117 protein-coding genes and 3 pseudogenes are annotated in these 110,284 nt (G+C 70.7%); 59 read left to right on the top strand and 61 right to left on the bottom strand.

Annotated elements, in window-relative coordinates; genetic code table 11:
• The first annotated feature begins 628 nt into the window (after positions 1 to 628).
• On the top strand, positions 629 to 1,063 hold the full coding sequence (locus AB0F91_RS20845) for a cupin domain-containing protein (protein WP_360599466.1): 435 nt from the start codon (positions 629 to 631) through the stop codon (positions 1,061 to 1,063).
• Between the two features lie 49 nt (positions 1,064 to 1,112).
• Positions 1,113 to 1,442: a cupin domain-containing protein gene (locus AB0F91_RS20840; RefSeq protein ID WP_360599463.1), complete on the top strand. Its 330-nt coding sequence runs from the start codon at positions 1,113 to 1,115 to the stop codon at positions 1,440 to 1,442.
• Between the two features lie 34 nt (positions 1,443 to 1,476).
• Here AB0F91_RS20840 and AB0F91_RS20835 read toward each other — a convergent pair whose 3' ends face one another.
• From AB0F91_RS20835 to AB0F91_RS20820, 4 genes are all read right to left on the bottom strand, one after another.
• Entirely contained in the window at positions 1,477 to 3,201 is a 1,725-nt protein-coding gene (locus AB0F91_RS20835) for an FAD-dependent oxidoreductase (protein WP_360599461.1), read from the bottom strand.
• Positions 3,202 to 3,261: 60 nt separating this feature from the next.
• A complete protein-coding gene (locus tag AB0F91_RS20830; RefSeq protein ID WP_360599459.1) occupies positions 3,262 to 4,017 on the bottom strand; it encodes an SDR family oxidoreductase in 756 nt (251 codons plus the stop codon).
• A 94-nt stretch (positions 4,018 to 4,111) separates the two neighbouring features.
• A complete protein-coding gene (locus AB0F91_RS20825; RefSeq protein WP_360599457.1) occupies positions 4,112 to 5,431 on the bottom strand; it encodes an FAD-dependent oxidoreductase in 1,320 nt (439 codons plus the stop codon).
• Positions 5,432 to 5,539: 108 nt separating this feature from the next.
• Complete coding sequence (locus tag AB0F91_RS20820; protein WP_360599455.1) at positions 5,540 to 6,139, bottom strand: TetR/AcrR family transcriptional regulator; 600 nt, start codon at positions 6,137 to 6,139, stop codon at positions 5,540 to 5,542.
• A 104-nt stretch (positions 6,140 to 6,243) separates the two neighbouring features.
• On the opposite strand from AB0F91_RS20820, the gene AB0F91_RS20815 reads away from it, so the two are divergent.
• The 3 genes from AB0F91_RS20815 to AB0F91_RS20805 are packed head-to-tail and all read left to right on the top strand — an operon-like array spanning position 6,244 to position 8,787.
• Complete coding sequence (locus tag AB0F91_RS20815; RefSeq protein ID WP_360599453.1) at positions 6,244 to 7,164, top strand: 2-dehydropantoate 2-reductase; 921 nt, start codon at positions 6,244 to 6,246, stop codon at positions 7,162 to 7,164.
• On the top strand, positions 7,164 to 8,246 hold the full coding sequence (locus AB0F91_RS20810) for an enolase C-terminal domain-like protein (protein WP_360599451.1): 1,083 nt from the start codon (positions 7,164 to 7,166) through the stop codon (positions 8,244 to 8,246). The genes AB0F91_RS20815 and AB0F91_RS20810 overlap by 1 nt, the downstream gene beginning before the upstream one ends.
• Positions 8,247 to 8,262: 16 nt before the next feature.
• The gene (locus tag AB0F91_RS20805) at positions 8,263 to 8,787 is read left to right on the top strand and encodes a TIGR00730 family Rossman fold protein (protein ID WP_360599448.1); all 525 of its coding nucleotides are present in this window, start codon (positions 8,263 to 8,265) and stop codon (positions 8,785 to 8,787) included.
• A 1-nt stretch (position 8,788) separates the two neighbouring features.
• On the opposite strand, the gene AB0F91_RS20800 is transcribed toward AB0F91_RS20805, so the two are convergent.
• The 4 genes from AB0F91_RS20800 to AB0F91_RS20785 form a co-directional block, all read right to left on the bottom strand.
• On the bottom strand, positions 8,789 to 9,550 hold the full coding sequence (locus AB0F91_RS20800; protein WP_360599739.1) for a formylglycine-generating enzyme family protein: 762 nt from the start codon (positions 9,548 to 9,550) through the stop codon (positions 8,789 to 8,791).
• 232 nt (positions 9,551 to 9,782) lie between these two features.
• On the bottom strand, positions 9,783 to 10,211 hold the full coding sequence (locus tag AB0F91_RS20795; protein WP_360599446.1) for a VOC family protein: 429 nt from the start codon (positions 10,209 to 10,211) through the stop codon (positions 9,783 to 9,785).
• Between the two features lie 26 nt (positions 10,212 to 10,237).
• Positions 10,238 to 11,944, bottom strand: a complete 1,707-nt coding sequence (locus AB0F91_RS20790; protein ID WP_360599444.1) for an MOSC and FAD-binding oxidoreductase domain-containing protein — start codon at positions 11,942 to 11,944, stop codon at positions 10,238 to 10,240.
• A 90-nt stretch (positions 11,945 to 12,034) separates the two neighbouring features.
• Positions 12,035 to 12,901, bottom strand: coding sequence for a DUF427 domain-containing protein (locus AB0F91_RS20785; protein WP_360599442.1), 867 nt, complete (start codon positions 12,899 to 12,901; stop codon positions 12,035 to 12,037).
• A gap of 116 nt (positions 12,902 to 13,017) precedes the next feature.
• Here AB0F91_RS20785 and AB0F91_RS20780 point away from each other — a divergent pair, with 116 nt between their 5' ends.
• Both AB0F91_RS20780 and AB0F91_RS20775 read left to right on the top strand, forming a co-directional pair.
• Entirely contained in the window at positions 13,018 to 13,620 is a 603-nt protein-coding gene (locus AB0F91_RS20780) for an ABATE domain-containing protein (protein ID WP_360599440.1), read from the top strand.
• 11 nt (positions 13,621 to 13,631) lie between these two features.
• Complete coding sequence (locus AB0F91_RS20775) at positions 13,632 to 14,549, top strand: pyridoxamine 5'-phosphate oxidase family protein (RefSeq protein WP_360599438.1); 918 nt, start codon at positions 13,632 to 13,634, stop codon at positions 14,547 to 14,549.
• On the opposite strand, the gene AB0F91_RS20770 is transcribed toward AB0F91_RS20775, so the two are convergent.
• Positions 14,546 to 15,151 (bottom strand): CGNR zinc finger domain-containing protein, encoded by a 606-nt coding sequence (locus AB0F91_RS20770; RefSeq protein WP_360599435.1) that lies wholly within the window; start codon positions 15,149 to 15,151, stop codon positions 14,546 to 14,548. The two genes, AB0F91_RS20775 and AB0F91_RS20770, sit on opposite strands and share 4 nt — an antisense overlap.
• A 5-nt stretch (positions 15,152 to 15,156) precedes the next feature.
• Positions 15,157 to 16,314 (bottom strand): MFS transporter, encoded by a 1,158-nt coding sequence (locus AB0F91_RS20765; protein WP_360599433.1) that lies wholly within the window; start codon positions 16,312 to 16,314, stop codon positions 15,157 to 15,159.
• A gap of 86 nt (positions 16,315 to 16,400) precedes the next feature.
• Here AB0F91_RS20765 and AB0F91_RS20760 point away from each other — a divergent pair, with 86 nt between their 5' ends.
• Positions 16,401 to 17,012, top strand: coding sequence for a CGNR zinc finger domain-containing protein (locus tag AB0F91_RS20760; RefSeq protein ID WP_360599430.1), 612 nt, complete (start codon positions 16,401 to 16,403; stop codon positions 17,010 to 17,012).
• Positions 17,013 to 17,089: 77 nt separating this feature from the next.
• Here AB0F91_RS20760 and AB0F91_RS20755 read toward each other — a convergent pair whose 3' ends face one another.
• The 8 genes from AB0F91_RS20755 to AB0F91_RS20720 form a co-directional block, all read right to left on the bottom strand.
• Positions 17,090 to 18,202 carry an IniB N-terminal domain-containing protein gene (locus tag AB0F91_RS20755; protein ID WP_360599428.1) on the bottom strand — a complete coding sequence of 371 codons (1,113 nt, stop codon included), beginning with the start codon at positions 18,200 to 18,202 and terminating at the stop codon, positions 17,090 to 17,092.
• A gap of 592 nt (positions 18,203 to 18,794) precedes the next feature.
• Positions 18,795 to 19,319 (bottom strand): class I SAM-dependent methyltransferase, encoded by a 525-nt coding sequence (locus AB0F91_RS20750; protein WP_360599426.1) that lies wholly within the window; start codon positions 19,317 to 19,319, stop codon positions 18,795 to 18,797.
• 23 nt (positions 19,320 to 19,342) lie between these two features.
• The gene (locus tag AB0F91_RS20745) at positions 19,343 to 19,948 is read right to left on the bottom strand and encodes a hypothetical protein (protein WP_360599423.1); all 606 of its coding nucleotides are present in this window, start codon (positions 19,946 to 19,948) and stop codon (positions 19,343 to 19,345) included.
• Positions 19,949 to 20,062: 114 nt separating this feature from the next.
• A complete protein-coding gene (locus AB0F91_RS20740; protein WP_360599421.1) occupies positions 20,063 to 20,644 on the bottom strand; it encodes a DsbA family protein in 582 nt (193 codons plus the stop codon).
• 110 nt (positions 20,645 to 20,754) lie between these two features.
• Positions 20,755 to 21,540, bottom strand: a complete 786-nt coding sequence (locus AB0F91_RS20735) for an alpha/beta hydrolase (protein ID WP_360599419.1) — start codon at positions 21,538 to 21,540, stop codon at positions 20,755 to 20,757.
• Positions 21,537 to 22,256 carry a nitroreductase gene (locus AB0F91_RS20730; RefSeq protein ID WP_360599417.1) on the bottom strand — a complete coding sequence of 240 codons (720 nt, stop codon included), beginning with the start codon at positions 22,254 to 22,256 and terminating at the stop codon, positions 21,537 to 21,539. The genes AB0F91_RS20735 and AB0F91_RS20730 overlap by 4 nt, the downstream gene beginning before the upstream one ends.
• Positions 22,257 to 22,275: 19 nt before the next feature.
• Positions 22,276 to 22,785 (bottom strand): DUF4863 family protein, encoded by a 510-nt coding sequence (locus tag AB0F91_RS20725; RefSeq protein ID WP_360599415.1) that lies wholly within the window; start codon positions 22,783 to 22,785, stop codon positions 22,276 to 22,278.
• Between the two features lie 55 nt (positions 22,786 to 22,840).
• Positions 22,841 to 23,617 carry an arylamine N-acetyltransferase gene (locus tag AB0F91_RS20720; RefSeq protein WP_360599413.1) on the bottom strand — a complete coding sequence of 259 codons (777 nt, stop codon included), beginning with the start codon at positions 23,615 to 23,617 and terminating at the stop codon, positions 22,841 to 22,843.
• A gap of 117 nt (positions 23,618 to 23,734) precedes the next feature.
• Between AB0F91_RS20720 and AB0F91_RS20715 the strand changes: the two genes are divergently transcribed.
• From AB0F91_RS20715 to AB0F91_RS20700, 4 genes are all read left to right on the top strand, one after another.
• On the top strand, positions 23,735 to 24,412 hold the full coding sequence (locus AB0F91_RS20715; protein ID WP_360599410.1) for a TetR/AcrR family transcriptional regulator: 678 nt from the start codon (positions 23,735 to 23,737) through the stop codon (positions 24,410 to 24,412).
• A gap of 54 nt (positions 24,413 to 24,466) precedes the next feature.
• Entirely contained in the window at positions 24,467 to 25,153 is a 687-nt protein-coding gene (locus tag AB0F91_RS20710) for a nitroreductase family protein (RefSeq protein ID WP_360599408.1), read from the top strand.
• 172 nt (positions 25,154 to 25,325) lie between these two features.
• Positions 25,326 to 27,395, top strand: coding sequence for a transketolase (gene tkt / locus AB0F91_RS20705; RefSeq protein WP_360599406.1), 2,070 nt, complete (start codon positions 25,326 to 25,328; stop codon positions 27,393 to 27,395).
• Positions 27,396 to 27,485: 90 nt separating this feature from the next.
• Complete coding sequence (locus tag AB0F91_RS20700) at positions 27,486 to 27,716, top strand: DUF2630 family protein (RefSeq protein ID WP_360599404.1); 231 nt, start codon at positions 27,486 to 27,488, stop codon at positions 27,714 to 27,716.
• Positions 27,717 to 27,953: 237 nt separating this feature from the next.
• On the opposite strand, the gene AB0F91_RS20695 is transcribed toward AB0F91_RS20700, so the two are convergent.
• From AB0F91_RS20695 to AB0F91_RS20680, 4 genes are read right to left on the bottom strand one after another with little or no spacing between them, the layout of a single operon-like run.
• Positions 27,954 to 28,499: a cupin domain-containing protein gene (locus tag AB0F91_RS20695; RefSeq protein WP_360599402.1), complete on the bottom strand. Its 546-nt coding sequence runs from the start codon at positions 28,497 to 28,499 to the stop codon at positions 27,954 to 27,956.
• A gap of 24 nt (positions 28,500 to 28,523) precedes the next feature.
• Positions 28,524 to 29,477 carry a PDR/VanB family oxidoreductase gene (locus tag AB0F91_RS20690; RefSeq protein WP_360599400.1) on the bottom strand — a complete coding sequence of 318 codons (954 nt, stop codon included), beginning with the start codon at positions 29,475 to 29,477 and terminating at the stop codon, positions 28,524 to 28,526.
• The gene (locus AB0F91_RS20685) at positions 29,455 to 30,891 is read right to left on the bottom strand and encodes a glutamine synthetase family protein (protein WP_360599397.1); all 1,437 of its coding nucleotides are present in this window, start codon (positions 30,889 to 30,891) and stop codon (positions 29,455 to 29,457) included. Before AB0F91_RS20685 ends, AB0F91_RS20690 begins: the two co-directional genes overlap by 23 nt.
• Before the next feature lie 3 nt (positions 30,892 to 30,894).
• The gene (locus tag AB0F91_RS20680; RefSeq protein WP_360599395.1) at positions 30,895 to 32,316 is read right to left on the bottom strand and encodes an aromatic ring-hydroxylating dioxygenase subunit alpha; all 1,422 of its coding nucleotides are present in this window, start codon (positions 32,314 to 32,316) and stop codon (positions 30,895 to 30,897) included.
• A gap of 199 nt (positions 32,317 to 32,515) precedes the next feature.
• Between AB0F91_RS20680 and AB0F91_RS20675 the strand changes: the two genes are divergently transcribed.
• Positions 32,516 to 33,313, top strand: coding sequence for an IclR family transcriptional regulator C-terminal domain-containing protein (locus AB0F91_RS20675; RefSeq protein ID WP_360599393.1), 798 nt, complete (start codon positions 32,516 to 32,518; stop codon positions 33,311 to 33,313).
• A 223-nt stretch (positions 33,314 to 33,536) separates the two neighbouring features.
• The gene (locus AB0F91_RS20670) at positions 33,537 to 34,850 is read left to right on the top strand and encodes an MFS transporter (RefSeq protein ID WP_360599390.1); all 1,314 of its coding nucleotides are present in this window, start codon (positions 33,537 to 33,539) and stop codon (positions 34,848 to 34,850) included.
• Between the two features lie 47 nt (positions 34,851 to 34,897).
• On the opposite strand, the gene AB0F91_RS20665 is transcribed toward AB0F91_RS20670, so the two are convergent.
• On the bottom strand, positions 34,898 to 35,335 hold the full coding sequence (locus AB0F91_RS20665) for a Rid family hydrolase (RefSeq protein WP_360599388.1): 438 nt from the start codon (positions 35,333 to 35,335) through the stop codon (positions 34,898 to 34,900).
• A gap of 154 nt (positions 35,336 to 35,489) precedes the next feature.
• On the opposite strand from AB0F91_RS20665, the gene AB0F91_RS20660 reads away from it, so the two are divergent.
• Positions 35,490 to 36,413 carry a helix-turn-helix domain-containing protein gene (locus AB0F91_RS20660; RefSeq protein WP_360599386.1) on the top strand — a complete coding sequence of 308 codons (924 nt, stop codon included), beginning with the start codon at positions 35,490 to 35,492 and terminating at the stop codon, positions 36,411 to 36,413.
• 81 nt (positions 36,414 to 36,494) lie between these two features.
• Here the strand turns inward: AB0F91_RS20660 and AB0F91_RS20655 are convergent, their stop codons facing one another.
• Positions 36,495 to 37,106 carry a TetR/AcrR family transcriptional regulator gene (locus AB0F91_RS20655; protein ID WP_360599383.1) on the bottom strand — a complete coding sequence of 204 codons (612 nt, stop codon included), beginning with the start codon at positions 37,104 to 37,106 and terminating at the stop codon, positions 36,495 to 36,497.
• Between the two features lie 291 nt (positions 37,107 to 37,397).
• Entirely contained in the window at positions 37,398 to 38,093 is a 696-nt protein-coding gene (locus tag AB0F91_RS20650) for a TetR/AcrR family transcriptional regulator (RefSeq protein WP_360599381.1), read from the bottom strand.
• Between the two features lie 132 nt (positions 38,094 to 38,225).
• On the opposite strand from AB0F91_RS20650, the gene AB0F91_RS20645 reads away from it, so the two are divergent.
• From AB0F91_RS20645 to AB0F91_RS20630, 4 genes are all read left to right on the top strand, one after another.
• Entirely contained in the window at positions 38,226 to 38,945 is a 720-nt protein-coding gene (locus tag AB0F91_RS20645; protein WP_360599379.1) for a sigma-70 family RNA polymerase sigma factor, read from the top strand.
• 37 nt (positions 38,946 to 38,982) lie between these two features.
• Positions 38,983 to 39,204: a hypothetical protein gene (locus AB0F91_RS20640; RefSeq protein WP_360599377.1), complete on the top strand. Its 222-nt coding sequence runs from the start codon at positions 38,983 to 38,985 to the stop codon at positions 39,202 to 39,204.
• Positions 39,205 to 39,358: 154 nt separating this feature from the next.
• Entirely contained in the window at positions 39,359 to 40,303 is a 945-nt protein-coding gene (locus tag AB0F91_RS20635) for an LLM class flavin-dependent oxidoreductase (protein WP_360599375.1), read from the top strand.
• A gap of 112 nt (positions 40,304 to 40,415) precedes the next feature.
• A complete protein-coding gene (locus AB0F91_RS20630) occupies positions 40,416 to 41,243 on the top strand; it encodes an IclR family transcriptional regulator (RefSeq protein WP_360599373.1) in 828 nt (275 codons plus the stop codon).
• Between the two features lie 301 nt (positions 41,244 to 41,544).
• On the opposite strand, the gene AB0F91_RS20625 is transcribed toward AB0F91_RS20630, so the two are convergent.
• The 9 genes from AB0F91_RS20625 to AB0F91_RS20585 are packed head-to-tail and all read right to left on the bottom strand — an operon-like array spanning position 41,545 to position 51,137.
• Complete coding sequence (locus tag AB0F91_RS20625) at positions 41,545 to 43,014, bottom strand: dihydroorotase family protein (protein ID WP_360599371.1); 1,470 nt, start codon at positions 43,012 to 43,014, stop codon at positions 41,545 to 41,547.
• Positions 43,015 to 43,045: 31 nt separating this feature from the next.
• A complete protein-coding gene (locus AB0F91_RS20620; RefSeq protein WP_360599369.1) occupies positions 43,046 to 44,410 on the bottom strand; it encodes an FAD-binding protein in 1,365 nt (454 codons plus the stop codon).
• The gene (locus AB0F91_RS20615; protein ID WP_360599367.1) at positions 44,407 to 45,042 is read right to left on the bottom strand and encodes an aspartate/glutamate racemase family protein; all 636 of its coding nucleotides are present in this window, start codon (positions 45,040 to 45,042) and stop codon (positions 44,407 to 44,409) included. Before AB0F91_RS20615 ends, AB0F91_RS20620 begins: the two co-directional genes overlap by 4 nt.
• Complete coding sequence (locus AB0F91_RS20610) at positions 45,042 to 46,415, bottom strand: MmgE/PrpD family protein (RefSeq protein ID WP_360599365.1); 1,374 nt, start codon at positions 46,413 to 46,415, stop codon at positions 45,042 to 45,044. The genes AB0F91_RS20615 and AB0F91_RS20610 overlap by 1 nt, the downstream gene beginning before the upstream one ends.
• Entirely contained in the window at positions 46,412 to 47,113 is a 702-nt protein-coding gene (locus AB0F91_RS20605) for an ABC transporter ATP-binding protein (RefSeq protein ID WP_360599362.1), read from the bottom strand. Before AB0F91_RS20605 ends, AB0F91_RS20610 begins: the two co-directional genes overlap by 4 nt.
• Positions 47,100 to 47,834 carry an ABC transporter ATP-binding protein gene (locus AB0F91_RS20600; protein ID WP_360599360.1) on the bottom strand — a complete coding sequence of 245 codons (735 nt, stop codon included), beginning with the start codon at positions 47,832 to 47,834 and terminating at the stop codon, positions 47,100 to 47,102. Before AB0F91_RS20600 ends, AB0F91_RS20605 begins: the two co-directional genes overlap by 14 nt.
• Entirely contained in the window at positions 47,831 to 48,880 is a 1,050-nt protein-coding gene (locus tag AB0F91_RS20595) for a branched-chain amino acid ABC transporter permease (protein ID WP_360599358.1), read from the bottom strand. Before AB0F91_RS20595 ends, AB0F91_RS20600 begins: the two co-directional genes overlap by 4 nt.
• Positions 48,877 to 49,893 carry a branched-chain amino acid ABC transporter permease gene (locus AB0F91_RS20590; RefSeq protein ID WP_360599356.1) on the bottom strand — a complete coding sequence of 339 codons (1,017 nt, stop codon included), beginning with the start codon at positions 49,891 to 49,893 and terminating at the stop codon, positions 48,877 to 48,879. The genes AB0F91_RS20595 and AB0F91_RS20590 overlap by 4 nt, the downstream gene beginning before the upstream one ends.
• A complete protein-coding gene (locus AB0F91_RS20585) occupies positions 49,890 to 51,137 on the bottom strand; it encodes an ABC transporter substrate-binding protein (protein WP_360599354.1) in 1,248 nt (415 codons plus the stop codon). The genes AB0F91_RS20590 and AB0F91_RS20585 overlap by 4 nt, the downstream gene beginning before the upstream one ends.
• Before the next feature lie 264 nt (positions 51,138 to 51,401).
• On the opposite strand from AB0F91_RS20585, the gene AB0F91_RS20580 reads away from it, so the two are divergent.
• Genes AB0F91_RS20580 through AB0F91_RS20565 form a run of 4 tightly spaced genes read left to right on the top strand, consistent with a single transcriptional unit; the run spans position 51,402 to position 55,655 of the window.
• Positions 51,402 to 52,589, top strand: a complete 1,188-nt coding sequence (locus AB0F91_RS20580) for a CoA transferase (protein ID WP_360599352.1) — start codon at positions 51,402 to 51,404, stop codon at positions 52,587 to 52,589.
• Positions 52,586 to 53,425, top strand: a complete 840-nt coding sequence (locus AB0F91_RS20575) for a CoA ester lyase (protein WP_360599350.1) — start codon at positions 52,586 to 52,588, stop codon at positions 53,423 to 53,425. The genes AB0F91_RS20580 and AB0F91_RS20575 overlap by 4 nt, the downstream gene beginning before the upstream one ends.
• Positions 53,422 to 54,243 carry a cyclase family protein gene (locus AB0F91_RS20570; protein WP_360599348.1) on the top strand — a complete coding sequence of 274 codons (822 nt, stop codon included), beginning with the start codon at positions 53,422 to 53,424 and terminating at the stop codon, positions 54,241 to 54,243. The genes AB0F91_RS20575 and AB0F91_RS20570 overlap by 4 nt, the downstream gene beginning before the upstream one ends.
• Positions 54,240 to 55,655 (top strand): MmgE/PrpD family protein, encoded by a 1,416-nt coding sequence (locus AB0F91_RS20565; RefSeq protein ID WP_360599346.1) that lies wholly within the window; start codon positions 54,240 to 54,242, stop codon positions 55,653 to 55,655. Before AB0F91_RS20570 ends, AB0F91_RS20565 begins: the two co-directional genes overlap by 4 nt.
• Positions 55,656 to 55,706: 51 nt before the next feature.
• Here the strand turns inward: AB0F91_RS20565 and AB0F91_RS20560 are convergent.
• Positions 55,707 to 56,645, bottom strand: a pseudogene (locus tag AB0F91_RS20560) (helix-turn-helix domain-containing protein).
• A gap of 93 nt (positions 56,646 to 56,738) precedes the next feature.
• Here AB0F91_RS20560 and AB0F91_RS20555 point away from each other — a divergent pair.
• From AB0F91_RS20555 to AB0F91_RS20545, 3 genes are all read left to right on the top strand, one after another.
• Positions 56,739 to 58,343: a DUF885 domain-containing protein gene (locus tag AB0F91_RS20555; RefSeq protein WP_360599344.1), complete on the top strand. Its 1,605-nt coding sequence runs from the start codon at positions 56,739 to 56,741 to the stop codon at positions 58,341 to 58,343.
• Positions 58,344 to 58,408: 65 nt separating this feature from the next.
• Positions 58,409 to 59,194 carry a carboxylesterase family protein gene (locus AB0F91_RS20550; protein WP_360599342.1) on the top strand — a complete coding sequence of 262 codons (786 nt, stop codon included), beginning with the start codon at positions 58,409 to 58,411 and terminating at the stop codon, positions 59,192 to 59,194.
• A gap of 218 nt (positions 59,195 to 59,412) precedes the next feature.
• A complete protein-coding gene (locus tag AB0F91_RS20545) occupies positions 59,413 to 59,697 on the top strand; it encodes a hypothetical protein (RefSeq protein ID WP_360599340.1) in 285 nt (94 codons plus the stop codon).
• Positions 59,698 to 59,700: 3 nt separating this feature from the next.
• Here AB0F91_RS20545 and AB0F91_RS20540 read toward each other — a convergent pair whose 3' ends face one another.
• The 4 genes from AB0F91_RS20540 to nthB form a co-directional block, all read right to left on the bottom strand.
• Positions 59,701 to 60,159 (bottom strand): MarR family transcriptional regulator, encoded by a 459-nt coding sequence (locus AB0F91_RS20540; protein WP_360599338.1) that lies wholly within the window; start codon positions 60,157 to 60,159, stop codon positions 59,701 to 59,703.
• A gap of 75 nt (positions 60,160 to 60,234) precedes the next feature.
• The gene (locus AB0F91_RS20535) at positions 60,235 to 60,567 is read right to left on the bottom strand and encodes a nitrile hydratase accessory protein (protein ID WP_360599336.1); all 333 of its coding nucleotides are present in this window, start codon (positions 60,565 to 60,567) and stop codon (positions 60,235 to 60,237) included.
• A gap of 10 nt (positions 60,568 to 60,577) precedes the next feature.
• Positions 60,578 to 61,198 carry a nitrile hydratase subunit alpha gene (gene nthA / locus AB0F91_RS20530; RefSeq protein ID WP_360599334.1) on the bottom strand — a complete coding sequence of 207 codons (621 nt, stop codon included), beginning with the start codon at positions 61,196 to 61,198 and terminating at the stop codon, positions 60,578 to 60,580.
• A complete protein-coding gene (gene nthB, locus AB0F91_RS20525) occupies positions 61,195 to 61,959 on the bottom strand; it encodes a nitrile hydratase subunit beta (RefSeq protein WP_360599332.1) in 765 nt (254 codons plus the stop codon). Before nthB ends, nthA begins: the two co-directional genes overlap by 4 nt.
• A 120-nt stretch (positions 61,960 to 62,079) precedes the next feature.
• Here nthB and AB0F91_RS20520 point away from each other — a divergent pair, with 120 nt between their 5' ends.
• Positions 62,080 to 63,003 carry a DJ-1/PfpI family protein gene (locus tag AB0F91_RS20520; RefSeq protein ID WP_360599330.1) on the top strand — a complete coding sequence of 308 codons (924 nt, stop codon included), beginning with the start codon at positions 62,080 to 62,082 and terminating at the stop codon, positions 63,001 to 63,003.
• A gap of 76 nt (positions 63,004 to 63,079) precedes the next feature.
• Here the strand turns inward: AB0F91_RS20520 and AB0F91_RS20515 are convergent, their stop codons facing one another.
• The gene (locus AB0F91_RS20515) at positions 63,080 to 63,523 is read right to left on the bottom strand and encodes a Fur family transcriptional regulator (RefSeq protein ID WP_360599328.1); all 444 of its coding nucleotides are present in this window, start codon (positions 63,521 to 63,523) and stop codon (positions 63,080 to 63,082) included.
• A 162-nt stretch (positions 63,524 to 63,685) separates the two neighbouring features.
• Between AB0F91_RS20515 and AB0F91_RS20510 the strand changes: the two genes are divergently transcribed.
• The 6 genes and pseudogenes from AB0F91_RS20510 to AB0F91_RS20485 form a co-directional block, all read left to right on the top strand.
• A complete protein-coding gene (locus AB0F91_RS20510) occupies positions 63,686 to 64,114 on the top strand; it encodes a transcriptional repressor (protein WP_360599326.1) in 429 nt (142 codons plus the stop codon).
• Between the two features lie 112 nt (positions 64,115 to 64,226).
• Positions 64,227 to 64,727 carry a hypothetical protein gene (locus AB0F91_RS20505; RefSeq protein WP_360599324.1) on the top strand — a complete coding sequence of 167 codons (501 nt, stop codon included), beginning with the start codon at positions 64,227 to 64,229 and terminating at the stop codon, positions 64,725 to 64,727.
• A gap of 21 nt (positions 64,728 to 64,748) precedes the next feature.
• A complete protein-coding gene (locus AB0F91_RS20500) occupies positions 64,749 to 65,030 on the top strand; it encodes a hypothetical protein (RefSeq protein ID WP_360599322.1) in 282 nt (93 codons plus the stop codon).
• Between the two features lie 448 nt (positions 65,031 to 65,478).
• A complete protein-coding gene (locus AB0F91_RS20495) occupies positions 65,479 to 65,775 on the top strand; it encodes a hypothetical protein (RefSeq protein ID WP_360599320.1) in 297 nt (98 codons plus the stop codon).
• A gap of 138 nt (positions 65,776 to 65,913) precedes the next feature.
• Complete coding sequence (locus tag AB0F91_RS20490; RefSeq protein ID WP_360599736.1) at positions 65,914 to 66,426, top strand: ATP-binding cassette domain-containing protein; 513 nt, start codon at positions 65,914 to 65,916, stop codon at positions 66,424 to 66,426.
• Positions 66,423 to 66,770: pseudogene (locus AB0F91_RS20485) on the top strand (ATP-binding cassette domain-containing protein); the annotation flags it as partial. The gene AB0F91_RS20490 and the pseudogene AB0F91_RS20485, both read left to right, overlap by 4 nt.
• A gap of 40 nt (positions 66,771 to 66,810) precedes the next feature.
• Here the strand turns inward: AB0F91_RS20485 and AB0F91_RS20480 are convergent.
• Complete coding sequence (locus AB0F91_RS20480) at positions 66,811 to 66,951, bottom strand: hypothetical protein (protein ID WP_360599753.1); 141 nt, start codon at positions 66,949 to 66,951, stop codon at positions 66,811 to 66,813.
• Positions 66,948 to 67,484 carry a helix-turn-helix transcriptional regulator gene (locus AB0F91_RS20475; protein ID WP_360599318.1) on the bottom strand — a complete coding sequence of 179 codons (537 nt, stop codon included), beginning with the start codon at positions 67,482 to 67,484 and terminating at the stop codon, positions 66,948 to 66,950. The genes AB0F91_RS20480 and AB0F91_RS20475 overlap by 4 nt, the downstream gene beginning before the upstream one ends.
• A 61-nt stretch (positions 67,485 to 67,545) precedes the next feature.
• On the opposite strand from AB0F91_RS20475, the gene AB0F91_RS20470 reads away from it, so the two are divergent.
• Positions 67,546 to 68,505, top strand: coding sequence for a hypothetical protein (locus AB0F91_RS20470; RefSeq protein ID WP_360599316.1), 960 nt, complete (start codon positions 67,546 to 67,548; stop codon positions 68,503 to 68,505).
• Positions 68,506 to 68,535: 30 nt separating this feature from the next.
• Complete coding sequence (locus tag AB0F91_RS20465; protein ID WP_360599314.1) at positions 68,536 to 68,880, top strand: hypothetical protein; 345 nt, start codon at positions 68,536 to 68,538, stop codon at positions 68,878 to 68,880.
• Positions 68,881 to 69,100: 220 nt separating this feature from the next.
• On the opposite strand, the gene AB0F91_RS20460 is transcribed toward AB0F91_RS20465, so the two are convergent.
• Complete coding sequence (locus tag AB0F91_RS20460) at positions 69,101 to 70,318, bottom strand: CopD family protein (RefSeq protein ID WP_360599312.1); 1,218 nt, start codon at positions 70,316 to 70,318, stop codon at positions 69,101 to 69,103.
• 175 nt (positions 70,319 to 70,493) lie between these two features.
• On the opposite strand from AB0F91_RS20460, the gene AB0F91_RS20455 reads away from it, so the two are divergent.
• From AB0F91_RS20455 to AB0F91_RS20440, 4 genes are read left to right on the top strand one after another with little or no spacing between them, the layout of a single operon-like run.
• Positions 70,494 to 71,573 carry an isocitrate/isopropylmalate family dehydrogenase gene (locus AB0F91_RS20455; RefSeq protein WP_360599310.1) on the top strand — a complete coding sequence of 360 codons (1,080 nt, stop codon included), beginning with the start codon at positions 70,494 to 70,496 and terminating at the stop codon, positions 71,571 to 71,573.
• Positions 71,570 to 72,931: an NAD-dependent succinate-semialdehyde dehydrogenase gene (locus tag AB0F91_RS20450; protein WP_360599308.1), complete on the top strand. Its 1,362-nt coding sequence runs from the start codon at positions 71,570 to 71,572 to the stop codon at positions 72,929 to 72,931. The genes AB0F91_RS20455 and AB0F91_RS20450 overlap by 4 nt, the downstream gene beginning before the upstream one ends.
• Positions 72,928 to 73,344 carry a cupin domain-containing protein gene (locus tag AB0F91_RS20445; protein ID WP_360599306.1) on the top strand — a complete coding sequence of 139 codons (417 nt, stop codon included), beginning with the start codon at positions 72,928 to 72,930 and terminating at the stop codon, positions 73,342 to 73,344. Before AB0F91_RS20450 ends, AB0F91_RS20445 begins: the two co-directional genes overlap by 4 nt.
• Positions 73,345 to 73,353: 9 nt before the next feature.
• On the top strand, positions 73,354 to 74,232 hold the full coding sequence (locus AB0F91_RS20440) for a GntR family transcriptional regulator (protein ID WP_360599304.1): 879 nt from the start codon (positions 73,354 to 73,356) through the stop codon (positions 74,230 to 74,232).
• On the opposite strand, the gene AB0F91_RS20435 is transcribed toward AB0F91_RS20440, so the two are convergent.
• Together AB0F91_RS20435 and AB0F91_RS20430 are read right to left on the bottom strand one after the other, a co-directional pair.
• On the bottom strand, positions 74,229 to 75,131 hold the full coding sequence (locus tag AB0F91_RS20435; protein ID WP_360599301.1) for a MurR/RpiR family transcriptional regulator: 903 nt from the start codon (positions 75,129 to 75,131) through the stop codon (positions 74,229 to 74,231). The genes AB0F91_RS20440 and AB0F91_RS20435 overlap by 4 nt on opposite strands.
• Positions 75,132 to 75,208: 77 nt before the next feature.
• Positions 75,209 to 76,042: a PHB depolymerase family esterase gene (locus tag AB0F91_RS20430; RefSeq protein ID WP_360599299.1), complete on the bottom strand. Its 834-nt coding sequence runs from the start codon at positions 76,040 to 76,042 to the stop codon at positions 75,209 to 75,211.
• 179 nt (positions 76,043 to 76,221) lie between these two features.
• Between AB0F91_RS20430 and AB0F91_RS20425 the strand changes: the two genes are divergently transcribed.
• The 8 genes from AB0F91_RS20425 to AB0F91_RS20390 all read left to right on the top strand — a co-directional run bounded on the left by AB0F91_RS20425 (position 76,222) and on the right by AB0F91_RS20390 (position 83,416).
• Positions 76,222 to 77,361: a C45 family peptidase gene (locus AB0F91_RS20425; RefSeq protein WP_360599297.1), complete on the top strand. Its 1,140-nt coding sequence runs from the start codon at positions 76,222 to 76,224 to the stop codon at positions 77,359 to 77,361.
• A complete protein-coding gene (locus tag AB0F91_RS20420) occupies positions 77,361 to 78,104 on the top strand; it encodes an amino acid ABC transporter ATP-binding protein (RefSeq protein ID WP_360599295.1) in 744 nt (247 codons plus the stop codon). Before AB0F91_RS20425 ends, AB0F91_RS20420 begins: the two co-directional genes overlap by 1 nt.
• Before the next feature lie 43 nt (positions 78,105 to 78,147).
• Complete coding sequence (locus tag AB0F91_RS20415; RefSeq protein WP_360599293.1) at positions 78,148 to 79,092, top strand: transporter substrate-binding domain-containing protein; 945 nt, start codon at positions 78,148 to 78,150, stop codon at positions 79,090 to 79,092.
• 25 nt (positions 79,093 to 79,117) lie between these two features.
• Entirely contained in the window at positions 79,118 to 79,762 is a 645-nt protein-coding gene (locus tag AB0F91_RS20410) for an amino acid ABC transporter permease (RefSeq protein WP_220243445.1), read from the top strand.
• Positions 79,759 to 80,634 carry an amino acid ABC transporter permease gene (locus AB0F91_RS20405; protein ID WP_360599291.1) on the top strand — a complete coding sequence of 292 codons (876 nt, stop codon included), beginning with the start codon at positions 79,759 to 79,761 and terminating at the stop codon, positions 80,632 to 80,634. Before AB0F91_RS20410 ends, AB0F91_RS20405 begins: the two co-directional genes overlap by 4 nt.
• A gap of 19 nt (positions 80,635 to 80,653) precedes the next feature.
• Positions 80,654 to 81,847, top strand: coding sequence for an ornithine--oxo-acid transaminase (gene rocD, locus AB0F91_RS20400; protein ID WP_360599289.1), 1,194 nt, complete (start codon positions 80,654 to 80,656; stop codon positions 81,845 to 81,847).
• 187 nt (positions 81,848 to 82,034) lie between these two features.
• Entirely contained in the window at positions 82,035 to 82,811 is a 777-nt protein-coding gene (locus AB0F91_RS20395; RefSeq protein WP_360599287.1) for an alpha/beta hydrolase, read from the top strand.
• A 5-nt stretch (positions 82,812 to 82,816) separates the two neighbouring features.
• Positions 82,817 to 83,416, top strand: coding sequence for a TetR/AcrR family transcriptional regulator (locus AB0F91_RS20390; RefSeq protein ID WP_360599285.1), 600 nt, complete (start codon positions 82,817 to 82,819; stop codon positions 83,414 to 83,416).
• Here the strand turns inward: AB0F91_RS20390 and AB0F91_RS20385 are convergent.
• Both AB0F91_RS20385 and AB0F91_RS20380 read right to left on the bottom strand, forming a co-directional pair.
• Entirely contained in the window at positions 83,407 to 83,988 is a 582-nt protein-coding gene (locus tag AB0F91_RS20385; RefSeq protein WP_360599283.1) for a hypothetical protein, read from the bottom strand. The two genes, AB0F91_RS20390 and AB0F91_RS20385, sit on opposite strands and share 10 nt — an antisense overlap.
• A gap of 244 nt (positions 83,989 to 84,232) precedes the next feature.
• Entirely contained in the window at positions 84,233 to 85,660 is a 1,428-nt protein-coding gene (locus tag AB0F91_RS20380; protein WP_360599281.1) for an NAD-dependent succinate-semialdehyde dehydrogenase, read from the bottom strand.
• A 192-nt stretch (positions 85,661 to 85,852) separates the two neighbouring features.
• Between AB0F91_RS20380 and AB0F91_RS20375 the strand changes: the two genes are divergently transcribed.
• Positions 85,853 to 86,371 (top strand): lytic polysaccharide monooxygenase auxiliary activity family 9 protein, encoded by a 519-nt coding sequence (locus AB0F91_RS20375; RefSeq protein WP_360599279.1) that lies wholly within the window; start codon positions 85,853 to 85,855, stop codon positions 86,369 to 86,371.
• Between the two features lie 60 nt (positions 86,372 to 86,431).
• Here AB0F91_RS20375 and AB0F91_RS20370 read toward each other — a convergent pair whose 3' ends face one another.
• The 7 genes and pseudogenes from AB0F91_RS20370 to AB0F91_RS20340 all read right to left on the bottom strand — a co-directional run bounded on the left by AB0F91_RS20370 (position 86,432) and on the right by AB0F91_RS20340 (position 95,898).
• Complete coding sequence (locus AB0F91_RS20370) at positions 86,432 to 86,686, bottom strand: PLD nuclease N-terminal domain-containing protein (protein ID WP_360599277.1); 255 nt, start codon at positions 86,684 to 86,686, stop codon at positions 86,432 to 86,434.
• Positions 86,687 to 86,792: 106 nt separating this feature from the next.
• On the bottom strand, positions 86,793 to 87,995 hold the full coding sequence (locus AB0F91_RS20365; protein WP_360599275.1) for an MFS transporter: 1,203 nt from the start codon (positions 87,993 to 87,995) through the stop codon (positions 86,793 to 86,795).
• 60 nt (positions 87,996 to 88,055) lie between these two features.
• A pseudogene (locus AB0F91_RS20360) lies at positions 88,056 to 88,314 on the bottom strand (FAD-dependent monooxygenase); the annotation flags it as partial.
• 1,592 nt (positions 88,315 to 89,906) lie between these two features.
• The gene (locus tag AB0F91_RS20355) at positions 89,907 to 93,278 is read right to left on the bottom strand and encodes a TM0106 family RecB-like putative nuclease (protein ID WP_360599273.1); all 3,372 of its coding nucleotides are present in this window, start codon (positions 93,276 to 93,278) and stop codon (positions 89,907 to 89,909) included.
• Between the two features lie 86 nt (positions 93,279 to 93,364).
• Positions 93,365 to 94,273 (bottom strand): ribonuclease Z, encoded by a 909-nt coding sequence (locus tag AB0F91_RS20350; RefSeq protein WP_360599271.1) that lies wholly within the window; start codon positions 94,271 to 94,273, stop codon positions 93,365 to 93,367.
• Between the two features lie 142 nt (positions 94,274 to 94,415).
• Complete coding sequence (locus AB0F91_RS20345; RefSeq protein ID WP_360599268.1) at positions 94,416 to 94,811, bottom strand: type II toxin-antitoxin system VapC family toxin; 396 nt, start codon at positions 94,809 to 94,811, stop codon at positions 94,416 to 94,418.
• A gap of 238 nt (positions 94,812 to 95,049) precedes the next feature.
• Positions 95,050 to 95,898, bottom strand: coding sequence for a LysR family transcriptional regulator (locus AB0F91_RS20340; RefSeq protein WP_360599734.1), 849 nt, complete (start codon positions 95,896 to 95,898; stop codon positions 95,050 to 95,052).
• 128 nt (positions 95,899 to 96,026) lie between these two features.
• Between AB0F91_RS20340 and AB0F91_RS20335 the strand changes: the two genes are divergently transcribed.
• Entirely contained in the window at positions 96,027 to 96,731 is a 705-nt protein-coding gene (locus AB0F91_RS20335; RefSeq protein ID WP_360599266.1) for an SDR family oxidoreductase, read from the top strand.
• Between the two features lie 63 nt (positions 96,732 to 96,794).
• Entirely contained in the window at positions 96,795 to 97,631 is an 837-nt protein-coding gene (locus AB0F91_RS20330; RefSeq protein ID WP_360599264.1) for an alpha/beta hydrolase, read from the top strand.
• Here AB0F91_RS20330 and AB0F91_RS20325 read toward each other — a convergent pair.
• From AB0F91_RS20325 to AB0F91_RS20315, 3 genes are all read right to left on the bottom strand, one after another.
• On the bottom strand, positions 97,618 to 98,106 hold the full coding sequence (locus tag AB0F91_RS20325; RefSeq protein ID WP_360599262.1) for a hypothetical protein: 489 nt from the start codon (positions 98,104 to 98,106) through the stop codon (positions 97,618 to 97,620). The genes AB0F91_RS20330 and AB0F91_RS20325 overlap by 14 nt on opposite strands.
• Before the next feature lie 24 nt (positions 98,107 to 98,130).
• Entirely contained in the window at positions 98,131 to 98,895 is a 765-nt protein-coding gene (locus AB0F91_RS20320) for a GNAT family N-acetyltransferase (RefSeq protein WP_360599260.1), read from the bottom strand.
• A gap of 86 nt (positions 98,896 to 98,981) precedes the next feature.
• A complete protein-coding gene (locus AB0F91_RS20315) occupies positions 98,982 to 99,461 on the bottom strand; it encodes an SRPBCC family protein (RefSeq protein ID WP_360599258.1) in 480 nt (159 codons plus the stop codon).
• A gap of 116 nt (positions 99,462 to 99,577) precedes the next feature.
• On the opposite strand from AB0F91_RS20315, the gene AB0F91_RS20310 reads away from it, so the two are divergent.
• A complete protein-coding gene (locus AB0F91_RS20310) occupies positions 99,578 to 100,306 on the top strand; it encodes a VOC family protein (protein WP_360599256.1) in 729 nt (242 codons plus the stop codon).
• Here AB0F91_RS20310 and AB0F91_RS20305 read toward each other — a convergent pair.
• Entirely contained in the window at positions 100,284 to 101,228 is a 945-nt protein-coding gene (locus tag AB0F91_RS20305) for a LysR family transcriptional regulator (protein WP_360599254.1), read from the bottom strand. The genes AB0F91_RS20310 and AB0F91_RS20305 overlap by 23 nt on opposite strands.
• A 63-nt stretch (positions 101,229 to 101,291) precedes the next feature.
• Positions 101,292 to 103,010 (bottom strand): DUF6461 domain-containing protein, encoded by a 1,719-nt coding sequence (locus tag AB0F91_RS20300; RefSeq protein WP_360599252.1) that lies wholly within the window; start codon positions 103,008 to 103,010, stop codon positions 101,292 to 101,294.
• A gap of 124 nt (positions 103,011 to 103,134) precedes the next feature.
• On the opposite strand from AB0F91_RS20300, the gene AB0F91_RS20295 reads away from it, so the two are divergent.
• Positions 103,135 to 103,605 (top strand): GNAT family N-acetyltransferase, encoded by a 471-nt coding sequence (locus AB0F91_RS20295; protein ID WP_360599250.1) that lies wholly within the window; start codon positions 103,135 to 103,137, stop codon positions 103,603 to 103,605.
• A 4-nt stretch (positions 103,606 to 103,609) separates the two neighbouring features.
• Here AB0F91_RS20295 and AB0F91_RS20290 read toward each other — a convergent pair whose 3' ends face one another.
• Together AB0F91_RS20290 and AB0F91_RS20285 are read right to left on the bottom strand one after the other, a co-directional pair.
• The gene (locus AB0F91_RS20290; protein ID WP_360599248.1) at positions 103,610 to 104,011 is read right to left on the bottom strand and encodes a hypothetical protein; all 402 of its coding nucleotides are present in this window, start codon (positions 104,009 to 104,011) and stop codon (positions 103,610 to 103,612) included.
• 290 nt (positions 104,012 to 104,301) lie between these two features.
• Positions 104,302 to 104,943, bottom strand: coding sequence for a zinc-binding dehydrogenase (locus tag AB0F91_RS20285; protein ID WP_360599245.1), 642 nt, complete (start codon positions 104,941 to 104,943; stop codon positions 104,302 to 104,304).
• Positions 104,944 to 104,972: 29 nt separating this feature from the next.
• On the opposite strand from AB0F91_RS20285, the gene AB0F91_RS20280 reads away from it, so the two are divergent.
• From AB0F91_RS20280 to AB0F91_RS20250, 7 genes are all read left to right on the top strand, one after another.
• A complete protein-coding gene (locus AB0F91_RS20280; RefSeq protein ID WP_360599243.1) occupies positions 104,973 to 105,164 on the top strand; it encodes a hypothetical protein in 192 nt (63 codons plus the stop codon).
• 121 nt (positions 105,165 to 105,285) lie between these two features.
• Positions 105,286 to 105,972 carry an FCD domain-containing protein gene (locus AB0F91_RS20275; protein WP_360599241.1) on the top strand — a complete coding sequence of 229 codons (687 nt, stop codon included), beginning with the start codon at positions 105,286 to 105,288 and terminating at the stop codon, positions 105,970 to 105,972.
• 14 nt (positions 105,973 to 105,986) lie between these two features.
• Positions 105,987 to 106,814, top strand: coding sequence for a creatininase family protein (locus AB0F91_RS20270; RefSeq protein ID WP_220243516.1), 828 nt, complete (start codon positions 105,987 to 105,989; stop codon positions 106,812 to 106,814).
• Positions 106,811 to 107,668 (top strand): transporter substrate-binding domain-containing protein, encoded by an 858-nt coding sequence (locus tag AB0F91_RS20265; RefSeq protein WP_360599239.1) that lies wholly within the window; start codon positions 106,811 to 106,813, stop codon positions 107,666 to 107,668. Before AB0F91_RS20270 ends, AB0F91_RS20265 begins: the two co-directional genes overlap by 4 nt.
• Positions 107,669 to 107,680: 12 nt before the next feature.
• Positions 107,681 to 108,436: an amino acid ABC transporter permease gene (locus tag AB0F91_RS20260; RefSeq protein WP_360599237.1), complete on the top strand. Its 756-nt coding sequence runs from the start codon at positions 107,681 to 107,683 to the stop codon at positions 108,434 to 108,436.
• Entirely contained in the window at positions 108,433 to 109,206 is a 774-nt protein-coding gene (locus AB0F91_RS20255; protein WP_360599235.1) for an amino acid ABC transporter ATP-binding protein, read from the top strand. The genes AB0F91_RS20260 and AB0F91_RS20255 overlap by 4 nt, the downstream gene beginning before the upstream one ends.
• Positions 109,207 to 110,172 carry a PHB depolymerase family esterase gene (locus AB0F91_RS20250; RefSeq protein WP_360599232.1) on the top strand — a complete coding sequence of 322 codons (966 nt, stop codon included), beginning with the start codon at positions 109,207 to 109,209 and terminating at the stop codon, positions 110,170 to 110,172. It begins immediately after the preceding gene.
• Positions 110,173 to 110,284: the final 112 nt, after the last annotated feature.

Below are 110,284 nucleotides of genomic sequence, written 5' to 3'. Positions count from 1 at the left end.
TTGACCAACTCGGCCGGGAGCACGATCGACCACGGCCCTTGCTCGGGGTTTTCCAGGTGGTCCTTCTGGAACGACTTCGACGCGAGGAACCCGCCCTGCCGCGCGTGGACGAGCTCGGCTTCGAGCTCGTCGAGGTCGGGCGGCGGCGTCGAGCTCGTCGAGGTCGGGCGGCGGCGTCGAGCTCGCCGCGCAGCACTTCTCCGCGTGGGCCACGACCTTGTCGAACGGCAGCCACGACAGCGCCGCCTTACCGCACCCGGTGCGCGGAGGCGCGCGGGCCGACGCGGTTGTGCATCGGGATCTTGCAGGTGCCGGCGTTGCGGTCGAGGTAGACGACCCGGCCCTGCGTCAGCTGACCCCGGGTGCGGCCCCTGTTCGGGCGCGCGAACCAGCCGGTCGAGGATGCCTCGGGTCGCGCGGACGAGGCCGGTGCGTTCGATGATCTGGCCGGCGAGCTCCAACAACGGGCCGAGCGCACAAGCTGTTCGTTCGGCGAACCTCGGGTGTCCCCCATCGCACCATTTCTCGGCCGAGACACCACCAGGAGCCGCACCGTTGTCACAGGTCGCGGCCGCGTCTTGTCTCAGCTCTCGGAAGGACAACCGACACCGGTCCGTGAAGGAAGCTCATGAGCGTGGAACATTCGCACCACCTGCCGAACCCCAAGTCGAGTGCGCCGCCACCGAAGATCGAGCTGGTGGCGACCGCGGAGGGGGCGCCGGCGGCGCCCGAGGGGGCCGTGCCGATGACCATCCTGGTCACGTTGCCGCCGGGGAGTGACGGGGCACCGCCACACCGGCATTCCGGACCGGCGTTCGGCTACGTGCTCAAGGGCGAGATCATTTTCGAGCTCGAGGGCGCCCCGGAGCGCGTCGTGAAGGCCGGGGAAGCGTTCTGGGAGCCCGGGTTCGACGTGATCCACTACCAGGACGGCAACAACCTCGACGACGCCGAGTCCCAGTTCGTCGTCACGATGTTCTGCGCGCCGGGCCAGCCTATGCTGATCCCGGTGAGCGACGAGGAGCTCGAGCAGCGCAAGCATCTGCGAGCGCCCCGCCCGTGACCCGGAAGGGGGCCGGCACCACAGACCGGCCCGCTGGGCAAGGAGCACCATGAACCTGATCACCCTCGCCGAGACCCAAGCCGGGCTCGCGGCGCAGGCATCGTCCGGGCGCAGCGCCGTGACCGTCCACGGTGGACGCGAGCACGCCCTGCGCCAGACCGTGATGGCGCTGAACGAAGGCGAACACCTGCACGAACACGAACACCACGGCGGCGAGACCACCGTGCTCGTCCTGCACGGGCACATCCGCCTGATCACCGGCGCCGAAAGCCGACGAGCGGCGCCCGGCGACTTCCTCGTGCTCCCCGAGCGACGGCATCGCATCGAAGCCGAGACCGACGCGGCGTTCCTGTTCACCCACGTCGTGCGACAGCCATGAAAGGAGGCTCTCCCGGCCAGGGAGAGCCCCGCTTTTACTCGACCAGTTTCCCTTCCGAGGAAACCTCCCGCATCAACGTGGCGATCTCCGCGGGCACCGGCGGCAACGCTTCCCGCTCGATCCGCCCGGGCCCGGACCACACGAGGTTCACCCGCATCGACTCGTCCAGCTCCGGGTAGTCCGAGCGGTTGTGGCAACCCCGCGTCTCACGCCGTTCCACCGCCGCCTCCAGCGTCGCGCGGCAGGCCAGTGCCGAGGACTTCAGGTCGAACGCGTGCGCCAGGTCCTGGAACCCGGCCGGATCCGGGTGGACCCCGACGTTCTTCATCCGCTCCTCGAGTACGTCCAGTTCGGACAGTCCCGCGAGCAGCCCTTCCTCGTCACGCACGACACCTGCGTGCTCGGTCATCGTGTTGCGCAAGGAACGCTGCAGGGCCCGCACGTTCTCCGGACCGTCGGCCGCCAGCAGCTCGTCGACCTCACCGCGAGCATCAGCCAGCGCCCCGGCGGAACGCCGTTGCGCCGAAAGAGAAGCCGAGTACTCCGCCGCCGCCTCACCGACGATCCGGCCGTACACCAGCAGTTCGATCAGCGAATTGCCGCCGAGCCGGTTGGCTCCGTGCAGACCGCTCGCCGCTTCGCCGATCGCATACAGGCCTTCGACGCCCGTGCCGTGGTCGGACGAGCGCACCCAGACGCCGCCCATCGAGTAGTGCGCCGTGGGCGCGATCTCGATCGGGCTCTTCGTGATGTCGAGCATCTGCAGTTCCAGCAATGTCTGGTACACGCGCGGCAGCCGCTGCATGATCGTCTCGCGCGGCAGGTGCGACACGTCGAGCCACACACCGCCGTTCGGCGTGCCGCGGCCCGCCTTGATCTCGGTGTACGCGGCCAGCGCCACCCGGTCGCGTGTGGACAGTTCCCTGCGCTCGGGGTCGTAGCGCTCCATGAACCGCTCGCCCAAGGCGTTGCGCAGCTGCCCGCCTTCACCGCGAGCGGCTTCCGACACGAGCGTGCCCGCCGCGTTCTCCGGCTCCAGCAGCCCGGACGGGTGGAACTGCACCAGCTCCGGGTCGCGGATGCGGCCGCCGGCCAGCACGGCGAGACGGAACGAGTCGCCCGTGTTCTCGTCGCGCCGCGAAGACGTGCGGCGCCAGATGCGCGTGTGCCCGCCGGCGGCCAGGATCACGGAGTCGGCGTGGATCACGTAACGGGTGCCGTTGTCGAGGTCGAAGCCGTATGCGCCGAAGACCACGTTGTCCTGCACCAGAATCCGCGTGATGTAGACGTTCTCGAGCATCCGTACGTCGAGCTGCGCCGCGCGGTTCACGAGCGTGCGCTGGATCTCCAGCCCGGTGTAGTCACCCGCGAACGCGGTGCGCCGGTAGGTGTGCGCGCCGAAGAACCGCTGGGAGATGCGGCCGTCGGCCTCACGGGCGAAGGGCATGCCCCAGCGTTCGAGGTCCTCGATGCCGCGCGCGGCGTACTGCGTGACGACCCGCACCGTGTCCGGGTGCGCCAGGAGGTAGCTCTCCTTGATGGTGTCGGCGGCGTGCTGCTGCCAGCTGTCGTCGGTGTCCATCGTCGCCAGCGCCGCGTTGATGCCGCCGGCGGCCAGCGTGGTGTGGGCGTCGCCTTTGGACCGCTTGCCGACCACGAGCACGTCGACGCCCCGCTCGCCCAGCTCGATCGCGGCGCGCAATCCGGACCCACCCGTGCCGATCACCAGTACCGACGTCGCGACCTGCTGTTCTGTCATCGAGTTCCCTCCTGACGGGATGCGCGGGTGGCTCCGGAACGGGACCACCCGCGCGAGGAATCACTTCCTGGGCGGGTTGGCCGGGAGCCAGTCCGCGAACTTGATCTGCCCGAGCTGAGCCCCCTCGTCGGGCAGCAGGCCCTTCGGGCCCGGCTTCGCGCCGAAGTAGCGGGCCTCGGGGTCGACGGTGACCTCACGCGGGTCGTTGCGGAAGGCCAGGGCCTCGCGCACCCAGCCCTCCATCGTGAAGACCTCGGGGCCGCCGATCTCGGTCATGCCGTTCAGCGGCGCTCCGGCGGCGACCTTCGCGACCGCGTCGGAGACCTCGGAGGCCGCGATCGGCTGGATGCCCGCGTCGGGGAGCTTGACGACGTTGCCCTCGGTGCCGCCGTCGGCGATCGCGCCGACGAACTCGAAGAACTGCGTGGCCCGCACGATGGAGTAGGGCAGGCCGGAGTCCTTGATCAGCTCCTCCTGGGCGACCTTCGCGCGCAGGTAGCCGGACCCGGGCAGGCGGTCGCTGCCGATCACCGACAGCGCGACGTAGTGGCCCACGCCGGCGTCCTTGGCGGCACCGGTCAGGTTCGTGGTGGCGGCGCGGAAGAACGCCATCACATCCTCGTCGGCGAACGACGGCGAGTTCGATACGTCCACCACCACGTCGGCGCCCTGCAGCACTTCCTTGACGCCTTCGCCGGTCACGGTGTTCACGCCGGAGTTGGGCGACGCCGGCACCGCCTCGTGGCCGTGCTCCTTCAGCAGGCTCACGACCCGCGAGCCGATCAGACCGGTACCGCCGATGACGACAATCCTCATGATGCGCCTTTCGCTGGGTGTCCCCGGCCGGCCCGGGGACGTCGCACCAGTCAGGACAAGGCGGACCGCGGATCTGTGACAGCCCCGGCTCAGATCACTCGATCGGGTCGCCTCCGGAGACGAACGCGTCGCGCGGATGCTCGACCGACGCGAGCGACACGATGTCGCGGCCGAAGAACGCCGCCGTGAGCCAGATCGCGAGCACGCGGACCTTGCGTTCCCAGCTCGGCACGGCGAGCACGTGGTAGCCGCGGTGCATGAGCCACGCGAGCAGGCCAGTGATCACGATCCGGCGGTACTGGAAGATGCCCTTGCCGATGCCGAGCGTCGCGACGGAACCCAGCCCGTGGTGCAGGTAGGGCTTCGGTGTGCGCCCGCGAACATGCGCTGTGAGGTTTCGAGCAAGCAGCTTGCCCTGGCGGAACGCGTGTTGTGCGTTCGGCACCGTCCGCGCACCTGCCACCGGCGACGCGAGGTCCGGCACGGCGGCGTCGTCACCCGCGCCCCACGCTCCGGGCACCGGGTCCGCCTCGGTGCCCACCCGCAGGTCGGCGCGCACGACTAGCAGGCCACGCTCGTCGATCGGCAGGTCGGTGTGGTTGTGCACCACGGGGTTGGCGGCGTTGCCCGCCGTCCACACGATGAGTGCGGAATCGAACTCCTCGCCCGTCGAGAGCACCACGTGCCCGTCGACGGCCGAGCGCAGCTGCGTGTTGAGGTGCACGTGGGCACCGCGCTGTTCGAGCGAGCGGACGACCCACCGCCCCGGCTTGTCGGTGACCTCGGGCAGGATCCGGCCTTGGGCCTCCACGAGGTGGAAGCTCAGCTCGTCGCGGCTGATCTCCGGGTACGACTTCAGCAGCGCCGTGGCCAGCGACAGCAGTTCCGCGAAGCCCTCGACGCCCGAGAAGCCGCCGCCGACGAACGTCACCGTGAGCAGTTTCCGGCGCGCCGGCCCCGGGTCGAGCGCCGACGCGCGGTCGAACGACGTCAACAGCCGGTCGCGGATCGCGACGGCCTCCTCCACGTGCTTCATCCCGATCGCTTCTTCGGCGATGCCGGGGATCGGGAACTTGCGTGTGACGGCTCCGGCCGTCACCACGATCTCGTCGTACTCCAGATCGAACTCCGGCCCCTCGGCCGGCCGCACGACCACCCGGCGCTTCGCGTGGTCGATCTCCGTCACCGCACCCGCCACGATCCGCGTGCGCTTGAGGTGACGCCGCAGCGACACCGCCGCGTGGCGCGCCTCGATCGACCCGGCCGTGACCTCGGGCAGGAACGGCTGGTAGGTCATGTACGGGCGCGGGTCCACGACAGTGAGCTCCGCCTCCGAAGGCCGCAACCGCTTCTCGAGTCCCCAGGCCGCGTAGAAACCCGCATACCCGCCGCCGACCACCAGGATCCTGCGCATTTCGCTCCTCGTCTCTCGCCCTGCACACGAGAGACGAGGCAGCGATGCCGGATGTGACAGGTTTGCCCCGTTCGAGTGCGAGCCGTCACGAGGGGACGCCTGACGGCCTCAGACCGAGGCCGGAGCTTCGGCGGCCAGGCCGGCGAGTGCGCTGTCCGCGATGGACTGCAGGGTGGCGCGGCCCGGGGTGGTCTTGGCTAGCACGTTCATGCCCTGCACGACGGCGACCAGGAGTGGCGCGGACTCGGGGCCCGCGCCCGCGCGGAGTTCGCCGGCGGCGCGGGCGCGGGTGAGGGCGCCGGCGAAGCTGGTGCGGAGGGTGGCGAGGTGTTGTTCGAACATCGCGGCCAGGGCTGGGTCGCGGTCGGTGAGTTCGACGAGCGAGTTGGTGACGAGGCAGCCCCAGCGGCGGCGGCCGTCGACCATGGCGTCGACGAGATGGGCGAAGTAGTCGCGCAGGCCTTGCATCCCGCTGGGTGCGACGTTGAGCCGCTCGACGGCCTCGGCGGACACGGTTGCCGCGTAGGAGCGGAGTGCGGCGACGAACAGAGCGTGTTTGTTCCCGAACGCGGCGTAGACGCTGCCGGGCTGGATGTCCATGGCCTGGCACAGCGCCTGGATCGACGTGGCGTCGTAACCGCGCTGCCAGAAGGTGTCCAGGGCGACGCCGAGGGCTTCGTCGACGTCGAAGGTGCGTGTGCGTCCCACGCCGTAATAGTAGAGTAGGCGTTCAAGAATATCGACACTGATAACCCAGCGTGGTAGAACTCCAGGACATACTACTTGGACGAGCGATCAACTAAGGGGATCACATGCGGGTCGTGGTGATGGGCACCGGCGGAGTGGGCGGCTACTTCGGGGGACGGCTGGCCCAGGGCGGCCACGACGTGAGCTTCATCGCCCGCGGCAAGCACCTGGAAGCGTTGCGCGCCAACGGGTTGAAGGTCGAGAGCCCCTTCGGCGACCTGCACCTGCCGAAGATCGACGTGACCGACGACCCGGCACAGCTCGCCCCCGCCGATGTCGTGTTGTTCGGCGTGAAGCTGTGGGACACCGAGACTTCCGCCGAGCTCATCAAACCGTTGCTCACCGAGCAAACGGCCGTGGTGTCGTTCCAGAACGGCGTGGTCAAGGACGACATCCTGCGCCGCGTCCTCGGGCCCGAGCACGTGATCGGCGGCGTCTGCTACATCGCGGCAACGATCGCCGAGCCGGGCGTCATCCGGCACACGGGCACGCTGCAGAAGCTGGTGTTCGGTGAGTACGACGGCACCACCTCGGCGCGGGTTCGGACATTCCACGACGCGTGCGCGGAAAGCAACATCGACGTGGAGATCAGTACCGGCATCGAACAGACGATCTGGGAGAAGTTCGTGTTCCTGGTCGGTCTTTCCGGCACCACGAGCACCGCACGCACCATGATCGGCCCGATCCGGGCCAACCCGCGCTCGCGAGCGTTCCTGCACGACGTGATGGCGGAGGTCGTCGAGGTCGCGCGCGCCCAGGGTGTCGCGCTGCCCGCCGACTACGCCGACGACCGGCTCGCCTTCACCGACGGTGTGCCCGAAGGCATGACGTCCTCGATGCACCACGACCTCGAACGCGGCAACCGGCTCGAGGTCACGTGGCTCAGCGGCGACGTCGTCGAGCGCGGCAAGGCGCTGGGCGTGCCGACGCCGTGCAACCGCGCCATCACCGACATCCTCGCCGTGCACAGCGAAGGTCACCACTGATGAGCCTCACGATCCGCTCCGTCGAAGCCACGCTCGTGGTGGTGCCGATGCGCCGGCCGCTCGGCACCAGCGCCGCGCGTGTCCCGGCGGCGCCGCTGCTGTTGCTCGACCTGCACACCGAGGAGGGCGTGGCCGGGCGGGCGTACTCGTTCTGCTACCTCGAAGCCGCCGGGCACGCCGCGGCCGCGCTGGTCCGCGACGTGCACACGACGTTGGCCGGCACCCCCGCCGATCCGACGACCGTGCGGTCGACGCTCGAAGCGAGGTTCAAGCTGCTCGGCGTGCGCGGGCTCGCCGCCGTCGTGGTGTCGCTCGTGGACACCGCGTGCTGGGACGCGCTGGCCATCGCCGCCGGACTGCCGCTGGCACGGCTGCTCGGCGCGCCGCTGCGGCCGATCCCCGCGTACAACAGCAACGGCCTCGGCTTGATCGAACCGTCGGCCGCGGCCGACGAAGCCCTGGAACTCGTGGCCGAAGGCTTCCGCGCGGTCAAGATGCGCCTCGGTCGCCCGGCTGCCGACGATCTGGCCGCCGTGCGCGCCGTCCGCGCGGCGGTCGGCCCGGACATCGAGGTCATGGCCGACTACAACCAGGCCCTCGACCTGCCCGACGCCCTCGCCCGCTGCGGCGCGCTCGACGACGAAGGCCTGTCGTGGGTCGAAGAACCCGTGCGCCACGACGACTACCCGGCCACCGCCCGGCTCACCGCCACCCTGCGCACCCCTGTGCAGATCGGCGAGAACTTCGCGGGCCCACGGGCGATGGCGGTGGCGTTGGAACACGACGCGAGTGACCTGGTCATGCCGGACCTCGACCGCATCGGTGGCGTCACAGGCTGGCGCGACGCCGCCGCGCTGGCCCACACCCGCGGCATCCCCCTGTCGTCGCACCTGTTCCCCGAGGTCAGCGCCCACCTGCTGGCCGCGACACCGACCGCGCACTGGCTCGAGTACGTCGACTGGGCCGCCCCGATCCTGCGTGAGCCGCTGCGGATCACCGACGGCCACGCGACGCCACCCGACCGCCCCGGCACCGGCCTGGAGTGGGACGCCGAAGCGGTCGCGCGCTACCGCGTGGGCTGAGCTTTATAGTCCGGCCATGAACATCTGCGTCTTCCTCTCCGCCGCCGACCTCGACGAGCGCTACACCGAGCCCGCGCGCGAGTTCGCCAAGCTCGTCGGCAAAGGCGGCCACACGCTGGTGTGGGGCGGGTCCGACAGCGGACTGATGAAGGTCGTCGCCGACGGCGTGCGGGCTTCTGGCGGACGCCTCGTCGGGATCTCGGTGGAGCTGCTGCGCGACGCCGCCCGCAATGACGCCGACGAGATGGTGATCACCGCGGACCTCGCCGAACGCAAGGCGCTGCTGCTCTCGCGTTCCGAAGCCGTGGTCGTGCTGGCCGGCGGCCTCGGCACGCTCGACGAGGTCACCGAGGTCCTGGAACTCAAGAAGCACGGGTTGCACCACAAGCCGATCGTGCTGCTCAACACCGACGGTTTCTACGACGGCCTGATCCTGCAGCTGCGCCGCATGGACGACGACGGCTTCCTGCCGCTCCCGCTCGACGACCTCGTCCACTTCGCCGCCGAACCCGCCGACGTGCTGGCGTACCTCGAATCCTGATTCAGACGTCGGCGGCGGTGCGGAAACCCGTGTTGCCGCTGGAAGAATCAGGCGTGTTGCCCGTTCGGGCGGCGACGCGGTAGCGGTTGCAGTAGGACTCGTGGCACAGGTACGACCCGCCACGCATGGACCGGTTTTCGGGATCGAACCGGTCGGCGCACCACTCCCAGACGTTGCCGGAGACGTTGTACAGACCGAAACCGTTGGGGGAGAACGCATCCACGGGCGCGGTGCCGACGTGTCCGTCTTGTTCCGTGTTGTGCACGGGGAAGCGGCCCTGCCAGATGTTGCACCGGTGCTCGCCGCCGGGCGTCAGCTCGTCGCCCCACGGGAACCGCGCCTGGTCCAGCCCGCCGCGCGCCGCGTACTCCCACTCGGCCTCGGTCGGGAGCCGACGCCCGGCCCACGCGCAGTAAGCGAGGGCGTCGTTCCAGGACACGTGGACAACGGGGTGGTCCCACCGGTCCTCGACACTGCTGTGCGGTCCTTCCGGCGCCCGCCAATACGCGCCCGCGACCCCGCACCACCACGGCGTCTGTTCGGGCCGGGGCGAAACCTTGCGCAGCGCGCCCGGTACGAACTTCGCGAACACGTACGTCCAGCCGAACTCCTCGGCCTCCGTCCGGTGCCCGGTGGCCTCGATGAACTCGGCGAACCGCGCGTTGGTCACCGCGAACGCGTCGATGGCGAACGGCTTCACGGTCACCTCGCGCACCGGGCCCTCCCGGTCGTCGGGGAAACCGTCGACGTCATCGGTCCCCATCCGGAAGCGGCCGCCGGGCAAGGTGATCAATCCGTCGGCGTTGGTCGCGGGCCCGGCCGGAACCTCGGCGGCCGCGGAGTGCTGTGAAGAGCGCGAAGGCGCACAACATTCGGACACGAGATGGGAACCTCCTCAACCGCACAGTAACTTCTCGCACCTCCGCCGGCAGTGGCCGCACATTCCAGGGGAGTTCCCGAACACCCCGCGGCGGTTCCCGGAGGGCCGCCGACCGTCAGGCGCGGTACCCGATCTCCTGCACCACCCAGGTGTTCCCGTCCGGGTCCGCGAAGTCGAAGGCGCTCGCGTAATCGCGGCGATCGGTGTCGAGGCCGGGTGCCCAGTCGCCCTGCCAGTCGGCGAGGTCGGCCTTGTGGCGGAAGTCGCCGACGGGCACACCCCGGCCGGAGAGCTCGCTGCGGGCCGCTTCGAGGTCGGTGACGACGAGGTAGGTGGCGCGCGCCGAGCCGGGGGCGGCGTCGGTGAGGCCGGTCCCGAGCTGGATGGAGCAGGCTGAGCCCGGCGGGGTGAGCTGGACGATCCGGTAGCCGTCCTGCGGGTGGTAGTCGACGTCGAGGGAGAACCCGACCTGGTCGATGTAGAACTTCAGCGATTTGTCGACGTCGCCCACGGCCAGGGTGAGGACCTCGAGAGCCCAGTTCATCGTGGTGTTCCTTTCGAGCACGGGGGTTACATGTCGAGGACGAGATCGGTGTGCGGGGTGGAGCAGCACACCAGCGCCTGCCCCGGTGCCGGTGGCTCCAGCGGCGCAGGCGAGTAGTCGACGGAACCGGAGAGCACCGGCGTCACGCAGGTGTGGCAGACGCCGGTGCGGCAGCTCCAGCGCGCGGGCACGTCGCACGCCTCGGCGAGCTCCAGCAGGCTGCCGCCGGGGAACGGGGCCGAGATGCCGCTGCGCGCGAACGTGACGGTCGGCCCGGTTCCGGGCGGTCCCTCCGGGGCGTGCGGCGGGCGGGTCACCTGCCCGACGAGGCCGGGGTTGATGGCGTCCAACGCGGCGAACAGCTCGCTGTGGATGCGGGACGCGGCCAAACCCGCGGCGGTGAGGGCGGCGGTCATGTCCGTCATGAATGCCGCCGGACCGCAGAGGTACGCCGACGCGTCCGCCGGGACGCCCAGCTCCACCAGCGCGTCCTTGGTGAGCCGCCCGGCGTGGGCGCCGGCCGAGGTGTATTCCTCCGCCGTCGCGGCGCTGTAGAAGATGTCCGCGCGGCCACGGGGCAACGCGGCGAGCAACTCCTGAGCCTCGGCGGCCAGCGGGTGCTCCGCCGGCCCGCGCGCACCGTGGATCCACCACACCTCGCGGGTGGTGCCCTGCGCGGCCAGCTGGTGCAGCATCGCCAGCACCGGCGTCACACCGATCCCGGCGGACAGGAGCAGCACCGGCGAGGACCCGTCGCCCAGCACGAAGTCGCCCCGCGGCGCGGCCACGTCGAGTACCGCCCCTACCGCCAGCTGCGTGGTCAGGAACGTGCTGGCCACGCCCTCGCGCTTCACGCTGATTCGGTAGCCGTCGGCACCCGGCGCGGACGAGATCGAGTAGCTGCGGACCGGGGCGGGCGTCGCGGCCCCCGGGACCCGCAGCGTCAGGTACTGCCCGGGCAGGGCGGCGGGCAGCGCGCTGCCGTCCTCGGCCTCGAAGTACACCGACGTCACCGACGTGCTCTCGGGTCGCACCGCCGTGACGCGCAGCGGACGGAAACCGTCCCAGGCGGGTCCCCGGGCGACGGTCCCGATGCCCAGCAGCTCCTCGAACGAGTGCCGCCACCCCGGGCTCAGCGCGGGGATCCCGGCGGCGACGCGCAGCTTCTCACCGTCTTTTTCAGGCAGGTACAGCAGCGCGTCGGTGTCGGCCACGCTCAGCGCGCCCGGCCCGGTGCGCGTCTTCACGATGGGGTCGCCGGCTGCGATGTGGCCCTCGCGGATGACCCGGAAGTAGAACCCGGGCCGGTGGTGGGCCACGAGCAGCGCGGGCAGCTCCGGCTCGCCGAGCCGCATGCCGACGCGGTAGCAGGTGACCCGCGGCTGCGTCACCTCGAACTCGGCCTCGCCGATCCGGTAGCGGTCGCCGATGCACACCTCGTCGTCGGGCAGGCCGTCGACGGTGAGGTTCTCGCCGAACGAGCCGTACTCCAGGCCGTCGCGGCCGAAGTGCTGCTCCCAGTGGCGGTAGGAGCCGATCTGGTAGACGAACACGGCTCGCTGCTCGCCGCCGTGGCCACCCTTGTCACCCTGGCCGTCGCCGTCGATGTTGAGACGGCGCACCATGGCCGGGCCGTCGACGGGGTGCTTCCACACTCCCGTGTAGACGGTCTTGCCCTGCCAGGACACGTTTTTCGGCATGCCCACGTTCACCGACAGCACCGTTGCGGTCATGCCAGCACCTCCTGCGCCGCGAAGACGTACCACTGTGTCACGGTTTCCCCGGGTTTCTCCGGCTCGTTCGGATTCGGGAAGGCCTGCCGGTCAGGCAGTGCGCTTCTCGATCTCGTCGGTGTCGAGGCCGCGGTCCACGCCGTGCGCGATCACCGTCTGGCCGGGCTCCAGCGACTGCCGCACGTCGTCGAGGTAGACCTCGATCTTGTCCGGCTCGAAGGACACCAGGCCGGAGACGCGTTCGACCTCGGTCCAAGCCTGCTCGTACGACCAGGCGGCGCCGGCGTGGGAGCCGATGTCGTAGTAGCTCGCGAGCCCCTTGTAGGGGCAGAACGTCTGGCCCTCGACCGGGGTCAGCGCTCCGTCCGCGATGTCCTCGCGCGGCACGTACCAGCGTGGCGCGAAGCCGGATTCATACAGCACCACCGGGTTGTGGGTGTCGGCGATGACGCGGTCACCGTCGCGGACCACGAGGTGCCGCGACGTGCTGCGGATGTCGTTGCGGTGGTAGAGGTCCGCAGCGTGGCCGACGATCCGGTCGTCCTCCTCGTAGAAGGCCTCCATGGCGTGCCACGCGAACGCGACGCGGTCCTTCAGCACGTCGGCGTACTCCGGCAACCCGGTGTACTCCCACGCCGCACGCTCGGCGCGGCCTTCGCCGGCGGCGACCGTGTACCACGTGGTGTCACCCAGCTCGCGATGCTTGGTCACGCGGCCGCTCCACTCCAGCACGCCGTCGGCGATCGCGGTCTTCGGGAAGAACGCCACCGGGTAGTGGCCCGGTTCGTGCAGGAGCAGCACGTCTTCGCTGTCGACGATCCACTCACCACCGAAGCGGACCCGCATCCGCCTGCGCAGCGGCTCCACGAAGAGCAACCGCTCAGGCAGCGGCTCCGGGGTGAGGAACCTGCCGACCGACCTCGTCGAAAGCGGTCCCTGTTGCCATGCCAGTCCCATGACTTTCACCTTCCTTCCAGCTAACGGGTTGGATGAATGTATATCCGTTAGTTGAACGAGCACAAGCCCCGCTAGTAAACTTGTCTAAGTCATTGGCTAATGCTTACACTCGTGACATGAGCAGTAGTGTCAGCCTGGAGGACATGCAACGGGCCGGCTTCCCGATGGGCGGAGAACCGCTGGTCGCGCTGGATCTCGCCGACACGCTCGCGGCCGAGACAGAGCCGGGCGACGGCGACCTCCTCGCCGCACCGGAGCGCAGCGCGGTCTGGTGGCAGATGGAACTGCCCAGGCTTCCGAGGTCGGCGGCGCCGGACCTCGTGCCCACCCGCAGGCTGCGGTCGGCGATCCGCGACCTGCTGGAAGCGCACCTCGACAGCCGCGGGCCCGCGCCGGCGTCGCTCGAGGAGGTCAACGCGGTCGCCGCGGCCGTGCCGACGAGCCCGCGGCTCGAAGCGCACGAGTCCTGGGAGACACACACCCGCTGGCACAGCGAGCACGGCGGCAATGTCGCGCTGGCGGCCATCGCCCGGGAAACCATCGAGCTCTTCGCCGACCCCGCGCGCCTCGCGCGGCTGCGCCGCTGCGCGAACCCTGACTGCACGATGTTGTTCCTCGCCACGAACCGGCGTCGTCAGTGGTGCGCGGGCAACGTCTGCGGGAACCGCGTGCGGGTCGCCCGCCACTACCGCAAAACCCACGACCAGCAAGCCGGATGAGAGGGCACACCATGACCACGCAGCCGATCGCCGCCGGGTTCCACAGCGGTGAGCTGAGCGTGCAACGACAGGCCGGGCTCGAGTTCGAAGCGGCTCGGCTCGAAGGCATGCTGGCGCCCGCGCACCTGAGCCACGGCGCCGAGGGTTTCCTCGCGCAGCGCGAGTTCGCCGCCCTCACGGCGCGCGACGCCGACGGGACCCTGTGGACGTCTCCCCTGCTCGGGCCGGCCGGGTTCCTGGAGGGGTTCGACACGACCCTGGTCGTGCACACCCGCCCCGGCTCCGGCGATCCCCTGCACGAGCTGCCCGCGGGCGAGCCGGTCGGCCTGATCGCCGTCGAGTTCGCGACCCGGCGCCGGTTGCGGGTCAACGGCACTGTCGTGGCCGCGGCCGAGGGCGGGTTCCTCCTCGACGCGGAGCAGTCGTACGGCAACTGCCCGTCCTACATCCAGCAGCGCCGGCTGGAGATCGGCCCCGAGCAGGCACCGGCCGCCGTCGAACGGTCGGATGCCCTGACCGACGCCCACCGCGCCCTCATCCGGCGCGCGGACACGTTCTTCCTCGGCACGATCCACCCGACCCGCGGCGCCGACTCGTCCCACAAGGGCGGCGAGCCCGGCTTCGTGCGCCTCGACGGCGACGACGTGTGGTGGCCGGACTACGCCGGCAACAACCTGTTCAACAGCCTCGGCAACATCGCCAGCGACGCCGAAGCGTCGCTGCTGTTCCTTGATTTCGCCACCGGCAGCACGCTCCAGCTGACCGGCACCGCCGCGCTCGAATGGGTCACCCCGGGCACCGCCGGCGAGGACGACGCGACGGGCCGTCGCGTCCGCTTCCACCCGACGCGGGTGGTATCGCGTACGGGAGTGCCGCTCCGCGCTTCGGGTGTGGTGCCTTCGCCGCACAACCCGCGAGTGACGGCTTAAGCCTCCACAGTAGACACGGCCCGTTCCCGGAAGGCCGCAGCTTTGCTGCTGTTGCCGCAGCGCCGCATGGAGCACCAGCGGCGCGGGCGGGCGCCAGGGGTGTCGAGGAAGAGCATGCGGCACACCGGCGAGTCGCAGGCGCGGAGGCGGGTTCGGCGCGCCGGATCGGTGACGAGGTCGATGGCGTCCCGGGCGACCGTGGCCAGCACCTGGGCGGACGTGCGGAGGCGGGGGCCTGAAGCCAGGCGGCCGTCGGCGGCCAGCTCCAGGCTCGCGAGTTCCGGGCCGGGAGCGGCACAGTCCTCGACCGTCGCGGCCGCGGCGGGGTCTACCGGGGCGTCGGCCATGACGTCGGTGACCACGCGGAACACAGCCTCCCGCAAGCGTTGCGCGTCGGCCAGCGCGGCGGCGGTCGCCTCGCCCGGAAGCAGCGGCAGGCCGACGCCGGTGGCCCACGCGTCGAGGCGGGTGGTGTCCCCGAGGCGCTCGATGGCCGCGGTCGGGCGACGGCCGAGGGTGGCGACGAGGTCGAGAGCTCGGGAACCTGCGTCGAAGCGGAGATCCTTGAGCTGGGCGGTCACCCTGACACGGGGCTGGGTCACGGCGATCACCGCGCCGCGCGAACGGGGAAGGGCGCGGTGACGACGACCAGCACCACGCTCACTCCGGCGGCGACCATGAACGCCACCGGCGCCGGGATGACGACGTCGACCGCCGCGAACAGGTACGGCGCCGCGAAACCGAGGTACGCCAGGCAGTAGAAAACCGCCGTCACGCCGGCGAGATCGGCTGCGTCCGCGAGCGCTTCGACGCGGCTGAGTCCACCGACGAGCAGCATGCCGTAAGCCGCGCCGAGGACCACCGCCGCGGGTAGCGTCAAGAGAGCCTGCCGCAACTCTGTCGACAGCGCGGCGAGCAGGAACCCCGCCACGGTCAGGCCCAGGCCGCACGTCAACACCAGTGGACTGCGCCGTCGTTCCAGAGCACGGGCCACGGGCTGGACGAGCAACCCGCTGCCCAGCGTCAGCCCCGCGATCACACCGCTGCTCGCCACGGGTGCGACCGGCGCGGGCAACAGCGTCGGCAGGACCGCGAAACTCGTCGTTGCCACGCCGAACACCAGCGGCGCGCTCGGCACGATCCGGCGGAGGAACTCGGGACTGGCCAGTGCGTGTTTGAGCTCGCGCCGCCGTTCTCCGGAAGAAGGCGCGCCGGTCACGGTTTCCGGGACGTGCCACGCCAGCACGCCGACCACCACCGTCACCGCGATGTGCACGAGGTACGGCACGACGGCCGGCCCCGGCAGCCACTGCGCGAGGACCCCGGCGACCAGCGGCCCGCTCCCGAACCCGACCGACAGCGAAATCGCGGCCCGGCGCGCCCCCGCCCCCGGACCGGCGTCGGCGGACAGCTCCTTGATCCACGCACTGCCCGGCCCGAACGCGGCACCCGAAGCGACACCCGCGACGAGCCGCCCGAGCGCCAGCACCCACGTCGACCCGGCTCCGAACAGCAGAATCACCGAAGCCAGCGCGGAAAGCACCAGCACCGGGCGCATCACGCGACGCCGGCCGAGCCGGTCGGAGAACCGCGCGCCGAGCAGCAGTGCGGGGATCAGCCCGACCACGTAAGCGCCGAAGATCGCCGTGACGATCGTCGGCGAGAGGTGCTCCTGGTCGCGGTAGACGATGAGCAACGGCGAGAACTGGTTGGCTCCCCAGCCGACCGCGAGCACCGCCGCGCCGACCCTGGCCCACGGGCTCATGGCTCCTCCGTCCGCTAGTAACCTCAGTGTGAGTTACTAACAGCGCCTCGGCCACCCCGCGGCGATGTGATGGATATCGTGGAGCCATGACCGCCGGACCGACCCTCGAGGACGTGCAGGCAGCCGGGTTCCCCATGGGTGGCGAGCCGCTCGTGGCCCTCGACCTCGCCGACACCCTCATGACGGCGGTGGACCCCGCCGTGGACCTGATCGAACCGACGGACGGCTACGAGACCTGGTGGCGGTTGCAGCTGCTCCGGCTGCCCGAGACGAGCATCCCGGCCGCTGCGGCGACGCGACGGCTGCGCGCGGCGATCCGTGACTTGCTGGAGTCGCATCTGGAGGCCCGGGCGCCGCAGGCCGTTTCGATCGAGGACCTCAACGCGTTCGCCTCGGCCGTGCCGCGAAGCCTGCGGCTGGCCGAAGCCGCCGAGGGCGCGCTGACCGCGGCCACGCGCTGGCACACCGAACACGGCGGCAACGCGGCACTGGCGGCGATCGCCACGGAGGCGATCGAGCTCCTGTCCTCCCCGGCGCAGCTGGCGAAGCTGCGCCGCTGCGCGAACCCCACCTGCTCGATGCTGTTCGTCGCGGAGACGAAGCGGCGGCAGTGGTGCACGGGCAACATCTGCGGCAACCGCGCCCGGGTGGCGCGCCACTACCGGCGGACGCACGCGCCTTCGCCTTCGCCTTCGTGAGCACAGTGTCTTCCGAGGAGCCGAAAACAGGCCCGGACCAAACGGTCCGGGCCTGTTTTCGAGTGGAGCGGCAGAACTCAGTGACCGAGCAGCGGCAGGTGGCCGAGCGCGTCGGTCGCGGTGTGCAGGTCGAGGCCGTGAACCAGGTCCTGCGCGTGGGTCTCGACGCCACCCAGCGGCGAGCCGGTGTGGGTCGCGTCCGCGACGTCGGCGATCGGGGTGTGCTGGATGCCCGCGGTGTCGGCCTGGCCGACGGTGTCGAGCACGTGGTGCACGGTGTCGCCCGCGACCGGGGCCTGCGGCGCGGCGGCCGACAGGGTGTGGGTCACGGAGCCGACGGTGCCGGCCACGTTCGGGACGGCCGGCAGAGCCGGGACGGCCGGGACACCCGGAACCGCCGGCAGCGCGGGCAGCGCCGGGACGGCGGCCGCGGCCGGGACGACGTGGTCCAGCGTGTGCGACAGGTCGCCCGCGGCACCGAAGTCGGCGCGCTCGTCGCCGTGGACGCCGACCGGGGTGGAGCCGATGGCCTGGTTGACGTGGCCGAGCAGGCCGGCGCCGGTGACGCGGACGTCCTCGACGAGACCGGACGCCGGGCCGCCGACGAGCGGGACGTCGTTCAGCGCGGCCACGGCGGCCTTCGGCATGAGGGCGTCGCCCAGGTGGTTGGTGGCGGCGTCGACCGCGGAGCCCACGAGCTTGCCGTCGAAGACGTGCTCGCCCACCGCGCTCACGGTGTTCTCCAGGTCGATTGCACCGGCGGCCACGACCGGGCCGGCGACCGGGACACCGTTGACCGCACCGGCCACGTGGTCGACGACGTCCGAGACGGTGCCGAGAGTGGAGTGAGTGAGGGTGTTGAGGCCGGTCGAGTCCGCGACGTCGCTGACGGTCTCGAACACGCCGCTCAGGTTCGGCAGGCCGCTCGCCAGGCCGGTCACGTTCGGCAGGTCGGCGCGCTCGCCGGCGGCGTGCGCGAGCACGTTGCCGAAGACGGGCAGGCTCGGGGCGGCGGCCAGCGGGGCCGTGTCGGCCAGCAGCGGCATGATGTCCTGCACATCGGCCGGCGAAACGTCGGCCAGGCCAGCAGTGTCGAGCACGCCCTGCGGGTCGGCGGCGTAGGCAGCCGCGGCCTGCGGGTTGCTCAGCAGGGTCATGGCGAATTCGTGCAGGTTCTGCACCGCGTCCATAGTCTGTTGTCTCCTGTGCACTGATTGATTCGGCCGTCGTGGGCATGCCGCGAAGTCGAAGGGGTTCGGGACGAAGATAGGACGCCGCCGTTCGGCGGCCATCGGGGGCCACCCCGGGGGTTCGGCGCATCGGCATTAGGGATTTCGGACCCCACCCCATTAGGGGGACTAGGGAAATTCGCCCTTGCGCGACGATTCGCCGTGGTCAGCGAGGTGCAGGCGATTTGTCCTGCTTCGCCTGCGGGGCGGGGATCCTGACCGCTCATTCGGAGACACGCGGTGCTCGGCGGAGTGATCGTCGAATAAACCACCCGTTGGTGTGACAACCTGGCCCGATTTCACGTCCGCCAGACATCGACGACGAACTCGCGCATCTGCTCACGAAACTTTCCGGATGGGCTCGCGGCGGCGAGAAGGCCCCGCAATTCGGACTCGAATGCGCCCACGCGAGCGGTGCGGAGCCGGACAACGAGAACTCCGTGGCGACGACGTCGTCGATGTCCCGGACGGCGCCGGGGCCTGCCACGCGATCCGTTCCGGGCCGGTGAACCCGGCGGCGCGGTAGATCTCGGTCTCCTCTGCGGGCGTGCCTTCAGGGAGGGTGCCGCGGCCCGCGCGCCGGGTTGGCCGAGGGACTCGCGCACCAGGTCGGTGATCTGCTCGTGAGGTGGCGCCGATTCGGCCGTGGTGCCGCGATGGGTGGTGGCGTGCACGTGGACACAGGCGCCGCCGGGGGCGAGCATTCCGCGCGCCGCCGCCGCGACCCGCGGGCGGTCGAGCCGGTGAAAGGACGGGCGAACGTGACGAGCCGGAACGCGCCCAGCCCGGTCGGCAGATCCTCCGCCTTTTCGTGGACCCAGCGGGTGGTGGTGATTCCCTTCGCCGCGGCCGGCCGGGTGGTTTCGGCGAGCAGGTCGGCGTCGAGGCCGACAGCTTCCGCGAAGTGAGTGGCGAGCAGCACCGTGAGGGAGCCCGAGCCGCAGCCGACGTCGAGGAGGCGGCCGGGACCGTCGAGCCGCAGTGCGCGGGCGAGTGCGACCGGACAGGCTACGCGGCCTCTCGCGTAGTTAGCCGCGCTGCCCGGGTACAGCGATTCGTCCCACTGCCAGCCCGCCATGGCCGTGAGCCGGGGGACGCGGATCAGTGCTGCACAGGGAAATACGTGAGCACCTCACCCGTCTCCGGGTTGTGGTAGCCGGCGATCTCCAGGTCGGCGAAGGTGCCGGACCAGGCGCCGGTAGCGGGGTCGAGCAGGACGTCCGGCGAGGACCACGCGGCGGTGCCGGCCGCGGACACGGCCTCGGGCGTCCAGTCGGGCGGGAAGTAGGTGTGGTCCACGAAGGAGAAGCGGCCGTTCTTGAGGTTGCGGTATTCGGAGGCCTTGCGCGTGATCCCCGTTTCGGCCGGGGTCGCCCCGGCCGAGAGCAGGAAGCGGTGCAGCGAGTCGAGGGCCGCGAAGAACACCTGCTGCGGAAGGACGGCGCGCGGCCAGGTGCCGTAGAGGCTTTCGAGCACGACGCTGTCGCCGGTGAACACGACGGAAGTGCCGTTGCCGAGCCAGGTCTTGGCTTCGCGCTGAGCTCGGCGAAGCAGGCCGACGAGCTGCCCGACGGTGTGGGCGTCGGCTTGCGCGTCGGTGTAGAGGAAGGCGGCCAACGGCAGCTGGCCGGCCGGCACCGAGATGCGCAGCCGGTGGGACTCGTCGAAGGCGAAGGCGAGCGAATCACCCGTGCCGAACAAAACCATCGTGGAGCGGCTTTCTGACTGGACCGATCGGCCGGGCGGGTGATCTTGTCGCACGATATCACCCGCGCTGACCTGCAAAGACCTCTGTGACACGAATCCCGTGAGGGGCGGGGTTCAGCGGAGAGACCCAGCCCACGTCACGAACCATTCACGTGGCCGCAACCCGCTGAAGCTCCGGCCGCCCGCCACCCACGCGGGGGTGCCCTCGACGCCGTTCTCGTAGGCGAGGATCGCGGAGCGGCCCACGGCGCGGTCCGCTTCGCCCGATTCCCAGGCGGCGCGGACGGTCTCGGGGTCACCGCCGGCTTGCTCGGTCAGCTTGAGGAGCAGGTCGCGCGATTCGAGGTCCTTGCCTTCGCCGAAGTAGGCGTTGAACACGGAGGTGGCGAAGCGGTCGGCGACCTCGGGGTCGTCGAGCGTGGTGTACGCGCCCAGTGCGGGCAGCGAGTACGCGATCCGGTCCGTCCACTCGAGGGGCAGGCCCGCGGCTTCGGCCTCCCGGGCGAGGAACTCGTAGGTCGGGCCGACGCGGGGACCGGCCGGGCTGCCGCCGGGGCCGATCTCGGGGTGGATCTGGAGCGGGTGTTCGTTCACCACCACGCCGTGTTCGCGGAGCACCCGGTTGCGGTCCTGGGCGATGTAGCAGAAGGGGCAGAGGAAATCGAACCAGTGCTCCACGGTCGGGGTCATGGACATCGCGGGCTCCTTCCGGTCATTTCGATACGGTTATTACGCGTAACGAAACAACCGGGTGGCTTAGTCCCGGAGTAGCGCCTGCCCGCCGCGTCCGGCTCTCGTGTGCGGTGTCAAGCGAGAACGGCGCGCAGCCACGCCGCCGTGGTCGCGAGGTTCACCGGGCCGTCGAACGCGGCGTCCTCGTGTCCGGCCCCGCCGAGCAGCACGAAACTGCTCCTCGCCCCGGCCCGCACGAGCGCGTCGTGCAGCGCCCGGCCCTCCCCTGGCGGCACGATCCGGTCGCGGTCGCCGTGCGCGATCAGGAACGGTGGCGCCGACTCCGAAACCCGCGTCAGCAGTGAATGCCCCACGGGGTCCGCGCCGCCGAGGAAGTCGGCTTCGAAGTGGAACGGCAGCAGCTTCGCCTCCAGCCCACTGCGCGCCGCCGTGGCCGCCAGGTCGGCTTGTCCGAACCAGTGCACCGCGGCCTGCACGGCGCTGGACTCGTCGAGGTTGCCGCCGACCGTCCCCTCCAGCTCGCCATCACCCGGCGACAACGCCAGCAGCGAACCGAGGTACGCGCCGGCGGACGCGCCCCAGACGCCGAGCCGCTCGGTCTCGAGGCCGAGGCGCGCGCCGTTGGCCCGCAGCCAGCGCACGGCGCCCTTGACGTCGTGCACCTGCTGCGGGAACACGGCTCCTGGTGCCAGGCGGTAATCGACGGACACCACGGTCACACCGTGGTCCGCCAAAGGCGTCTGCCGCCGTGCGGCCTCGCCGGACCGGTCGCCGCGAGTCCACCCACCGCCGTGCAGGTAGAGCACGACGGGTGCCCCCGCGGTGGGGGCGCGGTGGACATCCACCATCAGCGGGGTGCCGTCGATCGTCGCGTAGACGAGGTCGCGGTCGACCGTCATGCCGGTTCCACCTGGTGGGTCACGGGGGCGGAATCGTAGAAGGTGACGAAGGATTCCACCGGTTCCCGTGTGGTGCGATGTCCACCGAGGCGGTGGTCATCGTCGGCATACCCGAGTGCGATTCCGCACACGACGATGTGATCGTCCGGGATGTCGAGGTGGCGGCGCAACACCGGGTGGTAATCGATGAACGAAGCCTGTGCGCAGGTGTGCAGCCCGGCTCCGCGCGCGGACAACATCAGTCCTTGAAGGAACAGGCCGGCGTCCACGAGCGCACCCTGCAGTGGTCCCCGGCTCACAGTGAGCACCAGCCCCACCGGCGCGCCGAAGAAGTCGTAGTTGCGCCGGTGGTGGCCGATGCGGCCGGCGGTGTCGTCGGCCGCGATGCCGAGCGTTTCGGAGTAGAGGCCTTCACCGAAGCGACGGCGGCGCGACCGGAACGGCTCGGGCCACGAGTCCGCCGCCGGCTGGTAGGCGAACTCGCCGACGGCGCGGCGGCCCTCGTCGTACGCGCACAGCAGGTCGGTCGTCAACGCGCGCTTGGCGGCGCCCGTGAGCACGTGGACCTGCCACGGCTGGCTGTTGGAGTTGCTCGCCGAGCGCGACGCCAGCGCGAGCAGCCGTTCGACCTCCGCGCGTGGCACGGGCGTCGGCAGGAACGCCCGGCAGCTGCGCCGCGTCGCCATCGCTTCCTCGATCGTGGACGCCGGGTTCATGGCGCTGGGCTCCCCGGGTTCAGGCCGCGGGCGGCTGGATGTCGTAGGAGATCCGGCCGGCGGGCAGGTAGAACAACGCGATCAGCGCGCCGCCCTTGACCTCCGGGTAGTGGTGGCTGCCCGGGCCGGGCGCGGTCCAGCCGGGGCCGCTCCAGCCGTTCGGACCCATCAGCTTCGCGTCGGGGTCGAGCGGCACCACGAGGTTGAGCTCGCCGTACGGGTGCTGGTGGTACTGGCCGCGGAAGGGCTCGACGCTGTCCATGTACACGGCCGTGATGCTGAAGTAGTTGAGCACGTCCTGCGGGTCGGCGATGCGGCTGCGACGGTACTTCTTGCCCTCGACCTCGATGTTGGCGGCCCAGCCGGCCTCGACGCCTTCGGTGATCATGCGGGCCAGGTCCTGGTAGAGCTCACTGTCCGGTCCGTAGCGGGTGTTGAGCCAGGACTCGAGCTCCCCGCCCGCGGTGCGGTTCTTCACCTCGTCGAGGAACGGGATGCTGCGGTCGATCAGCTCCTGGGGCGTGGTCATCGTCGACTCCGTTCGGTCCGCTGTGGTTCGGCGTTCTCGAACCGTACGTCCGCATTTAGTTACAGTCAAGAGCTGTAACTGAACTCGGCACCCGGTCGAGCCGCATTCCGAAGTGCTCGCGGTAGGCGGCGAGGATCGCGGCGTCGCCTTCGAGTACCCGCTCGACGCGGTTCCCACCGGTCGTCTCGATGAGGCGGGCACCCGTGATCGTCACGCGTCCGTCCGCGGTCGAGCGCGAACACGTCGGCCGCTGCGTGAACGGCGAGGCGGGCGAGGTCTCGTGGAACCACGCCATGGCGGCGAAGTCGTCGAGCTCGCGCGGCCGCGACTCGAGCCGGTAGACGATCGCGCCGTCGCACACCACGTCGACGTCGCCGTGCGGCGCGGGCTCGACGGTGAACCGGCCACCCGGGTCGACCTGGACCTCGGTCGTTCCCAGCCGCAGTGGCGCGAGGCTGAAGCGGCCATAGCCCACGTCGACCAGCCACGGTTCGTCGAGCTCCACACGCAGCGCCAGGTGGTCGAACGGCGGCCCGAAGAACCCCTCCCGGCGCATCACGCGGCCGGCCAGCAGCTGCACGTCGAACCCGACTTCGCGCAACAGCAGGGCGAAAGCCCCGTTGAGCTCGTAACAGAGCCCGCCACGACGCCGGCCCACGATCTTGCCGAGCAGCGCCGGCTCCTCCAGCTCGATCTGCTCCCCCAGGTAGAACCCGAGGTTCTCGAACGGCACGGTCTCGAGGTGCCGCCGCTGCAGTTCGCGCAATGCCGCCGGATCCGTCGCCGAGGGGCGGGCCGCGCCGATCCGGTGGAGGTAGTCCTCGACGTCCACGATCGTTCCTCCAGCGCTGTTTCATTACAATGAGTACACGTAACCATCAGGATAACAACACCGTCGTGTAACGGATCCGATATGCTTCGCTGATCGGTTTCTCGGCGAGGTGGGAACATGGCGCGGACACGCGAAACGACGGCGGACGAGCAGGTCGGCGCCGAAGACGGACCCCGGCCGGGCGGCCGCCCCCGGGACGCCGCGCTCGACGAGGCGATCATCCTCGCCACGCGCCGGCGGCTCGTCCTCGACGGCTACTCCCGCATGACGATCGGCGACATCGCCACCGACGCGAAGGTCAGCCGCCCCACGCTGTACCGGCGCTGGGCCACGAAGTTCGACCTCGTCGTCGACGCGCTCGACTACGGTTTCCGCAAGCAGCGCGACATGTACGCGTTCGACCTCAGCGGACTCGAGCCGCGCGAGGCGCTCACGGAGGCTGTCCGCCGGCTCGACCCGGCGTACTTCAACCCGGACGCCATGGTGCTCATGGGCAACTTCGCGGGCGAGGCGATCCGCACCCCGGAGCTGCTCGACATCCTGCGCAAGCACGCCGTCGAGCCCCGCGTGGAGCTCGTCGAAAGCGTGCTGACACAGCTGCAGGACCGCGGCGCCGTGCGGGACGAGATCGACAAACACACCATCGCGACCATGTGCTTCGGCAGCTACTTCGCGGCGTTCTACCGCGGGGAAGCCAAAACGGAGATCCCCGCGGCGGTCGTCGCCGTGCTCTGGCCGGCGCTGGAGAAGAAGCCCGCGCCGCGGCGACGGGCGTCCACTTCGGGCAAACGGTGAGCCGCATCCGTTGCGATTATTGACTGTAATGTAAACCGAGGCATAATCGGCTCCATGCCGCCTGTGCCCTCGATGGACGTCCACGAAGCGCTCTACACCACGCGGATGATGCGGCGCATGCATCCCGACGCGATTCCCCTGGACGTGCAGGCCCGCATCCTCGACGCCGCGATCCGGGCACCGAACGGCGGCAACACCCAGCGCTGGCACTTCCTCGCCGTGGACGATCCGGGCATCAAGGCCGAACTCGCCCCGATCTGGCGGCGCTGCCGGGCCAAGGAGTACGAGGAGATCTCAGCCGGCACGTTCGCGCAGCCGATCCACGATCCCGAGAACCACCGCGAGACGATGCGGCGGATCGCGAAGTCCGGGGACTTCCTGACCGACCACTTCACCGAGATCCCGCTGCTGCTGTTCGTCTTCTCCATCGACGACCACGGTGGAGCCAACATCTACCCCGCCATCTGGAGCGCGCTGCTCGCCGCGCGTTCCGAAGGGGTCGGCGGCGTGCTCACCACGATGCTGCGCCTGGAGTCCGATCGGGTGATGAAGCTGCTCGACGTGCCCGAGGACGAGGGCTGGGAGCTCACCGCCATGCTCGCGATGGGGTACCCGCGCGGCAAGTGGGGCATCGCCGCGAACCGCCGCCCGGTGCACGAGGTGAGCAGCCGCAACCGGTGGGGCAGCGAGTTCGGCGTGTCCGTTCCCGAACCACTCTGGTCCGAAAAGTCACTCAGCTGAGCTCCGCTGAGAGCGGCCCACGGTGAGTTGGCGGGGTCCGCGTCAGCTCATTACAGTCGAGTTCGGCTACCGATCGCGCCGCCCCGGAAGCCCGCCGGACGACGCGGAACCGGCTCGGCGTGTGCGCACCACACGGGCGGAAACCCGACTACGCAAGGGAAGTCTGAGCACAGTGCCCGACACCGTCACCACCCGCCGCCTCCCACCAGGCTGGACGGCCACCGACACCCGCGCCGTGGACACCGTCCGGGTGCTCGCCGCCGACGCCGTCGAGAAGGCCGGCAGCGGCCACCCCGGTACGGCGATGAGCCTCGCGCCGCTCGCGTACACGCTGTTCCAGCGGGAGATGCGCCACGACCCGGCCGACCCCGCGTGGCCGGCGCGCGACCGGTTCGTCCTGTCCGCCGGGCACACCAGCCTCACGCTGTACCTCCAGCTGTTCCTCGCCGGCTACGGCCTCGAACTGGAGGACCTCCGGCAGCTGCGCAGGTGGGGTTCACTCACCCCGGGGCACCCGGAGTACGGCCACACCCAGGGCGTCGAGGTCACGACCGGTCCGCTCGGGCAGGGCCTGGCCAACGCGGTGGGCATGGCCATGGCGTCGCGCCGCGAACGCGGGTTGTTCGATCCCGAACCCGCGCCGGGGCAGAGCCTGTTCGACCACTTCGTGTACGTGATCGCCTCCGACGGCGACATCCAGGAGGGCGTCACCTCCGAGGCGTCGTCGATCGCGGGCCGCCAGCAGCTGGCGAACCTGATCGTGTTCTACGACGACAACGACATCTCGATCGAAGACCACACGGACATCGCGCTGTCCGAGGACACGGACGAGCGCTACCGCGCCTACGGCTGGCACGTGCAGGTGGTGGAGGACGGCGAGGACGTCGCCGCGATCCACGATGCCATCGCGGCGGCGAAGGCCGATCCGCGCCCGTCGTACATCCGGCTCCGCACGGTGATCGGCTACCCCGCACCGACCAAGATGAACACCGGCAAGATCCACGGCTCCGCGCTCGGAGCCGACGAGGTCGCAGCGGTGAAGCGGGTGCTGGGCTTCGACCCGGAGCAGCACTTCGTGGTCGAGGACGACGTGCTGGCTTTGACCCGCAAGGCCGTCGCGCGCGGGGCGGCTTGGCGTGCGCAGTGGCAGGGCGAATACGACAAGTGGGCCGCGGCGCACCCCTCGCGGCACGCGCTGCGGCAGCGTCTCTCGACGCGTGCGCTGCCGGAGGGCTGGGCCGCTGAGCTGCCGTCGTTCGAGGTCGGCGCTTCGATGGCGACGCGCAAGGGGTCGGGCGCGTTCCTCGACGCGGTGGCCGACGCGCTGCCCGAGCTGTGGGGCGGTTCGGCCGACCTCGCCGAGAGCAACAACTCGACGATGACGGGCGCCGACTCGTTCGGGCCGGTCGCGGCGGCCACGAAGATGTGGGCCGCAGAACCGTACGGGCGGACCCTGCACTTCGGCATCCGCGAGCACGCGATGGGCGCCATCCTCAACGGCATCGCGCTGCACGGCGGCACCCGGCCCTACGGCGCGACGTACCTTGCGTTCAGCGACTACATGCGCCCGTCGGTGCGGCTGGCGGCGCTGATGCAGCTGCCGGTGGTGTACGTGTGGACGCACGACTCCATCGGCGTCGGCGGCGACGGGCCCACGCACCAGCCGATCGAGCACCTCTCGGCGCTGCGGGCGATTCCTGGCCTGAACGTGGTGCGTCCGGGCGACGCGAACGAGGCAGTCGCCGCGTGGCGGGCCGCGATCGAGGACGTCCATCACCCGACCGCACTCGCGTTGACCCGGCAGCCGGTGCCGGTTCTGCCGGGAACTTCGGCCGAAGGCGTGGCTCGCGGCGGTTACGTGCTGGCGGAGGCCTCGAACGGTGCCCCGGCGTTGGTGCTGATCGGGACCGGCTCGGAGCTGCAGCTCGCCGTTTCGGCGCGGGAGCGGCTGGAGGCCGAAGGCGTGCCGACGCGTGTGGTTTCGCTGCCGTGCTTCGAGTGGTTCGCTTCGCAGGATCAGGCTTACCGCGATTCGGTGCTGCCGCCGTCGGTGAAGGCGCGGGTCGCGGTGGAGGCCGGGATCGCGTTGCCGTGGTACCCGTTCGTGGGTGATTCCGGCGAGATCGTCTCGATCGAGCACTACGGCGCTTCGGCCGATTACGCGACGCTGTTCCGCGAGTTCGGGTTCACGTCCGAAGCCGTGGTGGCCGCCGCCCGCGCGACTCTGGCCAAGGTGGCCTGATGACACGCCCGGCCGGGATTGTCATGTTTCACGTCATCCCGGCCGGGTCGCCCCGACCCGGCACGGGGCCGGCTCGACCAGGTGGGTGACATGGGCACGACTGCACACGCGATCACCGATCGCCTCGCGGCTCTTCTCGACGAGGAGCACGACCTCCGCACCCGCGCCATGCACCACGGCGGTGGCCTCTCCCGCGACGAACAGACACGCCTGACCAAACTCGAGGCCGAGCTGGACGCGGTCTTCCGCCTGCTCCACCAGCGCCGCGCCCTGGAAGTCTTCGACGACGGCGGCGACGACACGGCGGACGCGTCGAACTGACCTCTCGGGGCGCCCGGCCGTCCGCGGCTGGGCACGCTCGCCCGTTCGCTGAACAGGCGCAACGGCCAGGCCCGCGGCCAAGCCGCGGCAGCCAGAACCGCCAACCCGACTCAAAGTGAACGGGCGGGCGCGGCGGCCGAGCGCGCCGACGAGACTCGCGGTCGGCCCGGTGACGAGGCCCGAGCACAGCGGTCAGGCCGGTCACGAAACCCGACGGCCGAGCCGGGCGCCCGCCCGTCAGTGGCTGGGCGCGTCGAGGTCGTAGCGCTGGACGACGTCGTCCAGCCAGTCCGGCGCGCCGTAGGTGAGGCCGTACTTGGTGGCCAGGCGGGCGAACTCGTCGGTCTCGTGGAGGTTCTCCGCGTCGCCCAGGGTGCCGTCGGCGTGGGCGAGGAGGAGTTCGCTCAGCTCGCGGAAGTAGGTCTCGAAGCCGCCGGGGGTGATGACCTCGACGATGCGGCCCGGGGTTTTGCCGGCGTTCCACATGGCGTGCATCTCGCCGCGTGGTTTGGTGATGTAGCCGCCCGGGCCGAGCACGACTTCAGCGTCGTCCGAGCGGAAGCCGATCTGGCCGGCCAGCACGATCGAGTGCTCGTCCTCGCGGGTGTGGCGGTGGGGCGCGGTGATGGAGCCGACCGCGAACGGGTGTTCGAGGATCGCGACCTCGCCGCCGTTGTTCTGGTGCGTCAGTTTGAACACCGCGCCGAACCCGGGCAGCGCCACCCGGTCCGACTCGTCCCCCGGTCGCACCACGGCGACCTTCGGCCGGTTTTCCTCGCCCACCTGGTTTCCCTCCTGGTATTCCGGTTACAGGTCCAGCACGAGCTTGCGGCCGCAGGCTCGGCTCACGCAAGGGAAGAACGTCTTCCCGGCCGCGCGTTCGGCGTTCGACAGCACGACGTCGCGGTGGTCAGGCGTGCCCTCCAGAACCCGGGTTTCGCAGGTGCCGCAGTAGCCCTCTTCGCAGTCGGATTCGACGTCGACGCCGGCGTCGCGGATGGCCTGCAACAGGGTGGTGTCCGCGTCGGCCACCAAGGTCAGGCCGGACTGGCGGAGTTCGAGCTCCACCTCACCGTCCACGGAATCATCCGGAGCAGGCAAGGCGGCGGCGAAGTGCTCGGTCTCGCACCGCACGTCCGCGGCCTCGCAGACTCCGGTGACGCTGTCGAGCAGACCGACCGGGCCGCAGCAGTACACGGCCGCGCCCGGGGGCAGTGCGCCGATCAGCTCTTTCAGGTCCGGCCGCGGCTCGACCGCAGTGTCGACGAACGACACCCGGTCACCACAGATCGCAGCCAGTTCAGCGCGGAAGGCCATGGTGGCGGCCCTGTGTCCACAATAGACCACCGAAAAGTCCGCCCCGCGCTCCGTCAGGGCCCGTGCCATCGGCAGCAGCGGCGTCACACCGATCCCCCCGGCGATCAGCAGGTACGACGCGGCGTCCGCCAACGGGAAGTGGTTGCGCACCCGCTCCACCACCAGCTCACGCCCGACCAGTGCCGTGCCGTGGATCTCGGCCGACCCACCACGGCCGGCGTCCTCCAGGCGCACCGCGATGTCGTAGTGCAGCCGGTCGGCCGGGTCCCCGCACAACGAGTACTGCCGGCCCAGTCCCGACGGCAGCTTCAGGTCGAGATGCGCGCCCGGCTCCCACGCCGGCAGCGGAGATCCACCGGACAGCCGAAGGCCCACGACCCCCTCGGCTTCCCAGGTCACGCGCGTGACCCGCAACGACAGATCAGTAGAGGTCGAAGTACTCACGATGCTCCCAATCGGTGACCGTCCGTTCGAACCGCGCGATCTCGGCCCGCTTGATCGCGGCGTAGTACGCGACGAACTGCTCGCCCATCACCCGCCGCAGCCCGGTATCGGCCTCCAACGCGTCGACGGCCGCGGCCAGGTTCGCCGGCAGTGGCCCGGCGTCGGTCGTGTACGGATCATCGGCCGAAGCCGGCAAGGACAACTCGGCCTCGACGCCGTTCAGACCCGAATGCAGCTGCGACGCCATGTACAGATACGGATTGGCCGCCGACTCCCCCACCCGGTTCTCGATGTGCGTCGTGCCGTCCTCGGCCGAGCCGACGAGCCGGATCATCGCGCCCCGGTTGTCCCGCGCCCACGCGATCCGGTCGGGCGCCATCGAGTACGGCTGGAACCGCTTGTAGCCGTTCACCGTCGGGTTGGCGAACACGCACGCCGCACTCGCGTGCGCAAGCTGACCGGCGATGAACTGCTTGCCCACCAGGGAAATGGCACCCTCGCCGTCGGCCGGGACGAAGGCGTTGCGCCCGCCGTCCTGGGAGACCAGGCTCTGGTGCAGGTGCCAGCCGCTCGACTTGCTGTCGGCGATGTGCGGCCGGCACATGAACGTCGCGTGGTAACCGTTGCGGCGCGCCACCTGTTTCACCGTGCTGCGCAACAGCACCATCGCGTCCGCCGAAGCGAGACCGGCGGCCGGGTCGAGCGTGACCTCCAGCTGGTTCGCACCGAGCTCCACCTCGATGCTGCGCAGCTCGATCCCCATCCGTTCCAGCACCTCGCGGATCCGCCGGGTGGCGGGCTCGACCTCGTCACCCAGGTTCTCGCTCAGCAGCTGGTTGCCCTGGTTGATCGGCTCGACCGGGGTCGGCGTGGTGCAGTGGCCGATGCCGTCGTCGTTGGGGAAGTGCGAGGCCCGCCGGTAGAGGTGGAACTCGATCTCCAGCCCCGTGACGTAAGTGAACCCGGCGACGCTCGCGCGGTCGAGCGCCGTGCGGAACACGCCGCGGCTGCAGAACGGCACCTGCTCACCGTTCTGGAACCGCAGGTCACAGAGGATCCGCGCGGTGTCCTCGGCCCACGGCACGAGGTGGAACGTCGTCGGATCCGGCACCATCACCACGTCGGCCGCCCCGGCCATCTCGGCCACCCCGAGCCCGCCGTCGGCGTTGAAGGCCGAGAACACGGTGGTGCCGGACGTGTCCTTCGACAGCAGCGTCGACACACAGCTCAAGCCACTGCGGAACGCGGCGGCCAGCCCGCTCGCCGGGATCGTCTTGCCGTGCAGGATCCCGTGCTGATCCACAAAGGACACGCGGATCGTCCGCAGGCCCTCCGCGCCGACCCGCGCCAGGACGGCTCTCGCCGCTTCCTGCTGTTCCTCGGTCCAGAGCCCGAACTTCTCGATGAACCCCATGCCTCAGTCCCGCGTGCGGTCGTAGGCGTCGGGCAACGACGACCGGTCCGGCTCGACCGCCGAACCCGGCACGCCCGCCGGTCCCGTCGCGAGCGCCGCCTGCAGGTGCGAGGCCCACGGGCTCGCCTTGCGCAGGTCGGCGATCGAGCTCGCCCAGTAGTCCTCCCACTGGCCGGTGGGGCCGATGCCGTCGAGCGGGATGGGGCCGCGGCTCTCGACGTCCGCGGTGTCCTTGAGCAGCAGGTCTGGACTGCCGCCTTCGGCAACGGTGTCGATGGCCTGCAACGCCATCCGCCGGTAGGTCACGATCGCGCGGTCGGAGCGGCTGAGGTGCTCGCGGCTGCGGTCGTAGATGTAACCCTGGCCCTCGACGGCCATCTGGTCGTGGACGTTGATGTCGCGCCCCAGCCCGGTGTAGGTCTGCGTGCGCTGCTCCTCGAAGTCGAAGCGGTAGTTGTTCGCACGGTTGCGCACCGGCTTGTAGTCCGGGAGCGTGATGCCGTCGAGCCGCTGCGCGCGCATGGTTTCGGCGTCCACGGGCTCGTCGAGGCTGGTGAACATCGCGTACCAGTAGCAGGAGACGTCGTCGATCGGCACGTGCCACTGCGTGATCGCCATGGTGGAGCTCAGCGGGATCGTGATGCCGTGCGGGAACACCTGGTGGGTGATGCGCACGTGGGTGGACGAGCCGTCGAGGCCGTCCTTGTCAAGCGTGCGCAAGGCGACGATGCGCTGGCCGTATTCGGTGCGGGCGTTGAGGATCTCGGGCCGGCCGTACTCGCGAAGGATCTTCGTCATCGGCAGGTTCGTGCCGAGCGACGCGCCGCGGAACTGCTTGCCGTAACTGTCACTCGTGTCCTCGTCCTCCTCGAAGCGGTGCAAGTAGGAGGCGTGCGCCGGGTCGATCCCGACCTCCAGCGCCTGCAGCCAGTTGCAGTCGAGGTAACCCTTGAACGCGAACGTGTACTCCGGCGGCGCCACGAAGCAGTCGAGCGCGGGCAGGTTCGGCGGCTCGCCGTCGCCGAGGTAGCCCCACACGATCCCGTTGCACTCCCGCACCGGGTATGAACGGATCTTGACCTTGGCCTTGAGCTTGCTGCCCTCGGGCTCGGCCGGAGTGTCCATACAGGACCCGTTGCCGTTGAAGAGCCAGCCGTGGAAGTAGCAGCGCAGGCCGCCGTCTTCCAGGCGCCCCAGCGAAAGGTCGGCGCCACGGTGGGCGCAACGGCGGTCGATGAGGCCCAGCGTTCCGTCGGCGTTGCGGAACAGCACGAGGTCCTCACCGAGCACCCGCAGCGCGACGACCGGGCGTTCGGTGTCGAGCTCCTCGGTCAGCGCCACGGGCTGCCAGTACAGCCGCATCCAGTCGCCGCCCGGAGTGCCGGGCCCGGTCTCGGTGATCTTCCGGTTGTCATCCGCGCGCATGGCAGCGTTCTCCTCGCGACTTCATCGTCCAGCGTGGTGGGGGCCGGCAGTCTGGTGGAACCAGCATCTGTTCAATTAACGAACACTTGATTCTGATGTGAGCACTGTAGACAGGCGTGGTTCGTCGTCGCAAGGTCTCGGGCGACCTTCGTGCTACATTTCGCGACAAGGTGTGCGTTAATCGAACGGAGCTGGTGGAGTGTCGAAGCTCAACGCGCGGGACGAAGCCCGCCGGGCGGCCCGCGAAGTGGACGGCACCAGCCGCGCGGACTACTCCGAAGCCCTCGAACGCGGCCTGCTCGTGCTCACCGCCTTCGACCACACGGCCGAGCGGCTCACGCAGGCACAGCTGGCCCGCAAGCTCGAGCTCCCCCGCGCGACCGTCCGCCGCGCCCTGCTCACGTTGGCGCACCTGGGTTACGTCGTCGCCGACGACAAGGCCTACCGCCTGGCCCCGAAGGTGCTCACACTCGCGTCGGCCTATCTCACGACCAACCCGGTGAGCCAGGTTCTGCAGCCGCAGTGCGACCGCCTGGCCGAGGTTTTCCAGGCCTCCTGCACCGCCGCGGTCCTCGACGGGCCGGCGGCCGTGATGATCGCGCGAGCACTGCCACGCCACACCCTGCCGATCGGCGAAGGCATCGGGTTCCAGGTGCCCGCCGCGCAGTCCGCGTTGGGCCTCGTGCTGCTCAGCGGCCTCGACGACGAGCGCCGGCGTCGCCACCTGGTCAGCCACGCGGGCCTAGACGACGCCGGGGTGGCCGCTTTGGAGAAGAAGGTGGCCGAGGTGGCCGAGGCCGGGTGCGCCTACGTCGCCCACGAGGTCGAGGCGGGCTTCCACTCCGCCGCCGTGCCGCTGCGCCGCTGGGACGGCACGCCGATCGCCGCGCTGAACATCGGGACGAGCGTGGAGCGGATCTCCGAGGCGGACATGCGGGAACGCGTGCTGCCCGCGCTGCGGGAGGCCGCGGAGGAGCTGCAGCCACAGCTCGTCTGACACCCCGCGTTCAGTGGGACTTTCCCGCCGGCAAGCCGGGGCTTGCGGGACAATTACGTTGCAAGTGTTGACTGTAACTCAACTCCGACATACTGTCCCTCACACCGATCGCCAGGACGCCTCGTGCGCCGACCGTCCGGCCACTTCGGACACTCCCGCTTCCTTCGGAGAACCCCACCACCGCGATGGGCGACAACGCCGTCGCACCAGCGAAGGGAATCCCGTGACCACATCGAGAACCCCGGAGATCCCGCTCGTCACCGTCGCCGAACCCGAGCCGCGCTACCGGCCGGTGATGGCATGGACGGTGTTACTCCTGCTCGCCGTCTTCATGGTCCTCAACTTCGCCGACCGCATCTCTCTCGCTCTCGCCGCCCAGCCGCTCATGCGGGAGCTGCACCTGTCGGCGTCACAGTTCGGGTTGATCAGCAGCTCGTTCTACTTCCTCTACAGCCTCAGCGCCGTCGGCGTCGGCTTCCTCGCCACGCGGCACGTGCCGCTGAAGTGGCTGCTGTTCGTGATGTCGCTGCTGTGGGCAGCCACGCAGCTGCCGGTGTTCTTCTTCGCGGGCGGCGGCGTGCTGCTCGCGACCCGCATCGGCCTGGGCGCGGCGGAAGGCCCGGCGACGGCGGTGGCGAACTCCACCGCGTACAGCTGGTTCCCGAAGCACCGCCGCGGATTGCCGACGGCGATCCTCACGTCCGGCGCGTCGCTCGCGAAGATCGTGGCGGCGCCGTTGCTGACACTGCTCATCGTGCACGTCGGGTGGCGCTCGGCGTTCTTCGCGCTGGGTCTCGCCGGCCTCGTCTGGTGCGCGGTGTGGCTGCTCGCGGGACGCACCGGGCCGTTCGCGGTCACACCCGAGGCACCGGACAAAGAGGACCGAGCCGCGCGGCGACGGACGTTCCTCAAGGTGGCGAGGAGCCGGACGTTCATCGTGCTCCTGCTGGCCACGTACCCGATGTACGCGCTGATCTCCGTGGTGTTCAGCTGGTTCCCGTCCTACCTCGAAGCCGGGCTGGGGTTCTCCACGCTCACCTCGGGTGTCCTCTTCGGACTGCCGAGCATCATCGGCATGGTGTTCATGCTCGGGTCCGGCTGGCTCACCGACCGGCTGCTCGCACGAGGCGTGTCCGCACGCATCGCCCACGGCCTCGTGCCGACGCTCTCACTCGCCGCCGGCGGGGTGCTGCTGGCCGTGCTGCCGTTGGCGGGCAGCGCGCGCTACCTCGCCTACGTCATCCTCGTCGCCGGCTACTGCCTGACGCTGGTGGCGCAGCCGATCGTGTACGCGGCCATCGGCACGGCGGCCGCGCCTTCGCAGCGCACCAGCGTGCTGAGCCTGTTCATCGCCTTGCAGAGCACGTCGGGGATCATCGCGCCGTGGGCGACCGGCGCGCTGATCGACGGCGCCGGCAACCCGGTCGACGGCTACAACACCGCGTTCGTGGTGATCGGGATCCTGTGCGCGATCGGTGGTGTGGTCGCGGCGTTCTTCGTGGACGCCGGCCGCGACTCGGCGCACGACGCCGCCTGAGCGCTCTCGCCGGATTCCCCCCCCGGCGAGAGCGCTCCTCGGACGGGTCAGACCCGAGCGATCAGCTTGATCTCCACGAGCTGCTCGGGGAAGGCGAGCCGCGTCGTGCCGACCAGCGTGCTGGCGACCTGCGGGTCCTCCCGTCCGTAGGCCGCCTTGCGCACGGGACCCGCCACGGCGAAGGCCGCGTCGATGTCGAGGACGTAGAGCACTTCTTCGACGACGTCGGCCAGCGTCGCGCCGAAGCGCTTCAGCAGCTCGGCGGCGTTCACGTACGAGCGGCGCATCTGCTCTTCCATGGCGGAAAAGTCGGTGACGACACCGTTGGCGTCCACCGGCGCGGGCGCCACGAGCTGTTCTCCGTCGTGGGACAGCTGGCCGGAGACGTAGATGGTGTCGCCGTGTTTCACGGCCTGGGCGTAGCCGTAGATGCCTTCCCACGGGACCCCGAAGTTCTCCGTGGTCCTCTCGTTCGGCTTGCTCATGGGTTTCAGCCTTCCTGCCGCGCGGTCGAGACCGAACACTACGAGCGGGCCGACCGCTCTGACCAGCCGTTTCGATGCCAGATTGGGCAAGGATCGTGCCACTGCGAGTAGCCTGGGCGGCAGTTGGTTCCGGTGCGATCCGAGGAGACGTCCGTTGCCCCACACGCAGCTGGTCGTGGCACTGCTGGCCGTGCCCCGGGTCATGGGGCTCGACTTCAGCATCCCCGCGCACATCCTCGGCCGTCAAGAGGGTTACCACGTGCTCGTGTGCGGCAAGGAGACCACGGGTTCGCCGCTGGGCATCACGCCGTCGCATTCGCTGGCCGACGCACCTGAGGCCGACATCGTGATCGTGCCCGGGTACGACGAACCCGAAGTACCGCTGCCCGATGAGTACCTCGACGTGATCCGCCTCGGCGCCGACCGCGGTGCCCGCGTGGTGGCGATCTGCACCGGCGCGTTCGCGCTCGCGGAGAGCGGCGTGCTCGACGGCCGCAACGCGACCACGCACTGGCGCTACCTCGCCGCCTTGCGCGAGCAGTACCCGGCGGTGTGCGTGCTGGAAAACCAGTTGTTCGTGGAAGACGGAAAGATCCTCACGTCCGCGGGGGCCGGCGCCGGCATCGACGCGTGCCTGCACCTCATCCGCACCGACTTCGGCGCGGCGGCCGCCCACGAAGCCGGCAAGGAGGTCGTGGCCTCCCCCGCCCGCGGTGGCGCGCAACCGCAGTACGTCGACGTGCTCACCGCCGCGCGCACCGATCTTTCGGCCACGCGCAGCTGGGTCATGGAGCACATCGGCGACCCGATCACCGTCCAGCGCATGGCCGAGCGCAGCAACCTGCCGCGCCGCACGTTCATCCGGCACTTCGAGCTCGAGACGGGCATGTCGCCGATGCGCTGGGTCGTCAACCACCGCATCCTCAGCGCACGCCGGCTGCTGGAGACCTCCGACTGGCCCGTCGAGCGCATCGCGGCGGCCACCGGTTTCGGCACGGCGGCCAACTTCCGGACCATCTTCCGCCGCGAGGTGGGCACGACGCCGACCGGTTACCGGCGTACGCACGGCGTGCTCTAGTTTTCATCAACCGTCGCTGCGCACTCGAATTGTGGACAGTGGATCCTGTGCAAGGGGCCTCGCACGCCGACGGTTCCGTTGTCAGGGCGTGGTTTTCGCGGCGGCGACCATGGTGGCCATGAGCTTCGCGGCGTCGTTGGTGTTCAGGCCGGCTTCGCGGACGAGTGAGCGCCAGGTGCCGAACGCGAGCGCGTGGCGCACCGCCGCGAGCACGAACCGCTTGCGCCCGCGGGCCGGCGACCAGCCCGCGGAGAGCAGGTTCGCGGCGTCTTCGAGAAACGCCGACATCGACCCGAGCGCGCGCTCGACGGCGGGCATTTCGACGGCGTCGCGCAGGGCGTTGACGAGCATTGGTTCCACTTCGGAATAGAAAGCGTAGAGCTGCTTCAACGCGTGCGTGACGCGCTCGGCCGGCTCGCCGATCGCCTGCCAGCCTTCGAGATCCGGGCGCGGGTGGCGGCCCCAGAAGTGCAGGGAGCACGCGGCCAGCTGCTCTTCCTCGGTCGGGAAGTGGCGGTAGACGGTGTGGCGCTGGACGCCGGCGGTCTCGGCGATGCCCGCGATGGTCGTGCGCGCCGGACCGATCGACCCGTGCAGCTCGACGATCGCCTCCGTGATCCGGCGGCGCGTGTCCTCCACTGCGTCGGCTCGCCGGCTCATCCGGTAGGTCCGCGTCGCTTTCTCCACCACCATCGTTTCGCTCCTCGCCGCACGGTCGCTCCAGGATAACGATCGTTTCCGGCAGGGGTGGTCGCCACCATGGCGGGCATGGGGGACGCAAGCAGAAGGACCTGCCCGCCGAGACGGCGGCCGAGGCCGTCGAGGTCGAGCCCCTCGGCGGCCGCTACTTCGGGGTTCCCCGACGGCCTGATCGTGCGCGCCCCCGGGGTCAGCGCCATCGCCGACGTGCTCGAAGGACTGCTCGCCGACGGTGAGGCCACCCGGATCCGCCCGCGGCCCGACCGAACACAGTCCACAAGCGACTCAAGACCCCCCAGGCCCGGCAACGCTTTCCGGCAACGGCACATCCGGGTCCAGCGTGATGCCGCCGGCGCGGAGGGCGTCGTCGAGGATGTGCCAGGTCCAGCGGGCCAGGAGGGTGGCCAGGTCGCCCTGGTCGAGGCCCCGGGGGTTTTCCAGCCAGCGTGCGGTGCTGGACTCGACGAGGCCGACGAGAGCGAACGCGATCGTGTCGGCGACGCGCGTGTCCATGGCGTATGTGACGAGGTAGCGCTCGAACACGACGGTCAGCTGGCGGGCGATGGCGGTTTTCACATCCGCGACCACGTCGCGCGTGCCGGGACGGCCGGAGACCCGCGTCAGGTAGCGGTAGAGGTGGGCGTGGTCGGCGAGCCAGCGCGTGTGGGCGCCGATCGCGCCCCGGATCATCTGCATGGGGGTGCCGGGCGGGTCCCACAGGGGCGCGAACTCGGCGGTGATCAGCTCACCCGCACGGTCGGCGATGGCGCACTGCAGGTCGGTGGCATCGGCGAAGTGCTTGTACAACCGTGTGCGCGCGACGCCCGCTTCGTCGGCGATCTGCTCGGTGGACACGTCCGGCCCGTGCCGCGCGATGGCGCGCAACCCGGCCTCGACGAACTCGCGACGACGGCGTTCTCGCTGGCCGGCCCAGCGCGCCGCCCGGCCGTCGGCCTTGTGCGAGGTGCCCGGGGACGTCATCGGCGGAAAGTGTAGCGCTGCCCGCGATATCGGGTACACTTCTGTACCTGTTACTTTGGGTGCCTATTGAACACGATGAGTATCCGTACGGAGAGTGTCCATACGATCCTGGAGAACTGCGTGGGGAGTTGCGTGGACGACGAGCCGCCGGACCCAGTGCTGCTCGCGGCCGTCCGTGCCGGCGACCTCCACGCGAGTGGGGGGCTCTACCGCCGCCACGTCGAGCCGATGCGCCGCACCGCCGCGCGCTGGCGCCACCAGCCGGCGGAGTGCGAGGACCTGGTCGCCGAGGCGTTCACGCGGGTGCTCACCACCGTGCGCGCGGGCGGCGGGCCACGTGAGAATGCCCGGCCGTACCTGATCGTCACGATGCGGAACGTTGCCGCGCGCTGGAGCCGGCACCACAACCGCGTCGACCTGTGCGAGACCGTCCCGGAGTCCGCCGACGTGCGGGCGGTGGCCGAGGAAGAAGCGCTGCGACGGTCCGATGTCGACCTCGTCTGGTCGGCGTACTGCACGTTGCCCGGCCGGTGGCGAACAGTTCTGTGGCGCACCGCCGCGGAGGGGGGCTCGACCGCGGAGGCCGGGCTGCTGCTGGGCGTCTCGCCGAACGGCGCCGCCGTGCTCGCCGGACGGGCGCGCGAGGGGCTGCGCCAGGCGTACCTGCAGGTCCAGGTGCCGCACACGGAGGACCCGTACTGCGCGGAGGCGCGCCGCAACTTGGGTGCGTGGGTGCGCGGCGGGCTGTCACGGCGGCGTTCGACGGTGATCGGCGGGCACGTCGCGAGCTGCGCGCCGTGCCGGGTCGTGACCGCGGGACTCGCGGAGGTCAACGACGAACTTCCGGGCTGAGAGGCAAACGCAGGGGAACATCACGAGGAGGGGAACCATGAGCGAGGAACCACTGGTGCGCGGCCACCGCGTCACCTACTTGCCGGGCAAGCGCAAGCCCGGCCCCCAACGCCTGTGCCGGCGCGGCATCGTGACCGGCCCGCCCGTGCTCGACACCGACGCCGACGTCACCTGGGTCCCCGTCCAGGCCGACGGCACCCACGACGCCGACGAATGGGTCAGCGCCGACGCGATCATCGACGTGGTGGCTCCGACATGACCCAGCCCGACACGCCGATCTTCGACACGCTGATCACGGAAGCCGGTCTCGACTGGCCGGAGGAGACGCCGGCGGACGAACCCTCCTGACGCGGGAACCGGCGAGCGGTACGTTCTCGCTGCCAGGCAAGGAGAACGTCCGGGAGGAAGCCGCCGTGAAGATCGGTCTCGTCACGCCACCGGATCTCGACGTCGCCCAGTTCGTCGAGTACGCGCAGCACGCCGAACGGCTGGGGTTCGACGAGTTGTGGGTGGTCGAAGATTGCTTCTTTCGCGGAGGCGTCGCGCAGGCGGCGGTGGCGCTGGCGAAGACCGAGCGCGTCCAGGTCGGCATCGGGGTCTTGCCGGCCGGGGCGCGGAATGTCGCGTTCGCGGGGATGGAACTGGCGACGCTCGCCGGCCTGTTCCCGGGGCGGCTGCTGGCGGGGATCGGGCACGGGATGCCGGCGTGGCTCCGGCAGGCCGGGGCCTGGCCGCGGAGCCCGCTGACGCTGCTGCGCGAGTATTTCACCGCCGTGCGGGCCATCCTCGCCGGCGAGGGGGTCAGCTTCGACGGCGCCGAAACACGGCTGCGCGACGTCCGGCTGCAGAGCCCGCCGAAGATCGTGCCGCCGTTGTACGCCGGGGTGCGCGGGCCGAAGTCGCTGGCGCTCGCGGCCGAGGTGGCGGACGGGACGATCCTCGCGGAGCCCGTCACACCGGAGTACCTGCGGGCCGTGCGCGAGATCGTCGGGGCGGAGCACGAGCTCATCGCCTACAACGTCGCGGCCGTCGACGACTACTCCGCCCACGCGCGGGCGCTGGCCCGGCAAGCGCTCAGGGCGATCGGAGAGCCGGACTGGGCGCCGCACCTCGCGCCGTTGCCGTTCGCCGAGGAGTTCGCGGCGCTGCGCAGGGCGGCCGGGTCGCGGGAGGAGTTCGCGGCGGCGCTGCCTGACGAGTGGGTGGACCAGCTGGCGGTGGTCGGCACCCCGGCCGCCGTCCGGGCCCGGCTCGCCGAGCTCGAGTCCGCCGGCGCGGGCCACGTCGTGTTCATCCCCGCGGGACCGGACCCCGCGGCGGCCGTGACGGCACTGGCACGGGTCCTGCCGTATCGCTGACCGGAACAGGGTGGTCCCGAAAATGCCCCGGAAACGGTAAAGTGGGCGCCAGCGCGCAGTTCACCCACGTTCCCACCAGCGGAACACAACCAGAATTCCGAGGACCACCGGTTTGAGCACCCACACTACCGCCGGGCGCAAGCCCGCAGCTTCGCCCGACAACGCCGGCACGGAAGCGGCCGCGCGCGTCGCCGACGTGCTGCTGCTCTTCACGGGCGGGCCCCGGTACCTGGGGGTGAGCGCGATCAGCCGGGAGCTGGGGCTCGCGAAGGCCGTGGTGCACCGGATCCTGCAGTCGCTCGTGTCGCGGGAGATGCTCGCCACCGACCCTGGGGTGGCCGGCTATCGGCTGGGTCCGGCGGCGGTGGCGTTGGGGGCGAGTGCGTTGCGGAGGTTCGATGCGCGGACGGTCGCGACGCCGGTGTTGCGGCGGTTGCGTGATGACACCGGCGAGACGACGACGTTGTCCGGGTTGGTCGGCGATGAGCGGGTGTACCTGGATCAGTTCGAGAGTCCTCGTGAGATCAAGATGACGGTCGAAATCGGGCGGCGTTTTCCGTTGCACGCCGGGTCGTCCGGGAAGGTGATTTTGGCGTTCCTGCCGGAGGAGCGGCAGGCAGCGGTGCTGGGGCGGGAGTTGCCGGCGTTGACGGAGAAGACGATCACGGCGGCGGATGATCTGCGGGCTGTGTTGGCGGAGACTGCCCGTGAAGGGGTGGCGGTGTCGTCGGGGGAACGACAGCCGGGGGCCGGGTCGGTGGCGGCGCCGTTGTTCGGGCCGGATGGGGAGATTCACGGGTCGATCAGTATTTGTGGACCGCAGTATCGGTTTACGCCGGAGGCCGTGGGGCGGTATCGGGCGTTGGTGAGGGATGCGGCGGAGGAGATACGGCATAGCTGGGCTTGGCTGCGCGATTCCGGGGAGTCTGCTGGGCGGTGAGATTTTGGTCCTCGCGGGGCGTGTTGCGTTGGGAGTGCACTCCGAAGTTGGATTGTGTTGACGGCCGGTAACCCGTCCGCAAGGAGGCTTCGGATCGGGTGCGGGCCGGGTCTGCGCGCAAGCGTTGTTGCGGTTGTGGTGCGGCGGTTGGGCAGGGGCCAAAGCGCCCCAATGTGGCGTTCGGTGCGCTCAACGCATCGAACGCCGCATTGGGTGCGTTCAGCGCAACCAACGCCGCATCGGGGCGCAAGAAGGTGGGCCCTCCGCGCCGGAGCGTGAAGGGCCCTCCGAGGAGGTTGGGTCAGCGGCCGCGCTTCAGGTAGTGGCCGATGGGGTCGCCGGTGATCTTGCCGTCGGCGTAGACGTGGTGGCCGCGGACGAAGGTGTCGGTGACCTTGGCGGTCATGTCGAAGCCCTCGAACGGGGTGTACTCCTGGGTGGACTCCGAGTCGGCCGCGTGGACAGTCCAGCGGACGTCCGGGTCCACGAGGGCGAAGTCGGCGTCGTAGCCCTCGGCGATGGTGCCCTTGGTGAGCAGGCCGTAGCGGCGCGCGGGGTTCGTCGAGGTGAGCTGGGCGATCCGCTGCAGCGAAAGCCCACGCTTGGTGCCCTCGCCGACGAGGCCGGGCAGCAGGTACTCGGCGCCGCCGAAGCCGGACTTCGCCAGGAAGACGTCGTCACGGTCGGCGCCGAACTTGAGTTCGTCGCGGCAGCAGGCGTGGTCGCTGACGACCCAGTCGACGTCGCCGGCCAGGACGTGACGCCAGAGGGCCTCCACGTCCTCGCGTTCGCGCAAGGGCGGGTTGACCTTGCCACCGATGCCGGAGGCGGTGTCGACGTCGGCGAGGAGGTGGCCGATGGTCACCTCGCGGCGGAAGTCGATGTGCGGGAACGCCTTGCCCATCGTCAGAGCGGCCGAAAGAGCCTTTTCCGACGACAGGTGCAGCAGGTTGATGTTCGGCAGGCCCGTCTCGTGCGCCAGGTACGACGCGATGGTCACCGCGAGGCCCTCGGAGTGCGGCGGCCGCGACGCGCTGTAGGCGCGCAGGCCCGACAGCGTTCCGTCCTGCTCCACCAGCTTCGTGTACGCGGTCATGATCTCGGCCGTCTCGCAATGCAGCGAGAGCGACAGGTGCGGCGCGTACTCGGTGAGGATCTCGCGCGCGTTCTGCACGCCGCGCATCACGAACTCGAAGTGCGCGATGTCGTAGCGCTCGTCGGGCGGGATCATGAGGAAGTCGCTCTGGCTGGTCGAGCGGCCGTGCAGCCCGTGGCTTCCGTAGAACATGAAGATCTTGAACGACGTGACGCCGTGTTCCTCGACGAGGTACGGGATCTCTGAGATGTGCTCGGAGCTCATCGGCGCGAGGTGGAACGCGTAGTCCACGTACGCGTTGCCCTGCGACGCCGAAAGGACCTCGGGGAAGAAGTCGCGGTAGCTGCCGCCCTTGTTCAGGTAGTACTGGCCCGTGCGCATGTACGTCAGCGATGTGGTGACGCCGCCCTGCGCGCTCGCGCGGCTTTCGGTGCGGGTGTCGGTGGCGAGCTCGTTGTAGATGCCCCAGTGCTGGTGCGCGTCGACCACGCCGGGGAAGGCCAGCAGGCCGCGGCCGTCGACCACCCGGGCGGCGTCGTCCTCGGGCAGGTTCGGCGCCACCCGCGTGATCTTGCCGTCGTTGACGGCGATGTCCAGCAGTTCCGGCTGCGACCCGTCCGGGTCGTCGGGCTTGACGACCCGGACGTTCTTCACGAGCAGTTCCGTGGTTGCCATTCTTCTCCTCCGCTTGCGGTGTAAGGGAAAGTCAGTGGTGCCGGCGGGCGACGTCGCCCGCGGCCAGGTAGGCGAGGCCGAACGCGGGCAGCAGCCCGTTGCCCGGCAGGTAGCCCGCGGCGCCGTGGCCGGAGATGCTCGCGGCCGCACCGCCGGCGGCGTAGAGGCCCCGGATCGGATTGCCCTGGGTGTCGAGCACGGCCGCGTTCTCGTCGACCATCAAGCCGCCCTGGGTGTGGAACAACGCGGGCACCACGCGGACCGCGGCGTAGCGACTGGAAAGCGGGCGTTCCCAGTTGGTGCGGCCGAACTCGTCGGTCCGCTCGCCGCGGGCGACGGCGGCCACCGCCGAGAGCTCGTCAGCCAGCGCGTCCGCCGGAAGCCCCGTCACGGCAGCCAGGCCGGCGGCGTCGTCAGCCCACACCAGGGCACCCGAGGCGACGGTGTCCCGGAAGTCCTGGAACGGCTGGCACTGCTCGAAAATCGTCTCGTCCAGCACGATCCAGCCGGTGGAGTCCGGCCGCGCGGCCAGCTCCGCGGCGTACTCCGAGTACCCGCGCGTCTCGTCGCCGAAGCGGCGGCCGCCGAGGTCGACGAGGAACGCGCCGTGGATGATCGTCGCCCAGCCCACGAGCGTGCCCGCGTTGGCCGCGACCGCGCCGTGGCCCTGGTACGCATCAAGGAACCCCGTGGCGGCACCGAGCTTCTCGCCGATGCGCAGCGCGTCGCCCAATGATTGGTCACTGCCCTGATACAGCGCGCTCGCGATCTCCGGCAGATGCCGCGCGACGAGGTCCTTGTCGGCACCGAAGCCGTTGGTGGCCAGCAGCACCGCGCGCGTCGGGATCTCTTCCTCGATCCCGTCCGGGTAACGCACCACGACCGCGCGCACATCGTCCTCGTCGGACAGCACGTCGATCAGCTTGCCCGGCGCCAGCAGTTCGATGTTCTCGTGCTCGGTGACGCGCCGGGCGAGGTGGTCGATCACGCCCGAACCGTGACGGCCGGGGATCGAGTGGCAGCGCGTGACGGCGTGGCCGGGGTAGTTGAAGTCCGTGACCAGGTCGAGGGGCAACCCCGCCGAATCGGCGAGCCACTCGACGAGCGGTGCGCTCACCGAAGCGAGCGTCCGGGCCAGCCGCGGGTCGGCCTGCCCCTTCGTCTTCGCCATGATGTCGGCGACGAACTGCTCCGGCGAATCCTCGACCCCCGCCGAAGCCTGCCAACGCGAGCCCGCGCCGGGGAACATCGCCGTGGACATCGAGGTGTTGTTGCCCCGCCGGAAGTGCTCGCTCGCCTCGACGACGAGCACGCTCAACCCCAGCTCGGCGGCCCGCAGCGCACCCGCGAGCCCGCCACCGGCGCCGGCGACGACGAGGTCCGGTCCGTCGCTCACCGCACCCCCTCGACGGCCAGCAGCCGCATGGCCAGCTCCGTCGGGTCGACGATCCGCGCCGACAGGTCGGCCGGCTCGACGTCGACCGCCGAGCAGCCGTTGATCACCGCCGTCGCGCCCAGCTCGGCCAGCTCGCGCACCGCCGAGCCCAGCGCCGCGTTCCACACCTCGGTCTCGGCGATCGCGGAGAACGGCAGGTCGAGCACGCGAATGCCCGCGAGGTACTCGTCGAGCCCGTACGCGGAGATCCGGCCGGCGAACTCGTCCTTGATGGCCTCGTTGCGGACCACCGCGCCGAACCGCACGCCCTTGCCGGCCAGGTGGGTCGCCGACAACTTGAGGATGCCGTGCACCGGCAGCGCCGGGTCGGCGACTGCGTCGGGCACCGACGGGTCGAGCACGCAGTCCGGGAACGCGAGGTCGAAACCGTCGCCCGCCTCCTTGAGCAGCGCGGCGACTTCCCGCTCCGAGTCCCGCATCGACCTGGCGGTGTCCAAAGTGGCCGGTGCGGTCGGTCCCACGTTGCGCAGCTCGATCTCCAGGCCCGGCGGCGCTAGGCGGTCGTAGCGGGCCTGGCGCCGGGCGACCTCGTCCCCGGGCAGGTGGATGGGCGTCACCGCGAGGGCACGCATCAGTTCAGCTCCTTCTCGTCGGTCCCGGCCAGCTCGCGCAGCGCCGCGCCGACGCGGGGCAGGCCGGGCAGTTCGTGGCCCAGGGCGGCGGCCCGGTCCACGAGTTCGGGCTGCCGCGGCAGCCACGTCTTCAGCAGGCCGAGCACGTCCGGCTCGGTCAGCGGGTGGTGGTCGGCGTCGCCGACCGGGTTGGGCACCTCGCTCGTGAGCGTGGCGCCGTCGTCGAAGCACACCTGCACGCGGGTCGCGCGCTCGTCGGGCAGGCGCGCGGTGAGGTCGGCCGCCTCCACGAGCCGCACGCGCCGCGCCAGCGCACGCACGCCCGCGTCGTCGATGGCCGACCCCGGCCCGACCTCGCCGGTGAGCGCGGCCGTGGCCACCACGAACGGCGTGGAGAACATCGCCGAGAGCCGGTTCGACCAGTCCACTCCGGACAGCCCGGCACCCAGCGCGTGGCTCTCCACCACGATCTTCGTGATGCCTTCCGCGCGGAACCGCGTATCAGCACGCAGCTCCAGCACGGCGTCGGCCGCCGGGTGTGTGAAGGAACAGGACGCGTGCCGCTTGAAGTAGCCGCGCGTGATGTCCCACCGCGAGCCGAGTTCGGTGGTCAGCTGGGCCGCGTCGAACGAGCCGAGCATCGTGCCCAGCGAGAGTGCGGCCGTGCCCGTCGTACAGGCCATGCCCGCCGCCGCCATCCGCACGGCGGCGAGCCCGGACATCGCCGAGGCGCCCAGCCACGCGTTGCGCACCGGGTTGCCGTGCGTCGCGGAGTCGAAGTGCCCGGCGATGGCCATCCCGGCCGCGGTGTCGATGGCCGCCGCGGCCGCGCCGGGCGCGAGACCCAGCAGCCGCGCGCACCCGGCCGCGGCGCCGGGCACACCCCAGCTGCCGTGCGGGTGCGCGCCCGCACGCAGTGAGGTGGCACGGCCGAAGCGCGATGCCACCTCGTACGCGGCCAGCAGTGCCGCCGCCGTGTCGGCGCCGGTGCTGTCCAGCTCGGCCGCCAGCGCCAGCACCGCGGGGAAACCATGGGCCGCCGGGTGGCCCTTGGCGTACTTGTTGCCCTCGTCGAGCTCGAGCGACACGAGCGCCATCGCGTTGAGCCAGGCGGCGGCGTCCGTGGACACCCGCCGCCCGGCGCCGATCAACGGCGAAGGACCGTCCGGTGCCCGCCAAGCCGTGACCAACGCCTGCTGCTCGGCCGGCGTCGCCCCGACCGCCGTCACGCCGACGACGTCGAGCAACACCAGGGCGAGCCGGTCCAGCACGGCGGCCGGCACGGCCGTGACGTCCACTTCGGACACCCACGCGCCGAGCGCCACGGTGGCTGCGGCGGCAGCGACGTCGATGGTGGCCTGTTCCGTTTTCACAGTCCCAAGTACGCCTTCCTGACCCGGCTGTCGTCCGCGAGCTCGGCGCCCGTGCCCGCCAGCACGGTCGACCCGCTCTCCAAAACGTACGCCCGGTCGGCGATGGCCAGCGCCTGCTTGGCGTTCTGCTCCACGAGCAGCACCGCCACACCGGTGTCGCGGATCCGCTGCACCGCTTCCAGCATCGTCCACGTCAGCTTCGGCGACAGCCCGGTCGACGGCTCGTCGAGCATCAGCAGCCGCGGCCCGGCCATCAGCGCCCGCGCGATCGCGAGCATCTGCTGCTGGCCACCGCTGAAGGTCTGCGCGACCGTGCTCCGGCGCTCGGCGAGCACCGGGAACAGGTCGTAGACCTCCTTCAGCGACTTCGCGGCCTGCGCCGTCGTGCGCGTCCACGCGCCCATTCGGAGGTTCTCCTCCACGGTGAGCGTGCCGAACAGCGCGCGGTCCTCGGGCACGTGCACGAGCCCCTCGCGCACGAGCTGGTCGGGCCGGCGGCCCGCGGTCGGCTCGCCGTCGAGCGTGATCGTGCCCGACATCGGTTTCAGCTGACCGCAGATACTGCGCAGCGTCGTCGTCTTGCCGGCACCGTTCGCCCCCACGAGGGCGACGATCTCGCCCTCGGCCAGCTCCAGGTCCACGTCGTGCAGGATCCGCATGCGCCCGTAACCGGCGCAGACCTTGTCAAGCTTCAGCACGGGTCGGCTCCTCCCCGAGGTAGGCGTCGATCACCCGGGGGTCGCTGGTGACCTCTTCGGGCGACCCGACGGCGAGCACGCGGCCCTGATCGAGCACGAGCACGCGGTCGGCCAGCCGCATCACCGCGGCCATGATGTGCTCGATGAACACCAGCGTCACGCCTTCCTGCTCGCGCAGCGTGGCGAGCAGGTCGAGCACGGGTTCCCGCTCGGCGGGCACGAGCCCGGCCAGCACCTCGTCGAGCAGCAGGACCTTCGGCCGCATGGCGAGCGTGCGAGCCAGCTCGAGGCGCTTGAGCCCCGCCGTCGGCAGGTCCGGTGCCGCGCGATGTGCCCACGGCCCGAGCCCCACCCGTTCGACGACGTCGAGCGAGTGCAGGCGCAGCTGCTTCACCCCGAAGCGGTGGTGCTGCGCGGCCAGGCTGACGTTCTCCAGCACCGTCATGCTGGAGAACGGCCGCATCAGCTGGAACGTGCGTACCATCCCGGCGCGCGCGATCCGGTCCGGCGAGCGGCCCGTCACGTCGGCGCCCGCCAGGTGCACGCGGCCGGTGTCGGGCTTCAGCGCACCTGACACCACGTTGAACAGCGTGGTCTTGCCCGCGCCGTTGGGCCCGATGATGCCGAGGATCTCCCCCTCGGCCACCTCGAAGTCCACATCGGTCAGCGCGTGCAGCCCGCGGAAGGACTTGCCGACGCCCTTGACCTCGACCAGGTTCATCGCCGCCACCTCGCTGCCAGCGTTCCGACTATGCCCTTCGGCAGCAACCGCACGATGAGGATCAGCAGCACGGCGTAGAGCACCACGTCGAGCCCGCTGCGGCCCTGCAGGAACCCGAGGAACCCGGGTGGGGTGCGCAGTAGCGTCGCCGTGACGTCGGTGAGCGAACCGACGATGATCGCGCCCACCACCGGGCCCCAGATCGTGCCGATGCCGCCGATCACCACGGGCACGATCGCCTGGATCGAGATCGCGGAACCGAACCCGAGATCGGGGTTCACGAACAGGTAGTACTGCGTGTAGAAGGCGCCGGCCACGGCCGTGATCGCCGCCGAGAGCGCCACCGTCGTCAGCTTGTGCCGCATCACGGGCGCCCCGAGCGAAGACGCCGCCAGCTCGTCGTCGCGGATGGCGGTGACGTAGCGACCGGCGCGCGAGTGCAGGAACCCGATGCTGACGGCGACCGCGGCCCCGGCCAGCACGAGGGCCACCCAGAAGTACGCGGGTGAGTCGGCCGGGAACTGGATGAGCCACAGCGACGAGCCCTGGATCAGCGGCACGCTGAAGCCCACCGACTTGTTGGCGAACGCGCTGCTGGTCACGATCAGCCGCAGCATCTCCGCGAACGCAAAGGTCGCCAGCGCGAAGTACGCGCCCTGCAGCTTGTAGCGGAACGAGAAGTAGCCGATGAGCACGGCGACCGCGGCGGCCACCGCCATCCCGGCCAGCATCCCGATCCACGGCGACACGTTCTGCTTCACCAGCAGGTACGCGCTGGTGTAGGCACCGAGCCCGAAGTACGCGGCGTGGCCGAAGCTGAACATCCCGCCGAAGCCGCTCATGATGTTCCAGCCCACGGCCATGAGCAGGAAGATCAGGATGCGCACGGCGACGGCACCCTGGGCCGCCGGCAGGATCAGCGGCAGCGGGATCGCGATGAGCACGAGTAGCGCGAGGATCGCGTACTGCCGGTTCTGCGGCCGCAGCGGTGGTGCCTTGACCTTCTCGGTCACTCCGGCCGGCCCGGCAATGGTGATGGCGGTCATGCTCGCCTCCCGAACAGGCCCTGCGGACGGAGGAACAGCACCAGCACGAACACCACGAACACACCGAGCAGGGAGCTCTGGCCGCCGAGGTAGATCGTGGTGAGCTGCTCGACCAGCCCGATCAGCAGGCCGCCGACGAGTGCGCCGACGACGTTGCCCATCCCACCGAGCACCACCACCACGAACGCGGTGATGTTGAACTGCTCGCCGAGTGTGGGCGTGACCGTGACGAGCGGTCCCGCCAGTGCCGCGGCGGCGCCCGCGCAGGCCGTGCCGATCGCGAAGGTGACGGTGTGGATCCGCTTCACGTTGATGCCGACGAGCTCCGCGCCCGGGCCGTGGGCGGCGACCGCGCGGATCGCCGTGCCGAGCCGGGTGCGGCGCAGCAGCCAGAACAGGACCGCGCCGAGCAGGATCGCGCCGAGGAACGCGTACAGCCGCGAGCCCGCGACCACCGCGCCCAGCACCGACAGCTGGAAGTCACCCGGCAGCGAGATGCTCTTGGGCTCGGCGCCGAAGAACATCAGCAGCAGGTTCTCCAGCAGCAGCGAGAGCCCGAGTGTGATGAGCAGCTGGTTCTCCAGCGTCTTGCCCGCGGAACCCGACAACAGCCCGCGGTGCACGGCGGCACCGATCAGGAACAACGCCGGGACTGCCACGATCAGCGTGAGGTAGGGGTGCATGCCGGTGCCGGCCACCATGCCGAAGGAGATGAACATCGCGACGGCGAGCAGTGCGCCGTGGGCGAAGTTGACGATGTCGAGCACGCCGAAGATCAGCGTCAGCCCCATCGCGATCAGGCCGTAGAGCCCGCCGGTGAGGATGCCGGTGACCACCGACTGCCAGACCACAAGACCGCTGCCCGACTGCACGAGCGCGACGACGATCGCGACCACGAGCACGACGGCGACCACGCCGGCGCGGCTGAGGAAAGCCTTGCGCTGCTGGGCTTTGGTGTCGTCCGGAGGGGAGAATTCGGGGGCGAGTGTCGCCCCGGGGGAGAGTTCGCTCATGGCCGCCAGTTCACCGTGTAGTCGGGCCGGGATTCGGCTTTGTCCGGGGGGAAGACCTGCTTGACCTGTCCGTCCTGGACCTGCATCAGGACGGGGAACGCGTTGCGGTTGTCGCCGTTGGGGGCAAAGGAAATGGGTCCATGTCCCACGGTCAGGGGAGCGACGGAGGATGTGGCGATCGCATCGCGGACCTTCTCGGGATCGGTGCTCGCGGCCTTCTCGACCGCTTGCGCGATCACCTGGACCGCGTCGTAGGACAGCACGGCGCTGGTGCGCATCGGGTCTCCGAACTGGCGCTGGTACTGCGCGCGCAACGCGACAGTCTGCGCGTTGGTGGCGTCGTAGTGGTAGTTGGCGCTGAAGTAGAGCGCGCCGAGCTTGCCGGCGTCGGTCACGAACTTCGGCTGGTCGAAGGCGCCGTCGGAGACGCCCCACACGGCGTTGAGCGCCGGTTTCACCGAGTCGATCGCCTTCGCCGCGAGCAGGCTGTCGCGGTAGTAACCCGCGATGGCGAGCACGTCGGCGCCCGAGGCCTTGACCTGCGTGATCTGGGCCGTGAGGTCGCTGACGGTGGTGGCGTCGTAGCTGATGTTCGGGCCGATGGCCAGCCCGAGCTGCCGCGCCGCGGCGTTGAACGCGTCGGCCGCGCCGCTGCCGAAGTCGCTCTGCTCGTGCAGGAACGCGACCTTGTGGACCGGTTTCCCGGCCTGTTGCGAAACCTCCTTGAGGTACTGGGCGGCGGCGGTGGCGATCGCCTTGCTGCCGGGCTGCACGCGGAACGAGTACCGGTAGCCGTGGCTGAAGATGGCGTCCGAAGCGGTCACGTCCATCACGAACGGGACCCGGTTGCGTTCCGCGACCACGGCGACGTTGGTGCTCACCGCGCTCTGGTAGGTGCCGACGAGGCTCACGGCGCCGGCGGAGATCAGCCGCTGGGCCTCGCTCTGGCCGATGTCGGCCTTGCCCTGCGTGTCTCCCGTGATCAGTTCGACCTTGCGGCCGCCGAGCGACCTGATGCCGCCGGCCGCGTTGATCGCGTCGACCGCCATCTGCGCGCCCCGGCGCATCTGGAGCCCGTCGACGGCGTTGGATCCGCTGACCGGGTGCAACGCCCCGATCTTGACCGGGCCCTCGTCCCGGTCCGCGGCCGCGCCACCGGCCCCGGCCGGGGCCGAACCTCCGCACCCGGCCGCCGCGAACAGGGCGCACGCGCTGAGCACGGCGGTGAGCTTTCGCGCGGACATGTCACCTCTTCCCAATGGAAGCCTCTTCCCGCTGGCAGCGTCGGCGTTCCGCTTGGAGAAACGCCGGGATTGTTGCCGGACATCGTGACACCGGCCTCCGCGTCAGGTCAATATCTGCGCATAACTTGACGGAACCCCGTGATCAGTGCGAATTTGGTGGCTAGCCCGCACCAAGGGCGGGAAACATCGAGTTCACAGTTGTTCCTCCCGGCGAAACAACGAGCACGTGCCTCGGCCGCCGGACGAGAAAGGCAGGTAGGCCCCATGACGGGCGCTTTGTCCGGGATCCGGGTACTCGACACCGCCACGCTGTTCGCCGGTCCGCTGGCCGCGACGCTGCTGGGCGACTACGGCGCCGAGGTGATCAAGATCGAGCACCCGAACGGCGACCCGGTCCGCAGCCACGGCGCGCAGCGCGACGGGGTCGGCCTGTGGTGGAAGATGCTCGGCCGCGGCAAGAAGGCCATCACGCTCTACCTCGGCTCCCCCGAGGGCCAGGAGATCTTCCGCAAACTGGTGGCCGACGCCGACGTGGTGGTGGAGAACTTCCGCCCGGGCACGCTGGAGCGCTGGGGGCTGGGCTACGACGAGCTGCGCGAGATCAACCCCGGCTTGGTGCTCACGCGCGTGACCGGTTTCGGGCAGATCGGCCCGTACGCGAAGCGCCCCGGCTTCGGGACGCTCGCCGAGGCGATGAGCGGGTTCGCCGCCATCACCGGCGAACCCGACGGCCCGCCGACGCTGCCCCCGTTCGGCCTCGCCGACGGCATCGCCGCGCTGACCACCGCGTTCGCCGTGATGACGGCGCTGCGGGCGCGCGAGCAGACCGGGCGCGGCCAGGTCGTGGACCTGGCCATCATCGAGCCGATCCTGACGCTGCTCGGGCCGCAGATCATCGCCTACGACCAGCTCGGCACGCTGCAGCCACGCACCGGCAACCGCTCCACGAACAACGCGCCGCGCAATACCTACCGCACCCGCGACGGCAACTGGGTCGCGATCTCGACGAGCGCGCAGTCGATCGCCGAGCGCGTGATGCGCCTGGTCGGGCGCCCGGAGCTCGTCGACGAGCCGTGGTTCGCGAGTGGTGCGGAACGCGCGCAGCACGCCGACGAGCTCGACGACGCGGTCGGCTCGTGGATCGCCGAGCGCGACCGCGACGACGTGGTGAAGGCGTTCGAAGAAGCCCAGGCCGCCGTCGCCCCGATTTACACCGCCGCCGACGTGATGACCGACCCGCAGTTCGCGGCGCTCGGCAGCATCACGACCGTCGACGACGTCGAGCTCGGCCCGGTGAAGATGCAGAACGTGCTGTTCCGGCTGTCGGAGACGCCCGGCGGGATCACGTCGACCGGCGCGCCGCTCGGCGCACACACCGCCGAGATCCTCGGCCGCTACGGCTTCGGCGAGCCGGAGCTGGCTTCACTGCGCGAAAAAGGCGTGATCAAGTGACGGTGGTGCGCAGCTGGCTCTACGTGCCCGGCGACCGGCCCGACCGGATCGCCAAGGCGCTCGCGGGCCCGGCCGACGCCGTGGTCGTGGACCTGGAAGACGCCGTCGCGGTGGCCGCCAAGGACCAGGCGCGCCGCACGGTGGTGAAGACGCTGGCCGAAGGCGCCGGGATCTACGTGCGGATCAACGCACCCGCCTCCGCCGCGGGCCAGGCGGACCTGGCCGCGCTGGCGGCGTCGGACGGCAAGCCGGCCGGGGTGCGCGTGCCCAAAGCCGAGGACCCGGACGAACTGCGCCGCGTCGCCGACACCCTGGGCGTCGCGCTGTACCCGATCCTCGAATCGGCGCTGGGCGTGGAGAACGCGCTCACGCTGGCCACCTCGCACCCGCTCGTCGCCGGGATTTCGCTCGGTGAAGCGGATCTCGCTGCCGATCTGCGCGTGGCCGGTGCAGACGCGTTGGTGTGGCCGCGGTCTCGTGTGGTTGTGGCCGCGCGCGCGGCCGGACTGCCGAGTCCGGTGCAGAGCGTGTGGACCGCCGTGCGCGACCTCGACGGCTTGCGCGCGAGCACCGAAGCGGGGCGCCGTGCCGGCTTCTTCGGCCGGTCGGTGATCCACCCGTCCCAGATTCCCGTGGTGCACGAGGTGTGCGCGCCCGATCCGGCGGAGACGGCGTGGGCGAGCCAGCTGCTCGGCCACCTCGCTTCGTCGGGCGACGCCGCCTGGATCGATGACCACGGACAGTTCGTCGACGCCGCGATCGTGGCCCGCGCCCGATGGGTGCTCGCGCTCGCGGAGTCGGGAGAAAAGCACGTCGAGGAAGGCACGCACTCATGACACGTACCCAGGATCCGTTGCTGGCGGCGGTCGCCGGCGGGGTCCGGCTGATCGAGCTCGGTCAGCCGTTCTTCACCGGCATGCCCTGCTCGCCGAACCATCCCGGGTTCCGGATGACCTTGATCCGCCGCCACGGCGACATGCGCCGCCCGGACGGCGGTTCGGCGGCCAACGAGATCATCGTGACCGGCGGGCACGTCGGCACCCACATCGACGCGCTCTCGCACGTCAGCCACGACGGTGAGCTGCACGGCGGCGTCGACGCGGCCGAGGCCCAGCAGGGCGGGGTGTTCCGCACGCACGGCGCCGAGAACCTGCCCGGCCTGCTGCGCCGCGCGGTGCTGCTCGACGTCGCCGCCGTGCACGGGGTCCCCACACTGGAGCCGGGTTACGGCGTCACGGCCGAGGACCTCGAAGCCGCCGCGAGGCGCGCGGGCACCGAGCCCGGCCCCGGTGACGTAGCGCTGATCCGCACGGGGTGGGCGCGCAACTTCGGGGACACGGCGGCGTACCTGGGCAAGGAGACCGGCGTTCCGGGTGCCGCGACGTCGGCCGCCGAGTGGCTGGCCGAGCGCAAGATCGCCGCCACCGGTTCGGACACCACGGCGTACGAGCAGATCCCGGCCGGCGCCGGGCACGCGGTGCTGCCGGTGCACCGAATTCTCCTGGTGCAGTCCGGGATCTTCATCATGGAGCACCTGAACCTCGAAGCCGTGGCCGAGGAAGGCCTGTCGGAGTTCGTGTTCGTGCTGGCACCGCTGCGGATCGTCGGCGGCACCGGCTCCCCCGTGCGTCCGCTCGCGGCGGTGACGGCATGACGAAAACGACCGTCACGCAAACGATCGTGCAGCGCGTCGCCGAGTTCGCGGCTTCGGTGCGGGCCAAGGGATTGCCGCCGCAGCTGCGGGACGACGCCGCGCGGCGGGTGCTCGACGTGCTGGGCAACAGCCTGGCCGCCACGGGCGAACGTCCGGCCGCGGCCGTGGGCGCGCTCGTGCGGGAGTGGGGTGGCAATGGCCGCGCCACCGCGATCGGCAGCGGCGAGAAGCTGCCCGACCCGAGCGCGGCCCTGCTCAACGGCACCCTCGCGCACTCGCTCGACTTCGACGACACGCACCTGCCTTCGGTCCTGCACCCGTCGGCTTCGGTCGTGCCGGCGGCGCTCGCCGTCGCGGAATCCCGCGGTGCCACGGGCGCGCAGCTGCTCGACGCGATCGGTGTCGGCATCGAGATCACCGTGCGGCTCGGCATGGCGGGGTACGACGAGGAGCTCGGCAACTCCGTGTTCTTCGAACACGGCCTGCACGCCACGGCGATCTGCGGTGCCCTCGGTGGCGCTGCCGCCGCCGCCATGCTGTCCGATGTGGACGAAGCCGGGATCGCCGACGCCATCGGCATCGCGGCCAGCATGGGTTCCGGCCTGCTGGAGGCCAACCGCACCGGCGGCACGGTGAAGCGCGTGCACTGCGGTTGGGCCGCGCACGCCGCGGTAACCGCGGCCGGGATGGCACGCCACGGAATCACCGGCCCGCCGACCGTCCTGGAGGGCCGATTCGGTTTCCTGCAGGCGTTCTGCGGCGACCAGGCCCACGTGGACGAGATCGTGACCGGGCTCGGCACCGACTGGGAGCTGCCGGGGATCTTCTTCAAACCGTATCCCTGCAACCACTTCACGCACGCCGGCATCGACGCGGCGCGCCGGCTGCGGGCGCGGGGCGTGGATCCGGCTTCGATCGCCGGTCTGGAGCTCGGCGCTCCGACGGCCGTGCTGCGCACCATCGGCGAGCCGCGCGAGGACAAGATCCACCCGAAGTCGGGGTATCACGCGGCGTTCTCCGGCCCGTACACGGTCGCGGCGGCGTTCCTGGGCGGCGGCGGGCTGGGCGTGTTCCACGAGGACTTCACCGACGAGGCCGCGGCGGATCCCGCGCGGCTCGCGTTGGCGGCCAAGGTGACGTGTGTGCCGGACTCGCGGTGTGACGAGATCTTCCCGCACCAGTTCCCCGCGGTCCTGCGTGCGCGGCTGACCGACGGCACCGAGGTGGAGGAACGCGTCGACGTCAACCGCGGCGGGCCGGGCAACCCGCTGTCGGCCGACGAGCTGGCCACGAAGTTCCGCCTCAACGCCACGCGCGTGGTCTCGGCGGACACGGCCGATCGGATCACGGAGCTGACCTACGGGCTGGCGGGTCTGGGTGACCTCTCGGAGCTCACCGGCTTGCTGCGCTGATCCCCTGGCCGGGCGCGGCGGTCGCCGTCGCGTCCGGCCGGTCTCCACTGTTCAGCGACGCTGGAAGCTGCCGCGGTAGGCCTGTGGGCTGGTGCCCACAATGCGTTTGAAGCGGTCGCGGAACGACGTCGGCGAGCCGAAGCCGACCTGGCCCGCGATGCGGTCCACGCCGTGGTCGGTGGCTTCCAGCAGGTGCTGCGCCTGGCGGATGCGGGCGCGCAGCAGCCACTGCAACGGGCTGGTGCCGGTCTGCTCACGGAAGGCGGTTCAGCGTGCGGCTGCTCATGCCGGCGTGGGCGGCGATGTCGTTGAGCGTGAAGTCCTTCGCGCAGTTCTCGTCGAGCCAGCGCAGCACCGGTTCGAGCACCGAGCCGCCCGGGGTGGGCGGCTGGTCGTGGACGATGAACTGCGCCTGGCCGCCCTCGCGTTCGAGCGGCATCACGGACATGCGGGCGGCATCGGCGGCGACCGCGGAACCGTGGTCGCGGCGGATGAGGTGCAGGCAGAGGTCGAGGCCGGCGGCGGGCCGGCCGAGGTGAGGATGTCGCCGTTGTCGACGTACAGCACGTCGGCGTCGACCTCGATCGCCGGGTAGCGGGCGGCGAGCAGCGGCGCGGCCACCCAGTGCGTGGTGGCGCGTTGCCCGTCGAGCAGGCCGGTGGCGGCGAGAATGAACGCGCCGGAGCAGATGGACGCGATGCGCGTGCCGCTCGCGGCGGCTGCGCGCAGGGCGTCCACGACGTCGGCGGGCACCTCTTCGAGCTCGTCTCGGCCAGGGACGATGATCGTGTCCGCTTCGCTGAGGGCTTCGAGGCCGTGCCGTGGCCGGATCGTGAAGGCGCCGGCTTCGATCACCTCGGCGGGACCGCAGACGCGCACCTGGTAGGCGGCGCGGCCGTCGGGCAGGCGCGTGCGGGTGAACACCTCGATGGGCGTGGCCAGGTCGAACGGCACGACCGTGTCCAGGGCGAGGATCACCACGCGGTGCATGGCGGGATCCTAGTGGTCACCGGTGTTCTCGCCAAACAGTGTGGCTTCCTGAAGTTCACACCGGCTTCGCGGAGCGGGTATAGCGTGAGCCGCGTGACGCCGATCTTCCAGCTCTCCGACGAGCACGTGACCGCAGAAGCCACCCTGGACCCCGTGGCGGCGACGATGCGCGGGATCAGCACCCCCGACCCCGCCACGCTCACCGACTTCTCCCCCGACGGTTTCGATGCCCGCGCCGACCTGGCCCGCCGGACACTCGCGACCCTGGCCACGCTCACGCCCGAGTCCGCCGAGGACCGCATCGCGGGCGCGCATCTCAAGGAACGGCTCGAAGCGCAGCTCGCGTGGCACGACCTCGGCGAGCCGCTGCGCACCGTGAAGGCGCAGTTCGGCGTGCTGACTTCCTTGCGCGACACCGTCGACATGCTTCCGCGCGGCGGCGACGAGGACTGGCACGTGATCGGCGTGCGTCTGGCCGGCGTCGAGACGATGCTGGCGAGCTGGCAGACGTCCCTGCGCGCCGGCCTCGACCGCGGCCTCGTCGCCGCGCGCCGGCAGGCCCTGGAGACGGCGTCGCAGGCCGACCGGTTCGCCGGCGTCCACGAAGCCCTCGTGGCTGCTTACGGCGACGGGCCGCTCGCTCTCGACCTGCGCTCCGCCGCCGACGCCGCCCACCGCGGCTACGCCGAGCTGGCCCGCTTCCTGCGCGAGGACTACGCACCGCGCGCGAGCAGCGTCGAGGGCGTCGGCGCCGAGCGCTACGCGGCCGGCGCGCGCCTGAGCCTGGGTGCAGACATCGATCTGGCCGAGGCGTACGAGTGGGGCTGGGCCGAGCTGGAACGCATCGAGCAGGAGCTGGCGGCGGAGGCGGCCCAGGTACGTGCGGGCGCTTCGGTCGCGGAGGCCATGGCGCTGCTCGACGAGCAGTACTTTGTGGACGGTGAACCGGCCTATGTGGACTGGCTGCGGGCGGCCCACGACCGCGCCATGGCCGACGCCGCCGCCCACTTCGACATCCCGGAAGCCCTGCGCGCCATCGACGTGACCATCGCCCACGGCTCCGCTTCGGGCGCGCCGTACTACACGGGCCCGAGCGAGGACGGCGGCCGCCCCGGCCGCACGTGGTGGCCGCTCGGCGGGCGTTCGCGCTTCGCCGTGTGGTCGGAGCTGACCACGGTGTTCCACGAGGGCGTGCCGGGCCATCACCTGCAGATCGGCACCGCGAAGCTCGCCGCCGACCGCGTCAGCCGCTTCGCCCGCGTGCACTCCGTCAGCGGCCACGCCGAAGGCTGGGCACTCTACGCGGAGCGCCTCGCCGACGAGCTCGGCTGGTACACCCAGCCCGGCACCCGCCTCGGCATGCTCGCGGGCTCCGCCATGCGCGCCGCCCGCGTCGTCATCGACATCGGCGCGCACCTGGACCTGCCCCTGCCCGACGGCTCCCGCTGGGACTTCGACATCGCCTGCCGCGTGCTCCACGAACGCGGGTTGGCCGCCGAGCACCGCGTGCACGCCGAGGTGGTGCGCTACTTCGGCTGGCCGGGCCAGGCGATCGCGTACAAGCTGGGCGAGCGGTCCTGGCTCGCCGCCCGCGCCGAGGCGGCTTCCCGCCCGGACTTCTCACTGCGGCAGTGGCACCACGACGCGCTCGCGGTGGGCCCGGTGGGGTTGGCAGCTCTGCAGGACGCGCTGCGCTGAGGCCCCGCCGGTGACCACCGTCCGCACCAGCTCGGGCAAGGTCCTCGGCCGCCGGAGCGCGCACGGTGTCACGTTCGCGGGGGATTCCGTACGCGCCGACGCCGGTCGGGGCGGGGCGGTTCGCCGCGCCAGGGCCGCCGCCGAGGTGGGACGGCGTCAGGGACGCGGCAAGAGCCACCGCGCCCCAGCGGCCGCGGCCGTTCGGGCGGGCCGATCTGTCGCCGGTTCTCGGGACGACGACGGCACAAGGCGACTACCTCAGCCTCACCGTCTCCACGCCGGATCCCGGGACGAGGAACCTGCCCGTGCTCGTTTTCCTGCACGGCGGGGGCTTCGCCACCGGGACCGGCCAGGCGCCCGTGTACGCCACCGACACGTTTCCCCGCGGCGGGGTCGTGCTGGTGACCGTGAACTACCGGCTCGGCGCGATCGGCTGGCTCGACCTGCCCGACGCGCCCGCCAACCGTGGGCTGCTCGACGTGCTGGCCGCCCTCGGGTGGGTCAACGAGAACATCGCGAACTTCGGCGGGTATCCCGCGAACGTCACCGTCGGCGGGCAGTCCGCCGGCGCCATGCTCGTGCTCGCCCTGCTGACCACACCGACAGACCTGTTCCGTCGCGGGATCAGCCAGAGCGGTCACGCCCTGTACTGCCACCCGCCCGAGCGCGCCGCGGCCACCACGCGGGCGTTCGGGGAAACCCTCGGTCAGCCGGCCACTGCCGTTGCCCTGGCGGACCTCGGCGACGAACGGATCCTCGACCTGACCGAGCACCTCAACCCGGCGCACGACTTCCTCGACCCGTCGCTCGGCAACGCCCCTTCAAACCCGTCCTCGACGGCGAACTCCTGACGCGCCAACCCGCCGACGGCCTCCGCGGCGACGTCGACCTCCTCGCCAAGACCAACACCGAAGAAGCCAACCTCTATTCGATCCCCTTCGCCTTCGCCACCACCGAAGCGGACCTCCGCGAGGGCTCCCGGCGACGCTTCCCCGACCCCGAAGCCCGCGTCGCTCGTTGCCGGGAAACACATCCCCACGACAACCCCGAACAACTCCTCACCCGGCTGATGACCGACGCCTTCAGAGAAGCCGGCGAAAACCTGGGCAAGTACACCTACGCCTTCCGCTGGCGCTCATCCGCGTTCGACGGCCGCCTCGGGGCTTGCCACTGCGTCGAGCTGCCGTTCGTCTTCGACTGCGTGGACCTGCCCGGCCTGCGCGGCGAACGCGCGTTGCTCGGCCCCGACGAACCACCCGCGGACCTCACCCGGAGCACCCACAACGCGTGGGTTTCCTTCGTCACCCGAGGAAACCCGGGCTGGACCGAGCCCGGTTCGCACCGGATCGGCTGAGCGTCACACGGTGCGCTTGCGCTGGTGCTCCACCACGTCGAGCAGCACCGCCTTGAACTGTGTGTAAACGTCACGCCCCAGCCGGCGCGCGTGACGTTCCTGCAAAGCCGTCATGATCCGGCCGGCCGCACGCATCTCGGCCAGCCCGCGCTCGGTCGGGCAGATCAGCTTCGCCCGGCGGTCGGCGGGATCCGGGCGGCGCTCGACGTACCCGAGGGCCTCCAGCTCGTCGATCATCGTCCCGATCACCTGTTTGTGCTGCCCGGAAAGGCGCGAAAGCTCGGTCGCCCGGACACCCTCGGTGTCCAGATAGGCGAGTACGGCACCGTGGCGCGGGTGGAGGTCGGCGAAGCCCTGGGCGGCCAGGGACGTGAAGAGCTCGTGCTGCACGGCGAAGAGCAGCCGCCCGGCGAGGACGCCCAGGTCGGGGTTCGATTCGTTCTTCTCGGCCCGGCTGACCAACCCTGCCGCCTCCTCCGCGTCGCCCGGGGAACCACGCGCCCGGTGAGGAGGAAGTCTAGGTGAACGCGCTCACCCTCAGTCGCGGTCCTCGGGGTTGACGTACCCCTCTTCGAGCAGGCCGTGGCGCCGGACGACGGTGTCGAGGGCCGTCACCCAGTGCTGGTAGTACTCCCAGCGGCCCTTTTCGTCGTCGGGCGCGGACTGCCACGAGCCGATCGCCGAGATCAGCTCGCGCTGGAAGTCCTCCCACGCGTAGTGGCCGAATTCCGACAGCGCCACCGCCAGGCCGAACGCGCGCCGCTGCCACTCCGCGTCGAACACGGGCTGCTCGAGGTCCACCGAACACGATGAGTGGAACTTCACGTGCCCGGCCTCGTCGTAGTTCAGCGTGCTGATGTCGACCGCCATGCCCGCCCCCTCACGCCGCCGGGCCCGCGAGGGCCACGCCGATCATCGACTCCGTCGTCACGAGCTCGGCGAGCTGTTCCTCGCTCCAGCCCTCCGTGCCCGAAGGCCGCGCGGGCACCACGAACCACCGCGAATGCCCGCTCGAATCCCACACCCGTACCTCAGTGTCGTCGTCGAGCTCCACGCCCAGCTCGGCCAGCACCACCCGCGGCTCGCGCGCCGCCCGGGCGCGGAACACCGGGTCCTTGTACCAGTACGGCGGCAACCCCAGCACCGGCCACGGAAAGCACGAGCACAGCGAGCAGATCACCAGGTTGTGCACGCCGGGCTCGTTGACCACGGCCGCGATGTGCTCGCCCTCGGCGCCCGCCATGCCCTCGGGCAGGTCCAGCTGCGCGATCGCCTTCGGGGTGTCCGTGGCCAGCAGCCGGGCGAACTCCGGGTCGACCCACGCGCGGGCCACGATCTTCTTGCCGTTGAGTGGCGTCATCTCCGACTCGAAGTAGCCGAGCACCTTGTCCACAGTGGACCCGGTGATCACGCCCTTCTCGATCAGGAGCGCCTCGAGCGCCTTGACTTGTGCGGCGCTCGCCTCCTCGCGGTCGTCGGGGTAGGCGAACAGCTCGCTCATCGGTTTCCGTCCCTCGTCGATCCGGCGGACAAGTAGGTCTCGTACAGCTCCGCGTACAGCGGGCCGGCCGCGCGTTCGGTTTCCTCGCCCCACAGCTGTTCGGGCTCGAACCGCACGAGGTACACCGACATCGGCTCCCCGAGCCCGTCGCCGCCGGTCGAGACGAAGTACGAGTAGTTGCCCTCGAACACGCGCTCCACGCGGCCGCGGTGCCCGCGCAGGTAGCCGGGCAGGCGGGTGTGCTCCGTGGCCGGCGGGTTGCGCACCACGACCTCGTCGCCCACCGCGAACGCCGGCGTGGCGGGGCCGCGCCTCGGGGTGTCACCGCGGCGCAGGTAGTCGAGCACCTGCGCGTCGACGGCTTCGGCTTCGCGATCCGGCAGCTGTGCCTGCGGCTGCTCGCGGAAGCGCTCCGTGGCGGCGTCCAGTTCCTCCTGCGTGAGGTAACCCTGCTCGACGAGGTATGCGCTGATGCCGCCCAGCCACTTCTCGTAATAACGAAACTTGAAGTACTCGAACGGGTGCATCGCCTCCGCGCCCGTGCGCAGGTGGGCCCACGTCCACGTGGTGCGGAACGTGGTGGGCACCGCGTCGAGGTCGTAACCGGCGACGGAGTCACGCAGTGAAGCGCTCAGGCCCATCATCGCCGCGTGGATGCCGAAGATGCGCTTCTCCCAGTCTTCGACGAACACGCGCTTCTCGTAGTCCAACGGGAAACCGTCGAGGCCTTCGAGACCGCCGAGACCGTGTTGCAGTTTCATCCTGAGCACCGCCTTCGCGTCGTCCGAGGAAAGGTAACACCGGGTAACCGGCTGGACGCGGACACGCAGCCCACACATCCGGCCCTTTCCTGCCGCCGGGGGCCGTCGTATGTTCCCGGAGTGAGCCTGTCGAGACCGGATGTCCCGATCGCCGTCCTCGTGTTCGACGGCGTCCGGCTGCTCGACGTGACCGGGCCGCTGGAGGTGTTCGACGTCGCCGCCGAGCTCGGCACCGGCTACGTCGTCACGATGTGTTCCCCGGACGGGCACGACATCACCACGTCGAGCGGCTTGCGCCTGGGCGTCGACCAGGCCGCAGCCGACGTGACCGCGGTCGACACGCTGGTCGTGCCCGGCGGCGAGTGCCTGGTGAAACCGGGGGCGAACGCCGAGATGCTCACCTCGGTCCGGCACCTCTCACGCGGCGCCCGGCGCGTGACGTCGGTATGCGCGGGCGCGTTCGCGCTCGGCGCCGCCGGCATGCTCGACGGCCGTCGCGCCACCACCCACTGGCGCCACGCGGACGCGCTGCAGGAGCGCTACCCCGCCGTCGAAGTCGAACCCGAGGCGATCTACGTGCGCGACGGCCACGTGCTCACCTCTGCCGGCGTCAGCTCCGGCATCGACCTCGCGCTCGCGTTGGTGGAGGAGGACGCCGGCGACGTCTTGGCCCACGAGATCGCGCGCGAGCTGGTGGTCTTCATGCGCCGCCGCGGCGCGCAGCCCCAGCTCTCCGTGCCCGCCCGCACCGCGCGCCCGCGCCGCGACGTCGTCCGCGCGCTCTGCGACGAGGTCGCCGCCGACCCGGCCGGGGACCACTGCCTCACGAGCATGGCGCAGCGCGCCGGCCTCAGCACGCGCCACCTCTCGCGGCTGTTCAAGGAAGGCACGGGGCAGACACCGGCCACCTACGTCGCCGCCGTGCGCCGGGAAGCGGCGATCGCGCTGGTGATGAGCGGGGAAACCGTGGCCGCGGCGGCGCGGCGCAGCGGGCTGGGCAGCGATGAGACCCTGCGCCGCCACCTGCGCGCGCAGCCGGAGTAGCGCCGGCAGTTGATCTTCACGGCCGCGCCACGGCAGCGCGCCGAGCCTGGTACAGGACGCCCCGGCCCGGCAGCCGTCAGTCCGTTGTGGACGGACGTAACTCAGCAGCAGCGCACGCGTCGCACACGCCCCACCACGTCACCTCGGCCGCTTCGACGCGGAAGCCCGGCGCGGTGACCGGGTCGAGGCACGGCGGGGCGCCGACGGCGCACGGCACGTCCTGGATCGCGCCGCAGCCGCGGCACACGAGGTGGTGGTGGTTGTCGTGGCGCTGCGGTTCGAAGCGCGCGGGTGAGCCCGCAGGTTCCAGCGAACGTAGCAGGTCGGCCGAGACAAGATCCTCGAGCACGTTGTACAGGCCTTGCCGGGAGAGCCCGCCGGCGGCGCCGTCGGCTTCGAGGTCCACGGCGAGCTCGGCCGCCGTCGAGTGCGGGTGCCGCTCGACCGCGGCCAGCACTGCTCGCCGCTGCGGCGTGTTGCGCAGCCCTACCCGGCGCAACCGCACCCCGAACCCGTCCATGCGCGCAGCGTACCCCAGAATGGACTGCATCAAGTCTGTGGTGGAGAAGCTCACAGGTGACCCGCCGAACCCCCTGCCCACCTGCCGTTACACCGCCGCGTAGTTCATACTTGACTCCATCAGACAATTGACTGCATCAACTCTAGGCACTAGGAAGGTCTTGTGCCCCCGACCCCCACGCTCCCCCAGCCGTCGCCCGGCCACATCGACGCCGGGGCCCGCCTGCGCCGCGCCGGCCTGCGCGTGACCACCGCCCGCCAGGCCGTGCTCGAAACCCTCGCCGAGCAGCCGCACACCACCGTCGCCGAGCTGCTTCCCCACGTGCGCGACCGCCTCCGCTTCGCCTCCACGCGGGCGATCCACGACGTCCTCGCCACCGGTGTGTCCGCCGGGCTCGTCCGCCGCTTCGACACCGTCGGCGTCGCCCAGCGCTACGAGCTCGCCGGGCCCGAACACGGCCACCTGCTGTGCACGAACTGCGGACGCCTCGACTCCGTCGGCACGGCCGAGGCCACCACCGCCCCGATCCTCACCGGCGTGTGCTCGCACTGCGCCCCCGACGGGCACGCGCACCCCGAACCGGCCCGCTGAGCGGGATTCCGCCACAGCCCCGTCGTCGCGCGGACGCAGTCGGCCAGCGCGGGCGTTTCCAAACGATCTCGGCGCACGCTGAGCGGCGAACGCTTGTGTGAAACTCCTCGACATGCCGAGAAGGGGGCTGCCCACGCCGTGGTCGCGGGCCGTGCGGACGGGATGGCGTAATCCGGCGGTGGTGATCGCGGCGGTCGCGGTCCTGGTGGCGCTGCCCGCCACGGCCGTCGCGGTGTTCCTCTCGGCGGCGGGCAACGCGACGCTGCAACAGCAGACGTCGCTGGCCTGTGGATGGGCGGTCGGCGCGCAGTGGCAGGGCGGCCTGCCGATGCAGCAGCGCGACCCCGCTGTAGCCGAGCAGGTCGGGTGCAACCTCTACGACACGCGCGCGAGGCTGGCCGGCCAGGCCACCGCCGAGGTGCCGCGGGCTTCGGCGCCGGTGTCGACCGTGGTCTCCGGCGCGTCGGTGGAAACGGCGACGGGCACGCCGACGCACCCGGAGCAGACGGTCGTCAACCTCGTCTCGCGCACCGATTTCCAGCACCACATCCAGGTGGTCCAGCGCGGGACCGGGCCGGGCACCTGGCTGCCGGACCAGTTCGCCGCGCTCTAGAACCTCCACGCCGGCGACCTCGTGACCGTCCGCGGCGGCTCCCGCAACGACCTCAAGCCCACCGGCAAAGCCACCGCACCGGAAGGCGGCAGCACGTCGACGATGCGCGTCGCCGGGATCTACCGCGACCTGCGTTCCCTGCCGGACCAGCAGTACTGGTGCAGCCTCGTCGGCCTCTACCGCGGCAGCCCGCTGTCCAACACCGGCACCTACCCAGTCGCGCTCGTGTCTCCGGGCGCTCGCACCCAGGACCCCGGAGACCCACTCGGGCAGCCGTTCCACCGGTTCGGCAGCACGGAGTAGACGTCTTCGCTGGGCGGCATGGTGGTGCGCGCCGGCCAGGTCACCACGCAGCTGGCCACCACCGTCGTGCCGATGGAGATCAACGGCCACACCGTCGAGTTCTCCGTCACCAGCGTCGCGCAGCTGCCCGGGAAGAGCGCCGGGTTTCCGCTGATGTTCGTTCGCCGCGACGTGCTGATGCAGCTGGCCGGGCAGAACCTGCACCACGAGCTGTGGCTGCGCGGCGACCCGGCGCGGATCGTCCCCGCGCTGTCGGCCGCTCACGTACCCGTCGGCACGCTGAGCCAGGCCCAGGACGTGACGGCCAACGGTGTCTACGCGGCCATCACCTACACGTTCGTGTTCCTCACCGCGGTGTCCGTGCTGGCCGGCGCGATCGTGCTCGTGGGGCTGTTGCTGTATCTGAATTCGCGGGCGCGGGCGCGGCGCGTACTTGTTGTTGCGGCGCATGGACATCGGACCCCGCGCACACTGGCGTGCCCTGCTCTACGAAGTCGGCGGCCTGCCGGCCACCGGCTTCGCCGCCGGCCTCGGCTTCGCCGCCGTCGCCGTCGCCGTCGCGATCACCAGCGTGGGCTACGACCTCGACCCCGCCGCCGCACCCGGCACCCTGATCGCCGCACCGTGGTCGCTCACCGCCCGCCTCGCCGCGGCGACTCTGCTGGCCGCCGTGCTCGCCACGCTGGCCGCCCAGCGCGCCGTCTCGCGCGCCCACCCGCCGGAGGTGCTGCGTGACACCAACTGACGCACTCCGGCGCGAGGACGTGCACCAGACCTACCGGACCGCGACCCACGACGTCGTTGCGCTGCAAGAGGTTTCCGTGTCCGCCGCCCGCGGCCGGTCACCGCGCTCGTCGGACCGTCCGGCTCCGGCAAATCCACCCTGCTGCGGCTCCTCGCCTGCCTCGAACGCCCCGTCCGCGGCCGCGTCGAGGTCGACGGGATCGACGCCACCGCCCTGTCCGCCCGCGGCCGCCGCGGACTCCGCCGCCGCAGGCTCGGCTACGTCTTCCAGAACCCCGTCGACAACCTCCTCGGCTACCTCACCGTCGACGAACACCTCGAGCTCGCCACCCGCCTGCGCGGTACCGGCACCGCCTCGAGCGAACTGCTCGCCCCCCTCGGGCTCGGGCACCGCGGCGACAGCAAACCCAGCGGCCTCTCCGGCGGCGAACGGGAACGCGTCGCCCTCGCCTTCGCTGCCGCCGGCGATCCCGCCGCGCTGCTCACCGACGAGCCGACGGCCCAGCTCGACCGCACGTCGGCCCACCTCGTCGGCGACGCCGTTCGCCGGCTGGCGGCACTCGGGCACGCCGTCGTGGTCGCCACCCACGACCCCGAACTGGTCGCCGTGGCCGACGACGTGATCGAACTCGTGGACGGACGCATCCGATGACCGTGCTCAGCCTCACCGACGTCTCGAAGAGCTACGGCGGCACCCAGGTCCTGCGCCCGATCAGCTTCGCGCTCCACCCCGGCGAGCTCGTCGCCTTGACCGGCCCTTCGGGTTCCGGCAAGAGCACGCTGCTGATGATCGCCGGCGGCTGGGAAACCCCGGACACCGGCAGCGTCACGCCGGGTTCGTTGCTGCCGGACGTGCCGATGGGGCGAATGCCGTGGCAGCACCTGGGTTTCGTGCCGCAGTCCATCGGCTTGTTCGACGAGCTCACCGTCGCCGACAACCTCGCCTTCGCCACCCGCACCGGCGGCAACGCCGACCTCGCCAAGCTGCTCGAAACCCTCGACCTCGCCAAGTTCGCCGACCGTCTCCCCACCGAAATCAGCCGAGGAGAACGCCGAGGTCGTCCTCGCCCGCCCGCGCACCGCCGCCGACGCGGGCGCCGCCGTGCTCGTGGCCGGCCACGACCCACTGCTGGCCGCGCACACCGACCGCACGATCGCGTTGACGGGCGCCGCTCACTGAGGCCAGGCGAGCTCGCCGTCGCCGATGCGGTCCGCCGTGCGCCTCAGCCACTCGACGTCGTGGCGCAGCCGCGAGAGCAGGTAGTGCGCCTCGATCATGTGGACTTCGAGCGTGGCCGCTTCGCGCGTGGCGGTTTCGAGTCCTTCGATTTCCTCGCGCACGAGCTCGATCCGCTCGCGCAGCACGGCTTGTGCTTCTGACGGCGGCAGAATCCCGAGGTACGCCAACGCCGTCACGAACGGCGGTCCGCCGGTCAGATCCGCGCCGAGCTGCTTGCGCACGCGCTCGGCCAGCGCGGCGACGCCGTCGTCGGTCACCGCGAGCACGTCGCGCTCGGCCCCACCGGTGGCGGCGACCCACCCTTCGGCCGTGAGCCGGTCCAGCAGCGTGTAGACGGTCGCGTTGCGCACCGCGAGGTAGCCGTAGCGGCCGCGGACTTCGCTGAACACCGCGTACGCATGGCGCGGCTGTTCCACGAGCAGGCCGAGGATCGGCAGCACCAGCGGGTTGTCGAGGGCGTTCTTGGGCACGCTTGAACTCTACCTCATTGACCGTATACGGTTAGCCGTATACGGCTATGAGGAGGTATTGGTGACCTTCGGGATCTGGCCCGGTGTCATCGACGCCGACCTGGTCGAGTTGAAGCCGCTGTCCTGCCCACCGGAAGACCCCGGTGCGACGTTGGCGGCGTTGAAGGAACTCCAAGGGGCAGCGCCGCACTTCTACGTCCGCTGCTACCGGCACTTCGGGAACAAGTGGTCCCGGACGCCCGAACGGCCCGGGCTGTACGCGGGCGAGGGCCGGCTGATCGACCTGGTCGCGTGCTACCAGGGCCGCGAACCCGAGCCGGACGGCTTTGCCGACTTCGTGCGCCAGGCCGTCCGCGACGTCGCCGCGTGGGGCGGCGGCAAGGTGCAGGTCGGCGAGGAGCTCAACGTGCCGGCCCCGCTCGACGGCGGCAGCCCGGGCTGCTTCGAAGCCGTGGGCGCCGACGTCGCCGCGACCTTCGACGAATGCGAGCGCCTCGGCGCCGACGTCGGGATCGGCGTGAACTCCGCCGGCCCCGCCGATCCCGCGTTCTGGCGACAGCTGGCTTCGGCGATCGGCCCGGACCACCTGGCGCGCCTGGACTTCGTCGGCCTGGACCTCTTCCCCGACGTCTTCCGCCGCATCCCGCACGACCGGCTCGCCGCCGCCGTGACGTTGCTGCTCAAGGGATTCCGCTCGGTCACCACCGACGTCGGCGTCCTCTCGGCCACGCCCATCCACATCACCGAAACGGGCTGGCCAACCGGCGGCGACCGCGCCGAAGCCACTCAGCGCGTGGTCCTGGAAACCGTCGCCCAGTCCATTCTGGACTCGGACGTCGGCGTGGCGGCCTACGAACTCTTCGGCCTGCGCGACAGCCGCTCCGACGCCGGGTGGGCCAGTGGCTTCGGGCTGCTGCGGGACGACTACTCGCCCAAGCCCGCGTTCCCCGCCGTCCGCGACTTCATCCGCCGCACGATCCGGCCGAAAGGAGGAGGCGCCTCGGCCGTTCAGCCGAAGTGATCGCGCCGGGCGTGCACGAAGCTCAGCGGCATGAAGAAAGCCGTCGTCGCCCTGTTGCTTCCCGCCCTGGTGCTGCCGCTCGCGGCGTGTGGCGCCAAAAGCTACACCTACGACACCAAGTTCGCCGTGGACGGCAAAGGCCCCGCGAAGATCACGCTGACCTACCCGGGCGTGAAGCAGCCGGACGTCACCACCGCGACGCTTCCGACCGAGATCGGGCGCATCCCGGAGGGACTCGGAAAGGTGACCATGCACGTCGAGGCCCAGGACGGACCGGCGACCTGCCGGATCACCGTGGAGCGGAAGCAGGTCGATCAGCGCACCGGGAAAGACGTCTCCTGCACCACGGAGCTCACCGAGGACACGCAGAACTAGTCCGCGCCGTCACGACAAGAACCGCTCACCCGCGCGAAGACACGCGCAACGCCAGCGCCGGCACGGTCGAAGAGCCACCAGCACCACCGTGGAAACCACCGTGCCCATGCCCGCCACCACCTTCTCGTTGAGGACCCTCAAGGTCTTCCGAACGACGGCGGGGCGGGCATGGGCACAAAGGCTTGACACACCAACGTGAATCCTGACAAGCCCGTGACGGTCAGCTCTCCGCGGCCACGGCCTCACGCTGCTCGACCTCGTCGGCACGCACCGCCGAGCGGGACAGGCGGTCGGACACCTTCGCGGTGGTCACGAAGGAGACCGCGATCAGGATCGCCAGCACCACACCGATGCCGATCACGCTGCCGCTCAGCGTCGGGTCGGCGAGGTCGCCGGCCTCGGCGCGCGCCGAACCCGTCAGGAACGAGAGCACGAACAGCACCCCGATGGCCAGGACGACTTCCACGGTCACCAGGACCGGGAACGTGCGCAGCGCCAGCTTGAACACCGAACCCTCCGCACCGGCGGCGCGGGCGCGGGCGATGCGCGGCATCATCACGAACTCGTTGGCCGCACCGATGCAGATCATCGTGAGGACCAAGGACACCTTGATGACGAGGAAGCGCCCGAAGCTCGTGGTGAACAGCTCCGACGGGCTGCCGATCAGCGTGTAGGCCAGGTACAGGCCGGTGATCAGGATGCAGCCGACGGCGACCATGGCCAGCGTCGCGAACCGCGTCCAGATCTGGGCGAACGTGTCGCCGGCGCCGCGGGTGAGCTTGCGCCGCGAGAAGGCCAGGATCACCAGGCCCGCGATGCCGCCGACCCACGTCGAGATGGAGAAGACGTGCAGGTGGTCGAGCAGCGAGTTGGCGACGGTGTCGCCGGTCGCCTTGGCGAAGTTCGTCGGCATCAGCGTGACCTGGTAGGCCAGGAAGTTGATGATGAGCGAGGTCAGCGTGAGCACGCCGAGCTTTTCCCGCAGCCGCGGCGAGAACGCCAGCATCAGCACGATCGCCGCGAGACCCCACAGCGAGTACTGGATCAGCGCCTCGGCGCCGCTGGAGATCCAGTCGCCCTTCTTGCCCGGCACCGAGATGAAGCGCCAGATCGCCGCCGGCGACAGCGCGTCGCCGAACGGGATCTCTTTGCCCTTCACCCGGGCGCCCTTGCCGGCGATCTGGAAGTACAGCGCCACCAGGAACCACGTGCCGACGAGCGCGTAGTAGAGGCCGGCGCGGCGTTGCAGCACGGCGCGGTCGGCCGGGTCGACCGACGGCCGTCTCAAGACGGGCCGCAGCACGATCAGGTACAGCATGCAGCCGCCGATCGACCCGATCAGGCCGGCGAAGTACGCCATTTTCGTGATGACCCGCCACACCTCGGGGGTCGGGTTCGCTTCGGCCGCGGACACGGCCTGGGTGAGCAGCAGCGACATCGGCAGCCATCTCCTCGAGCAGGGGGGACTTGAGCCGGACAGGTGGGGAGGCTCTTGGCGGAGAAAGGTAGCTGATCCTACAACCGTTGTGAAGACTGAAGCGCCCACTACATTGATGGTATATTGCTAGAGTGAAAAACCAGCCTCGGAAAATCCGCAGTCGGAAGGAGCGTCCGTGAAAGTCCTCGTCCTGCCCGGCGACGGAATCGGCCCGGAGATCACGGCGGCGACCCTGGACGTGCTCGGGGCCGCGGACCGGCGGCTCGGGCTCGGCCTCAGCTTCGAGGTGCGCGACATCGGCCTCGCCTCGCTCGCGACCGACGGCACCACGCTGCCTTCGTCGGTCCTCGAGCGCGTGCCCGAGGTCGACGGCACGCTGCTCGGCCCGGTGTCGCACTACGAGTACCCACCGCGCGACAAGGGCGGGATCAACCCGTCCGCCGCGCTGCGGACCACGTTCGAGCTGTTCGCCAACGTACGCCCGTGCCGTTCGCGCGAGGACCTGAGCATCCTGCGCAAGCCCATGGACCTCGTGATCGTGCGCGAGAACACCGAGGGCTTCTACTCCGACCGCAACATGTTCGCCGGCACCGGCGAGTTCATGCCCGACCCCGACCTCGCGCTGTCCGTGCGCAAGGTCAGCGCGCGCGGTTCCGCCCGCGTCGCGCGGGCGGCGTTCGAGCTCGCGCGCGGCCGCCGCGGCAAGGTCACGGCGGTGCACAAGGCCAACGTGCTCAAGCTGTCCGACGGCCTGTTCCTGCGCGAGGTGCGCGCGGTCGCCCAGGAGTTCCCCGACGTGGAGCTGGAAGAGCTGATCGTCGACGCGGCGGCGGCGCTGCTCGTGCGCGACCCGGCGCGCTTCGACGTGCTGGTGACCACCAACATGTTCGGCGACATCCTGTCCGACGAAGCCTCGGAGCTGTCCGGCAGCTTGGGCCTCGGCGGCTCGATCAACGCCGGCCACGACGTCTGCGTCGGCCAGGCGCAGCACGGTTCGGCCCCGGACATCGCGGGCCGGGGCGTGGCCAACCCGGCGTCGCTCATCCTGTCCGCGGCGATGCTGCTCGACTGGCGCGGGCGCCGCGACGGCAACGACGCGCTCGTGGCGGGCGCCCAGCTCGTGACCCGCGCGGTCGACTCCGTGCTCGACAACCCTGCGACGCGCACCGCGGACGTCGGCGGAACACTCGGCACCGAAGCGTTCGCCGGCGCGGTTTCCGAGTCCATCACCGGCCTCCCGGTGGGTGCCCGATGATCCAGTCCGTGAACCCGGCGACGGGCAAGCCACTGTCCACTTACGACTTGCACACGGCCGAAGAAGTCGACGCCGCACTGGATGCGGCCGTGGCCACGCAGGCCGAGTGGCGCGAGAAACCGCTTGCCGAACGTGTCGTCCTGCTGCGCGAGCTGGCTGCGGTCCTGCGCGCGGGGAAGGCCGGATACGCGCGGCTGATCACCGAGGAGATGGGCAAGCCGCTCGCCGAAGCCGAGGCCGAGATCGAGAAGTGCGCGCTCAACTGCGTGCACTACGCCGAGCACGCCGCGGAGTACCTGGCCGAGCGCCCGGTGCTGGCCGAGGCGTCCGTGGTGGCCGAACCGCTCGGCGTGGTGCTCGCCGTGATGCCGTGGAATTACCCGTTCTGGCAGTTCTTCCGCTTCGCCGCCCCGGCACTGGCCGCGGGCAACGGCGCGATCCTCAAGCACGCCACCAACGTGCCAGGCTGTGCGCTGGCCATCGAGGACGTGTTCCGCAAGGCCTCGGCGCCCGCCGGGCTGGTACGGGCACTGCTCGTCGACGTCGGCGAGGTCGCGAAGCTCATCGCCGACGATCGCATCGCCGCCGTCACGCTGACCGGTTCGACGCGCGTCGGCGCGCTGGTGGCGAGCCAGGCCGGGGCCGCGCTCAAGAAGCAGGTGCTGGAGCTCGGCGGCTCGGACCCGTTCGTGGTCCTCGCCGACGCCGACGTGCCGGCCGCCGCCGAGACGGCCGTGCGCGCGCGGTTCCTCAACAACGGGCAGAGCTGCGTCAACGCCAAGCGGTTCATCGTGGACGAAGCCGTGGCCGACGAGTTCGCCGAGGCCTTCACCGCGGCGGTCGAACGGCTGCGGGTGGGCGATCCGGGCGAGGCGGGCACCACCGTCGGGCCGCTCGCGCGCGAGGACCTGCGCGACGGGCTCGACGATCAGGTGCGCCGCACCGTCGCCGCCGGCGGCGTGTTGCGGACGGGCGGTGAGCCCGTGGCCGGGCCGGGGTACTTCTACGCGCCGACGGTGCTCGACCGCGTGAAGCCGGGCATGGCGGCCTTCGACGAGGAGACGTTCGGGCCGGTCGCGGCCATCGTGCGCGTCTCGGGCGACGACGAGGCCCTGGCGCTGGCCAACGACACCGAGTTCGGCCTCGGCGCCGCCGTGTGGACGCGGTCTTCGGAACGTGCGCAGCGCTTCGCCAAGGGCCTGCAGGCCGGCGCGGTGTTCGTGAACAGCATGGTCGCCTCCGACCCCCGGCTGCCGTTCGGCGGGATCAAGAAGTCCGGCTACGGTCGGGAGCTGGGCGCGGACGGGATCCGCGAGTTCGTGAACGTGAAGACCGTGTGGTTCGGAGGGACCCGATGACCGAATCGAAGCCGTTCCCGTCCGTGGTGCTGCGGCCGGCCGAGTTGTCCGCGGCCGACCGCGGCGGCGGCGCGCGCACGATCCCGTTGGTGACCAAGGCGCTGGGCGCCGAGGTGTTCCTCAACGGCCAGACGCTCTTCGACGGCGGCGCGGGCATCCCGCTGCACACGCACAACTGTCCCGAGAGCGTGGTGATCCTGGAGGGCGAGGCGATCGTGGAGATCGACGGCGCCGAGCACCACCTGTCCACTTGGGACACCACCTACGTCGACGCGGGCGTGCCGCACCGGTTCCGCAACGCCTCGGCCACGGCGCCGATGCGGATCCTCTGGACCTACGCCTCGGTGGAGGCCACCCGCACGATCGTCGCGACCGGCACCACCACCCGGGTGGATGCCGAGCACCGGCGCTAGCCTGGGGAAGTGGAACAGACCCCGACCCCGCTCACCCGGCAGGTCGCGGCGCGCATCGTGGGCTACATCCGCGAGACCGCGGCCGAGCCGGGCACGCGGCTGGTGGAGCGCACCCTGGCCGCGCACCTGCGTGTTTCGCGCTCGCCCGTGCGCGCGGCGCTGCGCCTGCTGGCAGACGAGGGGGTGGTGGCCGTCGCCGAGCCCGGCGGCGGCCACACCGTGGCCCGCCCCGTCACCGAGCTCACCGTCGAGACCGGCGACGAGGACGAGGAGCAGTACCTGCGCATCGCGTCGGACCGGCTCGACGGCGAGCTGCCCGACCGCGTGAGCGAGAGCGAGCTGGCGCGCCGCTACGCCCTCACGCCGGCCCAGGTCACGGCCGTGCTGCGCCGCATCTCCGGCGAGGGCTGGATCGAGCGCCTGCCCGGCTACGGCTGGGAGTTCCAGCCGATGCTGACGTCGCAGGAGTCCTATGAGGACAGCTACCGCTTCCGCCTCGCGCTGGAACCCGCGGCACTGCTGGAACCCGGCTTCGCCGTGGACGAAGCGGCCATCGAAGTCGTTCGCGCGCAACAGCTCGAGCTCGCCGAGGGCGCCGCGCACACCGTGAGCAACACCGAGCTGTTCGCCCGCAACCGCGCCTTCCACGAGGCCGTGGTGGCCTGCAGCCACAACACGTTCTTCATCGACTCGCTGCGCCGCGTGGACAACCTGCGCCGCCTGATCGAGTACCGGCGCACGCTGCCACGCGACCGGGCCGCGGTGCGCTGCCGCGAGCACGTCGACATCGCGGACCTGCTGCTGGCCGGCCGCACCGCGGACGCGGCGGAGTACCTGCGGCGCCACCTGAGCACCGTCAGCGTGGAGAAAACCGCCGGCACCGGTTAAGCGACCCCGTCGCCGCTCGGCAGGCGCGTAGCGCGCAGATCACCGTTGATCAGGTCGGAACGCAATGAAGTAAGCAGTTCCGACGTCTTCGTCGCGCGGTTTTCATCGCGGGAGGCCAGGCGCAGCACCAACGCGTCGGTGAGCACCTCCGCGCTCAGCATCTCCCCGGTGAAGTTGCTGGCGCTCTGCGGGGCCGTGAGCGAGACGTCCACCCGGGAGCCGAACAACGGCCCCAGCGAACTGGACACGAGCACCACCCTCGCGCCGACCTCCTCGGCGTGATCGAGCAGCACCTCGATCTCGCCGAGGATCCGGCCGGGGATGTAGAGCACGACGACGTCGTCCGGGCCGAGGCCGAGCAGGTCGTCGGCCAGCTGGAAGCCCGTGGCGCCCGCGGACCGCGCGCGCCGGCCCATCCGGACCAGGCGCATGGTCAGGTACCGCGCGACCAGGCCCGAGGCCCCCAGGCCGAAGCTGAGGACCTCGCGCGCGTCGTCCAGCAGATCGACCGCGTGCAGGAACTCGTCGGACCGCACGAGCCGCCAGGTGGCGGCCAGCCGCTCGGTCGCGTCGCTGAAGACCTTGTCCACCACGGCATCGCCCGCGGTGGCGCCATCGGGCAGCTCGGTCAGCAGCCGGTGCGACGGGCTGGTCTCCAGCGCGACCTCGCGCGCCAGGCTGCGGCGCAGGTCCATCAGCCCCGCGAACCCCAGGGACTTCGCGGTGCGCACCACGGTCGCGTCGCTGGTCGCCGTCGCGCCGCCGATCTGCTCGGCCGTCGCGAAAATGGCGTAGCGGCCGTGGTCGCGCAGGTACTCCGCGACGGTCCGCTCGGCCCGCGACATCTTCGGCAGGCACCGCGCGATCCGCGCGCGCAGCGACTCTTCCTCGTTCCCCATCCCCACCCTCGTTTCCCGATCCACGTGCCCACGGGAAGGCCGCCACGGTGCGGCCGTACCCCGTGAACCCGCCCCCGCTACGGCCGGCGCGCCAGCTCCCCGGCGATGAAGTCCTTCACGACCGGCTGGATCAGCAGCCCCCGGTGCGCGACCCCCGGCACCACATCGAACTGCACGTCGATCCCGTTGCTCTCGAAATTCTTGCGCAACGTGATCAGCCGCTCGATCCGCGTGTCACCGCCGGCGTCGATGCCCGGCTCCGCGATCTCCCAGGTGTCCTTGTCCTCGCCGCCCACGATCATCTGCACGGGCAGCTTGCGCAGCGCCTCGACCTGCACGTCGGTGCCGAACAGCTCGCGCACGTCGGCGGTGCCCAGCCACCACGGGACGTCCGGGTCGATCCGCGTGACGCGGCCCGGGGCGCCGATGGACAACGCGGCGAGCCGGTCGGCGTGCAGGTAGGCGAAGCGGTGCGCGAACTGCCCGCCGCCGGAGAACCCGTGCAGGTAGAAGCGGTCGGCGTCCACGCGGAAGCGCGCGGCGACTTCGGCGATGATGTCGAGCAGGATCAGGTCGTAGCGGATGCCTTCGAAGCTCAGGCGCTTGAAGCCGTGCAGGTCGCCGGGCTGCGCGATGCCCGCCGGGAACAGCGGCGCGAGCACGATGGTGTCGTTCTGCTCGGCGAACTCACGGTAGTCGTTGCGGTAACGCTCCGCGGTGCGCTGGGTACCGTGCATCAGGACGAGCAGCGGCAGCGGCGTCTCGGAGGTGCGGTGGGCGCTGGGCACGTAGAGGCAGTAGGAAAAGCGCTGGTCGCTCTGCAGCGCGAAAAACGGCGTCGGCCCGCCGTAGTAGAACTCCGTCGGGTCGAGGACTCGGGCTGAGTCGGGCGTCGCTTGGGGGCTCGTCATGGAGCGGATCTCCTTGGCATGGCGTGGGACCGTTCTGCACCGTCGTAACCATGTAGTGACGACGACAGGTGTTGACAACTTCGTAGCACGGTCTATCTTATCCGTAGCTGCCACTACAAGTTCCTGATGAATGTAGCGCAAACCTTCAACGAATCGCCAGCACCGGGAAAGAGGTATTCATGGCAGTCCGGTTGGTCCAGATCGAAGGTGGCCCCCGTGAACGGGGACTCGCCTACGGAGAGGCCGCCAGGGCAGAGATCCGCACGTCGATCACCTACTACCGCGAGGCTTTCCGGCTTGCGTCGGGTCTGGAGTGGACGGACGTGCAGGCCTCGGCCCGGCGCTGGCGCACACCGGTCGCCGCCGTCGCACCGCACCTGCTCGAAGAGATGGACGCGATCGCCGACGGCGCCGGCGTGCACCCCGACGAGATCCTTGCGCTCAACGCGCGCGGCGAGATCGTCCGCAACAACGACAGCGCCTTCAACCCCGGAGTCGCCGAGAACGAAGAGCCGGCCGACGGCTGTTCCTCCTTCGCTCTGCTGCCCGAGGCGACCGGCGACGGCCATGTCTACTGTGGACAGAACTGGGACTGGCGTGAAGGCACGCAGGACACCGTGGTGCTCCTGCGCGTGGTCCAGCCCCCCAAGCCCACCCTCATCATGCAGGTCGAGGCCGGCCAGATCGGCCGTCACGGCGCCAACTCCGCGGGCATCGCGCTCAACGCCAACGGGCTCAACGGCGCGTTCGGCACGCCGATCGGCATCCCGCAGCCGGTGCTGCGCCGGATGATCCTCGACCAGGACCACCTCAAGAGCGCCCTGCAGGTGCCCTTCGACGTCCACCAGCACATCGCCACCAACCTGCTGGTGACCCACCGCGGCGGCGTCGCGGTGGACTACGAGACCACCCCCGTCGTGCACCGCTGGGGCCTGCCGTCCCACGGAATGCTGGTGCACGGCAACCACTACCAGTACGGCGTGCCCGACCGGATCGCCGCCACCCACCGCGTGTTCCCGGTGGACTCGCTCTACCGCGTGCAGGTGATCGAACGCGGGCTCGCGTCCGCGCGCACGGCCACCAGCTCCGCCGAGGTGCGCAAGGTCGTCGCCACGACGATGAGCGACCACGTCGGGCACCCCGACGGCGTGTGCGCCCACCCGGACGACCGGACCCCTGACCTCAAGCGCTACAAAACGATCGCCTCGAGCCTGGTCGACCTGACCAGCGGCGAGTACCGCGTGGCGATCGGCAACCCCTGTGAGAACGACTACGAACTGCTGCCCTGGCAGCTCTACGACGGCCCCGGAGGTCACTGATGCCCGGACCCGTGCTCGCCAGTCTGCGCGGTGTGAACAAGAGCTACGGCGAGGTGCAGGTGCTGCACGACGTCGACCTCGACATCCACCAGGGCGAGGTCGTGGTGATCCTCGGCCCGTCCGGGTCGGGCAAGTCGACCCTGTGCCGCTGCATCAACCGCCTGGAGAAGATCAACTCCGGCACCATCACGCTCGACGGCAAGCCGCTGCCCGCCGAGGGCCGCGACCTGGCGCGGCTGCGGGCCGACGTCGGCATGGTCTTCCAGTCGTTCAACCTCTTCGCGCACCGCAGCGTGCTCGAGAACGTGACGCTCGGGCCGATCCGCGTCCGCGGGATTCCCAAGCGTGAGGCCGAAGCAACCGCACGACGGCTGCTCGACCGCGTCGGGGTGGCCGACCAGGCCGACAAACTGCCCGCCGAGCTCTCCGGCGGCCAGCAGCAGCGCGTGGCCATCGCCAGGGCGCTCGCGATGAACCCCAAGATCGTGCTGTTCGACGAACCGACCAGCGCGCTCGACCCGGAGATGGTGAGCGAGGTCCTCGACGTGATGACCTCGCTGGCCGCGGAGGGCACCACGATGGTCGTGGTCACGCACGAGATGGGCTTCGCCCGCCGCGCCGCCCACCGCGTGGTCTTCATGAGCGAAGGCCGCATCGCCGAGCAAGGCACCCCCGAAGAGTTCTTCGACCGCACCGGCACCGCCCGGGCGCGGGACTTCCTGTCCAAAGTCCTCCAGCACTAGTCCCTCCAGCACTGAATTTCCCCACCGTGACAAGGAGAAAGCAATGAAGCTGACCAGAATGACCGCCGCCGTCGGCGCGGTGGTCGTCGCGGGCGCGCTGCTCGCCGCGTGCGGCAGCGCCCCGGCCACGGCCCCCGGCGGCGCCGCGGCGAAGCCGGCCGCAGCCGACGTCGCCAAGATGATCAGCCAGGACGAGGCCGTCGCGGGCGCGCCGGTGGGCCAGAACCTGCCGCACTCGCCGGTTCTGGACAAGATCCGCCAGCGCGGCGAGCTGGTCTGGGCCGGCAGCCGCAACACGCTGGGCTTCTCGCAGCTCGACCCGGCCACCGGCAAGATCTCCGGCTTCGACGCCGGCATGGCCGACCTGCTGGCGAAGTACCTGCTGGGCAAGCCGTCGGCGAAGATGCAGAGCGGTGGTTCCGACACCCGTGAGGGCCTGCTCGGCAACCACACGATCGACGTCGCGATCCAGACGTACACGATGACGCCGGAGCGCGCCAAGCTCGTGAACTTCTCCGGCCCGTACTACATGGCCGCCAGCGGCATCATCGTGAAGTCCACGGACACCACGATCAAGAGCGCCAAGGACCTCGCGGGCAAGAAGGTGGCCACCGAGTCCGGTGCGGCGAAGACCGCCCTGGTCACCGCGGTGCCGACCGCGCAGCCGGTGCTGTTCGACACCACCGCGCAGTGCATCGCCGCGGTGGAGCAGGGCCGCGCCGACGCCGTGACGCTGAACAACGCTTCGCTGCTCGGCGCGGTCCAGACGCGCTCGGACGTGAAGCTGCTGGACGCGACGTTCGGCTCCAACCCCTTCGGCATCGGCGAGCCCAAGGACGACCCGGTGTTCAAGCAGGTCGTCGACGAGTTCCTGCAGAAGATCGAGGCCGACGGCACCTGGACCAAGCTCTGGCAGGGCACCGTCGGCAAGCTGCTGAAGACCCCGCCGCCCGCCCCGCCGAAGCTCGGCTCCGTCCCCGGCGTCTGAGCCGAACCCCGAAATCGGAGACCCCATGTCCGTGCTCTTCGCGCATCTCGGTGAGCTGCTGACCGGTCTGCTGACGACCCTCGAGCTGGCCGCGATCGCGTTTCCGCTGGCGCTGGTGATCGGCACCCTGCTGGGTGTCTGCCGCGTCAGCCCGATCGGGCCGCTGCGGGCGGCCGCCGGGTTCTACGTGCACTGCCTGCGCAACTCGCCGATGCTGCTGGTGATGGTCATGGTGGTCTTCGGCCTGCCCTACCTCGGCGCGACCGTCCCGTTGTTCGGGTCGGTCGTGCTGGGGCTGGGACTGTACTTCGGCGCCTACATCTGCGAAACGGTGCGCTCCGGTATCGCCGGCGTGCCGCTCGGCCAGATCGAGGCGGCGCGCGCCATCGGCCTCACGTTCTCCGGCGTCCTGCGACAGGTCGTGCTGCCGCAGGCGTTCCGGTCGATGGTGCAGCCGCTGGGCAACATCCTGATCAACGTGTGCCTCGGTTCGGCACTCGGCGCGGCGGTCGGCGTGCAGGAGCTCACCGGTTCGGCGCGTCAGTTCAACCTCGACTTCGCCCAGCCGATCCCGACCTTCATCGCCGCGGTCATCGGCTACCTCCTGATCACCCTGACGATCGGCCAGCTGACCGGCGTCGTCGAACGGAAGGTTCGCATCCGACGATGAAGTCGCGCTCCCCCGCCCTTTTCGACGAACTCGGCCCCCGAGGTCAGAAGCGGCTGAAGATCGCCACCGTCGTGGCCGTCATCGCGCTGATCGGCATCGTCGGCGGCGCCCTCGCGCAGCTCGCCCACGTGCAGCAGCTCACCGCGCGCCTGTGGGCGCCGCTCATCGAGTGGTCGAACATCCGGTACCTCCTGCAGGGCCTGCTGACCACGTTGGAGGTCGGCCTCACCGGCGCCGCGATCTCCCTGGTGTTCGGCACGCTGATGGGCCTCGGCCGGATGTCCACGCACAAGTGGGTCTCGATCCCGTGCGCCGGCGTGATCGAGCTCTTCCGCGCGATCCCGCTGATCCTGCTCGTGTACTTCTTCCTCATCGGCCTACCCATGTTCGGCTGGAACCTCCCGCCGTTCTGGGTGCTGACCATCCCGATCGTGCTGCACGCCGGGGCGGTCTTCGCCGAGATCGTCCGCGCCGGCATCAATTCGCTGGACCGCGGCCAGTTCGACGCCGCCGCGGCGATCGGCCTGCGCCGCGGGCAGACGATGGTGCTCGTCGTGCTGCCCCAGGTGTTCCGGGCGCTGCGACCGGCGCTGGTCACGCAGGTGATCCGCACGCTGAAGGAATCGAGCCTCGGCTACGTCGTCGGCTACCCGGAGCTGCTGCGCGACGGGCAGGTGATCGGCGAGTACAACGCCAACTTCGTGCAGACCTATGCCTTCACCGCGGTCATCTACATCGTCATCAACTTCGGGCTCTCCCGCGTCGCCGAGCTGCTCGACCGGCCGAAGAAGGTCCGGCGCCGCCCGGACCGGCCGGCGCCGGAACCCGATCCCGAGCCGGCGGCCTCGCAGCCGGCCGGAACCCTCGTCTGATTTTTCGAAGCGGAGAGAAATGTCCATCACCGGCGAAGAGATCGAACGCGCCGAAGCCGCGCTGGCCCACAACTACCACCCGCTGCCCGTGGTGCTCACGGAAGGCAAGGGCGCGTGGGTCACCGACGTCGAAGGCCGGCGCTACCTCGACCTGCTCGCGGGCTACAGCGCCCTGAACTTCGGCCACGGCGACGACGAGCTGCTGGCCGTCGCCCACGCCCAGCTCGACCGGCTGACCCTGACCAGCCGCGCCTTCCACCACAACCAGCTGGGCACCTTCGCCTCCGAGCTCGCCGAGCTGTGCGGCATGGAGATGGTGCTGCCGATGAACACCGGCGCCGAGGCCGTGGAGACGGCCATCAAGACGGCGCGCAAGTGGGGCTACCGCGTGAAGGGCGTGCCGGCCGGGCGCGCGAAGATCGTGGTGGCGGGCGGCAACTTCCACGGCCGGACGGTGACGATCGTCGGGTTCTCGGACGACCCCGAGGCCACCGCCGACCACGGGCCGTTCACGCCGGGGTTCGTGACCGTGCCGTTCGGCGACGCCGAGGCGTTGCGGGCCGCGGTGGACGAGGACACCGTGGCGGTGCTGATCGAGCCGATCCAGGGCGAGGGCGGTGTGGTGCTGCCGCCTTCGGGGTACCTGCGTGAGGTTCGCTCTCTTTGCACCGAGGCCGGGGTGCTGTTCGTGGCCGACGAGATCCAGTCGGGCCTCGGGCGGACCGGGCGGACGTTCGCGTGCGACCACGAGGATGTCGTGCCCGACATGTACGTGCTGGGCAAGGCTTTGGGCGGCGGGATCTTGCCGGTGTCGGCCGTGGTGTCGCGCCGCGACGTGCTGGGCGTGTTCCGGCCGGGCGAGCACGGCAGCACGTTCGGCGGCAACCCGCTCGCGTGCGCTGTGGGGACGGCGGTGGTGCGGAAGCTGAAGACGGGTGAGCCGCAGCGCCGGGCCGACGAGCTGGGCCGGGTGTTCGCTTCTCTGCTCTCCGCGCTGCCTTCGTCCGCGGTCGACGCGGTGCGGGTGCGCGGCCTGTGGGCCGGCATCGACGTGCGCGGCCGCACGGGCCGGGACGTCTGCGAAGGCCTGCTTCGCCGGGGCGTGCTGGCGAAGGACGCGCACGGCAGCACCATCCGGCTGGCGCCGCCGCTCGTGGTGTCCGAAGAGGACCTGCGCTGGGGCGTTTCGCAGCTGGCCGCCGAACTTTCCTGAACCATCCTCCTGTGCCCGTCGCACCCGGCTTCCGGGTGCGACGGGCACAGTTCTGTCCGCGACCACATTTACATACAGACTGTATGTATGTACCTTGGGCGCATGACTTCCTCACTCGGACGGGACCACCGCATCCGCCTGGCCGCAGGGCGAGCTGCGCTATTACGAACGCGGCACAGGGCGGCCCGTGGTCTTCGTGCACGGGGTGCTCACCAACGCGCTGCTGTGGCGCAAGGTCGTGCCCGCCGTCACCGAGGCCGGTTTCCGCTGCCTGGCCCCGGATCTGCCCATGGGCGCACACGAGATTCCCATGCGCGCCGACGCCGACCTGAGCGCTACGGGCATGGCGACCCTGCTCGGTGACTTCCTCGAGACACTCGACCTGCACGACGTCACGCTCGTCGCGAACGACACCGGCGGCGCGGTGACGCAGATCCTGCTTTCGCGCTACCCGTCGCGAGTCGGGCGGGTGGTGCTGACGCCGTCGGACAGCTTCGAGTACTTCTTCCCGCCGATCTTCAAGCCGTTGCCGGTGGTGGCGAAGGTACCGGGCGCGATGGCCGTGCTGGGTCAGCTGATGCGGGTTCGGGCGTTGTGGCCGTTGCCGCTGTTGTTCGGGTGGGTGGCGAAGAAACCGTTGCCGCCTTCCGTGGCCGAGTCTTACCTTCTTCGCCTGCGCCGGTCTTCCGGCGTGCGGCGCGACCTGCGCAAGCTCCTGCGCTCGGTGAACCCCCGGCACACCTTGGCGGCGGCGGAGAAACTGCCGTCGTTTTCGCGGCCCGTGCTCCTGGCCTGGGCTTCGGAGGACAAGCTGTTCCCCGTGCGCTTCGCGTACCGGCTGGCCGAACTGCTGCCGTCCGCTCGCGTGGTGGAGATCGCCGACTCGTACACCTTCGTCCCGGAGGACCAGCCCGAGGTGCTCGCCGGGCACATCGTCGAGTTCGCGAGCGTCATGGCAGATTAGGCCGGGTGAGACGCACTCAGCAGCAACGTTCCGACAGCACGCGCGCGGCCCTCGTCGGCGCCGCCCGCGAGCTCTTCGGCACGCGCGGCTACCACGACGTGCCGGCCGAAGAGATCACGCGCACGGCCGGCGTCACGCGCGGTGCGCTCTACCACCACTTCGGCGACAAGCTGGGCCTGTTCCGCGAGGTGGCGGAGTCGGTCGAACGCGAGCTGACGGCTGAGGTCTCGGCGGTGATGGCAGCGTCCGGCGATCCCCTGGCCGGCATGACCACGGCGCTGGGCACGTTCTTGGAGGCCTGCCTGCGCCCGGAGGTCCAGCGCATTTCCCTGACGGACGCCCCGGCGGTGCTCGGCTGGGACGTCTGGCGCGAGATCGAGGGTGAGTACGGGTTGGGACTGCTGGTCTCTGCGCTTACTCAGGCACACTCGGCCGGCTTGATCGTGGACATGCCTCTCCGCACTTTGGCGCAGCTCATTCTGAGCGCGGTGATGGAGGCGGCGCGGATGATCGCTTCGGCTTCGGATCAGGCTGCCGTGCTGGCTGAGACGCAGGTGGTTTTCGCGGGCTGGCTGGGTTCTTTGCTGCGGCCCGATCACCGGTAGAAGGGCTGGCAGTCCTCCGGTTGCGCCCGGACGACGTCGATCCCCGGTGTCTTGACCAGGCTCTCGACGGCCTGGCTTGACGCCCCGATCCCAGCCCAGTGCGGATCGACGTCACTGGCGAAGCACCACGCGCGGTCCGCCGGCCAGACGAACGCCGGCGGCGCGATGGGGTGCCCTGTGCCTAGTTCGTTTTCCCACTCGCCGAGGTCCGCGAGCGCTCCCCTCAGAACCCAGTAGCGCCGGTGCGGCAGGGTCAGCAGGGGCACCTCGCCTGTTGGCGGCTTCACGTCGGGATACCCCTCCCAGACGCAGAAGCAGCACTCGTCGGGCGTCTCGGTGAACCGGCCGAGTTCACGCAGGGCCCTCCGTGCTTGGTCAATGTCGGACTCGTGGCCTGCGGGCGGCTGTACGTCGGCCTCTGCTTGCCCCGGGTGCTCCGGGTCCGGGATGAACCGCAACCGGGCGTAGGCCTCGAAGCCGGTGGGGCCGAAGAGAAGCAACTGCTCGCCGGGCGTGCCCGCCCGGGCAAGCCACGCCGCCGCGCTCGTGTCGGATTGAAGTTCGAAGGTCACGATCCACCCACCCTGTTCGCAGCACGCGCATGCCCAGGGTAGATCAACTTCGGCTCGAATACGCGCCCCGGCCTCGACAACGCCTCCGCCGGGCAGGAGGGTCCGCCGGCACATCGATGCCGGCCTGATGCCCAGCACCCACACCGAAAAGCGAACAAACAGACACCGACAACCAGGCCGCCACGGACGAAGCCGCGACGGCCTGACGACGGCCTGGCAGGGCGACGAATCACAACCCGGCAGCTCACAGCCGGATGGATTTCTTGTTCATGAACTCCTCGATCCCCAACGGCCCGAGCTCCCGGCCCATCCCCGAGCGCTTGATCCCGCCGAAGGGCAGATCGGCCTGCGACCCACCCGACTTGTTGAAATACACCATCCCCGACTCGATCCGGTTCGCCACCGCGCGCATGCGGGCCGGGTCGGTGCCGAAAACGCTGGCGCCCAGGCCGAAGGGCGAGTCGTTGGCGATGGAGATGGCCTCCTCGTCGGAAGAAGCCGGGAAGAGCAGGAACACCGGCCCGAAGATTTCGTCGCGGTAGGCGTCCATCTCCGGTGTCACACCGGTCAAAACGGTGGCCTCCAGGTACGCACCCGGGCCCTCCACGCGGTGTCCGCCCGTCCGCAGCACAGCGCCCTGGCGAACGGCCGTCTCGACCTGCTCGAAGACCTCGTCGGCGGCGGAGACCGAGGCCAGGGGCGGGAGCTTCGTCGAAGGGTCGGCGGGGTCACCGGGCAGATAGAACGAGGCCACCCGCGCGGTCAGCTTTTCCACGAACGAGTCGTACAGCTCCCCCACCACGATGATCCGCTTGGGCGCGTTGCAGGACTGCCCGCAGTTGCGCATGCGGGCCGTGGCCACGGCGTTCACCGTCTCGTCCAAGTCGTCCGTGTCGAGGACGATCAGCGGGTCCGAGCCGCCCAGTTCGAGGACGCAGCGCTTCAGGTTCCGCCCCGCCTCGGCGGCCACCGAGATGCCGGCCTGTTCGCTGCCCGTCAGCGAAACCCCGACGATGCGCGGGTCCGCGAGGATCGACGGGACCTGGCGCGACGAGGCGAAAACGTTGACGTATGCATCCTCCGGCACGCCGGCGTCGTGCAGGACCTCCTCGATCGCGACGGCCGAGCGCGGACAGATGGACGCGTGCTTGAGCAGGATGGTGTTGCCCAGCACCAGGTTCGGCGCGACGAACCGCGCGACCTGGTACATGGGGAAGTTCCACGGCATCACGCCGAGCAGGGCGCCGATGGGCTCTTTCCGGATGACGGCGTCGCCGCCACGAATTTTCAGCGGCTCGTCGGCAATGAGGGACGGGCCGTGTTCGGCGTAGTAGGAGAAGATGTCCACGACGATGCCCACCTCGCCGCGGCCTTCGTTGACGCGCTTGCCCATCTCGAGGGTCATGATGGCGGCGAGCTCGTCGGACCGTTCGGCGAACAGCTCGCCCGCCCGCGCGACGATCTCGGCGCGTTCGGCGACCGGCCGTTCCCGCCAGGACAGGTAGCCGCGGTGGACGCGGGCGATCGCGTCGCGCACCTGGTCGTCGGTGGCGTTCTCGATCTGCTCGATCAGTTCACCCGTGGCCGGGTCGGTGACGGTGTACATCGCGGCGAGAGCCTCCGTGTTCGACGAAACGAAGCGGTCGGACGCGCCCAGGCTAGCAAACTGCATACAGTATGCACTAGCCCGGCGAAGGCGTCCCTCTACTCCAGAAGTTTGCGACATCTTGACCGAAACGCCCGATTCGCCTATGGTCTAGACCACATTCCCCCACTCCCGCCCGCGCACCTCCCACGCGGCGGCTCGAGCGCGCCCGTCCAAGGCCATCCGTGGGAGCGGGCACCGCTGTCGAAGGAGCCCGGTATGAAAACGAACCGCAAGCTCGTGGCCGCCCTCGCCGGTGCGGCGATCGCCCCCGTGATCGTGCTGGTCGGCCCGGTGGGCACGGCCAGCGCCCACGGCTACGTCAACGCGCCCGCGAGCCGGCAAGCGCAATGCGCGCAGAACATCGTGTCCTGCGGCGACATCAAGTGGGAACCGCAGAGCGTGGAAGGTGCGAAGGGCCAGCGCACCTGCAATGGCGGCGTCGCGCGCTTCGCTGAACTCAACGACAACAGCAAGCCCTGGCGCGCCACCGCGACCGGCCGCACGGTCACGTTCAACTGGACGTTCACCGCCCGGCACAAGACCAGCACCTACGAGTACTACATCGGCAACACGCGCATCGCGAGCTTCAGCGGCAACGGCCAGGTGCCGCCGGCCACCGTGTCGCACTCGGTGAACCTGGGCAACCGCACTGGCCGCCAGATCGTGCTGGCCATCTGGAACGTCGCCGACACGGCCAACGCGTTCTACTCCTGCGTCGACCTTCAGGTGAGCTGACGAAGGCGGCGGACGGGTTCAGGAACCCGTCCGCCGCCTTCGTCCCCGACAGACTTGGCTCTACGCTCCGGCCTCGGCGCTGCGCCGACCCACCAGGAACCACAGCAGCGGCCCGAGGAACGGCGCGCAGAACGCGAACACGACCCACACCAGCTTCATCCCGCCGCGCAGCGGGCTCCCGAGCACGCTGACGAGCGCGGCGAGGAAGAACACCACCGGGATCAGGATCAACGCGATGATCCCGACGACGACGGCGATGTTCGCGGCGTGGGGGCCGTCCTGGGCTGCGGCGGCCAGTGCGGTGGGGATGGTCATCGGTCCTCTCCCTGGTTGTCGTCGGTCCACATCGGACGCGATGGGTCCAGTATGAGAGCGCGCGCTGCCGGCCCGAATCGGCTCCACGGCTCGTCCCGCGTAATCCTTAAGTAGTAGCGGCGACGGGGATCACGCGCTCCAGCAACCGCATGGCCAGCGCCGCGAACACGTTCACCACGCCCAGGACCAGCCAGGGCAGCCAGTACCCGACCTCGAACAACGTGGTGAAAAACGCCGGCGCCACCAGGCTCGCGACCGCGAACGAGTATTGGAACACCGCCAGGTAACGCCCTCGCGCGCCGTGCGGCGACAGCTCCGTGGCCAGCGACTGCGACACCGGACCGTGGACGGTCTCGGCCGCGGTGAACAGGAACGTCGCGCCGAGCAGCACCGGCACCACCCACCCGAGCGGCCCCGGCGCCAGCAGCGCGAACGCCAGGCACCACGCCGCCCACAGCACCGCCGAGGCCATCAGCACTCGCGTCCGGCGCAGCGGCGACACCAGCCGCACCGCCGGCGCGGTGAGGACCGTGAGCAGCACGGTGTTGCCGACCAGCATCGCGGGCGCGAGCCACGGCGGGCCGTGCAGCCCCACCGTCACGAACACCGGCAACCCCAGCGCCAGCATCATGCTCGTCAACGCGAACACCGTGTTGAGCCCCGTGAAGGCCAGGAACGGCCGTGCCCGCAGCATCCCCCGGTATCCGCCGGCTTCACTCGCCGCGCGCCGCGGCGCCCGCACACGCACCGCGATCGCCACACCCGCGCAGAGAAAACAGATCGCCGAGCCGTAAGCGATCGCTCGATACGCGGCCGGGGTGCCGATCGTGACCACGACGCCGGTGACCAGGCCGCCGACGGCCAGCCCGGCCGTGCGGGTCACGTTCATCCATGCGAACCAGGAGTCCTTGCTCCGCGGTTGCTCGCTGCCGTCGACGAAATCCGTCACCGCCGTGAACACCGACGACCAGAAGAACCGCACCCCGACCGCCACGAGCGCGGCGGTGAGGAAGATCCCGGCGGGCCCGGTCACAAGCGTGAACAGCAGAAACCCGAGCCCCTGCGCACACTGCGCGGCGACCACCAGCACCCACGGACCGATCCGGTCGGCCAGCCGCCCGGCGATCAGCGGCACCGGCAGCGTCAGCGCGTTCGCCGCGCTGAGCAGCACGCCGATCAGCGCCAACGGCACCGTGGTCAGCTTCGCGAAGAACAGCACCGACAGCGGCTGGAACAACCCGTTGCCCATCGAGTCGACCACCAAGGCCGCCAGCAGCACCGCCCCACCACGGCTCCGCACGCCAATCATCCCCCCGGGTCGCACGAGCCCCCGAGCGTAATGATCTTCACCATAGCGGTCGAAGGAATATCACTGCCCTTCGAACACCGCGAGCAGACCGTCGGGCGCGTCCGCGACGAACATCGTCACCAGGTTCTCCGCCGAGCCCCGCGCCGCCTCCTCTCTGCGCGGGAACATCGCCTTCTCGTAGCGGGCAAGGGCCTCCTCGACGTCCCCGCCGGACTCGACGACGGCCAAGGCCAGCTCGGCACCGTCGATCATCGCCAGGTTCGCGCCTTCACCGGCGAACGGCGACATCCAGGTGCGCCGCGTCGCCGATCAAGGTCACCGCCTCGCTGCCGCGGCCGGGCCGGCCGGTGTTCCTCGACCTCGCGGACCGTCCGGAACTTCACCCGGTCGGTGAGCCCTGGGCTGCCCGCGTGGGCGCACATCGCGTGGGCCGCCCGCTCGACACGACGTGGTTCGGCGCACCCCAAGGCGTCCCAAATCCGTCTCACCACAGATGATCACCAGGAGTAAGTGATCAGCCTGAACGATTCACCGCTTCGTGGACTGATCCTAGATCTACTTCTACCGCTAGTGTCACCGACAACCCGCTCAGCCTCGACATTCCCCCGACCGGGCGGCGGGCCAGGCCCCCTGGTAGTCCCCCTTCCGCGCCCAGGGGGCCACACAAACAGCACCCACATCAGCCCCAGGAGGAACGCGCTTGCGACCCGCGGTCACAGGCCTTCGGCAGCAAGATGAGCCACTCGCTGGTCGCGGTCGGGACCACGCGCGTCGAAGTCCCCCGCTGCCGGCGACGACGCGGCCCGCCGCGAGTCGAAGGTCCAGAGCGGCGTGGCGCCCCGGCAACCGTCGCCGGCCACACTCCCGCGGCGCACCGCCCGGCGAAGTTCCGCCGACGCTCATTTTCCCTCTGCGGCCGCGACTTCCGCATCCAGCCGCCGCTCATCGACCGGCACACGCGGCTGACCGACGGCTCCCACGCGAGTGGCGACGCACGTGGCGGAGCTGCGCCACCCGAACGGTCGCGATCCACGTCACTCGCGGGCCGTGGAACATTCGCAGGCCACGCGCGTTGTAGAGACTGTCGGTACGGAGGGGTCCCCGGGCTCCACACCTCACCTTCCCGGACAGCCGGTTCGCCGGCCCCGGGTCGCGTCACTCGCCGAGAGGCGACCCCCGTGCCGGCGCAAGACCACCCACCCCGCTGCCCTGCGCTCCCCCAACGCGGCACGGGGCGGGCGCCAGTGCTCCTGCTCTCGCCCGCCGGGCCCCCAGCCGGCGGAGCCGGGAGCGGGAGCACCCTCCACCCCCACCGTGGATCCTCGGGAATACCCCCAAGATTGCCGTAGTTACAACCACTGCCGGTGCGGTGGTGTTCCCGGGCTCCACCCACTGCCTTCCCGGACCGTCGCGAGACACCGGGTCGCGCCACCCGCCGAGAGGCGACCCCCGCACCGGCTTCAACTCCTCAGACCACCCCACCCCGGTGCGCCGCAGTTGCCCCGAGGCAGCGCGGGATGGGCTCATGTGCTCCTGCTCCTGTCGCCGGACCCACTGCCGCGGCGGGAGCGGGGGCATCCAAACGTCCACAGTGGATCACGAGAATCACCTGAGCGACCTGCGTCACAAGGGAAATCCGGAACACCGGCCCTACGCCGGCGTTGTACAGGGTATCGGGTACGGCGGGTGTTCCCGGGCCTCACCCACTGCCTTCCCGGACCGTCGCAAGACGCCGGGTTGCGCCACTCGCCGAGAGGCGACCCCCCGTACCGACCTGACCCCGAAACCAGAAAGCTCCCGCCCGCACCCGCCGATCCCCCCATCGGCGCGGCGCCTGAGGCGGGAAACAGTGCCCCCGCTCCCGGCCCGCGCGAACTCCCCCTCCGCAGCGACGGGACCGGGGGCACGCCCTTATCCGGAGCCGGGCCACGGCAGCGCGTCCTGCAGCAGCCCGAGCATCCCGGACACCAGTCGCATCTGTTCGACCGTGCGGATGTCGGCCTCCAACAGGTGCGGCGAGCACACCAGCACCGCCACCGACTGCGCCCGCGACAGGGCGACATTCAGCCGGTTGCGCGAGAGCAGGAAGTCGAGCCCGCGCGGGAGGTCGACGGCCGAGGACGACGTCATCGTCGTCACCACCACCGGCGCCTCCTGGCCCTGGAACCGGTCGACCGTGCCCACGCGGACGTCGCCGAAGCCGGCTTCGGCGAGCGCGCGTGTGACCACGCGGGCCTGCAGGTTGTAGGGCGCCACCACGAGGAAGTCGGCGTCCGTCAGTGGCCGGCCCTCCCACGTGCGCCCGTGCAGCGTCGAGATCACCGAGACGACCTCGGCCGCCTCCTCCACCGAACGCGTCGTGTTGCCACGGTGCTCCACCGACGCCAGGTACAGCCCTGAGGCGAACCCGTCGACCGACCGTGATGCCGACGGGTGCGAATGCAGCAACCCCGCGTACGACAGCCGCGACACCGGCGCGCACACCGCCGGGTGCATGCGCCGCGTCTGGTCGAGGAAGTAGCCCAGGTGCGCAGGCATGATGTCGGCGTCGCCGATCAGGTGTCCCAGCGCCGACGCCTCCGCGCCCGCCGGGTGCGTGCCCTGCACCACCTGCGGCAGCTGCTGCGGATCACCCAGCAGCACCACGTTCTTCGCGCACGTCGACACGGCCAGCGCGTCGGCCAGGGCGAACTGACCGGCCTCGTCGATCACCAGCACGTCGAACGGCTCCGCGCGCACCGCCGCGTTGGCGAACGTCCACGCCGTGCCGCCCACGAGGTGCCCGGTGTCGTGTTCCTCGCGCCAGCGCACCAGAGCGTTGTTGTTCTTCGGCTGCTCCCACGGCGCGCCGGGATCCGGTGTCCGCTTCGCGCGCTTAGCGCACGCGAGCGAAGGATCATTGCCCAGCGCGGCCGAAAGCACGTTCTCCGCGGCCTTGTGGCTGTTGGACGTAACCCCGACCGTCCGGCCCGAACGCACGAGGTGCGCGATCAGCTTGCCCGCCAGGTACGTCTTCCCCGCGCCCGGCGGGCCCTGCACGGCGAGCACGGAACCGTCGAGCGCGTCGACGGCCTCGATCACCGTCGCGACCGGATCCTCACCCGCGGCAGGCAACGCGCCGCCGTTCCGCAGCCGCGGCGCCGTGCGGCGCAGGAGGTCCACACCAGGGTGCTTCGGCAACGCAGGCAGGGTTTCGCCCACGAGCCGCGCGAGGTCGGCGACGGCCTCGTCCTTGGGCGACGGCCGCACCGGGCTGCCGGGCAGCACCGCGGCCGGGCGGTCGTTCGACGTCGCGTCGGGCGCGCTGCTTTCCTCCAGCGTCAGCTCGACGGCCGAGGAAGCCACCACCTTCGCGTCGCGCGCTTCGGCACCGTATCGCAGGCGCACGTCGTCCCCCGGCGCGAACGGGTGCGGCCGGTCCGGGTCGCACGCCACGACGAGCGTCCGCTTCGCCGTGCGCAGCCGGCCGGACGGCGGCACCCACTCACCGGCCGACACCGAAACGGGCACCGCGCACGTCGTGTCGATCTCCAGGTCACCGAGCGGCGCGGCCAGCTGCCGGAAGAACTCCCACCATGCCGGGTTCGTCTCGCGCCGGTGGTAGCCGACGGACGCGGCCAGCAGCGCGCGGGCGTGATCGTCGGGCGTGAACTCGGCCGGGTCGTCGGGCAGGCCGTCGAGCAGGGGATCGACGAGCGCCGCCATCGCGGCGGCCCGCTCCGCCCGCCGTTGCGCCGCGACGTCTTCCTCGGTCTCCCGCAGCAGAGCGTCCACATCGGACTCAGGTTCCGGCACGACGAGCTCGATGCCCTCGTCCACCCGCACCCGGTGCAGAAACTCCAGCAGCCGCAAGGTGGACACGCAGTCGTACTCGTTGTACTCACCAATACCGCGCAACACTTCGCCGGCACGCTCTGGCTCGCCGGCGGCCGTCAGCGTGAGGTAGTCCTCATACGCCTCGATGCTCGACGCGGCCGTCTTCACGTCGCCCTCGCGCGCGGCGGGCATGTAGAGCGGCTCGAGGTACTTGATCGAGTACGACCGCTGCCCGACCCGCAAAGCCTTGCGCACCACCGCGTACAGGTCAACGAGCGCGCCGCCCCGCAGCAGCTCGTCCACGGCCTCCTCACGCGTGCCGTGCACGGCGGCGAGCCGCTTGATGGCGGTAACCTCATACGGCGCGTAGTGGTAGACGTGCGCGCCGGGGTGTTCGGCCAGCCGCGCGGTGGCGAAGTCCACGAACTCCTCGAACGCCCGCTTCTCCTGCGCCCGCGAGTGGGCCCAGAACGGCGTGAACCGCCGGCCGTCGGCGTCGTCCGTCACCGCGCCGAACAGGTACTCGAGCCCGGTGCCCGCCAACGCGTACGGGTCGCCTTCCATGTCGAAGAAGACGTCGCCCGGGCTCGGCGGCGGCAGCTCGGCGAGCGCGGCGGGGTCGATCACCTCGTAGGCGAGCTCGCCCGTCTCGTCCTGGCGCACCTGGATCGCGGCCTGCGCGCGCAGCGTGGTGTAGGTGGTGGCAGACATGTCGTGCGGCCGGTCGTCGGGCCCGGCGGCAGCGAGCTTGTCGATCGTGGCGAGACCGGCTGTCACGAGCTTGCGCCGCTGGTCGCCGCGCATGCCCGCGACGAGCGACAGGTCGCGGTCCGCCTCCCGCGCCGTCGAGCAGTGCTGCGCGAAACCGCAGGCTCCGCACGCCGGCCGCTCGTCGGCCCACAGCTGCAGCGGCAGCCGGGCCGGGCGGTCGCGCAGCCGCGAGCGCAGGCGATCGAGCAGCGGGAGGAAGTCGTCGACGCGCAGCGTGCGGGTGGTGCCGTCGCCCAGCAGCAGGTGCATGTCCGGACCAGCGGGCCACCCGGCCCGGCGCAACGCATCGGCGTACGCGGTCAGCTGGACCACCGCGGACGGCTTGGCGTGGCGCGCGAGCTTGGTGTCGTAGACCTCGTAGCGGCCTTCGTCGTCACGCAGCAGGAAATCGGCGCGGCCGGTGAACTGGTCGTCGTGGAACACCGCCTGGTAGACCACAGGCGCGCCGGCGCGCAGCGCCTCCTCCGTTGCCTTCGCCGCGACGACCGGATCCCGCTCGTCGATCTCCACGACCTTGCGCTCGGCCCGCAGCCGCCCGAGCGTCGCCTCCTCGTGCGCGCGCCCGTGCTTCACCGCCAGCTGATCAGGTCCCGAACCGGGCTTCGGCGCGCCGGGCAGCCCCGCCGCCAGTGCCTGTGTGAGGACGCTCCGGTGCTCGCACTCGAGCAGATCGGCGAGATCGGACGGCGTGTACATCGCCCGGAAGTCTTGCACGACCGCCGGCGCGCCCCGCCCACCCCGGGCACCGACACGCCGACCGCCAGGTCACGGCCGGCGAGCCGTCAGCGCCGGCGGGGCAGCGGGATCACGTCGAAGTCGCGCGCCACGTGGATCTCCCCGTCGAAGACCTCCGCCGCCTCCGCCCCGAACGCGTCGGCCTCCGCATAGGGGTAGCGCTGCGAGAAGTGGGTCAGCACGAGCTTGCGCACGCCCGCCTCGGCGGCGAGGCGGCCGGCGTCGGTGCTGGTGAGGTGGCCGTAACGGGCGGCGAGATCGGCGTCGGCGGCGCGGAAGGTCGACTCGGCGACCAGCAGGTCGGCGTCGCGTGCGCAGTCCAGGGCTCCCGCGCACGGGCGGGTGTCCATGACGAACGCCACGACCTGGCCGCGCTTCGGCTCGCTGACGTCGGCGAGGTGAACGGTGCGGCCGTCGATCTCCAGCGAACCCGCCCGCCGCAGCCGGCTGATGTCCGGACCTCGGACCCCGGCCGCGGCCAGGCGGCCGGGGAGCATCCGGATGCCGTCGGGTTCGGTGTAGCGGTAGCCGAAGCAGTCGATGCGGTGGTCGAGGACGTGGGCGGACATCGGGCCGTCGGTCCAGCCGTCGGCGAATACCGGCCGCGGGACGACCTCCGCGCGCTCGTGGTAGGCGGTGGAGTAGCGCAGGCGCTCGAAAAACGCCTGGCCGGTAGCCGGGTAGTGGCAACGCACGGGCCGTGGCACGGCGTCGAGCGACAGCCGCTGCAGCACGGCCGAGAGGCCGAGGCTGTGGTCGCCGTGGAAGTGGGTGATGCAGATGCGCGTGAGCTCCGCGGCGGCCACGCCGGCGTGGGTCATCTGCCGCTGCGTGCCCTCCCCCGGGTCGAACAGCACGCCGTCGGTGTCGAAACGCAGGAGGTACCCGTTGTGGTTGCGGTGCCGCGTCGGCGTCTGGCTCGCCGACCCGAGCACCACGAGCTCACGTCGTGACATGCCGCCATCTTCGACGATCACCGGCCACCGGGAAAAGCGGACGGCCACCCGGCCTGATTCCGGGCTCCCGGCAGAACTCGAGAATTACCGTGCCGGGACAGCGAACCGCCCCCGACTGGCACCCGGCCTTGTGGAATCGGCTTCAGCTCAACGCGGTGAAGCGGGCAAGGGGAACCGAACCCGCGAGTTCCTTGGCCAGCTTCGCATCGAGCGTCACCAGCGCGTCGCCGTGCAGCCGCGTCAACGCGACATACTCGGCGACGAATGTGTCGGCCCAGCCGAGCTCGTCCGCGACCTGCCACGCCGTGGCCTGGAGCACGCGGTCGCCGAGCAGCCGGATCCGAAGCCCGCGTACGTAGTCGAGGTGGCGTTCGGCGTCCTTCTTGGTCAGTTCCCCCTTGCGCACGCGCGCGTACAGCAGCGACAGCGCGTGCGAGCGGATCAGCGTCGGCGCGAGCAACTGGTGCTCCGCGCCGATCACGGCCCGCTCCTCGGCCAACCGGATCGCCACGTCCGGCCCGATCACGTACTTCGCCACCGCGTCAGAAGTAGCGGCGCGGCAAACCGGCGTGGCGCTGCTGTAGGACCGGCGACCTGGACGCGGCGCTGACCTCCGGATGCCGATACCCGTCAGGGCCGAGGGGAACCCGGCGCCCATCTGGCACATCGAAACAGGCGCACCCGGCCACTTCTCGACGCCCCAGGCCAGCCCGCCGCAGCGTGGGCAGACGATCCCTGAGCGCTCCCGACCAGACCATCCACAACGGACACCAGGATCAACTCCCGGAGTCCTCGAGCTGCTCCAGGAACGCCCGTGCGGCCGGCGACGCGCTCGCGCTCACGGCCACCGCGACGGTCCGCGCCGTGCGCGGCACCAACGGGCGCAGCACCGTGCCGTCGAGCCGCGGCACGCCGACGGAAGGCAGGATGCTCACGCCCAGCCGCGCCCGCACCATCTCCAGCACGGCCGACATCTCGCGGGCCTCGAACGTCGGCTCCAGGTGTACCCCGGCTTGCTCGGCGGCGGCCGCGAACACCTGCGCGCAGCCGCCGGTGGGGCGGACGAACGGCTCCTCGGCGAGATCCGCGTAGGACACGGCCTCGCGCTCCGCCAGCCGATGGCCGGTGGGCAGCACGGCGCACATCTCGTGGCTGTCGAGCAGCACCGTCCGCAGGCCGGGCGCGGGCAGCGTGACCACGGCGGCGTCGGCGACCCCCAGGTCGAGCCAGTCGCGCACCTCCTGGTCGCTGCCCTCGATCAGGCGCACCGCGACGAGTGGGTGGCGTTCGGTGAACGCCCGCAGCACGGCGGGCAGCCGTGTCCCCGTGGCGGTGGGCAGGCTGGCGATCCGCAGTGTCCCGGTGATCTGCCCGGCCACCTCGGCGACCTCCGCGCGCAGCAGATCGACCTGCCGCACGGCCTCGCGCGCTCGCCGGACGGCGCGTTCACCGGCTTCGGTGAGGGTGACGCCCGTGCGCTGGCGGGTGAGCAGCGGGGCACCGAGCTCGGCTTCGAGCGCGGCGACCGAGCGGCTCACCGCGGGCTGAGCCATGCCGAGGCGCTCGCCCGCGGCCGTGAAGCCACCATGGTCGGCCACGGCCAGGAGCACCTTGAGCTGCTGCATCGTCGTCACGAGGACCTCCCGCCATGTTCGCCACGGCATACCGCCATAACGCGAAGGACATTTCCCACGGCTCACCCAGAACATTACCGTCATGGTGCAACCGAGGAAGACAAGAGGAGTCATTTGTCATGCGAGTGCTGATCACCGGGGCGTCGAAGGGCATCGGCCGGACGGTCGTCGACCGGCTGGCCGCCGAGGGCCACCACCCGATCGGCCTGGCACGCACCGCACCGGCCGAGTTCCCCGGCAGCTTCCACGCCGTCGACCTCGGCGACCGCGAGGCCACCGCCGCGACGCTCGAGAAGGTACTCGCGGAAGGTCCCGTCGACGCCGTGGTGAACAACGTCGGCTTCGCCAAGCTGGCGCCGCTCGGGTCGATCGACCTCGACGACGTCGCCCACGCCCACGACCTCAACTTCCGCACCGCGGTGCAGGTGACCCAGGCCGTGCTGCCCGGGATGCTCGCCGCCGGGCGGGGCCGGATCGTCAACGTCACCAGCATGGTCACGCTCGGCACGCCGCTTCGCACCACGTACGCGGGCTCGAAGGCGGCGCTCGAGACCGCCACCGCCATCTGGGCCGTCGAGCTCGGGCAGAGCGGTGTCACCGTGAACGCCGTCGCGCCCGGCCCGACGGAAACCGAGCTGTTCCGCCGCGGCACGCCTGTCGGGTCCGAAGGCGAAGCCCGGTTCCTGGAGAAGCTGCCGGTGGGCCGGCTCGGGCGTCCGGCGGAGATCGCCCACGCCATCTGCTTCCTGCTCTCCGAGGACGCGGGGTTCATCACCGGCCAGATCCTGCGCGTCGACGGCGGAGGAAGCATCGCCGCGGCCTGAACTCCTCGGCGGGCAAAGCGAAACCGCCACGGCGGCCTGACCGATTCGGGCAGAATCGCCGATATGGCGCCCACCTTCGTTCTCGTCCACGGTTCCAACGCGACCAGCCGCTGCTTCTCCGTGCTGCAGCGCGAGCTCGCGCTGCGCGGCCACCGCTCGCTCGCGGTCGACCTGCCCGGCCATGGCGCGGCCGGGTTCTCGGCGGCCTACCAGGCGCAGGACCTGGCGACGTTCGCCACCGAACCGTCGCCGCTCGCGGGGGTCACCCACGCCGACGCGGTGGCGGCGGTGACGGACGTCGTGCGGCGGGCGCACGAGCACGGTCCGGTGATCCTCGTCGGGCACAGCCGCGGCGGGCTCACCGTCACGAGCGTCGCCAACGCCGTGCCGGAGCTGCTGCACCGGACCGTCTACGTGTCGGCCTGGTGCTGCGTGGCCGACACGCCCGCCGGCTACCTGCGGAACCCGGCGTACGCGTCTGCCGCGCTCGCCGAAGCGGCGAAGGTCATGGTCGGTGATCCCACGCAGCTCGGCGTGATCCGCATGAACTGGCGATCCGCCGACCCCGCCCACCTCGCCGCCCTCAAACAGGCGATGCTCGCCGACGGGACCGACGCCGAGCTGCTGTCGTTCCTGGCCGGCCTGGACCCGGACGAGTCCCTCGACGCCGGCAACGACCGCGCCGACGCGGCCACGTGGGGCCGGGTGCCCCACACCTACGTGCGGCTCACCCGCGACGAAAGCCTGCCGCTCGCACTGCAGGACCGGTTCATCGAGGAGGCAGACGCGCTCACGCCGGCCAACCCGTTCGAGGTCCATTCGCTGGACGCCGGCCACGTCGGCCCCTTGGTGCGCGCCGCGGAGCTCGCCGACGTGCTCAGGAGCCTCACACTCCGGTAGAAGAACCCGGCCGCACGATCATCAGCACCGTGACCACGGCCCACAGCAGGTTGAACACCCCTGTCGTCATGCTCAGCCGCCCGGCGAGGCGGGTGTCCGGCGCGGTTGCCACGGAAGACTCGGCAGGCACCGCAGACTCGGCAGGAACCGCACCGTCGCCCGCGGGTCCCGCCAGCGCGGCCCGCTGGCCCGGCAGCACGAACACCAGCAGCACCACCGCGGCCACCGCTGTCAGCGCGATCGAGACGAGCACCCACGTCTGGCCCGTCACCTTCATCGTCCCGGCAACGGCGAAACCGAACACCGGCACGGCGATCGACACCCACGCGTAGACACGGCAGATGCGGTGCAACAACGCCAGCGTCGAGCGATCACCCCGCTTCAGCGCGGCGGGGAACATACTGGCGGCAACGGCCACGGGCCCGACGGCGAGGATCGCCGCCAGCACGTGGATCGACAGGAAGACTTTGCTCACGGCATTGACGCTAGCCCTCGCGTTTCACCGCCCGGAACCGGCTGGATCGCCGTGTTCCACCGGATTCTCGCCAGTAACCGGAAACCAGCGCTTGTCCGCTTCGGGCACCTGCACCGCGAGGAAGACCAACGTCCGGTTCAGCCGGAAGCCCAGGTGCTCGTACAGCCGGATCGCGCCGACGTTCGACCCGGCCGCGTGCAGGAACGGCAGCTCACCTCGCTCACGAATGCCCGCCGCGACCGCGCGGATCAGCCGCGCCGCCAAACCCTGGCCGCGGAACGCCGGGTCGGTGCAGACCGCGCTGATCTCCGTCCAGCCCGGCGGGTGGAAGCGTTCGCCGGCCATCGCGATGAGGGCGCCGTCGCGGCGGATGCCGAGGTAAGCACCCAGTGAAATGGTGCGCGGCAGGAACGGGCCGGGCTGTGTGCGGGCGACGAGGTCGAGCATCTCGGGCACGTCGGCTTCGGTGAGGCGGACGGCTTCCGCGTCTGGCGCCGCCGCCAGGCCGGTGCCCTCGAGCTGCACGCCCGGCGTTTCGCCGAGCACAGTCCAGCCCGCGGGCGCGGAACCCGTGGCACCGGCGATCACGGCCGTCGCGCCAGGCCCGGCGAGATCGGCGATGTCGTGCCAGACGTCCTCGTCCGGCTGATCCGGCACGGCGACGAACGGCGCGACGTCCGCGGGGTAGCGCAGGACCTGGCCCTTCTGCTCGGCCAAGTGCGCGTGCGGTCCGGTCAGCGCTGCCCACACCGGGTTGTCGAGCGGCGACGAGCTCATCCTGCCTGCCATTTCGTAGACGGAGCGACACTCCAGAATGCGGCGGTGGCCAGCCGTTCTGCCACCCGATCCCACATGCTGGGGTCCGGCCCGCCGAACTACGCTCGCAACGCTTCGAAGGACTCCTTCAGCGCCGGGTAGTAGTCGTCGAACGACGGGCGAGGAGTGTCGTCGCGGGCGGCGACCAGCAGGTCGAGGTAGTACTCCCAGCCGGGCCCGATCTCACCGATGCCGTCGGTGTTCGCCAGATGGTGCACCAGGCGCACCTCGGTCCCGTCCTCCACTTCGGACACCAGCAGCTCCAGCGGCCACCCGCCGGCGTCCGCCATCCCCAGCAAAGCCAGCCGCCGCGGCGCCTCACAGGCCTCGATGCGCATGTCGGTCCACGGCTTGCCCTCTTCGAACGCCAGCTGCACCCGGATCGTCTTCCCGGGCGCGCCTTCGCCTTCCCACGGCCCGAACCACAGCGCCGTGCGGTGCGGTTGCGTCACGTCGGCCCACACGTCTTCGGGCGACGTCGCGAACGTGCGGCGCAGCACGAGGTCGACCCCGCCGTCGGTGCGCACCAGCTCTGCCATGAGGGGGACCCCTTTCGCGTCGAGGACGTCAGGGTAGCCGCGACCCCGGCACATCAGGCCGGAGACTGGCCGGAGGGGGTTCTACCGTCCGAAATCACCACGTCGAAAGGATTCCGATGAGCCCCGTCGAGACCAACCAGCCGCTCGGCACACCGGTCTGGATCGACCTGGCCGTGCCCGACCTCGACCGCGCGCGGGTCTTCTACGGCGCCGTCTTCAGCTGGGAATTCGACGGCGGCGACTGCCTCCTGCGCGGCGTCCCCGTCGCCGGCCTGCACCACACGGTCGACCCCACGCCCGGCTGGCAGGTCTACCTCGCGACCGACGACTGCGCCGGCACCGCCGAAGCCGTCGCCGAGGCCGGCGGCACACTGTTGCGTGAACCGCACGATGTCGGCGACCGCGGCCGCGCCGCGCTCGCCGTCGACCCGTCCAGCGCGCGCTTCGGTCTGTGGGAGGGCCACGCGTTCCCCGGCTCCTGTGTGGTCAACGAGCCCGACACCCTGGTGCGCAACGACCTCGTCACCCCGGGCGCGGCCGAAGCGCGCGAGTTCTACTGCACCGTCTTCGGCTTCACGCTCGACGGCAACGACGACCTGCCCGACGCCGACTTCACCTTCCTGCGCCGCCCCGACGGCCACGAGGTCGGCGGCATCTTCGCCCTTCGAGACGCCCCGACCTCGGCCTGGGCCACCACCTTCGAAGTCGCCGACGCCGACACTTCGGCCACGAAGGTCCGCGACGCCGGCGGCGAAGTCGCTTCAGTCGCGGGGACGCCGTACGGCCGGATGGCGACCGTCACGGACCCGTTCGGCACCGGCTTCACGCTGATCGCGCGCCCCTGACCAGGTCACGGCGCACGTGCTCCGGCACCCAGCTCGCGGCGGCCGGGCTCGCCCACCCGCGCCGCACGAACGCGACCAGCTCGGCCAGCCCGCGGTGACCGGTCCCCGGACGCCACACCAGTGACCACGGGTAGCAGGGCACCGGCTCGACCACCGGGATGCGCTGCAGATCGTGCCGCTCGGGCCACGCGATGCGGATCTTCTCACCGACGAACGTGAACAGCGTGCGCGACTCCGCCAGGGTGTCAAGCAGAGCTTCGAGCCCGAAGTTCGGCCCGGTCGGGTCGACGTCCACGCCGAACTCGGCCGACAGCTCGGCGTAAAAGCCCTCCCACTCGCTGCCACGCCGGATCCCCGGCACCCACGCGCGGTGCTCGGCGACCTCGGCCAGGCGCGCCTCCCGCCGTCCGGCCAGCGGATGCCCCGGCCCGACCACGATCTGCAACGGCTCGAGGTACGCGTACAGGTGTTTCAGTCCCTCCGGCGGCTCGCGCAGGTACGTGAACCCGGCGTCGACCGCGCCCGCGCGCAGCTCCCGCAGTGTCTCGGCCGCGCCGCTGGAAGTGAGCATCTCCATCGGCACGTCGCGGTGCGCGCGGTGGAACTCCCGGAACAGCTCGGCCGCCGCCAGCCGCCGCCCGAGCACGTCCACGCGCAACGGCCGTGTCTCCCGCTGCACCGACTCCACCGCGTCGGCCACCGCACTCAGCACGGCCTTCGCGCGCGGCAGGAACGTCCGCCCGTCCACCGTCAGCGTCGCCCCGGCCGCCACCCGCTCGAACAACACGACACCCAGCTCGCCCTCCAGCCCCGCCACCCGCTTCGACACGGCCTGCTGGCTGATCCCCAGCCGCCCGGCCGCCAGCCGGAACTGCCCCTCCTCCGCGACCGCGACGAAGGCGCGGAGTGCCTCGAAGTTCATGCGTCCAGTGTCACCTCACCCCGGCGGCGGCACCGGCACACTCCTCCGGATCGGCCGAGGCCGTCACTCTTCCGCCAGCAGGTAGCCCACGCCGGCCTCCTCGATCTCGTCGAGATCCTCCACCGTCAGTCCCCGTCCGGTGAACCGCTCGGCGGCCACGAGCCCCTTCGGCCGCCGGTCGCGGAGGTCGTCGAAGTCCAAGCCCGCGATGGCGGCAGCCACTTCCGGATCTGCGCCGAGCGGTAGCCCGAGTTCCGCCGAAGCGAGGAGTTCGCCGTCGCGAGCGAAGGAGAGCCGCGTGACGGCGTTGACGTTCCAGAACATGCTCGCGGCGCGCCCTCCTCGCGACAGTTCGGCCAGCACCTCGCCCTGCGCACCGCGAAACCCGTTCTCCTCGACGGCCAGCACAGCTCCGTCCACTTCGGACACCAGTACCGACGGGCGGTAGCCGAAGTCGAAGTCGCGCAGGTCGTCGAGCGGCTCCGGCTCTTCCACGTCCGCACCGAAAGCCTGCAGCACCTGCTCGAACGACAATCCGACGACCACAGTCACGGTGGCCGCCTCCGACAGCATGCTCTGCCCGATCCACCGGTACGCCGCCTCGGGCAGATCGACCCCCGGTGGCTCCGGCTCGCCGCGCAGCCGGTGGCCCAGCCGGTCGGCTCGTGCATGCACCACCGCCGGTGCCGCCGGCGCTTCCCACACGACCAGCTCGTACTCCTCGGAGTCGACGTCGTCGCGACCGTAGGCGTGCACGCGCACCCTCAGGTCACCCGGCCACGGCGGCGTCGCGATCCGGCGGTGCTGCAGCCGCGCTCCCACCAGGGTCGCGTCGCCCCGGCGGGCGGGCCAGCTGACCTCGACGACCTCGTCCCAGCCCTTCGTCTCCACGTCCGCCGGAGGTTCGGCGAGCACCCGCAGCCGGGCGTTCAGCACGCCGTCTTCCCGCCCCGCCCGGATGCGCACTCCGCCTTCGCCGACTTCGACCAGCCCGTTGTCCGCGAATCCGCCTGGCGCGGACACCGGTCCCTCGGCCAGGGTGAACACGTGGTCCCGCACCTCCACCTGCATGTGGCCGTACGCCGGCAGGAGGTACTCGACGCGTTTCTTGGCGAGCACCGCTTCCCCGTACACCACGGGCATGCTCCGGCTCGGCAGGAGCGCGGCCGCCGTGCCCAGCCCGACCCCGAGCTGCGCCGCGACCCTGTCGTACCCGGCGTCGCCCAACACTGCGGCGGCCGTGACCACCGCGACCGCGAGGTACGCCGCCCCGTGCGCCGCGGCGACAGCCTCTTCATCGCCCACGACATCGGCGCCCAGCATCGCGGCGACGGCCTTGTCCTCGACCAGCCGCGACACGAGGCCGGCGATCACCTCCACGGCGCCTGGCCGGAGAGCGGCGAAGCGCCGGGCTTCGCGAAGAGCTTCAACCTCGGTGGACAGGGACGCGAAGCCCAGCCTGCCGGAGGCGACACTGCCCAGACTCGCCCCGGCCCCGGCCACCGGCGGCAACGCTTGCGCGGTGAGCTCCAACGCCCCGTGTACGCGCTCCACCAGCCAGCTCGGCAGCTCCCGCAGGGCCCGGATCGCGTCGGGCTCCGTGATGCCGGACCGTGCGCGGTGTTCCTGCCCTCCGCGCCACCGGCCGAGCGCGGCCGCCGTCGGCACCGGAACCGCGGCCGCCACCTGCGGAGCCGACCGGACAATGGCTTGGACCAAAGCCGGTGTGATCGCGTCCCCGTGAGCTGCCACGGCCGTGCGGTCGGAATTGTTGTCCCCCATGGCACCCATCCTGCCCGATCACCGTTCGCCGAGGGGGGCCTTTCCCGAACCCGGCCCACCCGAACCGGCCCGCCCCGCTCGAACTCGATTGCGCCGCCGCCCTCCCGACCGCTAAACAGGCATCGTGGACCTCCGCCTGCTCGACGCGACTGCCGACGACGCTGCCGAACTGCTCGTGCTGCAGCGGTGCTGCTGGGTGCAGGAAGCCCTGCTCAACAACACCCTGGAGATCCCCGCGCTGCACGAGACCCTCGACGAGGTCCGCGAGGGAATCCGCACGTGGCGGGTGTGGGTTTTGCGGCAGGGCCCTCGCCTGGTGGGTTCCGTGCGCGGGCGGCTCGACGAGGGCGCCTGGGAGGTGGGCCGCCTGATGGTCGCGCCCGACCTCGCCGGGCGCGGCCTGGGCCGGCGGCTGCTGGAGCACGTGGAGAGCCAGGCGCCCGCGTCGGCCGACCGCTTCGAGCTCTTCACGGGCGCCGCGAGCAAGCGCAACATCGCGATGTACGAACGGGCGGGGTACCGGTTGACCGACCAGTCCGGCCCGGTCGACGGCCACATCCGGCACGCGGTCTTCCTCATCAAGCGCCGGGCGTGATCGCTCACCCCGTGTGCAGGTGCGCCGCCAGCCGGATCCGCAACCCGCGCACGTCGGCCAGCGCCACCGAGAACGTCTCCGCCGGCCGGTGTCCCGCGGTGTTGTTCCACCGTCCACACGGTCCGGTGACGTACGTGAAGCCGTTCCGCGTCAAGGGAACCGACCAGATCTGCTCACTTCCGAGCCCCGCGCCGGAACGCCGCGCGTGCCAGAACTGCGACGTCGCCATCACGTCCCCCAGCGCGCCCACGAACGCGGGCACGTCCTCGTCGCGCAGCCCGAGCCCGCGCCCGGCCCACACCCGCGGCAGGTCCGGCTCGCCCTCGCCGGGCCGCAACGTACGCCCGAACACCACCTCGGCGTCCCCGACGTCAACGCTCCAGCCCGGCGCCGTGATGCGCACCATGGTTCCACTCGCTTCCTGAGTTCCGGCGCCGAGTGAACCACGCCCCCACCGAACCCGACTGAGCGATCACCGCTTCAGGAAGCGGGTTCTGCCTTGTTCCCTCACCCGAGGGGCCCCGCTCGCGCCCGTCTCGCCGGGTTCGCCGCAACACCTGCGCACCCGCGGCCGCGCGCGCCTTCGCCCGCCCACCGCCGGACCTCGCCACCCGGGTCGACCAAGCCGCGCCCCGCCCGAACACAGCCCCGCCCGAACACAGCCCCGCCCTCCCAGGGGGCGTACCCATGCCCAGCCTATCGCCCCCCACCGACAAAACCCCTGGGCGCAGCCGAGTTGTCCACAGGTGCGCCCGAACCAGGCGCCACTGTGGACAAGTCGGCAAGACCCGTCACCGACGCCAGCCAGAACAACCCCGGCCACGAATCGGAGAATCCTCCGGTCGCGTTTCGACACCGAGCCAACCGGAGGACCTCCGAACCACAGACCGGACCCTCCACACGGGACCCCACCAGGACAGCGTCAAGCGCCGCAAGCCCTCGCCACCAAGCGGGCAAGTCGCCTTTCGGAACACCCCTCGCAAACCAAGGCACCAGCACCACCTTCCCCGGCGCATGACCCTCCGCCAGCAACCGCTGCGCCACGGCCGCCTGCGCCAGCGGGAAGGTTCGCGCCGCACGCACCGAAAGCGTGCCCGCCTCGGCCAGTTCGACCAAGGTCAGCAGGTCCCGCTGGTCGAGTCGGACGAACACCGGAACCGTGCCGGGAAGAGAAACCTCCGCGATCGACGCCACCCGCACATCCGCCGCGGCCAAGTCCGAAGTAGACGAAAGCGCGCCCCGCCCGACCGTGTCGAGCACCGCGTCGACACCGGAAGGAACCAGCGCACGAACCCGCGGCGCCAGTCCCGAGCCATACGAACCCGGCGACGCACCCAACGACCGCAGCGCGTCGCACTCGGCGCGCCGTGGTGGTCGTCGGCGAGAGCGCCGCGAGCCGGGTCGGTGACGCCGTGGTGGCCGTCCCGGTCGTCGGCCAGACAGGCAGCACCCTCGTGCTGGGCCGTGCCGAGGGCACCCCGACGCCGGACCTGACGGCCTTCGAACGCACCGCCAAGCACGTTGCCGCTCGCCGGCTTGCCACCGACGGCACGGCGTAGCCCGCACTCCCGAAGATCCCCCAAAACCTCTGGACCTGCGCTTATACACGTTCACCGCGAAATCCTTGACTTCAAATTGAGCAAGTGATTTAGTCAATTCACTCGCAGAACGGAGTCACCGATGACCGAAGCGCACCCGAAACCCGGGCTGTCCGAGCAGCTCGTGGAAGGGCTGCTGGAGCTGATCGCCGACAAGCGACTGGCGCCGGGCGACAGCCTGCCGACCGTGCGCGTGCTGGCCGAGCGGTTCTCGGTGACCACGCCGACGATCCGCGAAGCGCTGCGCCGGCTGCAGACCACCGACGCGGTGCGCATGCGCCACGGCTCGGGCATCTACGTGGGCGACGGGATCCACCGCACGCTCATGCCGAACCCGAACTCCGCGCCGATGAAGGACGAGCTGATCCTCCAGCTCGTCGACGCCCGGCTCACGATCGAGCCCGGCATCGCGGCGCTGACCGCGGCCAACCGCAGCGAGGAAAGCCTGCAGCGCTTGGAACTCGCGCTCGACACGGCCAAGCGCGACAGCACCGACCACCGGCCGCACCTGAACTTCCACCGCGAGCTCGCCGGCGGTTCGGGCAACCAGGTGCTCTTCGAGGTCGTCGACTCGCTGCTCGCCGCGCGTGGCCGGGAGCAGAAAGCCCTGCGCGCCCTCATCGAAGACCGCCGGCGCGACTACGAGGAGCACCTCGCCATCTTCGACGCCGTGCGCTCCGGCGACGCGGCCGGCGCGGAGGAACACACCCGCCACCACCTCGAACAACTCCGCACCGAAGTGGCCCGCCAGCTCGGGCGGGCCGAATGACCGGGAAAGACACCATGCCGATCGCACCACGTTCACACCGCCTCGCCGACCTCACCTGGCCCGAGATCGACGACCTGCGCCCGCACGCCCCCGTGGCGATCGTGCCGCTCGGAGCCACCGAGCAGCACGGCCACGGGCTCGCGCAGCGCACCGACACCACCCGGGCCGAGGTCGTCGCAGACCTTGTGGCACAACACCTGTCGCCGAAGGTCGTGGTGACTCCGGTGATCCCCGTCGGGGTCTCCGAGCACCACATGGCCTTCCCCGGCACGCTCACGCTGTCGCCGATCACACTGCAGCAGGTGATCGTGGAACTCGTCACCAGCCTGCACCGCCACGGCTGGCGCAAGGTCTACGTGCTCACCGGCCACGGCGGCAACAACGCCACGGTCGAGGTAGCCGTCACGCGGCTGCGCACCGACCTGCCCGACCTGCACATCGCGTGGAGCGGGATCACGCCCGTGGTCTCGGACCTCGTGTCGAAGCTGTCCGAAAGCCGGATCGGCGGCCACTCCAGCGAAATCGAGACTTCGCAGGCGATGTTCGCCGACCCGGACCTCGTGCTCCCCGAGCGGCTCACGCCCGGCAGCTCGACCTTCGACGACCTCGACCAGGCGGGCAAGCTCAGCCGCTCGCGGCCGGGGATCCACTTTCCACAGTCCTATCACGACCTGAGCAAGACCGGCACGCTCGGCGACGCCACCAAGTCGTCCGTCGAGATCGGTGCTCGGCTGGTGGAAGCCACCGTCGAGCGCATCAGCGGCTTCCTGCAGGAGTTCCTCGACCTGCCGGAACGCCAGTCAGCCCCCACCCTCACCCGCATTCCCCAGGAGACGCCATGACCGCCCCGACCCGACGCCGTCTCGGAGTGGCCACCCTCGTGCTCGCGGCCGGCCTCACGCTGACCGCCTGCGGTGGCAGCGACGACCAGGCCGCCAACCCGCTCGGCACCGCCACCCCCGGCAAGGTCCACTTCGCCTTCCGTTCCGACGACAAGCCGACGTCGTTCATCGACGGCGGCAAGCCCGCCGGCTTCCTCATCGAGCTCACGCAGGCGATGGCGCAGAAGATGAACCTGGCCGCCGACTACACGGCGACCGACTTCGCGAGCATGCTGCCCAACATCCGCAACCACAAGTACGACTCCGCCGCGTTCGGCACGCTCGTCACGCCGCCGCGCCAGGAGGTCACCGACTTCACCACCCCGGTGAACTACGGACAGGCGCAGCTGATCTCCCGCAAGAGCGCACCACTGGCCACTGTGGATGCCTCGGGCGGCAAGACCATCGCGATCACCCGCGGCAGCGAGCTGATCCCGCTCGTGAAGAAGCGCGTGCCGACCGTGACGGTCAAGGAGTTCCCGAACATCGCGGCCAGCTCCAACGCGCTGACCGCGGGCCAGGTCGACGGGCTGTTCACCGGCGTCGCGACCACGAACGACCTCCTGGAGAAGCACCCCGATTACCAGGCCTCGCCGGCGATCACCAGCGGCATGACGGCGTTCCCTGTGGCCAAGGACAAGCCCGAGCTGAAGAAGGCGCTCGACGACGCGCTCAAGGCCGTGATCGCCGACGGCACGTACACGAAGCTGTTCGACAAGTGGAACCCCAAGGGCATCGCGATCCCGTCGGACATGCTCAAGGCCTACCCCGGCATGCAGCAGCGCCCCGGCGTCACCGCTGCCGACGGGTCCTGAAAGGACAGTTCCATGGACGGCCTGAAACAAATCTGGGACACGTTCTTCGACCTCGACCTCATCGGCAGCACGCTCCCCACGCTGCTGAAGGAGGGGTTGCTGAACACCCTGTTCCTCACCGTGCTCGCGAGCGCGATCGGCCTCGTGGTCGGCATCTTCCTCGCCAGCGGCCTGATGTCGCGCTTCCGCGTGCTGCGCCTGCCCTGCCGTTGGTACGTCGACATCCTGCGCGGTCTGCCGCACATCCTGAGCATCTACCTCATCGGCCAGGGCCTGCCGCTGGCCGGGCTCACGATGTTCGGCAACTGGACCTACGGCTACGCGGCGCTCGCGATCGGGCTCATGGAAGGCGCTTACATTGCGGAGATCTTCCGCTCGGGCTTCCAGAGTGTCGACAAGGGCATCGTCGAAGCGTCGCGCAGCCTCGGGATGTCGCACACGAAGACCATGCGGCTCATCGTGATCCCGATCGGTTTCCGCCGCGTGCTGCCGGCGCTCACCGGCCAGTTCATCCTGGTCATCAAGAGCACGGCGCTGGTCTACCTGCTCGGCCTCGCCGCCGGGCAGCGGGAGATGTTCGCGATCGCCCAGGACACGTCCACCAACAACGCGTCGCTCTCGCCGCTGGTCGCCGCGGGGCTGTTCTACCTCGCGATCACCGTGCCGCTCACCTACGTGGTGAACAAGTGGGACAAGCGGATGCGCGAAGGCCGGCCCGCCGCGGCCACCGCGCCGGCGGCCGTGCGCACCGAGGAGGCACTGGTATGACGCAGGCGAGCACCGCGGCGGCCGAGACCGCCCGCACCACCGGGACGACCGTCCGGTACGAGCACATCGACAAGACCTTCGGCAACACCCCGGTGCTGCACGACATCGTGCTCGAAGCGCCCGGCGGCACCACCACGTGCATCATCGGCCCGTCGGGTTCCGGCAAGTCGACGCTGCTGCGCTGCACCAACCTGCTGGAGATCCCCACGGCCGGGCGCATCTTCATCGGGGATCAGGCGATCACCGACAAGGGCGCGGACGTCGACCGCATCCGCACCCGCGTCGGCATGGTGTTCCAGAACTTCCACCTGTTCCCGCACCACACGGTGCTCGACAACGTGACGCTCGCCCAGCAGCAGGTGCTCGGCGTGTCTCGCGACGAAGCTGTGGAGACCGCGCGGGCGAACCTCGCCGCGGTCGGGCTCGCGGCGTACGAGAACCGCCGGCCCTCGCAGCTCTCGGGCGGCCAGCAGCAGCGCGTGGCCATCGCGCGGTCGCTGGCGATGAACCCCGAGGTGATGCTGTTCGACGAAGCGACGTCCGCACTCGACCCCGAGCTCGTGAAAGGCGTGCTCGCCGTCATGCGCGACCTGGCTTCCCGCGGTATGACGATGATCGTGGTGACGCACGAGATGCGGTTCGCCCGTGAGGTCGCCGAGCAGGTCGTGTTCCTCGACCAAGGACGGCTCGTGGAAGCCGCCCACCCCACCGAGTTCTTCGAGTCCCCCCGCAGTGACCGGCTCCGGTCCTTCCTCGACGAGGTGCTCTGAATGAGATTCGCCAAGCTCGCCGCTGTCGCCGCGCTTGCGCTGACCGCCACGGCGGTCGTGCCGCAGACCGCGTCCGCGACTCCCTCCGTGCGCAACCACCCCAGGGTTTCGACGGGCTGCACCGCGCACTCGACCTCCCTGCCGCTCGGGCAGACGATCACGCAGAACATCACCTCCGGCGGGCTTTCCCGCGACTACCTGATCCACCTGCCCGCGAACTACCAGCCGGGTCACCCGAAGCCCGTGGTCATGGCGTTCCACGGCCGCAAGGGCGACGGCAGCGACATCGAAGAGTTCTCCGGCATCGACGGCCTCGACACCATCGCCGTCTACCCGGTGGGCGCCAAGGGTCTCGACGATCAGCGCGCCTGGCAGAGCGCCCCGTATGCCGCGGAAGGCGTCGACGACGTCCGCTTCGTCGGCGACCTGCTCGACCACCTCCAGGCGACGCTGTGCGTGGACCCGCTGCGCATCTTCGCCACCGGAAAGTCCAACGGCGCCGGCTTCGTGTCTCTGCTGGCTTGCCAGCTGCCGATGCGCATCGCCGCCTTCGCCACGATCGCCGGTGCCTTCTACCCGGGCACCACGGTGGGTTGTTCGTCCAGCGTCCCCGCCCCGATCGTCGACTTCCACGGCACCGCCGACCCGACCATCGAGTACAACGGCGGCACCAGCCACAGCGAGCCCATCCCGTACCTCATGGACTGGGCCCAGAACTGGGCGAATCACAACCACTGCGCCGCGACGCCGGTCAGCACCCCGATCGGCTCCGACGTGATCCAGTTCTCCTGGCAGAACTGCGCCGTCAACGCCTCGGTCACCCACTACCGCATCCTCGGCGCCGGCCACACCTGGCCCGGCGAGCTCGTGGACAGCGGCCCGGGCTCGGCGACGCAGACGGTGAAGGCTCAGCAGGTGATCTGGAGCTTCTTCAACGCCCACACGCTGGGCTCCGGTTTGTTCTGAGTTTTCTGCCTCGCTCCGCCGAGGCGCGGGTGTGGGCCGCCCCGCGGGCGGGTGGCCGCCCGGGTGGGGGGGGGGGGGCGCGGGGGGGGCCCGCCGCCCCGCGGCGCACCCA

Source organism: Amycolatopsis sp. NPDC023774, from assembly GCF_040639695.1.
In the GTDB taxonomy this organism is placed as follows: Bacteria; Actinomycetota; Actinomycetes; order Mycobacteriales; family Pseudonocardiaceae; genus Amycolatopsis.
The sequence above is the reverse complement of the archived record's forward strand: the minus strand, read 5'-3'. Positions and strand labels throughout refer to the sequence as shown.

Coding starts and splice junctions, on each gene's coding strand:
- AB0F91_RS20740 (WP_360599421.1), bottom strand. CDS start 20,644: ATGTCCATGACCCCGACCGTGGAGCACTGGTTCGATTTCCTCTGCCCC.
- AB0F91_RS20250 (WP_360599232.1), top strand. CDS start 109,207: ATGAGATTCGCCAAGCTCGCCGCTGTCGCCGCGCTTGCGCTGACCGCC.
- AB0F91_RS20615 (WP_360599367.1), bottom strand. CDS start 45,042: ATGCGTGCCCTCGCGGTGACGCCCATCCACCTGCCCGGGGACGAGGTC.
- AB0F91_RS20545 (WP_360599340.1), top strand. CDS start 59,413: ATGACCGACGCCTTCAGAGAAGCCGGCGAAAACCTGGGCAAGTACACC.
- AB0F91_RS20505 (WP_360599324.1), top strand. CDS start 64,227: ATGCCGAGAAGGGGGCTGCCCACGCCGTGGTCGCGGGCCGTGCGGACG.
- AB0F91_RS20585 (WP_360599354.1), bottom strand. CDS start 51,137: ATGTCCGCGCGAAAGCTCACCGCCGTGCTCAGCGCGTGCGCCCTGTTC.
- AB0F91_RS20435 (WP_360599301.1), bottom strand. CDS start 75,131: ATGGGGAACGAGGAAGAGTCGCTGCGCGCGCGGATCGCGCGGTGCCTG.
- AB0F91_RS20300 (WP_360599252.1), bottom strand. CDS start 103,010: ATGGGGGACAACAATTCCGACCGCACGGCCGTGGCAGCTCACGGGGAC.
- AB0F91_RS20800 (WP_360599739.1), bottom strand. CDS start 9,550: ATGGGGACCGATGACGTCGACGGTTTCCCCGACGACCGGGAGGGCCCG.
- AB0F91_RS20305 (WP_360599254.1), bottom strand. CDS start 101,228: ATGAACTTCGAGGCACTCCGCGCCTTCGTCGCGGTCGCGGAGGAGGGG.
- AB0F91_RS20410 (WP_220243445.1), top strand. CDS start 79,118: ATGTCCGTGCTCTTCGCGCATCTCGGTGAGCTGCTGACCGGTCTGCTG.
- AB0F91_RS20310 (WP_360599256.1), top strand. CDS start 99,578: ATGAGCCCCGTCGAGACCAACCAGCCGCTCGGCACACCGGTCTGGATC.
- AB0F91_RS20515 (WP_360599328.1), bottom strand. CDS start 63,523: ATGGACGGGTTCGGGGTGCGGTTGCGCCGGGTAGGGCTGCGCAACACG.
- AB0F91_RS20730 (WP_360599417.1), bottom strand. CDS start 22,256: ATGAACCCGGCGTCCACGATCGAGGAAGCGATGGCGACGCGGCGCAGC.
- AB0F91_RS20330 (WP_360599264.1), top strand. CDS start 96,795: ATGGCGCCCACCTTCGTTCTCGTCCACGGTTCCAACGCGACCAGCCGC.
- rocD (WP_360599289.1), top strand. CDS start 80,654: ATGTCCATCACCGGCGAAGAGATCGAACGCGCCGAAGCCGCGCTGGCC.
- AB0F91_RS20355 (WP_360599273.1), bottom strand. CDS start 93,278: ATGTACACGCCGTCCGATCTCGCCGATCTGCTCGAGTGCGAGCACCGG.
- AB0F91_RS20340 (WP_360599734.1), bottom strand. CDS start 95,898: ATGCAGCAGCTCAAGGTGCTCCTGGCCGTGGCCGACCATGGTGGCTTC.
- AB0F91_RS20700 (WP_360599404.1), top strand. CDS start 27,486: ATGGGCACGACTGCACACGCGATCACCGATCGCCTCGCGGCTCTTCTC.
- AB0F91_RS20685 (WP_360599397.1), bottom strand. CDS start 30,891: ATGGGGTTCATCGAGAAGTTCGGGCTCTGGACCGAGGAACAGCAGGAA.
- AB0F91_RS20580 (WP_360599352.1), top strand. CDS start 51,402: ATGACGGGCGCTTTGTCCGGGATCCGGGTACTCGACACCGCCACGCTG.
- AB0F91_RS20710 (WP_360599408.1), top strand. CDS start 24,467: ATGCCGCCTGTGCCCTCGATGGACGTCCACGAAGCGCTCTACACCACG.
- nthA (WP_360599334.1), bottom strand. CDS start 61,198: ATGAGCGAGCTGTTCGCCTACCCCGACGACCGCGAGGAGGCGAGCGCC.
- AB0F91_RS20795 (WP_360599446.1), bottom strand. CDS start 10,211: ATGAACTGGGCTCTCGAGGTCCTCACCCTGGCCGTGGGCGACGTCGAC.
- AB0F91_RS20260 (WP_360599237.1), top strand. CDS start 107,681: ATGGACGGCCTGAAACAAATCTGGGACACGTTCTTCGACCTCGACCTC.
- AB0F91_RS20535 (WP_360599336.1), bottom strand. CDS start 60,567: ATGGCGGTCGACATCAGCACGCTGAACTACGACGAGGCCGGGCACGTG.
- AB0F91_RS20405 (WP_360599291.1), top strand. CDS start 79,759: ATGAAGTCGCGCTCCCCCGCCCTTTTCGACGAACTCGGCCCCCGAGGT.
- AB0F91_RS20790 (WP_360599444.1), bottom strand. CDS start 11,944: ATGACCGCAACGGTGCTGTCGGTGAACGTGGGCATGCCGAAAAACGTG.
- AB0F91_RS20460 (WP_360599312.1), bottom strand. CDS start 70,318: ATGTCGCTGCTGCTCACCCAGGCCGTGTCCGCGGCCGAAGCGAACCCG.
- AB0F91_RS20370 (WP_360599277.1), bottom strand. CDS start 86,686: ATGACCATCCCCACCGCACTGGCCGCCGCAGCCCAGGACGGCCCCCAC.
- AB0F91_RS20775 (WP_360599438.1), top strand. CDS start 13,632: ATGACCACGCAGCCGATCGCCGCCGGGTTCCACAGCGGTGAGCTGAGC.
- AB0F91_RS20625 (WP_360599371.1), bottom strand. CDS start 43,014: ATGGCAACCACGGAACTGCTCGTGAAGAACGTCCGGGTCGTCAAGCCC.
- AB0F91_RS20845 (WP_360599466.1), top strand. CDS start 629: ATGAGCGTGGAACATTCGCACCACCTGCCGAACCCCAAGTCGAGTGCG.
- AB0F91_RS20600 (WP_360599360.1), bottom strand. CDS start 47,834: ATGAACCTGGTCGAGGTCAAGGGCGTCGGCAAGTCCTTCCGCGGGCTG.
- AB0F91_RS20375 (WP_360599279.1), top strand. CDS start 85,853: ATGAAAACGAACCGCAAGCTCGTGGCCGCCCTCGCCGGTGCGGCGATC.
- AB0F91_RS20415 (WP_360599293.1), top strand. CDS start 78,148: ATGAAGCTGACCAGAATGACCGCCGCCGTCGGCGCGGTGGTCGTCGCG.
- AB0F91_RS20255 (WP_360599235.1), top strand. CDS start 108,433: ATGACGCAGGCGAGCACCGCGGCGGCCGAGACCGCCCGCACCACCGGG.
- AB0F91_RS20665 (WP_360599388.1), bottom strand. CDS start 35,335: ATGAGCAAGCCGAACGAGAGGACCACGGAGAACTTCGGGGTCCCGTGG.
- AB0F91_RS20840 (WP_360599463.1), top strand. CDS start 1,113: ATGAACCTGATCACCCTCGCCGAGACCCAAGCCGGGCTCGCGGCGCAG.
- AB0F91_RS20650 (WP_360599381.1), bottom strand. CDS start 38,093: ATGACGTCCCCGGGCACCTCGCACAAGGCCGACGGCCGGGCGGCGCGC.
- nthB (WP_360599332.1), bottom strand. CDS start 61,959: ATGAAACTGCAACACGGTCTCGGCGGTCTCGAAGGCCTCGACGGTTTC.
- AB0F91_RS20805 (WP_360599448.1), top strand. CDS start 8,263: ATGAACATCTGCGTCTTCCTCTCCGCCGCCGACCTCGACGAGCGCTAC.
- AB0F91_RS20275 (WP_360599241.1), top strand. CDS start 105,286: ATGACCGAAGCGCACCCGAAACCCGGGCTGTCCGAGCAGCTCGTGGAA.
- AB0F91_RS20445 (WP_360599306.1), top strand. CDS start 72,928: ATGACCGAATCGAAGCCGTTCCCGTCCGTGGTGCTGCGGCCGGCCGAG.
- AB0F91_RS20725 (WP_360599415.1), bottom strand. CDS start 22,785: ATGACCACGCCCCAGGAGCTGATCGACCGCAGCATCCCGTTCCTCGAC.
- AB0F91_RS20765 (WP_360599433.1), bottom strand. CDS start 16,314: ATGAGCCCGTGGGCCAGGGTCGGCGCGGCGGTGCTCGCGGTCGGCTGG.
- AB0F91_RS20825 (WP_360599457.1), bottom strand. CDS start 5,431: ATGCGCAGGATCCTGGTGGTCGGCGGCGGGTATGCGGGTTTCTACGCG.
- AB0F91_RS20815 (WP_360599453.1), top strand. CDS start 6,244: ATGCGGGTCGTGGTGATGGGCACCGGCGGAGTGGGCGGCTACTTCGGG.
- AB0F91_RS20450 (WP_360599308.1), top strand. CDS start 71,570: ATGATCCAGTCCGTGAACCCGGCGACGGGCAAGCCACTGTCCACTTAC.
- AB0F91_RS20755 (WP_360599428.1), bottom strand. CDS start 18,202: ATGGACGCGGTGCAGAACCTGCACGAATTCGCCATGACCCTGCTGAGC.
- AB0F91_RS20350 (WP_360599271.1), bottom strand. CDS start 94,273: ATGTCACGACGTGAGCTCGTGGTGCTCGGGTCGGCGAGCCAGACGCCG.
- AB0F91_RS20750 (WP_360599426.1), bottom strand. CDS start 19,319: ATGGCGGGCTGGCAGTGGGACGAATCGCTGTACCCGGGCAGCGCGGCT.
- AB0F91_RS20590 (WP_360599356.1), bottom strand. CDS start 49,893: ATGAGCGAACTCTCCCCCGGGGCGACACTCGCCCCCGAATTCTCCCCT.
- AB0F91_RS20465 (WP_360599314.1), top strand. CDS start 68,536: ATGAAGAAAGCCGTCGTCGCCCTGTTGCTTCCCGCCCTGGTGCTGCCG.
- AB0F91_RS20595 (WP_360599358.1), bottom strand. CDS start 48,880: ATGACCGCCATCACCATTGCCGGGCCGGCCGGAGTGACCGAGAAGGTC.
- AB0F91_RS20680 (WP_360599395.1), bottom strand. CDS start 32,316: ATGCGCGCGGATGACAACCGGAAGATCACCGAGACCGGGCCCGGCACT.
- AB0F91_RS20570 (WP_360599348.1), top strand. CDS start 53,422: ATGACACGTACCCAGGATCCGTTGCTGGCGGCGGTCGCCGGCGGGGTC.
- AB0F91_RS20785 (WP_360599442.1), bottom strand. CDS start 12,901: ATGGGACTGGCATGGCAACAGGGACCGCTTTCGACGAGGTCGGTCGGC.
- AB0F91_RS20715 (WP_360599410.1), top strand. CDS start 23,735: ATGGCGCGGACACGCGAAACGACGGCGGACGAGCAGGTCGGCGCCGAA.
- AB0F91_RS20760 (WP_360599430.1), top strand. CDS start 16,401: ATGACCGCCGGACCGACCCTCGAGGACGTGCAGGCAGCCGGGTTCCCC.
- AB0F91_RS20810 (WP_360599451.1), top strand. CDS start 7,164: ATGAGCCTCACGATCCGCTCCGTCGAAGCCACGCTCGTGGTGGTGCCG.
- AB0F91_RS20735 (WP_360599419.1), bottom strand. CDS start 21,540: ATGACGGTCGACCGCGACCTCGTCTACGCGACGATCGACGGCACCCCG.
- AB0F91_RS20640 (WP_360599377.1), top strand. CDS start 38,983: ATGAGCGAGGAACCACTGGTGCGCGGCCACCGCGTCACCTACTTGCCG.
- AB0F91_RS20430 (WP_360599299.1), bottom strand. CDS start 76,042: ATGACGAGCCCCCAAGCGACGCCCGACTCAGCCCGAGTCCTCGACCCG.
- AB0F91_RS20495 (WP_360599320.1), top strand. CDS start 65,479: ATGGACATCGGACCCCGCGCACACTGGCGTGCCCTGCTCTACGAAGTC.
- AB0F91_RS20425 (WP_360599297.1), top strand. CDS start 76,222: ATGGCAGTCCGGTTGGTCCAGATCGAAGGTGGCCCCCGTGAACGGGGA.
- AB0F91_RS20335 (WP_360599266.1), top strand. CDS start 96,027: ATGCGAGTGCTGATCACCGGGGCGTCGAAGGGCATCGGCCGGACGGTC.
- AB0F91_RS20420 (WP_360599295.1), top strand. CDS start 77,361: ATGCCCGGACCCGTGCTCGCCAGTCTGCGCGGTGTGAACAAGAGCTAC.
- AB0F91_RS20320 (WP_360599260.1), bottom strand. CDS start 98,895: ATGGCAGGCAGGATGAGCTCGTCGCCGCTCGACAACCCGGTGTGGGCA.
- AB0F91_RS20265 (WP_360599239.1), top strand. CDS start 106,811: ATGACCGCCCCGACCCGACGCCGTCTCGGAGTGGCCACCCTCGTGCTC.
- AB0F91_RS20780 (WP_360599440.1), top strand. CDS start 13,018: ATGAGCAGTAGTGTCAGCCTGGAGGACATGCAACGGGCCGGCTTCCCG.
- AB0F91_RS20655 (WP_360599383.1), bottom strand. CDS start 37,106: ATGGTGGTGGAGAAAGCGACGCGGACCTACCGGATGAGCCGGCGAGCC.
- AB0F91_RS20365 (WP_360599275.1), bottom strand. CDS start 87,995: ATGATTGGCGTGCGGAGCCGTGGTGGGGCGGTGCTGCTGGCGGCCTTG.
- AB0F91_RS20745 (WP_360599423.1), bottom strand. CDS start 19,948: ATGGTTTTGTTCGGCACGGGTGATTCGCTCGCCTTCGCCTTCGACGAG.
- AB0F91_RS20380 (WP_360599281.1), bottom strand. CDS start 85,660: ATGCAGTTTGCTAGCCTGGGCGCGTCCGACCGCTTCGTTTCGTCGAAC.
- AB0F91_RS20565 (WP_360599346.1), top strand. CDS start 54,240: ATGACGAAAACGACCGTCACGCAAACGATCGTGCAGCGCGTCGCCGAG.
- AB0F91_RS20830 (WP_360599459.1), bottom strand. CDS start 4,017: ATGAGGATTGTCGTCATCGGCGGTACCGGTCTGATCGGCTCGCGGGTC.
- AB0F91_RS20835 (WP_360599461.1), bottom strand. CDS start 3,201: ATGACAGAACAGCAGGTCGCGACGTCGGTACTGGTGATCGGCACGGGT.
- AB0F91_RS20290 (WP_360599248.1), bottom strand. CDS start 104,011: ATGGTGCGCATCACGGCGCCGGGCTGGAGCGTTGACGTCGGGGACGCC.
- AB0F91_RS20270 (WP_220243516.1), top strand. CDS start 105,987: ATGCCGATCGCACCACGTTCACACCGCCTCGCCGACCTCACCTGGCCC.
- AB0F91_RS20315 (WP_360599258.1), bottom strand. CDS start 99,461: ATGGCAGAGCTGGTGCGCACCGACGGCGGGGTCGACCTCGTGCTGCGC.